General features: G+C 73.3%; 88 protein-coding genes, 1 tRNA gene and 1 pseudogene (1 of these 90 running past the window's edge). 40 read left to right on the top strand and 50 right to left on the bottom strand.

All coding sequences use genetic code 11. From position 1 onward, the window contains the following. From ABD236_RS16605 to ABD236_RS16585, 5 genes are all read right to left on the bottom strand, one after another. Positions 1-1,577, bottom strand: partial view of a class I adenylate-forming enzyme family protein gene (locus tag ABD236_RS16605; protein WP_344074479.1) — the 5' portion only. It extends 100 nt beyond the left edge of the window; only the first 1,577 of its 1,677 coding nucleotides appear in the window; it begins with the start codon at positions 1,575-1,577; the stop codon falls past the left edge of the window. Between the two features lie 60 nt (positions 1,578-1,637). Next, positions 1,638-2,822, bottom strand: a complete 1,185-nt coding sequence (gene aroC, locus ABD236_RS16600; protein WP_344074478.1) for a chorismate synthase — start codon at positions 2,820-2,822, stop codon at positions 1,638-1,640. Continuing rightward, positions 2,819-4,765 (bottom strand): anthranilate synthase family protein, encoded by a 1,947-nt coding sequence (locus ABD236_RS16595; protein WP_344074477.1) that lies wholly within the window; start codon positions 4,763-4,765, stop codon positions 2,819-2,821. Before ABD236_RS16595 ends, aroC begins: the two co-directional genes overlap by 4 nt. Next, positions 4,762-5,421: an isochorismatase family protein gene (locus ABD236_RS16590; RefSeq protein WP_344074475.1), complete on the bottom strand. Its 660-nt coding sequence runs from the start codon at positions 5,419-5,421 to the stop codon at positions 4,762-4,764. The genes ABD236_RS16595 and ABD236_RS16590 overlap by 4 nt, the downstream gene beginning before the upstream one ends. Before the next feature lie 133 nt (positions 5,422-5,554). Continuing rightward, positions 5,555-6,727, bottom strand: a complete 1,173-nt coding sequence (locus tag ABD236_RS16585) for a 3-deoxy-7-phosphoheptulonate synthase (RefSeq protein ID WP_344074474.1) — start codon at positions 6,725-6,727, stop codon at positions 5,555-5,557. A 547-nt stretch (positions 6,728-7,274) separates the two neighbouring features. On the opposite strand from ABD236_RS16585, the gene ABD236_RS16580 reads away from it, so the two are divergent. Beyond that, positions 7,275-8,411, top strand: a complete 1,137-nt coding sequence (locus ABD236_RS16580; protein WP_344074473.1) for an IS701 family transposase — start codon at positions 7,275-7,277, stop codon at positions 8,409-8,411. On the opposite strand, the gene ABD236_RS16575 is transcribed toward ABD236_RS16580, so the two are convergent. Then, on the bottom strand, positions 8,390-10,267 hold the full coding sequence (locus ABD236_RS16575; RefSeq protein ID WP_344074472.1) for a helix-turn-helix domain-containing protein: 1,878 nt from the start codon (positions 10,265-10,267) through the stop codon (positions 8,390-8,392). The genes ABD236_RS16580 and ABD236_RS16575 overlap by 22 nt on opposite strands. 227 nt (positions 10,268-10,494) lie before the next feature. Here ABD236_RS16575 and ABD236_RS16570 point away from each other — a divergent pair, with 227 nt between their 5' ends. Continuing rightward, positions 10,495-11,202 carry a methyltransferase domain-containing protein gene (locus ABD236_RS16570; RefSeq protein WP_344074470.1) on the top strand — a complete coding sequence of 236 codons (708 nt, stop codon included), beginning with the start codon at positions 10,495-10,497 and terminating at the stop codon, positions 11,200-11,202. Beyond that, positions 11,199-13,304, top strand: a complete 2,106-nt coding sequence (gene pabB, locus ABD236_RS16565; RefSeq protein ID WP_344074469.1) for an aminodeoxychorismate synthase component I — start codon at positions 11,199-11,201, stop codon at positions 13,302-13,304. Before ABD236_RS16570 ends, pabB begins: the two co-directional genes overlap by 4 nt. Before the next feature lie 44 nt (positions 13,305-13,348). Here the strand turns inward: pabB and ABD236_RS16560 are convergent, their stop codons facing one another. The 5 genes from ABD236_RS16560 to ABD236_RS16540 all read right to left on the bottom strand — a co-directional run bounded on the left by ABD236_RS16560 (position 13,349) and on the right by ABD236_RS16540 (position 18,797). Then, on the bottom strand, positions 13,349-14,848 hold the full coding sequence (locus tag ABD236_RS16560) for an FAD/NAD(P)-binding protein (protein WP_344074468.1): 1,500 nt from the start codon (positions 14,846-14,848) through the stop codon (positions 13,349-13,351). Positions 14,849-14,874: 26 nt separating this feature from the next. Next, a complete protein-coding gene (locus ABD236_RS16555; protein WP_344074467.1) occupies positions 14,875-16,245 on the bottom strand; it encodes an FAD-binding oxidoreductase in 1,371 nt (456 codons plus the stop codon). A gap of 12 nt (positions 16,246-16,257) precedes the next feature. Beyond that, on the bottom strand, positions 16,258-17,091 hold the full coding sequence (locus ABD236_RS16550; protein ID WP_344074466.1) for a PhzF family phenazine biosynthesis protein: 834 nt from the start codon (positions 17,089-17,091) through the stop codon (positions 16,258-16,260). Between the two features lie 47 nt (positions 17,092-17,138). Further along, on the bottom strand, positions 17,139-17,627 hold the full coding sequence (locus ABD236_RS16545) for a PhzA/PhzB family protein (RefSeq protein ID WP_344074465.1): 489 nt from the start codon (positions 17,625-17,627) through the stop codon (positions 17,139-17,141). Between the two features lie 276 nt (positions 17,628-17,903). Beyond that, positions 17,904-18,797, bottom strand: coding sequence for a LysR family transcriptional regulator (locus tag ABD236_RS16540; RefSeq protein WP_344074464.1), 894 nt, complete (start codon positions 18,795-18,797; stop codon positions 17,904-17,906). A gap of 138 nt (positions 18,798-18,935) precedes the next feature. Between ABD236_RS16540 and ABD236_RS16535 the strand changes: the two genes are divergently transcribed. From ABD236_RS16535 to ABD236_RS16525, 3 genes are all read left to right on the top strand, one after another. Next, complete coding sequence (locus tag ABD236_RS16535; protein ID WP_344074463.1) at positions 18,936-19,319, top strand: nuclear transport factor 2 family protein; 384 nt, start codon at positions 18,936-18,938, stop codon at positions 19,317-19,319. A 252-nt stretch (positions 19,320-19,571) separates the two neighbouring features. Then, entirely contained in the window at positions 19,572-21,101 is a 1,530-nt protein-coding gene (locus ABD236_RS16530; protein WP_425543887.1) for an MFS transporter, read from the top strand. Positions 21,102-21,252: 151 nt separating this feature from the next. Next, positions 21,253-21,325 (top strand) — tRNA-Arg (locus ABD236_RS16525). A gap of 112 nt (positions 21,326-21,437) precedes the next feature. Here the strand turns inward: ABD236_RS16525 and ABD236_RS16520 are convergent. Both ABD236_RS16520 and ABD236_RS16515 read right to left on the bottom strand, forming a co-directional pair. Next, positions 21,438-22,637 (bottom strand): GAF domain-containing protein, encoded by a 1,200-nt coding sequence (locus ABD236_RS16520; RefSeq protein WP_344074461.1) that lies wholly within the window; start codon positions 22,635-22,637, stop codon positions 21,438-21,440. Positions 22,638-23,016: 379 nt separating this feature from the next. Further along, positions 23,017-24,144, bottom strand: a complete 1,128-nt coding sequence (locus ABD236_RS16515; protein WP_344074460.1) for a LuxR C-terminal-related transcriptional regulator — start codon at positions 24,142-24,144, stop codon at positions 23,017-23,019. A gap of 230 nt (positions 24,145-24,374) precedes the next feature. Here ABD236_RS16515 and ABD236_RS16510 point away from each other — a divergent pair, with 230 nt between their 5' ends. From ABD236_RS16510 to ABD236_RS16460, 11 genes are all read left to right on the top strand, one after another. Continuing rightward, entirely contained in the window at positions 24,375-25,790 is a 1,416-nt protein-coding gene (locus ABD236_RS16510) for an FAD-binding oxidoreductase (RefSeq protein ID WP_344074459.1), read from the top strand. Beyond that, positions 25,787-26,428, top strand: a complete 642-nt coding sequence (locus ABD236_RS16505; RefSeq protein ID WP_344074458.1) for an NADPH-dependent F420 reductase — start codon at positions 25,787-25,789, stop codon at positions 26,426-26,428. Before ABD236_RS16510 ends, ABD236_RS16505 begins: the two co-directional genes overlap by 4 nt. A gap of 73 nt (positions 26,429-26,501) precedes the next feature. After that, positions 26,502-27,689, top strand: a complete 1,188-nt coding sequence (locus ABD236_RS16500) for an MFS transporter (RefSeq protein ID WP_344074457.1) — start codon at positions 26,502-26,504, stop codon at positions 27,687-27,689. A gap of 221 nt (positions 27,690-27,910) precedes the next feature. Beyond that, a complete protein-coding gene (locus tag ABD236_RS16495) occupies positions 27,911-28,807 on the top strand; it encodes a BTAD domain-containing putative transcriptional regulator (protein ID WP_344074456.1) in 897 nt (298 codons plus the stop codon). A gap of 256 nt (positions 28,808-29,063) precedes the next feature. Further along, positions 29,064-30,410, top strand: a complete 1,347-nt coding sequence (locus ABD236_RS16490) for an aspartate kinase (protein ID WP_344074455.1) — start codon at positions 29,064-29,066, stop codon at positions 30,408-30,410. Positions 30,411-30,429: 19 nt separating this feature from the next. Further along, positions 30,430-31,269: a 2-amino-3,7-dideoxy-D-threo-hept-6-ulosonate synthase gene (locus ABD236_RS16485; RefSeq protein ID WP_344074454.1), complete on the top strand. Its 840-nt coding sequence runs from the start codon at positions 30,430-30,432 to the stop codon at positions 31,267-31,269. A 14-nt stretch (positions 31,270-31,283) separates the two neighbouring features. Then, positions 31,284-32,390 (top strand): 3-amino-4-hydroxybenzoic acid synthase, encoded by a 1,107-nt coding sequence (griH, locus tag ABD236_RS16480; RefSeq protein ID WP_344074453.1) that lies wholly within the window; start codon positions 31,284-31,286, stop codon positions 32,388-32,390. 129 nt (positions 32,391-32,519) lie between these two features. Continuing rightward, the gene (locus ABD236_RS16475) at positions 32,520-32,897 is read left to right on the top strand and encodes a tyrosinase family oxidase copper chaperone (protein ID WP_344074452.1); all 378 of its coding nucleotides are present in this window, start codon (positions 32,520-32,522) and stop codon (positions 32,895-32,897) included. Positions 32,898-32,922: 25 nt separating this feature from the next. Then, a complete protein-coding gene (locus ABD236_RS16470; protein ID WP_344074451.1) occupies positions 32,923-33,840 on the top strand; it encodes a tyrosinase family protein in 918 nt (305 codons plus the stop codon). 18 nt (positions 33,841-33,858) lie between these two features. After that, positions 33,859-35,721, top strand: coding sequence for an asparagine synthase (glutamine-hydrolyzing) (gene asnB / locus ABD236_RS16465; RefSeq protein WP_344074450.1), 1,863 nt, complete (start codon positions 33,859-33,861; stop codon positions 35,719-35,721). 1 nt (position 35,722) lies between these two features. Next, positions 35,723-37,387 (top strand): carboxylesterase/lipase family protein, encoded by a 1,665-nt coding sequence (locus ABD236_RS16460; RefSeq protein WP_344074449.1) that lies wholly within the window; start codon positions 35,723-35,725, stop codon positions 37,385-37,387. Here the strand turns inward: ABD236_RS16460 and ABD236_RS16455 are convergent. Continuing rightward, on the bottom strand, positions 37,384-38,382 hold the full coding sequence (locus ABD236_RS16455; protein ID WP_344074448.1) for a substrate-binding domain-containing protein: 999 nt from the start codon (positions 38,380-38,382) through the stop codon (positions 37,384-37,386). The genes ABD236_RS16460 and ABD236_RS16455 overlap by 4 nt on opposite strands. Before the next feature lie 220 nt (positions 38,383-38,602). Here ABD236_RS16455 and ABD236_RS16450 point away from each other — a divergent pair, with 220 nt between their 5' ends. Next, positions 38,603-40,465 carry an amidohydrolase gene (locus ABD236_RS16450; RefSeq protein ID WP_344074447.1) on the top strand — a complete coding sequence of 621 codons (1,863 nt, stop codon included), beginning with the start codon at positions 38,603-38,605 and terminating at the stop codon, positions 40,463-40,465. Between the two features lie 356 nt (positions 40,466-40,821). Here the strand turns inward: ABD236_RS16450 and ABD236_RS16445 are convergent, their stop codons facing one another. Beyond that, positions 40,822-42,855 carry a glycosyltransferase family 87 protein gene (locus tag ABD236_RS16445; protein ID WP_344074446.1) on the bottom strand — a complete coding sequence of 678 codons (2,034 nt, stop codon included), beginning with the start codon at positions 42,853-42,855 and terminating at the stop codon, positions 40,822-40,824. A gap of 144 nt (positions 42,856-42,999) precedes the next feature. After that, complete coding sequence (locus ABD236_RS16440) at positions 43,000-45,666, bottom strand: D-alanyl-D-alanine carboxypeptidase (RefSeq protein WP_425543882.1); 2,667 nt, start codon at positions 45,664-45,666, stop codon at positions 43,000-43,002. 144 nt (positions 45,667-45,810) lie between these two features. On the opposite strand from ABD236_RS16440, the gene ABD236_RS16435 reads away from it, so the two are divergent. From ABD236_RS16435 to ABD236_RS16425, 3 genes are all read left to right on the top strand, one after another. After that, on the top strand, positions 45,811-46,557 hold the full coding sequence (locus tag ABD236_RS16435; RefSeq protein WP_344074444.1) for a GOLPH3/VPS74 family protein: 747 nt from the start codon (positions 45,811-45,813) through the stop codon (positions 46,555-46,557). A 315-nt stretch (positions 46,558-46,872) separates the two neighbouring features. Continuing rightward, entirely contained in the window at positions 46,873-47,730 is an 858-nt protein-coding gene (locus tag ABD236_RS16430) for a helix-turn-helix domain-containing protein (protein ID WP_344074443.1), read from the top strand. Between the two features lie 203 nt (positions 47,731-47,933). Then, positions 47,934-48,143, top strand: a complete 210-nt coding sequence (locus ABD236_RS16425; RefSeq protein WP_344074442.1) for a DUF397 domain-containing protein — start codon at positions 47,934-47,936, stop codon at positions 48,141-48,143. 236 nt (positions 48,144-48,379) lie between these two features. Here ABD236_RS16425 and ABD236_RS16420 read toward each other — a convergent pair whose 3' ends face one another. After that, on the bottom strand, positions 48,380-49,222 hold the full coding sequence (locus ABD236_RS16420) for a hypothetical protein (protein WP_344074441.1): 843 nt from the start codon (positions 49,220-49,222) through the stop codon (positions 48,380-48,382). 81 nt (positions 49,223-49,303) lie between these two features. Between ABD236_RS16420 and ABD236_RS16415 the strand changes: the two genes are divergently transcribed. Together ABD236_RS16415 and ABD236_RS16410 are read left to right on the top strand one after the other, a co-directional pair. Beyond that, entirely contained in the window at positions 49,304-50,086 is a 783-nt protein-coding gene (locus ABD236_RS16415) for an SDR family oxidoreductase (protein WP_344074440.1), read from the top strand. A 355-nt stretch (positions 50,087-50,441) separates the two neighbouring features. Then, positions 50,442-52,040 (top strand): sodium:solute symporter family protein, encoded by a 1,599-nt coding sequence (locus ABD236_RS16410; RefSeq protein WP_344074439.1) that lies wholly within the window; start codon positions 50,442-50,444, stop codon positions 52,038-52,040. Between the two features lie 10 nt (positions 52,041-52,050). On the opposite strand, the gene ABD236_RS16405 is transcribed toward ABD236_RS16410, so the two are convergent. From ABD236_RS16405 to ABD236_RS16390, 4 genes are all read right to left on the bottom strand, one after another. Further along, complete coding sequence (locus tag ABD236_RS16405; protein WP_344074438.1) at positions 52,051-53,160, bottom strand: ADP-ribosylglycohydrolase family protein; 1,110 nt, start codon at positions 53,158-53,160, stop codon at positions 52,051-52,053. Between the two features lie 250 nt (positions 53,161-53,410). Continuing rightward, positions 53,411-56,800 carry a tetratricopeptide repeat protein gene (locus tag ABD236_RS16400; RefSeq protein ID WP_344074437.1) on the bottom strand — a complete coding sequence of 1,130 codons (3,390 nt, stop codon included), beginning with the start codon at positions 56,798-56,800 and terminating at the stop codon, positions 53,411-53,413. A 55-nt stretch (positions 56,801-56,855) separates the two neighbouring features. After that, complete coding sequence (locus ABD236_RS16395) at positions 56,856-59,450, bottom strand: bifunctional FO biosynthesis protein CofGH (protein WP_344074436.1); 2,595 nt, start codon at positions 59,448-59,450, stop codon at positions 56,856-56,858. Between the two features lie 299 nt (positions 59,451-59,749). Next, complete coding sequence (locus ABD236_RS16390) at positions 59,750-61,303, bottom strand: CehA/McbA family metallohydrolase (protein WP_344074435.1); 1,554 nt, start codon at positions 61,301-61,303, stop codon at positions 59,750-59,752. Positions 61,304-61,516: 213 nt separating this feature from the next. Between ABD236_RS16390 and ABD236_RS16385 the strand changes: the two genes are divergently transcribed. Continuing rightward, on the top strand, positions 61,517-62,356 hold the full coding sequence (locus ABD236_RS16385) for an LLM class F420-dependent oxidoreductase (protein WP_344074434.1): 840 nt from the start codon (positions 61,517-61,519) through the stop codon (positions 62,354-62,356). 406 nt (positions 62,357-62,762) lie between these two features. Here ABD236_RS16385 and ABD236_RS16380 read toward each other — a convergent pair whose 3' ends face one another. The 8 genes from ABD236_RS16380 to afsR all read right to left on the bottom strand — a co-directional run bounded on the left by ABD236_RS16380 (position 62,763) and on the right by afsR (position 74,022). Next, positions 62,763-64,223, bottom strand: a complete 1,461-nt coding sequence (locus tag ABD236_RS16380; protein WP_344074433.1) for an aldehyde dehydrogenase family protein — start codon at positions 64,221-64,223, stop codon at positions 62,763-62,765. After that, complete coding sequence (locus tag ABD236_RS16375) at positions 64,220-65,962, bottom strand: N-acyl-D-amino-acid deacylase family protein (protein ID WP_344074432.1); 1,743 nt, start codon at positions 65,960-65,962, stop codon at positions 64,220-64,222. Before ABD236_RS16375 ends, ABD236_RS16380 begins: the two co-directional genes overlap by 4 nt. 518 nt (positions 65,963-66,480) lie before the next feature. After that, positions 66,481-67,602, bottom strand: a complete 1,122-nt coding sequence (locus ABD236_RS16370; RefSeq protein ID WP_344074431.1) for an LLM class flavin-dependent oxidoreductase — start codon at positions 67,600-67,602, stop codon at positions 66,481-66,483. Positions 67,603-67,720: 118 nt separating this feature from the next. Continuing rightward, entirely contained in the window at positions 67,721-68,506 is a 786-nt protein-coding gene (locus tag ABD236_RS16365; RefSeq protein ID WP_344074430.1) for an SDR family NAD(P)-dependent oxidoreductase, read from the bottom strand. Positions 68,507-68,517: 11 nt separating this feature from the next. Further along, complete coding sequence (locus tag ABD236_RS16360; RefSeq protein WP_344074545.1) at positions 68,518-69,423, bottom strand: LLM class F420-dependent oxidoreductase; 906 nt, start codon at positions 69,421-69,423, stop codon at positions 68,518-68,520. 179 nt (positions 69,424-69,602) lie between these two features. Next, positions 69,603-70,010: a PaaI family thioesterase gene (locus ABD236_RS16355; RefSeq protein WP_344074429.1), complete on the bottom strand. Its 408-nt coding sequence runs from the start codon at positions 70,008-70,010 to the stop codon at positions 69,603-69,605. 422 nt (positions 70,011-70,432) lie between these two features. Beyond that, on the bottom strand, positions 70,433-70,753 hold the full coding sequence (locus tag ABD236_RS16350; RefSeq protein WP_344074428.1) for a hypothetical protein: 321 nt from the start codon (positions 70,751-70,753) through the stop codon (positions 70,433-70,435). Between the two features lie 302 nt (positions 70,754-71,055). After that, positions 71,056-74,022: an SARP-family global regulator AfsR gene (gene afsR, locus ABD236_RS16345; protein WP_344074427.1), complete on the bottom strand. Its 2,967-nt coding sequence runs from the start codon at positions 74,020-74,022 to the stop codon at positions 71,056-71,058. A 349-nt stretch (positions 74,023-74,371) separates the two neighbouring features. Here afsR and ABD236_RS16340 point away from each other — a divergent pair, with 349 nt between their 5' ends. Beyond that, positions 74,372-75,589, top strand: a complete 1,218-nt coding sequence (locus tag ABD236_RS16340) for an amidohydrolase family protein (protein WP_344074544.1) — start codon at positions 74,372-74,374, stop codon at positions 75,587-75,589. Between the two features lie 165 nt (positions 75,590-75,754). Here ABD236_RS16340 and ABD236_RS16335 read toward each other — a convergent pair whose 3' ends face one another. After that, on the bottom strand, positions 75,755-77,356 hold the full coding sequence (locus ABD236_RS16335; RefSeq protein ID WP_344074543.1) for a FadD3 family acyl-CoA ligase: 1,602 nt from the start codon (positions 77,354-77,356) through the stop codon (positions 75,755-75,757). 154 nt (positions 77,357-77,510) lie between these two features. Here ABD236_RS16335 and ABD236_RS16330 point away from each other — a divergent pair, with 154 nt between their 5' ends. The 3 genes from ABD236_RS16330 to ABD236_RS16320 are packed head-to-tail and all read left to right on the top strand — an operon-like array spanning position 77,511 to position 79,865. Continuing rightward, positions 77,511-78,653, top strand: coding sequence for a lipid-transfer protein (locus ABD236_RS16330; RefSeq protein WP_344074542.1), 1,143 nt, complete (start codon positions 77,511-77,513; stop codon positions 78,651-78,653). Between the two features lies 1 nt (position 78,654). Further along, on the top strand, positions 78,655-79,092 hold the full coding sequence (locus tag ABD236_RS16325) for a Zn-ribbon domain-containing OB-fold protein (RefSeq protein WP_344074426.1): 438 nt from the start codon (positions 78,655-78,657) through the stop codon (positions 79,090-79,092). Next, positions 79,089-79,865 carry an enoyl-CoA hydratase/isomerase family protein gene (locus ABD236_RS16320; RefSeq protein WP_344074425.1) on the top strand — a complete coding sequence of 259 codons (777 nt, stop codon included), beginning with the start codon at positions 79,089-79,091 and terminating at the stop codon, positions 79,863-79,865. The genes ABD236_RS16325 and ABD236_RS16320 overlap by 4 nt, the downstream gene beginning before the upstream one ends. A 26-nt stretch (positions 79,866-79,891) precedes the next feature. On the opposite strand, the gene ABD236_RS16315 is transcribed toward ABD236_RS16320, so the two are convergent. The 3 genes from ABD236_RS16315 to kbpA all read right to left on the bottom strand — a co-directional run bounded on the left by ABD236_RS16315 (position 79,892) and on the right by kbpA (position 83,965). Further along, positions 79,892-80,416: a hypothetical protein gene (locus ABD236_RS16315; RefSeq protein WP_344074424.1), complete on the bottom strand. Its 525-nt coding sequence runs from the start codon at positions 80,414-80,416 to the stop codon at positions 79,892-79,894. Between the two features lie 222 nt (positions 80,417-80,638). Next, a complete protein-coding gene (locus tag ABD236_RS16310; RefSeq protein WP_344074423.1) occupies positions 80,639-82,966 on the bottom strand; it encodes an outer membrane protein assembly factor BamB family protein in 2,328 nt (775 codons plus the stop codon). A 222-nt stretch (positions 82,967-83,188) separates the two neighbouring features. Further along, positions 83,189-83,965, bottom strand: a complete 777-nt coding sequence (gene kbpA, locus ABD236_RS16305; protein WP_344074422.1) for an AfsK-binding protein KbpA — start codon at positions 83,963-83,965, stop codon at positions 83,189-83,191. Between the two features lie 350 nt (positions 83,966-84,315). On the opposite strand from kbpA, the gene ABD236_RS16300 reads away from it, so the two are divergent. Beyond that, entirely contained in the window at positions 84,316-84,963 is a 648-nt protein-coding gene (locus ABD236_RS16300) for a TetR family transcriptional regulator (RefSeq protein ID WP_344074421.1), read from the top strand. A 216-nt stretch (positions 84,964-85,179) separates the two neighbouring features. Here ABD236_RS16300 and ABD236_RS16295 read toward each other — a convergent pair. From ABD236_RS16295 to ABD236_RS16280, 4 genes and pseudogenes are all read right to left on the bottom strand, one after another. Then, a pseudogene (locus tag ABD236_RS16295) lies at positions 85,180-85,656 on the bottom strand (nitroreductase/quinone reductase family protein); the annotation flags it as partial. Beyond that, a complete protein-coding gene (locus tag ABD236_RS16290; protein ID WP_344074420.1) occupies positions 85,653-86,831 on the bottom strand; it encodes an acyl-CoA dehydrogenase family protein in 1,179 nt (392 codons plus the stop codon). The gene ABD236_RS16290 and the pseudogene ABD236_RS16295, both read right to left, overlap by 4 nt. Before the next feature lie 157 nt (positions 86,832-86,988). After that, positions 86,989-87,195, bottom strand: a complete 207-nt coding sequence (locus tag ABD236_RS16285; RefSeq protein WP_344074419.1) for a hypothetical protein — start codon at positions 87,193-87,195, stop codon at positions 86,989-86,991. 90 nt (positions 87,196-87,285) lie between these two features. After that, positions 87,286-88,500 carry a helix-turn-helix domain-containing protein gene (locus ABD236_RS16280; protein ID WP_344074418.1) on the bottom strand — a complete coding sequence of 405 codons (1,215 nt, stop codon included), beginning with the start codon at positions 88,498-88,500 and terminating at the stop codon, positions 87,286-87,288. A 132-nt stretch (positions 88,501-88,632) separates the two neighbouring features. Between ABD236_RS16280 and ABD236_RS16275 the strand changes: the two genes are divergently transcribed. Together ABD236_RS16275 and ABD236_RS16270 are read left to right on the top strand one after the other, a co-directional pair. Continuing rightward, on the top strand, positions 88,633-89,814 hold the full coding sequence (locus tag ABD236_RS16275) for a thiolase C-terminal domain-containing protein (protein ID WP_344074417.1): 1,182 nt from the start codon (positions 88,633-88,635) through the stop codon (positions 89,812-89,814). A 141-nt stretch (positions 89,815-89,955) separates the two neighbouring features. Then, entirely contained in the window at positions 89,956-90,612 is a 657-nt protein-coding gene (locus ABD236_RS16270; RefSeq protein ID WP_344074416.1) for a pyridoxine/pyridoxamine 5'-phosphate oxidase, read from the top strand. Positions 90,613-91,070: 458 nt separating this feature from the next. Here ABD236_RS16270 and ABD236_RS16265 read toward each other — a convergent pair whose 3' ends face one another. Then, on the bottom strand, positions 91,071-91,484 hold the full coding sequence (locus ABD236_RS16265) for a Zn-ribbon domain-containing OB-fold protein (protein WP_344074415.1): 414 nt from the start codon (positions 91,482-91,484) through the stop codon (positions 91,071-91,073). Further along, on the bottom strand, positions 91,484-91,933 hold the full coding sequence (locus ABD236_RS16260) for a DoxX family protein (RefSeq protein WP_344074414.1): 450 nt from the start codon (positions 91,931-91,933) through the stop codon (positions 91,484-91,486). The genes ABD236_RS16265 and ABD236_RS16260 overlap by 1 nt, the downstream gene beginning before the upstream one ends. 215 nt (positions 91,934-92,148) lie before the next feature. Between ABD236_RS16260 and ABD236_RS16255 the strand changes: the two genes are divergently transcribed. From ABD236_RS16255 to ABD236_RS16240, 4 genes are all read left to right on the top strand, one after another. After that, complete coding sequence (locus tag ABD236_RS16255; RefSeq protein WP_344074413.1) at positions 92,149-93,291, top strand: flavin-containing monooxygenase; 1,143 nt, start codon at positions 92,149-92,151, stop codon at positions 93,289-93,291. Between the two features lie 350 nt (positions 93,292-93,641). Next, positions 93,642-95,867, top strand: a complete 2,226-nt coding sequence (locus tag ABD236_RS16250; protein ID WP_344074412.1) for an acetate--CoA ligase family protein — start codon at positions 93,642-93,644, stop codon at positions 95,865-95,867. Then, on the top strand, positions 95,864-96,673 hold the full coding sequence (locus ABD236_RS16245) for an enoyl-CoA hydratase/isomerase family protein (protein ID WP_344074411.1): 810 nt from the start codon (positions 95,864-95,866) through the stop codon (positions 96,671-96,673). The genes ABD236_RS16250 and ABD236_RS16245 overlap by 4 nt, the downstream gene beginning before the upstream one ends. Positions 96,674-96,730: 57 nt before the next feature. Then, complete coding sequence (locus ABD236_RS16240; protein WP_344074541.1) at positions 96,731-97,327, top strand: flavin reductase family protein; 597 nt, start codon at positions 96,731-96,733, stop codon at positions 97,325-97,327. A 34-nt stretch (positions 97,328-97,361) separates the two neighbouring features. Here the strand turns inward: ABD236_RS16240 and ABD236_RS16235 are convergent, their stop codons facing one another. Together ABD236_RS16235 and ABD236_RS16230 are read right to left on the bottom strand one after the other, a co-directional pair. Then, positions 97,362-98,060: a hypothetical protein gene (locus tag ABD236_RS16235; protein ID WP_344074410.1), complete on the bottom strand. Its 699-nt coding sequence runs from the start codon at positions 98,058-98,060 to the stop codon at positions 97,362-97,364. 27 nt (positions 98,061-98,087) lie between these two features. Beyond that, entirely contained in the window at positions 98,088-99,425 is a 1,338-nt protein-coding gene (locus tag ABD236_RS16230; RefSeq protein ID WP_344074409.1) for an MFS transporter, read from the bottom strand. Positions 99,426-99,511: 86 nt separating this feature from the next. Here ABD236_RS16230 and ABD236_RS16225 point away from each other — a divergent pair, with 86 nt between their 5' ends. Further along, positions 99,512-100,498 carry a GlxA family transcriptional regulator gene (locus ABD236_RS16225; RefSeq protein ID WP_344074408.1) on the top strand — a complete coding sequence of 329 codons (987 nt, stop codon included), beginning with the start codon at positions 99,512-99,514 and terminating at the stop codon, positions 100,496-100,498. On the opposite strand, the gene ABD236_RS16220 is transcribed toward ABD236_RS16225, so the two are convergent. The 4 genes from ABD236_RS16220 to ABD236_RS16205 all read right to left on the bottom strand — a co-directional run bounded on the left by ABD236_RS16220 (position 100,453) and on the right by ABD236_RS16205 (position 105,148). Then, positions 100,453-101,661 carry an MFS transporter gene (locus ABD236_RS16220; protein WP_344074407.1) on the bottom strand — a complete coding sequence of 403 codons (1,209 nt, stop codon included), beginning with the start codon at positions 101,659-101,661 and terminating at the stop codon, positions 100,453-100,455. The two genes, ABD236_RS16225 and ABD236_RS16220, sit on opposite strands and share 46 nt — an antisense overlap. Before the next feature lie 75 nt (positions 101,662-101,736). Further along, on the bottom strand, positions 101,737-102,786 hold the full coding sequence (locus ABD236_RS16215; protein WP_344074406.1) for a Zn-dependent alcohol dehydrogenase: 1,050 nt from the start codon (positions 102,784-102,786) through the stop codon (positions 101,737-101,739). After that, a complete protein-coding gene (locus ABD236_RS16210) occupies positions 102,783-103,958 on the bottom strand; it encodes an acyl-CoA dehydrogenase family protein (RefSeq protein ID WP_344074405.1) in 1,176 nt (391 codons plus the stop codon). The genes ABD236_RS16215 and ABD236_RS16210 overlap by 4 nt, the downstream gene beginning before the upstream one ends. 257 nt (positions 103,959-104,215) lie before the next feature. After that, positions 104,216-105,148 (bottom strand): SDR family NAD(P)-dependent oxidoreductase, encoded by a 933-nt coding sequence (locus ABD236_RS16205; RefSeq protein WP_344074404.1) that lies wholly within the window; start codon positions 105,146-105,148, stop codon positions 104,216-104,218. Between the two features lie 86 nt (positions 105,149-105,234). Here ABD236_RS16205 and ABD236_RS16200 point away from each other — a divergent pair, with 86 nt between their 5' ends. Continuing rightward, positions 105,235-106,176 carry a cyclase family protein gene (locus tag ABD236_RS16200; protein ID WP_344074403.1) on the top strand — a complete coding sequence of 314 codons (942 nt, stop codon included), beginning with the start codon at positions 105,235-105,237 and terminating at the stop codon, positions 106,174-106,176. 310 nt (positions 106,177-106,486) lie between these two features. Here the strand turns inward: ABD236_RS16200 and ABD236_RS16195 are convergent, their stop codons facing one another. The 4 genes from ABD236_RS16195 to ABD236_RS16180 all read right to left on the bottom strand — a co-directional run bounded on the left by ABD236_RS16195 (position 106,487) and on the right by ABD236_RS16180 (position 110,544). Continuing rightward, complete coding sequence (locus tag ABD236_RS16195) at positions 106,487-106,978, bottom strand: ATP-binding protein (protein WP_344074402.1); 492 nt, start codon at positions 106,976-106,978, stop codon at positions 106,487-106,489. A 358-nt stretch (positions 106,979-107,336) separates the two neighbouring features. After that, positions 107,337-108,209, bottom strand: coding sequence for an acyl-CoA dehydrogenase family protein (locus ABD236_RS16190; RefSeq protein WP_344074401.1), 873 nt, complete (start codon positions 108,207-108,209; stop codon positions 107,337-107,339). Continuing rightward, positions 108,209-109,342: an acyl-CoA dehydrogenase family protein gene (locus ABD236_RS16185; RefSeq protein WP_344074400.1), complete on the bottom strand. Its 1,134-nt coding sequence runs from the start codon at positions 109,340-109,342 to the stop codon at positions 108,209-108,211. The genes ABD236_RS16190 and ABD236_RS16185 overlap by 1 nt, the downstream gene beginning before the upstream one ends. Further along, complete coding sequence (locus ABD236_RS16180; RefSeq protein WP_344074399.1) at positions 109,342-110,544, bottom strand: amidohydrolase family protein; 1,203 nt, start codon at positions 110,542-110,544, stop codon at positions 109,342-109,344. Before ABD236_RS16180 ends, ABD236_RS16185 begins: the two co-directional genes overlap by 1 nt. 141 nt (positions 110,545-110,685) lie before the next feature. Between ABD236_RS16180 and ABD236_RS16175 the strand changes: the two genes are divergently transcribed. Further along, positions 110,686-112,188, top strand: coding sequence for a class I adenylate-forming enzyme family protein (locus tag ABD236_RS16175; protein ID WP_344074397.1), 1,503 nt, complete (start codon positions 110,686-110,688; stop codon positions 112,186-112,188). Between the two features lie 584 nt (positions 112,189-112,772). Here the strand turns inward: ABD236_RS16175 and ABD236_RS16170 are convergent. After that, on the bottom strand, positions 112,773-113,147 hold the full coding sequence (locus ABD236_RS16170; RefSeq protein ID WP_344074396.1) for an STAS domain-containing protein: 375 nt from the start codon (positions 113,145-113,147) through the stop codon (positions 112,773-112,775). A 239-nt stretch (positions 113,148-113,386) separates the two neighbouring features. Between ABD236_RS16170 and ABD236_RS16165 the strand changes: the two genes are divergently transcribed. Beyond that, complete coding sequence (locus ABD236_RS16165) at positions 113,387-113,965, top strand: sigma-70 family RNA polymerase sigma factor (protein ID WP_344074395.1); 579 nt, start codon at positions 113,387-113,389, stop codon at positions 113,963-113,965. After that, positions 113,962-115,209, top strand: a complete 1,248-nt coding sequence (locus tag ABD236_RS16160) for a zf-HC2 domain-containing protein (RefSeq protein WP_344074394.1) — start codon at positions 113,962-113,964, stop codon at positions 115,207-115,209. The genes ABD236_RS16165 and ABD236_RS16160 overlap by 4 nt, the downstream gene beginning before the upstream one ends. Positions 115,210-115,343: the final 134 nt, after the last annotated feature.

Raw genomic sequence — 115,343 nt, 5'->3', positions numbered from 1 at the left:
ACGGGCACCTTGTACGCGGCGAGGGTGCGGGACGCGTAGTCCCGCAGCTCGGCAGGGGTGACCGGGGAGGACAGGTGCACCACCGCCGCCACCTCCTCCCCCAGCTCCCCGTGGGGAACCCCCACCACCGCCGCGTCCCGCACCGCCGGATGCCCTTGCAGGACCGACTCGACCTCCACGCAGTACACGTTCTCGCCGCCCCGGATCACCACGTCCTTGATCCGGTCGACGACGGCGATCCGGCCGTCCCGGGCGAGCGCCAGGTCGCCGGTACGGAACCAGCCGTCCACGAACGCCGCCTCCGTGGCGGCGGCGTCGTTCCAGTAGCCGCGTACGTTCGCCTGGGCGCGCAGCCAGAGCTCGCCCACCTCCCCGTCGGGCAGGTCGCTCCCGTCCTCCCCGACGACCCGTACCTCGGTGGTGGGCGTCGGGCGCCCCACGCTGCCCGGCCACTCCCGGTACTCCGCACCGAAGTTGGCCAGCACTCCCCCGCTGGTCTCGGTCAGCCCGTACCCGTTGCGCGGCTCCACCCGCTCCCCGTACCGCTCGGTGAGCCGTCCCACCAGGGTGGGCGGCGCGGCCGAGCCGCCGGTGTTGAACATCCGCAGCGACTCCATCGGGTCGCCGGCCCGCTCGGCCTCGTCGAGCAGGCGCAGCGCGGTGGTGGGGACGCCCGCGTAGTGGGTCACGCCGTGCTCGCGGATCAGACCGAGCGCCCGCGCCGCGTCCCACTTGGGCATCATGACCAGGGTGCCGCCCGAGCCCATCACCGAGTAGAAGCCGCTGAACCCGGCGACGTGGAAGAACGGGTAGGTCACCAGCGACACCGGGGCGGGGCCCTGGCCCGGCACCAGGCCCCGGCCGAGCGCGGAGGCCGCCGCGTGGAAGCGCGGGTTCATCGCCGCCCCGGCCTGGGCCAGGTGCGTGGCGACGGCGCCCTTGGGGCGGCCGGTGGTGCCGGAGGTGTAGATGATCGTGGCGTCGTCCTCCGGCGAGACCGGCACGTCCGGCGGCCCGGCGGCGGGGTCGGCCGGGCCCAGCTCCTCGTACGCCTCGAAGCCCTCGGGCAGCGCGCCCGCGCCCGCGCCCGCGAAGACGACACCGCGCACCTTCGCCGCGCGCGCCCAGGCCTCGACCCTCGCCAGCCGCTCCCCGTCCACCAGTAGCACGCCCGGCGCGCAGTCGTCCAGCGCGTACGTGAGCTCCGCCTCGGTCCACCAGGCGTTCAGCGGCACGGCCACCAGCCCGGCGAGCTGGGTGGCCCAGAACGCGATCTGCCACTCGGGCAGGTTGCGCATCGCCACCGCCGCCCGGTCGCCCTTGCGCAGCCCGTACTCCCCCACCAGGCGCCGGGCGAGCGCGGAGGCCGCCGCGAAGAACTCGGCGTAGGTGTGGGTGCCGCTCTCCGCCACGAGGAAGGGCCGGTCCCCGTACGCCCAGGTGACCTCCACGAACTCGCGCAGGGTCCGCGGCCCCCCGCTGTACACCAGCGCCCCGTCCGGCCCCCGCTCGACGGCGAACGGCGCTCCGGGCGCGGTGAGGAGCGCTTCTGCGGCGGCGGGGGTGTACGACGGCACGAGGTGCCCTCCTTGGCGGCGGGTGCGGGGCGCGGGGCTCCTCGTAACATAAACGCCGTCTCAGCGGATGCGGAGACCGCCGAGGTAGGACTGGACGTTGCGACGGGTCTCGGGGACCGAGTCACCGCCGAACTTCTCCGCCACCGCGTCCGCCAGGACCAGCGCGACCATGGCCTCGGCCACGATCCCGGCCGCCGGAACGGCACAGACGTCCGAGCGCTGGTGGTGCGCCTTCGCCGCCTCGCCCGTCACCACGTCGATCGTCGCCAGCGCACGCGGCACCGTCGCGATCGGCTTCATCGCCGCCCGTACACGCAACAGCTCACCGGTGGTCAGACCGCCCTCGGTGCCGCCGGAGCGGCCGGAGGTGCGCTTGACGCCCTCGGCGGTCTTCACGATCTCGTCGTGCGCCTTCGAACCCGGCACCCGGGCCAGGTCGAAGCCGTCACCGACCTCGACACCCTTGATCGCCTGGATGCCCATCAGGGCGGCGGCGAGACGCGCGTCCAGACGCCGGTCCCAGTGGACGTGTGAGCCCAGGCCGACGGGTACGCCGTACGCCAGCACCTCCACCACACCACCCAGGGTGTCGCCGTCCTTGTGAGCCTGGTCGATCTCCGCCACCATCGCCTTCGACGCGTCCGCGTCCAGGCAGCGCACCGGGTCCGCGTCCAGCCTCTCGACATCGGCCGGGGTCGGGTACACGCCGTACGGCGCCTTCGCGGCGGCCAACTCCACCACGTGCGAGACCACCTCGATCCCCGCCGTCTCCTTCAGGAACGAGCGCGCCACCGCGCCCAGCGCCACCCTCGCCGCCGTCTCCCGGGCGCTGGCGCGCTCCAGGATCGGGCGGGCCTCGTCGAAGCCGTACTTCTGCATCCCCGCCAGATCCGCGTGCCCAGGCCGGGGACGCGTCAGCGGCGCGTTGCGGGCCAGGCCCGCCAGTACCTCCGGGTCCACCGGATCGGCCGACATCACCTGCTCCCACTTGGGCCACTCCGTGTTGCCCACCATGACCGCGATCGGCGAACCCATCGACAGACCGTGGCGGACACCGCCCAGGAACGTGACCTCGTCGCGCTCGAACTTCATCCGCGCGCCGCGCCCGTACCCCAGGCGCCGCCGGGCCAGCTGGTCGGCGACCAGGTCGGTGGTGACCGGGACCCCGGCCGGAAGGCCCTCCAGCGTCGCCACCAGTGCGGGGCCGTGCGACTCCCCCGCCGTCAGCCAGCGCAACCTGCTCAACGTGCCTCACCCGCGAGCGGGCCCACACAGGAGCGGACGACACCGGTGAGCGCCTCGGCGAGGATCCGTACGCCGTCCTCGGTGAGCACCGACTCGGCGTGGAACTGCATCGAGGCGAAGCCGGGGCCGCGCAGCGCGTGCACCTCGCCGGTGTCCGGGTCGCGGCTGATCTCGATGACGCCGTGGTCGGGGTGGGTGAGCTTGTCGTCGGCACTGCGGGCCGCGAACGCGTTGTAGAAGCCGACCCGCTCGTACGCGCCGAACAGGTCGATCTCCTTCTGCACGCCCTGGTTGGGGGTGCCGCGGCGGGCGAGGCCGAGGCCGAGCAGGGTGGAGAGGACCTGGTGGCTGAGGCAGACCGCGACGAACGGGCGCCGCTCGTCGAGGAGCCGGGTCACCGCCTTGCGCAGATGCGCGATCTTGGGGTGGCCGGTCTCGCGGGGGTCGCCCGGGCCGGGGCCCATGACGACCAGGTCGTGGCCGTCGACGTCGTACGGCTCGTCGAACCGGCGGACCGTCACATCCAGTCCCAGGGCCGCCAGTTCATGGCCGATCATCGAGGTGAAGGTGTCCTCGGCGTCGACGATCAGCACCCTGCGGCCGGCCAGCTCCTCGGCGGGTGCCGCGCGCTCCTCGGGGTCACGCAGCCAGAAGCGGGCGATCCGGTCGTTGCGCCGCTCCAGCGCCTCGCGCACCAGGGCGTGCCCGGCGAAGCGCTCGGCCTGGCCCGCGCCGGGCGCGCCGGTGGCGCCCGCGTCGAGCGCGGCGAGCAGGCCCGCGGCCTTGGCCCGGGTCTCGGCGACCTCGCTCACCGGGTCGGAGTGGCGCACCAGGGTGGCGCCGACGCCGATGCTGAGCCGTCCCTCGTCGCTGATGTCGGTGGTGCGGATGAGGATGGCGGAGTCCATGGTGCGCCCGCCCCGTCCGTCGCGGCCGATCAGGGCCATGACGCCGCTGTAGTAGCCGCGCCCCTCCGGCTCGTACCGGGTGATCACCTTGCAGGCGCTCTCCAGCGGGCTGCCGGTGACGGTGGGGGCGAACATCGTCTCGCGCAGGATGTCCCGCACGTCGTGGTCGGTGCGGCCCTCGATGAAGTACTCGGTGTGCGCGAGACGGCCCATCTCCTTGAGGTAGGGGCCGACGACGCGGCCCCCGCCCGCGCAGATCCGCGCCATCATCTTGAGTTCCTCGTCGACGACCATATAGAGCTCGTCGGCCTCCTTGCGGTCGGCCAGGAAGGCCATCACGCCGGGCAGATCGGGGCCCGCCGCCGGGTAGCGGTAGGTGCCGCTGATGGGGTTCATCACGGCGGTGCCGCCGTGCAGGCTGACGTGCCGCTCGGGGCTGGCGCCGACGAAGGTGCGCCCGCCGGTGTGCACCAGGAACGTCCAGTACGCGCCGGACTCCCGCTCGACCAGGCGGCGGAAGAAGGACAGCGCGCTGTGCGGGGTGTACGGGGTGATGTCCGCGACGAACGCCCGCTTGATGACGAAGTTGGCGCCCTCCCCGTTGCCGATCTCGCGCTCGATGACCTCGCGCACGATCTCGGCGTAGCTGTCGTCGTCCACGTCGAAGCGGCCGTCGGTGAGGGTGACCGGCTCGTTCGGCAGCCGTCGCAGGGCGTCCGTGAGCGGCAGCTCGCCCTGCTCGGCCACGGACATGACGAGCAGCGGCTCACCGTCGTCGGTGCTGGTGAAGCCGCGCTCGGAGATCTGCCGGTACGGGACGACCGCCAGCACCTCGTGGCGGGAGCCCGGGCCGGCGGGGGCGGCGGGCAGCGGGATGTCCGCCAGCGCGTCGACCGCCGAGACCTCGCCGAGGAGCACTTCGAGGACCTCGCGGCCCAGGGTCTCGGGCCGGTGCAGCAGGGCGTACGCGGCGGGCTCACGGGCCAAAACGCGGCCCAACAGGTCCTGGTCCGCCGGGATTCGGGGCTCGCTCATCGGCCCGCCCCGTCCTCGGGGGCGAGCTCGGCGAGGACCGCCTTGGTGGTGGTGACCACGGCACAGCGCTCGGCCGCGTAGTCCAGGGCGAGGCGGTGGTACTGCTCGGAGAAGTCCGCGACCGCGTCGGCGACCAGGAAGGGCTGGATGTCGTTGGTGAACGCCTCCACCGCCGACATCAGCACGCCCACATGCGCGTACACCCCGCAGATCACCAGCTGGTCGCGGCCCGCCGCGCGCATCCGCTCCAGCAGGTCCGACTTGAAGAACGCGCTGTAGCGCCACTTGGTGAACACCCAGTCGTCCGCGCCCGGTTCGAGCTCGTCGACGACCTGGCGGTCCTCCGGGGCGACCCGCATGCCCGGGCCCCAGAAGTCCTTCAGCAGCCCGCGCTCCTGCTCGCTCATCCCGCCGGGCTGGGCGGTGTAGGCGACCGGGATCCCGGCGGCGGCGCAGCTCTCGCGCAGCAGCGCGGCGTTGCGCACCAGGGCGCCGCCGGGCGACTGGTCCGCCGGGAACGGCCGCAGGAAGTAGCGCTGCATGTCGTGGACGAGCAGTACCGCGCGGCTCCTGTCGACCTTCCAGGTCGCGGTGTTAGCGGGGATGTCGCCCTCGGAGGGCATCGGGTACGGGTCGATGGTGGGCAGGCCCGCCATGGGGTTCCTTTCGCTGTGCCGAGCGCTCCGCCGGACGGGAGGTTCGCCGGCTGCGGGTTGTCTGTGGCTGGTCGCGCCCACGCGGCGGAGCCGTAAGGGTCACGGCCCCGCGCCCCTCGGGGCGCGGGTGGCGTCAGCCGAGCCAGGCCGAGGCCACCGAGACGGCCTGGCGCGGGTTGAGGCGCGGGTCGCAGAAGCTCGTGTACTTGTCGCCGACCTCGTGCAGCCGGTCCTGGTCCATGACGCACTCGGTGACGTCGTCGGGGGTGGTCTCCAGATGGATGCCGCCGGCCGTGCCGCCCGCCGCGGTGACCGCGCGGTGGAACTCCACGACCTCCCGTACGACCGTCTTCACCAGCCGGGTCTTGAGTCCGTCGGGGCCGTTGACGGTGTTGCCGTGCATCGGGTCGGTCAGCCAGATCACCGGGTGGCCCGCCGCGCGCACCGCCGCCACCAGCGCCGGCAGCCGCTCCCCCACGGTGTCCGCGCCCATCCGGGCGATCAGCGTGAGGCGGCCGGGCACCCGGTCGGGGTCGAGCCGCTCGCACAGCGCCAGCAGGTCGGCCGAGGTCATCCCCGGGCCCACCTTGCAGGCCACCGGGTTGGCCACGGCCGCGAGCAGCGCCACATGGGCGCCGTCGAGCTGGCGGGTGCGCTCCCCGATCCACGGCCAGTGCGTGGAGGTGAGCAGCAGCCGGCCGTCGTCCTGGGTGCGGACCATAGGCAGTTCGTAGTCGAGGAGCAGGGCCTCGTGGCTGGTCCACACCGGCGCCTCGTGGCGGGCGCCGCGGGCCGGGCCGCTCCAGCCGAGCAGCTCCAGGATGCCGCGCGCGGACCGGTAGCCGGTGAGCATCCGGGTCGGGTCGGGCCTGCGCAGCTCGGGGTCGGGCTCGGGGGCGTTGACCATGTGGCCGCGGTAGACGGGCAGTTCGACCCCGCCGACCGTCTCGGTGGGGCGGGAGCGGGGCTTGCCGTACTGGCCCGCCAGCCGGCCGACCCGCAGGACGGGCTTGTGCGAGGTCATCCGCATGACCCCGGCGAGCATGTCGAGCAGCCCCACCTTGCGGGCCACGTCGCCGTGGCTGTTCTCCGCCCAGTCCTCGGCGCAGTCGCCGGACTGGACGATCTGGACCCGCCCGGCGGCGACCTCGGCCAGCCGCGCGCGCAGCTGGTCGACGTCGTCGGCCTCGACGAGCGGCGGCAGCGCGGCGAGCTCCTGCCCGACCCGTACGAGCTCGGCGTGGCCGTCCCAGTCCGGTTGCTGCGCTGCGGGCAACGAGCGGAGGAACGTGTGGACGCTGTTCACCTGATACCTCCCAGGGTGGCGTGGCACCGCTCACCCGAAAGGCGGATCAGGAGGCGGCCGGACGCCGACTCTCGCCGACGGCGGGAGGAAAACCGAAGCCCGTTTGCCGGACTCCGTGAAATGCGGGCGGGTTCTGGGCCGGACTTGACGGAGTGTCCGTCCGGGGCCGCCGTCGGGTTCCGGCCGTGCCGTGCCCCGGCGACTTGCGCGCGCACCGCGCGACCGGACACACCCCGGCGCCGGTGGCGCAGTCACCATCGGGGCGCACGGTACCGCCTGGCCGCCCGCCGTGAACGGGTGGGCGGGCGGGGCCGCAGTGACGAGCCACCCACCGACCGCCGCGATGGGGTGCCCCCTGCACCTCGCCCCGCACAGCGACTCCCGGCCATTCTCGAAGAGGTGGCTTCGACGAGCCGCCCAGAGCTTTTAGGGGGTTTCTGTGAGCGTTCCCGCTGGCAGTATCAGGTCTGTTCGGAGCCGTGGCACCATTCCGCCGCAACGCACCTCACCGGCGGTCGCGTACGAGCGCGAGTTCATGCTCAGGGACATGAGCAGCACGCTGTTCGCGTCCCTGCCCAGGCGGGACCAGCGCCACAAGGGGGAGCAGTATCTGCGCGGGCTGCTCACGGCGAAGGGGCGCCGGTCCATCCGCAACGTGGCGGCCTGCCTGGGCGATCCGACCCTGGAGCAGACCCTCCACCACTTCATCTGCAACTCCACCTGGGAGTGGCAGCCGGTGCGCGAGGCGCTGGCCTGCTGGCTCGGCCAGGTGATCTCCCCGCAGGCCTGGGTGGTGCGGCAGATGTCCATCCCCAAGTCCGGGCACCACTCGGTGGGCGTGGGGCGCAGCTTCGACCTGTACCGCAACCAGATGTTCCACGGCCAGCAGGCCTTCGGGGTGTGGTGTGCCTCCGAGGAGGCGGCGGCGCCGGTGAACTGGCGGCTGGTGCTGCCCGGGCGGCCGGGCGAGGGTACGCCGTCGGGCGCCTCCGGCGGAAGGTACTCCGGCCACACCGTCGAGACGCCCGAGGAGTGCGCCACCACCGCGGCCCTGGAGTTCGCGACCCTGCACGGCGCCCCGCTGCTGCCGGTGGTGCTCGATCTGCCGGTCCGCGACCCGGACGCGCTGGTGCGGCGGTTCGGGGCGGCCGGGGTGCCGGTGCTCGTCCGGGTGGGGACCGGGGCCCGGTTCACCGTGGAGGAGCCCGCGCTCGCCCGGTTCGGCACCGGCCCGCTGCCGGTGCAGCGCATCCTCGACTCGGTCAAGGGGCGCCGTCAGCGGGTCGGCAGGTTCGACCCGGGCGCGCCCTCGGGCGTACGGCACGCCGCCGCGGTGAAGGTGCGGGTGGGTCCGGCGACGGGGGCGCCGGTGTCGCGGGATGTGCGCCAGGGCGGTCTGGCGCTGCTCGGGGAGTGGGAGGAGCAGCACCGGGCGCCCTCGCAGCTGTGGCTCACCAACATGGGCAGTGTGCCCGCGTCCACGCTGCTGAGCCTGACCCGGCTGGCCGACCGGGTCGGCCGGGACCTCGCGGACCACGGGGACCGGGCCGGGCTGCGGGACTTCGAGGGGCGCTCCCTGCGGGGCTGGCACTGCCATATGACACTGGCCTCGGCGGCCCACGCCGTGCAGGTGCTGACCGCGGACCGGGCGCGGGAGGAGGGCTACTTCCCCAAGGTGTCCTGAGTCCCCTCGGCGGGCTCCCGCTGGCCGAGGACCGCCTCGCGCCGGCGGCGCAGCACGTCCCGGGCGCGCAGCAGCCGCAGCGCCAGCTGGGCCTCGGTGGCCCGCTCGGGCTGCTGCCAGCCCGGGCCGAGCAGTTCGGTGATGCGCTCCAGGCGGCGGGTCACCGTGTTGGGGTGGACGTGCAGTCCGCCCGCCGCGCGGGTGGGGCTGCTGCCCGCGGCGAAGTACGCCTCCATCGTCGGCACCAGGTGCGTCATGCGCTCGGCGTCGTGGTCCAGGACCGGCCCGACGACCGAGGCGACGAACCCGTCGACGTCGTGGTCGTCGGAGAGCAGCAGTCCGAGGAAGCCCAGGTCGTCGATGGAGGCGGCGCTGCCCGCGCCGTCCAGCGCGAGCAGCGCGTCGAAGCAGCGCAGCGCCTCCTGGTAGACCTGGGCCACCGAGGCGAGCGAGGCGGCGGGGCCAGCCGACGCCACGGTGACGGGCTCGGCGAGCAGCGGGGAGAGCTCGCCGGACACCGCGCGGGCGAGCGCCGAGGCGTCGGTGCCGGGCAGCAGCAGCACGATGTCGCCCTCGTGCACCTTCATCAGCCCGGCCCCCCGGTAGGCGTACGAGGACGCCCACACCACCGCCTTGCCGTGCTCCGCGCCCTCGGGCCGGGCCACCACCACGACGTGCGGGGCGTCCGCGTCCAGGCCCAGCTGGGTGGCCTGGCGGGCGAGTTGGCCGGGTGACTGCGGCACCGCGGTGAGCAGCCCGTCGAAGAACTCGTCGCGCAGCGGCCCGTCGGCGACGGCCGTGCTGCGCCGCACCGCGAACATCAGCGAGACGGCCTGCCCCACCGAGCCCAGAAAGGCCCGCTCGTCCTCGGTGAGCGGCCGCTCGGAGCGCAGCAGCACCAGGTCGGGGCCTTCGCCGGCGCTGACCGGGGCCGCCCAGACGTTCTGCGCGACCTCCACCGGGCCGCCCGCCGCGTGCGTCTCCAGGGCGGCCTCGCGGGTTCGCGTCTCGTCGAGGCCGGGCGACTGCCCGGCGCAGGCGAGGGTGCGCCCGCAGGCGTCGCTCACCACGAGCCCGCCGTCCAGCGTCTGGGCGGCGGCCTTGGCGAGCTCGTGCAGATCGCCGCCGCCCAGCACCAGAGCGACGAGCGAGGCCAGCGCCCCGGACAGCTGCCGCATCCGGGCGATGGTGGCGTCCGCGCGCACCCCCGCCTCCTCCAGGGCGGCGATCTCCTTGCGGGAGCGGTCGAGCAGACGCGCCTTCTCCAGGGCGACGGCGGCGAAGTCCGCCAGATAGCGCATGACGCTGATCTCGTCGGGCGTGAAGTGCCGCACGACCCGGTCCGCCCCGTACAACGCGCCGATGGGCACACCGCTCTGACGGATCGGCACCACCATGATGGCGTGCAGGCCCTCGGCCCGGACGACCGCGTCGAGCTGTTCGTCGTGCGGGATCCGGTCGTCGTTGAGGTAGTCGGAGGTCCAGTAGGGCGCGCCGCTCTCGTGCGCCATCTCGCCCAGGCCCCGGCTCTCCTCGACGACCAGGCCCACGTTGAGCGAGGTGGTGTCCCCGTCCGAACTGTGCACATACGACCCGCCGCCGGGCTTGCGCAGACTGATGTAGGCCATGTCGAACCCGAGCAGTCTTCGAGCGCGGCTCGTGATGACCTTGAGCAAGGAGTCGGGGTCGTAGGGAATCGTCATGTCGTGCACGGTGTTGACCAGGTCGGCCATGACCGATTCGCGCTGGCGCCGCTGGTGACTGGAGGCCTGGATTTTCAGGGCGAGCCGGGTCGCTCTTTCCAGTTCCTCCAGCGGGATGCGCGGCATCTTTTCGCGGCGGGCGCGGTCGAGCAACTCCTGAAAGTGCCCCGGGGGTGAATCAAGTGCGAGCAGTTCCAGAACGGCCAGTGCCGGGGCATCCGAGAATGCCTTGTCATCCACCATGTCGCCGCCCCCCATAGGCTCGAAACAGGGCGCAAGCCCTCATCGAACTTACGTTCCTCCGTAGGGTGGGTCAAGTTGCTGACCAGCGGACGGCACCGCCCCGAGCGGCTGCCGAGGCGAAACAATTAGGGGGCGGGATGACCGAAATCAAGAACTATCTCCGGTCGTTGGAGCGAAGCCGCGCGGCGCTGCGGAGCAAGGACCGGCCGCGCACCTTCACGCTGGCCGGACACGAGTGGGATCTGCTGGACGGGGTGTTCGCCCCGCCGTTCTCCGCGTCGACCGGCGCGGCCATGGAGTTACTCGGCCTGACGGGCCCTCAGCCCCGACCCTGGCGGGGCTCGTTACTGGAGGTCGGCAGCGGGACCGGAGTGATCGCGGTCACCGCCGCGCTCGCGGGCGGCGAGCCGGTGACGGCCCTGGACATCAACGAGCAGGCGGTGCGCAACACCGCCCTGAACGCCCGGCGGCACGGCGTCGCGGACCGGCTCACCGCCGTGCACAGCGACCTGTTCGACGCGCTCGGCCCCGACGAGCGCTACGACACCGTCTACTGGCACTCCAACTTCGTGCTCGCCCCGCCCACGTACCGCCACGAGACCGTCCACGAACAGGCCTACGTCGACCCGGGCTACCGCACCCACCGTCGCTATCTGGCCGAGGCCCCGGCCTTCGCCGCCCCCGGTGGACGGGTGCTGCTCCACTTCAGCGACCGGGGCGACATCGACGCGCTGCACGCCATCGCCGCCGACTGCGGCCGTGCGCTGAACGTCCTGGGAAGCCGCCGCATCGACGAGGGCGCCGAGACCGTCGAGCACATTCTCTACGCGATAACAGCGCCATGAGGAAAGCCGTCCGGACGCTGCTGGTCGACAACTACGACTCGTTTACGTTCAATCTCTTCCACTCCCTCGCCCGGGTGGGCGGGGCGGAACCGGTCGTCGTGCGCAATGACGATCCGGGATGGGATTCGGCGCGGCTCGCTGAATTCGACAATGTCGTGATTTCCCCGGGGCCCGGACATCCCGGCCGCGCGGCCGACTTCGGAATGTGCCGGGACATCGTCGACCGTACGGGTATTCCCCTTCTCGGGATCTGTCTGGGCCACCAGGGTGCCGCGCTGGCGCTCGGCGGAGCGGTCGGCCCCGCCCCCGAGCCGCGCCACGGCCGCACCTCGCCCGTCCTGCACACCGGCGAGGACCTGTTCAGGGGCGTGCCCTCGCCGTTCGAGGCCGTGCGCTACCACTCGCTGGCCGTCACCTCGCTGCCCGCGGAGATGGAGGCGGTGGCCTGGACGGCGGACGGCGTCCTGATGGGCCACCGCCACCGGCACCGGCCGCTGTGGGGCCTCCAGTTCCACCCGGAGTCCGTCCTCACCGAGTACGGCGAGGAACTCCTGGCGAATTTCACGGAGTTGACGCGCGAGTGGCACCGCGCACGGGGCACGGACGTGGTCCGCCGCCCCCTCGTGCGTACCGCGAGAACCACCGGCGCGGCGGCGGGCGAGGACGAGGCGGCGCCGCGCAAACTGCGCGTCCTGGAAGAGCGGCTGCCCACCCGCTGGAGCGACGAGAGCGCCTTCCACCGGCTGTTCGGGCAGAGCCCGTACGCCTTCTGGCTGGACAGCAGCCGGCCCGACGCGGACACCGGCCGCTTCTCCGTCCTCGGCGACGCGGCGGGCCCGCTCGCCCGGGTGGCGCGCGCCGACGCGTACGGCAGCACCGTCACGGTGGAGTGCGCGGCGGGACGGCGCACGGTGAGCGCCGACTTCCTCGACTGGCTGGATCGCGACCTGCGCTCCCTGCACGCCGAACTCCCCGATCTGCCCTTCGACTTCGCCCTGGGCTGGGTCGGCTATCTCGGCTACGAGCTGAAGGCGCAGTGCGAGGGCGAGGCCGCCCACCGCGCCGAGGACCCGGACGCCGCCCTGGTCTTCGCCGACCGCGCGGTGGTCCTCGACCACCTCACCGGGCTCACCCATCTGCTGGCGCTCACCGAGGAGGGCGAGGAGGACGCGGCGCGCGCCTGGCTGGACGCGACCGCGCGGGCCCTGGAGTCGGTGGCGGGCCAGGAGCTCGCCGAGCCCGCCGCACCGGCCACGCCGTCCGCCATCCGGCTGCGGCACGACCGGGACGCGTATCTGCGCCTCATCGACGTCTGCCGGCGACAGATCGCGGCGGGCGAGACCTACGAGGTCTGTCTGACCAACCAGGCCGAGGCCGCGTTCGACGGCGACCCCTGGGAGGCCTACCGGCTGCTGCGCCGCGTCAGCCCGGCCCCGTACGGCGCGCTGCTGCGGTTCGGGCGGCTCGGGGTGCTCAGCACCTCGCCCGAGCGGTTCCTGCGGGTGGCGGCGGACGGCACGGTCACCTCCGAGCCCATCAAGGGCACCCGGCCGCGCGGGGCGACGCCGGAGCAGGACGCGGCGCTGGTGGCACAGCTGCGGGCGGACGAGAAGGACCGGGCGGAGAACCTGATGATCGTGGACCTGGTCCGCAACGACCTGGGCCGCAACGCCGAGACCGGCTCGGTCGAGGTCCCGCGCCTGTTCGACGTGGAGACGTACGCGACCGTCCACCAGCTGGTCAGCACGGTACGGGCCCGGCTGCGCCCGGACCGCGGCGCGGTGGACTGTGTGCGCGCCGCGTTCCCGGCGGGCTCGATGACCGGCGCCCCCAAGATCCGCACCATGCGCCTCATCGACGCCCTGGAGGCGGGGCCCCGGGGCGTCTTCTCGGGGGCCATCGGCTACTTCTCGCTCTCCGGCGCCGCCGATCTGAGCGTGGCGATCCGTACGGCGGTGATCACCCCGGGCCGGGTCCGGTACGGGGTCGGCGGGGCGATCACCGCCCTGTCGGACCCGGAGGCCGAGTTCGAGGAGACGGCGGTGAAGTCGGCCCCACTGCTGGCCCTGACCGGCGCCTCCTTCCCCGGCCGCAGACCCTAGGGCCCGCGACCGGGGAAGGAGGGCCCAGAGCCTGTTTCCGGCTCTCAGCCGGCGGCGGGCACGGCGTCCCGTGCCGCCGGGGCCGGGAGCGCCGCGAGGGTGGCGGCGATCTCGTCGGCGCGCCGGGTGAAGGCGGCCACCGCGCTGACGAAGTAGTAGGCACCACGGGTCAGTTCGCCGAGCACGAAGAGGCGGTCGTCGCTCTGCCCGGCGGTGTCGAGCGCCCGGCCGCTCCTCTCGTCGACCCGGATGCCGCCGTGCGGGTGGTCGGCGAGCACCCCGCTGGTGCGGGCGAGCCCCAACAGACCTCCGGCGGACGGCGGTTCGGGCCGGTAGACCGAGGTGACCGCGTTGACCACCAGGTCGGCGCGGTCGTGCTCACCGTCCTCGTACCGCACCAGGAAGCCGTCGCCGTCGCGCTCGACCGTCTCGATCCCGGCGCGCACCCGCAGCCGCTTCTCGTCGCACAGCTCGACCAGTTTGGCGGCGGTGGACCGCGGGATGGGCGAGGCGAAGCTCCACAGCCGGGAGTGCAGGGAGCGCAACACCTGCTCCTTGTCGCCCTCCTCCAGGGCGAGCCACAGGTCCTGGCCGATCTCGATCACCGCGCGCTGGAGGAGCTGGGTGCCGATGTCGTCGGAGAGGCCCTCGTCGAGCTGGCGGCGCAGCCGCTCCTCGGCCGGGGCCGGGTCCATGATGTCGGCGGCGATCGCGGCGAAGTCGCCGCCCGCCGTCTCGACCTCCTCACGGGCCAGCGCCGCGATGTCCGCGAGCCGTACGGGCCGGGGCAGTGCCGCGAGCCGTTCGGCGGTCAGCACCGAGGGCAGCACCCGGGCCGCCTTGCGGCGCACCGAGGGCAGCAGCCCCGACCGCGAGGCCAGGGTGACCCGCCCCTGGTGCCCGAAGGCGCGCAGCGCCATCAGCACATCGGTGGCGATCATGCCGGAGCCGATGACCGCGATCTCGGCGTCCTCGGGGACGTCGGCGAGCGCCTCCCGCAGGGGGTACGGGTCGTCGATGTAGCCGGGGGTGCCGCGCAGCCCGTAGGCGTCGTCGTCGGCGCGGCCGCCCACGCACAGCACCGCGTGGTCCACCCGGACGCTCCCGCCCGCGTACCGGATGACGACGCCGTCCCCGTCGCGCTCGACGGCGGTGGCCGTCTCCTCGACCGAGCGGATCCGCCACCCGGCCGCGCGCAGCGTGTCCAGGGCCTCCTCGACCCCGTCCTCCAGATAGTCGCCGTAGACCGGCCGGGACAGGAAGCGGTGCACGCCCTGCTCGTCCGGGTGCACGGCGAGCCCCTTGGCCTCGGCCCAGCGCACGCCGTGCTCGGGGTCGCCGAGGTACAGGGACATGCCGATCATCGGCCCGTTGGCGAGGACGGCCTCGGTGTCGCGCTGGTAGGCGCGGCCGCGCCAGCGGCCCTCGGGGCGGTCGACGAGGACGAGCTCGCCCGGCTCCGCGAACTGCTCGTGCCGGGCGGCGAGCGCGGCCACCAGCGTGGCCCCCACGGTTCCGCATCCGATGACGCCGATGCCGGTCATGTGGTGCTCCTTTCCTGAAGCGGGGGTCAGTGGGCCGGGGGGATGTTGTGGTAGCCGCGGAACAGGTTCCCGGGGTCGTACACGGCCTTCAGCGCGGTGAGCCGCTCGTAGTCCGCCGCCTCGTAGCAGGCCTTCAGCTGCTCGGCCGTGACCGGGCCGCCCAGCAGGAAGTTCGGGGCGACTCCGAGGATGCGGTCGCCGAACAGGGCGTAGACCTGCTCGTGCGCGGCCCGCTCGGCGACGGCCGCGGCCTCGCCCGCGCCGGGGGCGATCCGGCTGAGCACCCGCACCAGGAACCGGGCGCCGCGGTGGCCGACCGCCGAGGGCACGGCGGGCCGGCGGGCCATCGCCCCGCCCATGTGGTTGATCTGCACCACGCAGTTGAGGCCCGAGCCCGGCCCGGTCAGCTCCAGGATCCGCCCGGCCGTCGCCACGTCGAGGTCGTCGACCAGGACGTTGGTGCCGTAGTACGCCATGGGGGTGGGCGGGTCGCGGTAGATGGAGTCCGAGTCGGTGTAGGGCATGTCGGTGAGCGTGTCCAGGACGTACGGGCCGATGGCGCGCAGCGGGGCCACCGCCGCCTCGCCGTCGGCGGCGGCGCCGGTGTGGGCGACGCGGATGTGCGCGGTGTAGCGACCGCGTACCTCCTCGGGCACCGCGGGCTTGTCCGGGAAGGGCACCAGGCCGATCGAGGAGGTCATCTCCTCGCCCACGCCCGCCGTCCACTCCAGCCAGGAGCGCAGGGCGTGCGGCACCTGCGGCTCGGCGAAGTAGAGCCCGCCGCCGTAGATCCGCGGCTGGCGCACCAGCTCCACGTCCAGCGAGGTGACCACGCCGAAGTTGCCGCCCGCCCCGCGCAGCGCCCAGAACAGGTCCGGGTCGCTGTCGGCCGTGACGTGCCGCAGCTCGCCGTCGGCGCTGACGACCTCGGCCGCGGTGATCCGGTCGGCGGCGAAGCCGTGGGTGCGGGCCAGCAGGCCGATGCCGCCCTCGAGGCTGTAGCCGACCGCGCCGACGCCGAGCGTGCTGCCGGACAGCGGCGCCAGACCGTGCACGGCCGCCTCCCGGATCACCTCGCCCCACGGGGTGCCGGCCTGGATGCGGGCGGTGGCGGTGGCGGGGTCGACCTCGACGCCGCGCATCCGCGCGGTGCTCACCAGGACGCCGCCGGCCCGGTCGCCGGGCAGGCCGTGGCCGGTGGACTGCACCGCGAGGGGCAGCCCGCGCCCGGCGGCCAGCTCGACGGCGGCGCGGACGTCGTCCGGCCCCTGCGCGGCGACCACGACGTCCGGCCGCTGGCCGAACCCGAGCTGGTAGGCGGCGACCTCCTCGTCGTAGCCCGCCGACTCCCGGTCGAGGACCGGGCCTTCACCGGTGGTCTCCACGGGCACGCTCACTGGACAGCCTCTCTATACGTAGATCGTGCCGCGGGCGAGGACCGCGCCGTGGCCGCCGACATGCACCGCGCCGACCCGGTCGCCCTCGCCCTCGACGTTGGCGTACATGGGGGACGGGCGGCCCATCTCGACGCCCTGGAGGATCTCCAGGTCCTGGCCGTAGGAGGCCAGCCCGTGGCGCGCCAGGTGGATCGCGACGGGCCCCGCCGCCGAGCCGGTCGCCGCGTCCTCGACGACGCCGTACGCCGGGGAGAACATCCGCGAGCGCCAGTGCGTGCCGGAGCCCGCGAAGCAGTAGGCCGACATGTCGGGGAAGGCGCGCAGCGCGTTGTGGTCCGGGGTCAGCGCGGAGAGCGCCTCGACGCTCTCCAGGCCCACGAGCACGTGCCGGGGCCCGTTGCGATAGGCCTCGACCGGGGTGATCGAGGACGTGAGGCCCAGCGCCGCGAGCAGCGCCTCGGTGTGCTCGTACGGCTCCCAGACGGGCACCGGCTGGGCCATCCGTACGGAGGTGGCGTCGTCGTCGTGGACCAGCTCGAAGGGGATGGCGCCCATGGCGGTCTCCAGGACCAGCCGGTCCGCCTTGCGCGGGCGGCCGATGGCGACGGCCGTGCCGAGGATCGGGTGCCCGGCGAACGGCAGTTCGTTGACCGGGGTGAAGATCCGGATCCGTGCGTCGCCGCCCTGTTCGGCGGGGAGCACGAAGGTGCACTCGGAGAGGTTCATCTCCTTGGCGATCCGCTGCATCACCTCGGCCGGCAGGTCCGCGGCGTCGAAGAACACGGCCACCGGATTGCCTTCGAGCGGGGTACGCGCGAAGGCGTCCACCACCGTGTACTCATGCATGGAACGGGGTCTCCTGGAGGTACGGGAAAGGCGGGGCGGGACCGGGATCAGGTGGGGATTCCCTCGCGCTTGACCGAGGGGACCGGGATTCCCAGCGCGCGCAGCTGCTGGTTCGGGTTCATGAACTCCCGCTCCAGCTTGATCTTCCCGTTCTCGAACTCGAAGGAATGGATGAAGTGGTTGCGGTAGTACCCCTCCGGGTAACCCGGGAAAAGGATCTTGCCTTCGCCGTCGCACTCCACCCAGAACCGGTTGGGGTCCTGCGTCTCGAAGATCTCGACATTGGTCCACACCCAGTCCGGGAAGCACTGGAGGGACCACACCGCGTGCTCGCCGAGGGTGTCGCGGCCGCGGATGGCGATGGGCTCACCGGTGTCGGTGGTCCACAGCCCGCCGACGCCGTCCTCGGTGAACAGCAGATGGCGCTTGAGCCGGTCCTCGCCACGGCAGTTCATGTACTGCTCGACGATGGCGCGGTTGCTCGCGCGGAGCTCCGCGTCGTCCTGGAACGCCTGCGGCTGGGTGGTCTCGGACATCGCTCGTCCTCCAAGTGCTGTGTCTGCGTGCCGCGTACGCGCACCGCGAAAGCGCGCCGCGTACGCGTGCCGCCTCGGCCGGTGTACGGCCGGTGGCCCCGGGGTCCTGTACCGCGACCCTGTTCCGGGGCCCGGGGCACTGGCAACCGTCTTCCGGGGACTTTGGCAAGTACCACCGAGACCGGGTGCGGACCTGACGGAGTCCTCGGGCGTACGCGCGCCGGGCACCGGGGCCCGGGAGGGGCGGGGCGTCGGGGCGGGGCTCGGGGCGGGCTCTCAGCGGCTCTCGGGCAGCCGGGCGCGGGCGTGTGCGATGAGCGCGGCCCCGGCCGGGCTGGTGGGGCCGTCGGTGCGCCAGCCCAGGGCGAGGCTGCCGTGGATGCTCGGCCGGTCGATCTCCACGAGGTGGACCTCCGCCTCGTTGGCGCGGGCCAGCGAGATCGGGATGAGGGCCACTCCCAGCCCCCGCCCGGCGAGTTGGGCCAGGACGTGCGGGTCGGCGGCCTCGAAGGCGATGTGCGGGCGGAAGCCGGCCCGGGCGCAGGCCGCCTCGATGACACTGCGCAGCCCGGTCCCCCGGGTCAGACAGATCAGCGCCCGGTCGGCGAGCTCGGCGAGCCCGACGCGCTCCCGTCCGGCCAGCGGGTCCCGGTGGCCCACGGCGGCCACCAGCGGCTCGTCGACGATGTCGTAGAGCGTGATGCCGGGCGGGGCGCCGCCGGTGCGGCCGATCACCGCGAGGTCGATACGGCCCGAGTGCAGGGCGTCCAGGAGGTGCTCGGAGGTGTCCTCGATCAGCCCTATCTCCACTCCCGAGTGCGCCTCGTGGAAGGAGGCGAGCAGCCCCGGCAGATCGAGGGACTTGCCCATGGAGATGACGGTCCCGATGGTGACCCGGCCCCGTACCAGACCGCTGAGCTCGTCGACCGTCTGCCGCACGGCCGCGACCGCCGCGAGCGCGGCCTGGGCGTGCGGCAGCACGGAGACGCCGACGGGGGTGAGCCGGACCGTACGGCTGGAGCGGTCCAGCAGGTCCTGGCCCAGCTCCCGCTCCAGTTTGCGCACTTGGGCGCTGACCCCCGGCTGGGCGACGTGCAGCGCCTCGGCGGCCTTGGTGAAGCTGGCCAGCTCGGCGACGGTGACGAAGTACTCCAGCTGACGCAGCTCCATAACCGCTGATTATAGTTCGCAGAAAATGTAGATGTTGGACTTCTACATACGGACGGGCGCAGAGTGGACGTACCCGAGAACGGGAACCACCAGAGCCGGAACGCCGACCGAGCGGCTACGCGTCGAGAGGACCGTCCGATGGCCCAACACCCCACCCAGCCGCGCGCGTTCACGTCACCGACCACCCGGGCGGTGGTCGAGGCGTTCTTCGCCCGGCAGCGAGCAGGGGACCACACGGGCCTGCTGGACCTCTTCGCGGACCGCGTCGACTTCTTCGCACCGGGCGCGGCCAACGCCGCGTCGCTGGGCCCCGGTTCCACCCGTTCGGACATCTCCCTCTTCTTCTCCACCCTCGGCAAGGTCCTGGTGCCCGACCGGGACTTCCTGGTCCTGGGCCAGGACGCGGTGGTGACCGGCTTCGCCCGCTGCGACACGAGCCTCAACCCGATCGCGATGCACTTCACGGTGGTGGGGGCGAAGATCGGCCGCTGCCATCTGACGGAGGTCAGCACACGGCTCTGAGGGCCGGGCGGGCACGGGACCGGGCGGCTGCGGCCGCCGACTCGACGCCCGGCCGCGCAGCCCTCCCCTCCCCTCCCACCGCCCGCGGAGGACGGCCGTCCATCCGCCGTGCCACGCCCCGGCCCGCCCGGCCGAGGGGCGCCCCCCATGCCCTTCCCCGGGGACACCTCCCCCAGGGACGTAAAGGAGTACTCAGTGAATGCCACGACCACGGCGAGGGGCGGGCGCGACAGCCGCGCCGCCACCATCGTCATGGCCTGCGTCGGTGTGTTCGTCGCCTATCTCCCGGTCACCACGGTCTCGGTGAGCCTGCCGACGATCCAGCGCAGCCTGGACGCCTCCACGGCCGACCTGTCCTGGGTGACCGACGCCTTCGTCCTGCCGATGGCGGCGCTGATCCTGACGGCCGGGGTCGTCGGTGACGTGTACGGCCGCCGCAAGGTCTTCCAGGCCGGTCTCGCCTTCTGTGCGATCGGCGCGGCGATAGCCCTGAGCGCGGACGCGGCCGGCAGCGTCGAAGTCCTGTGGACGGGGCAGGCGTTCGCGGGCGTCGGCGCCGCCGCCCTGCTGCCCGCCACGCTCGGACTGATCAGCCACGCGGTGCCGGATCCGCGCGAGCGCTCCAAGTACGTGAGCATGTGGACCGCGTCCCTGATGGGCGCGCTGGCCGTGGGCCCGATGATCTCCGGCCTGATCCTGGAGAACGCGTCCTGGCGCTGGATCTTCCTGGCCCCCATCCCGGCCTCGCTGCTGACCATGGCGGCGGCCGCCCGTTATGTCGCGGACTCGCGCGCCGCGGGCTCGCGCAAGCTGGACTGGCCGGGCCAGATCACGGCGGCGGTGGCCATCACGGCCCTGGTGTACGCGGTGATCGAGGGCGGCGGCGAGTCCTTCTCCGAGGGCCGGGTGCTGGTGGCGCTGGCGCTGTCGGCGGTGTCGCTGGTGGCGTTCGTGGTCACGGAGCTGCGCAGCGAGAGCCCGATGCTGGACCTGAAGCTGTTCCGCTCACCGGCGTTCAGCGCGACGGCGCTGGTGGCGATGATCAGCTTCCTCGGCCTGATCGGCTTCATCTTCGTACTGAGCCTCTATCTGGGCCAGGTGCAGCAGCTCGGGACGCTGGACGCGGGCTACCGGATGCTGATGTTCACGCTCCCGGCGATGGCGGCGGGCCCGGTCTTCGGCCAGATCATGCACAAGGTGTCGGCGCGGGTCCTGATCACCTCGGGCCTGCTCCTGGCGACCGGCAGCCTGCTCTCCCTCACCTCCATCGACGCCCACACCTCCTTCGCCGACATGTCCTGGCGCCTGATCATCCTGGGGATCGGCTTCGGCGCGGTCTTCGCGCCCATGACGGCGACGGCGATCAACTCCGTACCGCATCAGCTGGCGGGCATGGCGGCGGCGGGCAGCAACGCGTTCCGCCAGGTCGGGGCGGCGCTGGGCCCGGCCCTGATGAGCGCCCTGCTCACGACGAAGGTGACGGACGCCCTGCCGGGCCGCCTCTCGGACGCGGGCCTGGGCGCGGAGGCCCGCGACCGGGTGACGGGAGCGGTCGACAGCGGCGGCTTCGGCGCGGTCCACGGCGTGGACCTGGGCGCGGACACCCCCCGTATGCTGCACGGCTTCACCGAGGCGTTCCTGGACGGCATCCACCTGTGCCTGACGATCTCGGCGGCGGTGATGGTGCTGGCGGCGGTGGTGAGCGCGGTACTGCTCCGCAAGCCGCGCGCTGCGGCGCCGACGCCGACGCCCCGGGTGGAGGAGCCGGTACTGAGCCGCTGACCCAGGGCACGACGGCGCCCCGCAGCCGGGGCGCCCCCGCCCCACAGACGGCGGGCGGACCGGTACACCCCCGCACCGGCCCGCCCGCCCCGCCGTCCCAGCACCATCCGCTACCCTGTCCTGGGCTGCCCACCACGGGCGACCCGGGTACGCCTCCGTAGCTCAGGGGATAGAGCACCGCTCTCCTAAAGCGGGTGTCGCAGGTTCGAATCCTGCCGGGGGCACAGAACGAAAGGGCTGGTCGGGAGGTTGATCCCGACCGGCCCTTTCTCGTGCTCACGGCCGCGACCCGACTCGACGGCGGGCGCAGGGGCATCGGGCAGGATCAGAACGCCCCTACGCACAATGACTGTCGAACCCCCCCATCCCCGCCGCCGGCCCACGGCTCCCCACCGCCAGCGCCACCGCCTGGCCCGCGTAGGCCAGCATGCGTTCGCCCTCGGGGGTGAGGGTGGTGCGGGGGCGGGCCAGGATGTGGCCGAGCCAGGTCGTGCCGGCCCAGATCGCCGCCTGCCAGGTGTCGGCGTCCAGGAGTTGGGGGGTGCGGGGGGACGGGGCCGGTGGGGGGAGGGGGGGCCAGGAGTCCTCGCGGCCCGCGAGGAGGCGGCCCCGGTGGTCGCGGACCAGGATCTCCGCGTCGAGGAGTACGCCCACCTCCGCCGCCAGGCCCGCGACCCCCTGGCCGGAGAGGGCGAAGCCGATGATGTGGTCGCGCACCGCCTCCAGCCAGCGCTCCGTCTCGATCGTCTCCATCGCCAGCGCGCTGTGCTCCTCCAGCTTGGCCACCTCGGCGTTGTAGAGCTCCAGCCACTGCGCCTTGTCGACCGCGGCCGCCGCCAGGTCCGCCAGGGAGCCGAGCAGGGCGGCCTCGTCGGGCTCGAAGTGGCGTACGTCGCGGTGCGCCGCGTACAGCACGCCCACCGTGCCGCTGGCGTGGTGCAGCGGCAGCGCGAGCACCGAGCGGATCCCCTCGCGCCCGATCGCCGCGTCCAGCGCCGGGTCGTGGTCGATCCGGGTCTCCGCGTGGTAGTCCGACGTCCAGAACGGCGCGCCCGTCGCCCGCACCACCGCGCCCACGCCGTGGTCGGCCGACAGGTGCAGCCCGATGTGCAGCGAGGTCGTGGTGCCCGCCGACGCCCGTATCACCGAGTCGCCCGAGCCCGTGGTCAGCAGCGCCACGAACGCCATGTCCACCTGGAGCAGCGTCCGGGTGCGGTGCGCGACCGTCTTCACGAGGCCGTCCACGTCGCACGAGGAGGCCAGTTCCCGGGCCGTGTCCAGCAGGGCCGCCAGGTCCGCCTCGCGTCTTCGGCGGCGGTCGAGCAGCCCGTGCACCGTACGGCCCAGCCGGCCCGCCCGGTGGATCACCGCCAGTTCGTCCGCCGTCGCACCCCGGTCGTGGGCGCGCAGCAGCACCTCGTCGAGGTCGTCCAACGGCGCCTGGGCCGCCAGCAGTTCGAGGATCCGCAGCGCCCCGGAGTCGCCGCCCTCGTCGTCCGACCCCCAGTGCGCCGCCGCAGCCGTCGTCTTCGCCACAACAAGCCTCCCCCGGACGCGTCGCCCTCAGCGGTCCGCGTGGGCAGCCCGCATCGGCGATCCGCCTCAGTGACCCGCATCAGTGACCCGCATCAGCGTTCCGGGCCCAACATATGTGCGCGTTGTGTGGAGACGGAAGGGGGGAGTCCTGAAGATCCGGCAATTGGTGCCCTGTGTCCGGTGTTGGTGCCGTGGTTGGTGCCGTGCTTGGTGCCGTGTGCGCGCCCTGCTGGTGCCGTGTCGGTGCCGTGCCGGTGCTCAGCGGGCCGCCCGCCGCGTCCTCACCGTGCCGTGACCGGGCATTTTCCGGTGGAGCGACCGGTTTCCGTACGAGGTGCCCCGCCGGCCCCCGGGCCTTTTGGTACGGAGCGCCGCCCCCTCACCCCCACACCCGCTGCTCCGACTCCTCCCCCAGCGGCGCGTAGTGCTCGGTGAACAGCTTCGCCACCAGTTCGCCGCGGCTGGACACCCGGACCTTCTCGAAGATCGCCTTCACATGGTCCCGGACCGTGTGCGGCGAGAGGAACAGTTTCCCGGCCATCTCCGCGGTGCCCAGCCCGCGCGCGATGTGCTGGGTGATCTCCAGTTCGCGGTCGGTCAGTTCGTACGCCTTCACCATCAGCGGGGCCACCTCGGAGATCGACGCGCGCTCGATCACCACCGCCGAGGCGCCCAGCTCGCCGTCCGCGCCGCGCAGGCAGGAGGCGTGGCAGGCCAGCCAGCGGCCGCCCTTGCTGCGCACCCGTACCCGCGCGACCCCCTTGTCCCAACCGGCCGCGATCGCCCGGGCCTTGCTCGCCGTGCTGTGCATCCAGGCCGGTACGGACACCCCCAGCGGGGTCGGGGTGGCCGGGCCGGGCACCAGGTCGTCGAGGAGTTCGCGGGCCTCGTCGTTGACCGAAAGGAGACGTCCCGAGGCGTCGAAGAGCAGCAGTCCGGGGCCCGGGCCGTGGCTGGGGGTGGGCTCGGCGGACGGCTCGGTGAAGGAGCGCAGGCGCCGGGCCATCGCCGCCGACAGCTCCTTCACCACCAGCGTGTCGTCCGCGCCGAAGGCCGGCGCCCCCTGCGCGCGGAACAGGCTGACCTGGCCCCACGGGTGGCCGCCCACCCGCAGCACCGCCCGCAGTTCGTCGTCGAGGCCGCGCGGCGCCAGGAAGTCGCGGTAGAGCGTGCTGCGGCCGGGCAGCCCGCCGGTGGCCTCGCGCAGCCCCGCCACCGGCAGCGGGGCGCGGGCGAGGTCGCGGAACAGGTTGATGTTCTCGGTGAGCAGCTCGGACTCCCAGTAGACCGAGCAGCCCTCCTCGGTGAGGTTCTCCACCCGGATCGGCGAGGTCATCATGCCCGTCACCGGGTCGGTGGCCCGCCACACCGAGGCGTCGTACGGGATGAGGCGGCGCAGCTGCTCGGAGGCCGTGGCAAACAGGGCGAGGGCGTCGGGGGCCGCGCCGATCGCCGTCAGGAGCGTGTCGATGGCGTGGGTGGTGCTCGCGTTCCTGGGCACGGTCACGGGCCGGTACTCCTCGTTCGCCGCCCCCAGGGCGGGCGGGGGGCGTCGTCGGGTGGGTGCCCCTCCATGCTCCCGCACCCGAAGCCCCCGCACACCCCCCTCAGTTGAGGGGTGCGGTGCCCCGCCAACACCTTGATCTCGGGATGTCCCGTACGCCCGCGCGCGGCGGACGATGGCTCACGGCACGCCAACCCGCCCCCCACCCCGCGCCCACCGAGGAGGCACCCACCGTGCGATCCGCCGTGCAGGACCCCCCGCACTTCCCCGCCGACCAGGTCGCCGCTCTCGCCGCGGCCGTGCGCGGGCCCGTCCTGCTGCCCGGCCAGGACGGTTACGCCGAGGAGGGCGCCGGCTTCAACACCCTGCTCGCACACCGCCCCGCGCTGGTGGTGGGCGCGACCGGGGCGGCGGACGTGGCTGCCGCGGTCCGGTTCGCCGCCGGGCACGGGCTGCCGGTCGCGGTGCAGGCGACCGGCCACGGCGCCGCCCGGGCCGCCGACGGGGCGGTGCTCGTCTCCACCCGCCGGATGACCGGGCTGCGGATCGCGCCGGACCGGGGCACCGCGCGGATGTCCGCCGGGGTGCTCTGGGAGCAGGTGATCCACGAGGGCGCGGCCCATGGCCTGGCGCCGCTCAACGGCTCCTCACCGCTGGTCGGAGCCGTCTCCTTCACCCTCGGCGGCGGCCTGGCGGTGCTGGCCCGCACCTTCGGGTACGCGGCCGACCACATCCGCTCCCTCGACGTGGTCACCGCCGACGGCGTGCTGCGCCAGGTCGACCAGGAGCGCGAGCCGGAGCTGTTCTGGGGCCTGTGCGGCGGCAAGGGCAACTTCGGGATCGTCACCTCGATGGAGATCGGTCTGATGCCGGTCTCCCGGCTGTACGGGGGCGCGCTCACCTTCGACGGGGCGGCGGCCCCGGCCGTGCTGCCCGCCTGGCTGGAGTGGACGGCGTCGGCGCCGCGCGAGATGAGCTCCTCGCTGGCCCTGGTGCGCTTCCCGGACGAGGCGGCGCTGCCCGCCGAGCTCCGCGGCCGCTTCGTCGTCCAGGTGCGGATCGCGTTCACGGGCACGGCGGCCGAGGGCGCCCGACTCGTCGCTCCGCTGCGGGAGTTGGGGGCGCGCGTGCTCGACACCGTACGGGAGATGCCGTACGCGGAGGTCGCCTCGATCCACGGCGATCCGACCGAGCCGTACACGTACCACGAGCGCACCGCGATGCTCGGCGAGCTGGACCGGGCGGCGGCCGGGCGGATCCTGGAGGCGGCCGGGCCGGGCTCCGGCTGCCCGCTCGGGCTGGTGGAGCTGCGCCACCTCGGCGGGGCGCTGGAGGGGCCGGTCCGGCACGACAATGCGGTGGGCAACCGGGACGCGCGCTACTGCCTGCTCACCGTCGCGCCCGGCGCGCGCCCGGCCGGCCAGGCGGCGGACGACCTGCTCCTGGAGCGGCTCGCGCCCTGGGCGACCGGCGGCAAGTACCTCAACTTCCTGGACTCCTCGGCCGACGAGAGCCACGTCCGGGCGGCCTTCACGTCCGAGGCGTACACGCGGCTGGCCGCGCTCAAGGCGCGGTACGACCCCGCCAACCTGTTCCGCGTCAACCACAACATCGCCCCGGCGGCGCTCCCGAGCGGGGTGCCGGCGTGAGGGTCGGGGTGGTCGGCGCGGGGCCCATGGGCCGGGCCGCCGCACGGCAGTTCGCGCTGGCGGGCGCGGCCGTACGGCTCACCGACCGCTCCCCGGAGCTCGCGGTACGGGCGGCGGCCGCCGCCGGAGCGGGCGCCCTGGGCAGCGTCGAGGCGCATGACGTGGACGGGGTCCTGGAGGCCGAGCTGATCACGCTCGCCATGGGCACCGACGACACCCTCGCCTTCGTCACCCGCCACAGCGACGCGCTGGCCGGGAAGATCCTCATCGACACCACCAACCCGGTGGAGGAGGCCGGGGCGGCGGCGCCCGGCCGGGCGGGCCCCAGCATGACCGAGCGGATCGCGCGGGCCGCCCCGAGGTCCTCCGTGGTCAAGGCGTTCAACACCGCCTGCGCGGCCACCCTGTTCGCCGGGCGGGTCGACGGCGCCCATCTCGACGTGTTCGTGGCGGGCGACGACTACAGCGCCAAGATCCCGGTCATCGAGCTCATCGACCGGGCGGGGCTGCGCGGCCTCGACGCGGGCGACCTGCGCAACGCGCACGTCCTGGAGCAGATGGCGCTGCTGTGCATGGAACTCATCGAGCGCCTGGGCCTCGGCCGTGACGCCGGGATCAAGCTCCTGCCCGACGGATGACCGCACCCGCGCTCCCGCCCGGAAAGCCCCGTACAGCCCAGAAAAGCTCCCCCGCACACTCCAAGGAGTCACCGTGCGTCTGCGACTGCTCGTCCTCGCGTTGGGCAACTTCGCGATGGGCGTCGACACGTTCATCATCGCGCCGATCCTCGACCCCATGGCCGACGACTTCGGCGTCTCCCGTACCACCGCGGGCTGGCTGATCACCGCGTTCGCGCTGGCGTACGCGATCGGCGGACCGCTGCTCGCGGCGGCCACCGGGCACCGGCCGCCGCGCCAGCTGCTGCTCGGCGCCCTGGGCGTCTTCGCGGTCGGCAACGCGCTCACCGCCGTGGCCGGGGACTACTCCTGGGCCATGGCGGGCCGGGTGGTGGCCGGTGCCGGCGCCTCCATGTACACCGCCAACTCCCTCGCCGTGGCGCGGGCGATGGTGCCGCCCGAGCGGGCCGGGCGGGCGGCGGCGCTGGTGGTCGGCGGGCTCACCGCGGCCATCGTGCTCGGGCTGCCGCTGGGCGCCTGGCTGGGCGACGAGGCGGGCTGGCGCGCCGCCCTGTGGCTGGTCGTGGGGCTCACCGCGGTGGCCACCGCCGGTATCGCGGCGACCGTGCCGCAGCTCAAGGGGCAGGCCGCGACCACCCTGCGGGCCCGGCTCGCACCGCTCGGGCAGCCGCGCGTGCTGGTCACCCTGATCGCCACCTGGCTCTGCCTGAGCACCAGCTGGACGGTCTACAACTACATCGACGAGGTGATGGACGAGGCGACCGGCGGCGACGCGGGCCGCACCTCGCTGATCCTGCTCTGCTTCGGCATCGGGGCGGTCTCGGGCAACCTGCTCACCGGACGGCTCACCGACCGGATCGGGCCGGTGCGCACCATCAGCGTCGCCGCGCCGCTGCTGGTCGCCGCCACCACGCTGACCCCGTTGCTGTCCAAGTCGCTGGGCGCCGGCATCGCGATGGCCGTCGCCTGGGGTGTGTGCCACTGGATGATCAACGTGCCGCAGCAGATGCGGCTGGTGGCGACGGCGCCGCAGTCCGCCCCGCTCCTGCTCGGCCTGCACCAGAGCACGATCTACATCGGGATCAGCACCGGAGGCGTGGCCGGGGCCGCCGGCTACTCCGCCGACGGCGCCTCCGGAGTCGGCTACGCCGCGCTGGCCGTGGGGGTGGTGGCGCTGGCCATGCTCGCCCTCTCCCTGCGGATCAACCGGCCCGCCACCGCCCCCGCCACGGCCGCTCCGGCCGCCGCCCCGGCCCGGTAGCGGGCCGCCTCCACGGGTACTCCAGAGGGGCGATCTGAAATCCTTGGTGCACACGTTCCGCCCGGCCGCCGCATCGGCTGGGCCGGAACGGTCGCGTCTGGCGGCCGAAACGACCTCCAGAGGCCGAAATGAATTGCTAGAACGCCGACTTGGGGAGGGCTCAGCCAATGCAGTCAGCGGGAAACCAAGCATTCACTTTCCGGATACTCGGCCCACTTGAGGTGGAATGCGCGGGCCGGAAGGTCCGCCTCGGAGGATTCAGGCAGCAGGCCCTGCTCGCCACGCTGTTACTGGAAGCCGAGCACGTCGTACCGATCGAACGGCTCCTGGAGGCGATCTGGGAGGACACCCCGCCCGCCTCCGCCAAGGGGCAGGTGCGCATCTGTGTGTCCGCGATCCGCCGCCAGTTCGTCGGGGCGGGCGTGGGCGACCTCATCGAGACGCACCCCGCCGGATACCGCATCCGGCTGCCGAACACCGCGCTCGACCTGGCCCGCTTCGAGCACCTGGCGGCGCTCGGCCGCTCGGCCGCCCGGGACAGGCAGCCCGAGCAGGCGGTGGACCTGTTCCGCTCGGCGCTGGCGCAGTGGAAGGGCCCGGTGGCGGCGGGCCTGGAGAGCAGGGTGCTGCGCCAGGCCGCCACCGTGCTGCGCGAGGAGCAGCTGTCCGTACTGGAGGAGTGCGTCGACCTGGAGCTCCAGATGGGGCGGCACCGCAAGGTCGTCGGGGAGCTGTACCGGCAGGTCGCCGAGAACCCCTACCGCGAGCAGATGTGCGCCCAGCTGATGCTCGCCCTGTACCGCTCGGGGCGGCAGGCGGACGCGCTGCGGCAGTTCCGCGAGACCCGTACGCTCCTGTCGGCGGAGCTCGGCATCGACCCCGGTGAGTCGCTGCGCACCCTGGAGCAGGCCATCCTGGCCGAGGACCCGTCCCTGGAGACGCCCAGCCGTCCGGCCCCGGTGGAGGCGGGCCGCGCCGCGCCGGTCGCCTCGCTGATACGCCAGCCCGCGCACCGGGCCGTGAAGGCGTCCTGGACCGACCACACACTGGCGATGCGCACCCGGCTGACCAGTTTGCAGCAGGCCAATCTCCGTCTCCAGGCAACGTTGAAACTCTGACGAAATCGGGTGGGCGCCGCTCCCACCAGCGTTTTCCCCGATGCCCCGTGCCCTTGGCGCGGGGCATCTCGCGTGCGGTATCGCCGCGCGACCGGCCGCGATATCCGCGCGAAACCTGGCCGATACGCGCCTCGGGGAGCGTCACCGCCGGTGGGGCCGGACCGGAGAAGGAACGGGGAACCGGGGGCAGGCCTCGCCGAAGCCGCAGGAAAGGACTGCTTCATGGCTCTCTCGAACGGCGGAGGTGAACCCTCGCATGGCGCCCTCGCCGCACGACCCGGCCGGACCCGGCCCTGACCGCACCGGCCCCGACCGGGCCGGCCCCGAGCGCCCCGACCGGCGCGGGCCCGTGGTGCACAAGTACGGCGGCAGCTCGCTCGCCACCATCGAGCAGGTCCGCGCCGTGGCCCAGCGGGTCGCGGCCGCCCACCGCACCGGCCGCGACGTGGTCGTCGTGGTCTCGGCCCGGGGGAAGACCACCGACCGGCTGCTCCGGCTGACCGAGTCCGTCGGGGCGCCGCCGGCGGGCCGCGAGACCGACCAGCTGCTCGCGACCGGCGAGAGCGCGTCCGCCGCGCTGCTCGCCATGGCGCTGCACCGCACCGGGGTGCGGGCGGTGTCCCTGGTCGGCGCCCAGACCGGCATCCTGGCCGCCGGCGCGCACGGCCGGGGCGTGATCGTCGCCGTGGACACCGAGGCCATCGCCGAGGTGCTCGCCCGGGGCGCGGTGGCGGTGGTCGCCGGGTTCCAGGGGCTGACCGCGCGCCGCGACGTGATCACCCTGGGGCGCGGCGGCTCGGACACCACGGCGGTGGCCCTCGCCGCCGAACTGGGCGCCGCCCACTGCGAGATCTACACCGACGTCGACGGCGTGTTCACGGCCGACCCCCGGATGCTGCCCGCCGCCTCGGTGCTCCCCGCCGTCGACGTCGACGTGATGGCCGAGATGTCGTTCGCCGGCGCCAAGGTCATGCACGCGCGGGCCGTGGAGCTCGCGGCGCTGCGCAAGGTCGACATCCACGTCAAGCACTCCGCACGGCCCGGTCCCGGGACCGTGATCGCCGCCAGGGAGGAGACGAAAGCCGACATGCTCGAATCAGCGACGACCGTCACCGGAGTGGTCCTCGACGCGGACGTGGCCCGGGTCACCCTGCGCTTCGACGCGGGCGACGCGGACGCGGCGACCGACGTCTTCGCCTTCCTCGCCCGTGAGTCCCTCACCGTCGACATGGCGGCGCTCTCGGAGGAGAGCACCGGCGTGAGCATCGGCATCACCCTGCACAGCGACGACGTGGAGCCGCTGCGGGACTACCTCGCCCGGCGCCCCGGGCCGCCGGGCCGGCCCATGGAGTCCGACCGGGGCATCACCAAGCTCTCCCTGGTCGGTACGGGGCTGCTCAGCCGCCCCGACAGCACCGCCCGGATGCTGCGCTGCCTCAAGTCCGCGGCCATCGCGCCCAGTTCGGTCTCCACCTCGCAGATGCGGATCTCGGTGACCGTCCCGGACGACGACGCGGTACGGGCCGCCCGGGTCCTGCACGACGAGTTCGGACTGGCCGCACTCAACGCCGGTACGGGCGTCACCGCGCCCGTACCCGCCTGACCCGACAGAGGAGGTTGTGATGATGTTGCACCATTCGTTCGCCCGCCAGTTACGGCTGCGGCGGATCCACCGCCACGGCGGCGACCGGCTGCTGATCGTCCCGCTGGACCACTCGGTCACCGACGGCCCGCTGACCGGCGGGAACCGTCTCGACCACCTGGTCGGGCAACTCGCCGACAACGGCGTGGACGCGGTGGTCCTGCACAAGGGCAGTCTGCGCTACGTCGACTCCGCCCGGTTCGCCCGCACCTCGCTGATCGTGCACCTGAGCGCCAGTACGGTGCACGCCCCCGACCCCAACGACAAGTACCTGGTCGCCAGCGTGGAGGAGTCCCTGCGGCTCGGCGCCGACGCGGTCAGCGTGCACGTCAACCTCGGCTCCGTCCAGGAGCGGCAGCAGATCGCCGACATGGCCGCCGTCGCGGACGCCTGCGACCGGTGGAACGTGCCGCTGCTCGCCATGATGTACCCGCGCGGCCCGAAGATCACCAACCCGCGCGACCCCGCGCTGATCGCCCACGCGGCCTCGCTCGCCGCCGATCTGGGCGCCGACGTCGTCAAGACCGTCTGCGCCGAGACCATCGCCGAGATGCGCGACATCACCTCCGCCTCGCCGGTCCCCCTGGTCGTCGTCGGCGGCCCCCGGGAGCCCGACGAGACGCGGGTGCTCGCCTATGTCGACGAGGCGCTGCGCGGCGGCGCCAGCGGGGTGGCCATGGGCCGCAACGTCTTCCTCGCACCGGACCCCGGGGCCATGGCCGCCAAGGTCGCCCGGCTGATCCACCCCGTACCGCACGAGGTGTCCGCGCCCGGCGCGGTCGCCGACTCCCTTGCCGTACCGCTGTCCACCGTCTCTTAAGAGGAGTTCGCCCCATGAAGCTCAGCTGGCTCGACGCCCGTTCGCTCGGCGAGGCCAAGGAGGCCATCCTCCAGGAGGCCCTGCACTACCGGCTCGAAGGGATCGTCGCCGACGACCCGGCCGACCTCGCCGACCTGCCGCCGACCGTCACCAAGGTCCTCTTCCCGCAGGGCAAGCCGCTCCCGGAGTCCTTCGGCGACGCCTCCGTGGTCATCGTGGACCCGGCCCGGCACGGCATCACGCCGGCCGAACTGGCCATCAAGCACCCGGAGGTGGAGTTCGGGCGCTTCGTGGAGATCATCGACGCGCCCACCCTGGAGGACGCCTGCGAGTCGGCGCGCACCGAGAAGTGGAGCGTGCTGCTCTTCCGCGACCCCACCAAGATCCCGCTGGAGATCGTGATCGCGGCGGCCGCGCGGTCCACCGGCAGCATGATCACGGTGGCCCAGGACGTGGAGGAGGCCGAGATCATCTTCGGCGTCCTGGAGCACGGCTCGGACGGCGTGATGATGGCGCCCAAGGCGGTCGGCGACGCGGCCCAGCTGAAGAAGGCCGCCACCGCCGACGTGCCCGACCTCAACCTGGTCGAGCTGGAGATACGCAGCACCGAGCACATCGGCATGGGCGAGCGGGCCTGCGTCGACACCTGCACGTACTTCCGCGAGGACGAGGGCATCCTGGTCGGCTCGCACTCCAAGGGCATGATCCTGTGCGTCAGCGAGACGCACCCGCTGCCCTACATGCCGACCCGCCCGTTCCGCGTCAACGCCGGGGCGATCCACTCGTACACCCTCTCCAAGGACGAGCGGACCAACTACCTCAGCGAGCTCAAGGCGGGCAGCAAGGTGCTGGCCGTCGACATCAAGGGGCAGACGCGCCTGGTCACGGTGGGCCGCGTGAAGATCGAGTCGCGGCCGCTGATCTCCATCGACGCGGTGGCCCCGAACGGGCAGCAGGTGAACCTGATCCTCCAGGACGACTGGCATGTACGGGTCCTGGGGCCCGGGGGTGTCGTGCTCAACAGCACGGAGCTGAAGCCGGGGGACAAGGTTCTGGGGTTCCTGCCCAGCGAGGACCGGCATGTGGGTTACCCGATCGACGAGTTCTGCCTCGAGAAGTGACCGGGTGAGGCGTCGTCGTCCGGCTGCGGGCCGGTGGCCGCTTCTCGCGCAGTTCCCCGCGCCCCTTGGGTAACACGGGCGCGGCGGTGCCGAATCGCTCCGCCGCGCCCCCTACAGAAAGGTCCCCCCATGCTCAACCGTCGCGATGTCATCAAGCGGGGCGCCGTCGCCGCCACCGTCGCCACCGGGCTCGCCGGGGCCGGCGGGGTCGCCGTGTACGGCACCCGCGGTGACGACTCCCCCGCCGTCGCCGCCGCCGCGAGCGACGGCCACACCGAGACCTACAAGGGCCGCACCATCCAGGTCACCCGCGCCGGCGACGGCCACGCCGTCACCATCGACGGCAGACCGCTGCACCTGATGAAGCTCGGCGAGGGCGCCTACCTCAGCGCCCTGTGCCACTACGAGGTCGCCAAGACGCCGCTGCACGCCGCCCGGGCCGCCGTGGACGAGCTGCACGGCGCCAACCTCGTCCCCCTCGGCGACTCCTCCCACCACTCCTTGTGATCCCGCGAGATTGAGGAACAGGACCATGACGCACGTCCGCAGGAACCACCTGGACATGTCGCGCGGCGAACGGCGGCGGTTCATCAAGGCCGTTCTGGAGATCAAGCGGCGCGGGATATACGACCGGTTCGTCAAGCTCCACGTCGACGTCAACTCCCAGGACTACCTGGACAAGGACACCGGCAAGCGGGTCGGCCACATCAACCCGGGGTTCTTCCCCTGGCACCGGCAGTACCTGATGGAGTTCGAGAAGGAGCTGCGCCGGGTCGACCCGACGGTGACCCTGCCGTACTGGGACTGGACCAAGGACCAGTCGCCGCAGTCCCCGCTGTGGGCCGACGACTTCATGGGCGGTGACGGGCGGCCCTCCGACGGCATGGTGATGACCGGTCCGTTCGCCTACCCCAACGGCTGGGAGCTGCGCGTCAACGTCCAGCCGGCCGGTGACGAGAACCCGGCCCTGAACGGCCACTACACCGTGGACGACCGCAAGTTCCTGATCCGGCGCATCGCCCAGAAGATGCCCTCGCTGCCCTCGCCCGAGCAGCTGAAGCAGACCATGGACCTGCCGGTCTACGACTGCCCGCCGTGGAACTACACCTCCGGCAGCCAGCCGCCGTACAACAGCTTCCGCAACCACCTGGAGGGCTACACCAACTTCGCCTGGGAGCCCCCGGCGGGGAAGCTGCACGGCGCCGGCCACCAGTGGGTGGGCGGCCACATGATGTACATCTCCTCCCCCAACGACCCGGTCTTCTTCCTGCACCACTGCTTCATCGACAAGATCTGGGCCGACTGGCAGACGCTCCACCCGGACGTGCCGCACTACCTGCCGCAGGAGCCGACGCCCGAGGTCGCCGACCCCAGCACACCGCTGTTTCCGTGGCACACCAAGACCGTCGCCGAGGTCGTCGACCACCGCCGGTACTACACGTACGCCTGACGAGAGGGGGGTCACCACATGTGCGGAATAGCGGGCTGGGTCGGTTACGGCCACGACGTCACCCGGCACGAGGACAGCGCCCGGGCCATGACCGCCACCATGGTCTGCCGAGGGCCCGACGCGGGCGGCGTGTGGACCGGACGGCACGTCGCCCTCGGCCACCGGCGCCTGGCCGTCATCGACATCGAGGGCGGCAAGCAGCCGATGGCCGCCGGGTTCGGCGTCGCCCCCGAGGCGGTCGTCACCTACAGCGGCGAGGTCTACAACTACCGCGAGCTGCGCGCCGAGCTGAGCGCGCGCGGCCACCGGTTCCGCACCAACAGCGACACCGAGGTGGTGCTCCAGGCGTATCTGGAGTGGGGGGACGCCTTCGTCGAGCGGCTCAACGGGATGTTCGCCTTCGCCCTGTGGGACACCCGTACCGAGGAACTGGTCCTGGTGCGCGACCGGATGGGCGTCAAGCCGCTGCTGTACTACCCCACCGACGACGGAGTGCTCTTCGGCTCCGAGCCCAAGGCGATCCTCGCCCACCCGCTCGCCGAGCCGGTGGTCGACGCCGAGGGGCTGCGCGAGGTGTTCGGGCTGACCATGACGCCCGAGAACGCGGTGTTCCGGGGCATGTACGAGGTGCGGCCCGGCAGCATGGTCCGGCTGTCGCGACGCGGGCTGCGCAAGACGCGCTACTGGCAGCTGGAGTCGCGGCCGCACACCGACGACCTGGACACCACGATCGGCACGGTCCGCGAGATCCTCGACGACACCGTCCGGCGCCAGCTCGTCTCCGACGTGCCGCTGTGCTCGCTGCTCTCCGGCGGCCTGGACTCCAGCGCGGTCACCGCGCTGGCCGCCCGGGCGCTCGCCGAGGAGGGCCGCGGCGAACGCATCCGCACCTTCTCCGTCGACTTCACCGGCCACGCCGAGCGGTTCGAGGCCAACGCGGTGTGGGAGGCCCCGGACGCGCCGTTCGTGAAGGAGGCGGTCGCGCACATCGGCACGGACCACGAGGACATCGTCCTGGACAACGCGCAGCTGCTCACCCCCGAGGTGCGCGGCGCGGTGCTGCGGGCGCTCGACCTGCCCACCGTCACCGGCGACATGGAGTACTCGCTCTATCTGCTCTTCCAGGCGGTACGGGCGCGCTCCACGGTCGCCCTGTCCGGCGAGTCGGCCGACGAGCTCTTCGGCGGCTACAGCCACTTCCACGACCCGGAGGCGGTCTCCTCGGCCACCTTCCCCTGGCATCTGCCCTACCGGCGGGCCGGCGGCCAGGACGCCCTGCGCACCACGGGCCTGTGGGACCGCCTCGACCTCGGCGCCTATATCGACCAGCGCTACAAGGAGTCGATCGCGGACGTGCCCGCCCTGCCCGGGGAGAGCCCGCAGGAAGCCCGGATGCGCGAGATCAGCCACCTCCACCTCACGCGCTTCGTGAACTTCCTGCTCGACCGCAAGGACCGGATCAGCATGGCGGTGGGCCTGGAGGTCCGCGTCCCGTTCTGCGACCACCGCCTCGTCGAGTACGTCTTCAACACCCCCTGGGCGATGAAGACGTTCGACGGCCGCGAGAAGAGCCTGCTGCGCGCGGCCACCCAGGACGTGCTGCCGCGCTCGATCGTGGAGCGCAAGAAGAGCCCGTACCCGTCCACCCAGGACGTCCAGTACGAGCTGTCGCTGCGCGACCGGATCACCGCCCTGGCCTCGGGGGACTCCCCGGTCCTGGAGCTGGTCGACCCGAAGGGGCTGCGGCGGCTGCTGGACCGGCCCGTGGGCTCGTACTCCATCGGCGGGCCCTACAGCGGGCGCGCGGTCATGGAGCGGCTGATCGACCTGGACGCGTGGATCCGCGACCTGGGAGTCCGCTTCGTGCCCGAGGCGGGCTGAGGTGCCCGACCACGCGATAGGACGCCGGGCGGTGCTGGCGGCCTCGGCCGCCGCCGCCGTGGCGGGCGCGGCGCCGGCCGCCGCCGCCCGCCCGGCACCCGGGGTGGGACCCATCGGTCCGGTGGTGGCCCGCACCACCGCCGGGCCGGTGGCCGGGGCGCGCGACGGGGGCGCCCTGGTCTTCCGGGGCGTGCCGTACGCCCGGCCCCCGCTGGACGAGCTGCGGTTCGCCTCGCCGAGACCGCCCCGGCCCTGGCGCGGGGTGCGCGACGCGACCCGGTTCGCCCCCGCGTTCCTCCAGACCATCGACCCCGCCAGCAGCGAGGACGGCCTGTACGCCAACGTCTGGACGCCCGGCCTGCGCGGGCGGCGCCCGGTCCTGGTCTACATCCACGGCGGCGGCTGGCAGGTCGGCGCGGGCAGCTGGCCCACGTACGACGGAAGCCGCCTCGCGGTCCGCGGCGACCTCGTGGTGATCACCTTCAACTACCGTATGGGCGCCTTCGGTTTCGGCTACCACGAGGAGCTGACCGACGACACGAGTGGCGACTGCGCCAACTGGGGCCTCCAGGACCAGGCCGCGCTGCTGGGCTGGGTGCGGGACAACGCCGAGGCGTTCGGCGGCGACCCGCACAACATCACCCTCAGCGGCACCTCGGCGGGCGGCGCGTCCGCCTGGCAGCTCGCCCTGCGGCCCGAACTGCGCGGTCTGGTACGCCGGATCGTCCCGATCAGCGCCTGCCACGTCTGGGCGCCCGCCACCTCGCTCACCGTCCCGGACGCCCGCCGGGTGTACGAGGAGCTGGCCGCCCGGCTCGGCACGACGGTACGGGGGCTGCGCGCCGTACCCGCCACGGCGCTGCGGGACGCCTGGTTCTCGGTCTTCTCCGGCGCCCTGGGCGGGCGGCTGGTGGGCAGCGGACGCGAGTACCGGGGGCCGGTCGTCGACGGGCGGTGGATGCGCGGCTTCGACCACGAACTCGCCACGCCCGCGCTGCCGGTGCTGTCCGTCCACACCCGTACCGAAGGCTCCTTCTACACCGGCCCCGGCTCCCCCATCCCCACCCCGTCGCCCACCGACGACGCCTCGCTGCGGGAGTCGGTGCGCGGGGTGCTGCTCAAGGGCGCGGCCCGGGTGGCGGACCCGCTGGTGGACGGGTGCGTGGACGCGTACCGGGCGGCGGCCGTCGCCGAAGGGCTGCCGCTCGACCCGGTCTCCCTGTGGACCGACGTCTGGGGCGACGGCCTCTTCCGCTATCTGAACGTCCGCCTCGCCGAGCGGCACGCCCGTACGGGCACGGCGCCCGGGTATCTGATGGAGTTCGCGCACCCGGCCCGCGCGCCCTGGTTCGGCACCCCGCACGAGCACACCTCGCCGTTCCTCTTCGGCACGTACGGGCTGCCCGACAACGTGGGCGCGTGCGGCGACGGGGCGGGCGAGGCGGCGGTGGGCGGCGCGTTCATGGACCTGGTGGCGTCGTTCGCCCACACCGGCGTCCCGGCCGCCCCCGGTGTCCCGCCCTGGCCGGTCTTCGCCCCGGGCCGCCCGAGCACCCTGATCCTGGGCGAGCCCGCCGGACCCCGTATCGCCGAGCCGACCAAGGCCCGGCAGCTGGCGTTCTGGGAGGAAGGGGACTGGATGCCGCGACTGGGCCGGGCCGCCTAGCCGCCCTGGACGGCCCAGGGAGTCGCCGTCCCCCGCAGCGACGACTGCCTCGGGGTCAGCCCTGCCTCGATCGTCTGCCCGGTGCCGCCCGGCGCGCCCTCGACCAGGTCCGCCAGGGCGCTCACCGCCGCTCGCGCCGTGCGGTGCGGGGCGAGGGTCACCGTGGAGACGGGCGGGGTCGTCGTCTCGTACGCCGGGTCCTCGCTCGCGCACACCACCAGCAGGTCCTCCGGCACCCGCAGCCCGCACCTCGCCGCCGCGTCAAGGAGCCGGCGGCCGCACGGGTCGTAGACGCCGTACACCGCGTCCGGGCGGCCGGGGCCGGTGAGCAGGGCGTCCAGGGTGTGGCCCCCCGTGTCGGCGAACTCCAGCGGCACCACCCGGACCGCGTTGCCGCGCACCGCGCTCCACTCCTCGTACGCCGCCCGGCAACTGCGCGTGTAGTGCTCCTCGCCCGGCCCCGCGACCAGCGCGATCCGCCGTGCGCCGCGCGCGGCGAGGTGGTCCAGGACCTCGTGGGTGGTGGCCCGGTGGTCGTTGTCCACCCACGCCTCGCGCGCCCCGAGCCGGGCCGGGCGGCCGTCGAAGACCAGCGGCAGGCCCCGGGCGCGCAGGACGCGTACGACGGGGTCGTGCGGCGGGCTGTCCAGGAGCACCGCCCCGGCCAGGGGCAGGGTCCGCCACAGCGTCTCGGCGGGCGCGGCCGGCAGCGCGATGAGGGCGTAGCCGCGCCGGTGGGCGGCGGCCGTGGCGGCGCTGATCGCCCGGGCGTAGAACGGGATGCCCGCGAAGTCCCAGGAGAGCGTGCCGTACGTGGTGACGGCGAGGGCGAGGGTACGCGGCGGGGGTTCGCCGTAGCCGAGCGCGGCGGCGGTCGCCCGCACCCGGGCGCGGGTCGGCTCGGCCATCCGGCCGGTGCCGTTGAGGGCGTTGGAGACGGTCGCCACGGACACCTCGGCCGCGCGGGCCACATCGGTGAGGGTCACTCGGGGCACGGGCTCAGCGTACGGAATCCGTCGCCGGGGCGGGAGTTCGCGGAGCAGATCGCCTGCGGCGGGGCGCTGGTGGTTAAGGGATTAATCGCGAAGGGTGCGGTGGCGGAAGAGAGCCTGTTTCCCGACCCCCGTCGTCCGCCCGGAGGGCGGGCCCACCGGCCGCCGCCGCGCCGGCGGGGGTCGGAACGAGGCTCCGCACCCGACACCCCCAGGAGCCACCGTGACCCCTCGCCCCGCACCCTCCCGCCGCCGCGTCCTCGCGACCGGCCTCGGCGCGGCCGCCGCGCTCTCCGTCGCCGCCCCCGCCACGGCGTCCGCCGCCGCCCCCTCCTCCAGGCGGCGCTCGGCCGCCCTGGTGATCCACCGCGCCCGGGTCCTCACCGGCGAGGCGCACGCACCGGTCGAGGAGGCCGTCGCCGTCGGGCGGGACGGGAAGGTGCTCGCGACGGGGAGCGGCGCCTCGTTGCGGCGGTACGTCGGACGGGACACCGAGGTGGTGGACGCGCGCGGGGCCACCGTCATGAGCGGCATCCACGACGGCCACGCCCACCCGCTGGGCGCGGGCGAACGCTCCCTCCACCCGACGCTGGAGGGGGCGAGCCTGACGGTGGCTCAGCTCCAGGACCGGCTCGGGGAGTTCCTGGCCGCCGACGCCGCTCACGAGCCGGACGGCTGGCTGGTGGTCGAGGACTGGAACCCGGTCGGGCTGCTGCCCACCGGGACCGTCCCGCACCACCGGATGCTGGACGCGCTGGCGACCCGCCGCCCGATCGCGCTCATCGGCAACGACGGGCACAACGCCTGGGCCAACCAGCGCGCGCTCGACCTCGCCGGGATCACCGCCGCGACACCCGACCCGGCGGGCGGCCAGATCGTCCGCGACCCGGACGGGACACCGGGCGGCCTCCTCAAGGACACCGCGCAGGACCTCCTGACCCGGGTGATCCCGCCGCCCACCCGGGCCCAGCTCGTCGCCGCCTGCGCCAAGGCGCTCGCGCAGGCCGCCGCGTCGGGCATCACCACGTTCATGGACGCGTCGGTGGGCACGCACGAGCTCGACACCTACGCCGCGCTCGCCGCCGCCGGACGCCTCCCCCAGCGGATCGTGCCCGCGCTGCTGATCGGCCCCGAGCTCGCCAAGGACCCGGCGGCGGCCCTGCGCCACGTACGGGAGCTGCGGGCGCGGTACGGGCAGGTGCCCGGGCTGCGGTTCGGCACGGCCAAGGTGTTCCTGGACGGGGTGATCGAGTACCCCTCGCAGACGGCGGCGCTGCTCGCCCCGTACCTCGACGCGGAGGGGAGACCGACGGACCACCGGGGCGACCTCTACGTCTCCGCCGCCGACTACGGCCGCCTCGCCACGGTCTTCGACCGGGCCGACTGGCAGCTGCACGCGCACGCGATCGGGGACCGGGCGGTGCGGACGGCGCTCGACGGGTACGAGGTGGCGGTGCGGGCGAACGGGCGCCGGGGCAACCGGCACACCGTCGCCCACCTCCAGCTCGTCCACCCCACCGACTACCGCCGCTTCGCGCCGCTCGGGGTGGTCGCGTGCATGCAGCTCCAGTGGGCGATGCGGGACATCTGGACGGTGGAGGCGCTGCTGCCGTACATCGGCGCCGCGCGGCACCGCCTCCTGTACCCCGCACGCAGCCTGGAGCGCCACGGCGCCGCGCTCTCGGGCGGCTCCGACTGGCCGGTCGACCCGCTCCAGACCTGGAACCAGGTCCGTACGGCGGTGGACCGGGAGGGGGAGGAGGGTGCGCTGTACCCGGAGCTGGAGGGTCTGTCGCGGGCGTCCTCGCTGCGTATGCATACGGCGGGGACGGCGTGGCAGCTGCGGATGGAGGGGGTGAGCGGACGCGTCCGGGCCGGCCTGGCGGCGGACCTGGTCCTCCTGGACCGCGATGTGACCCGGGTCCCGATCGGGGAGGTGTCGGGGACGGGGGTGCGGCTGACGCTGGTGGACGGGAAGGTGGTCCACGAGGGCGCGTCGCCGCCCTCGCCCGCCCGATCCGGGCCGCGCCCGGCGTCCCTGGCGGGGGTGCACGGGGCTCGCCACGGAGTATGCGGCTGCGGCTGAGCGGGCACCCGGCCTTCGTCTGCGGCCCGGTGGCCCCTTCTCGCGCAGTTCCCCGCGCCCCTTAGGTAGTCCCCCAGCCGCCGGACAGCCAGCTCAGCCATGGGCTTTTGGGTGGTCGCCGCAGCCGGAGAGGTCAGCTCAGCCGGGACCCGTTGGGACTCAGCCGCAGCCTCGAACGCAGCTCAGCCACGGGCTTTTAGGGGCGCGGGGAACTGCGCGAGAAGCGGCCACGGCCCGCAGACGAAAGCGGGCCTCGGGGCCACGGGGACCCCCGGAAGAGCCGTACTACCCAGGGGCGCGGGGAACTGCGCGAGCAACCCACCACACACCCGCAGACAAAGGCCGGGCAGCCACAACTAGCGTTGCGGACGGAGCTCCGCCGGGCACGCCGTGCCACGGCGGAGACTGTACGGGGACGCCAAGCGGTACGTGCCGGCCCGAGGCGCGAGCAGCTCCGTCCACTCGTCCCCCGCCGCATCCTCCGCCGCCTTCCACAGACACCCGTTCGGATTCGTGTACGACTTCGGCACCCCATGCCCCCGCCGCTTCGACTCCGGAGTCTCCTGCGGCGGCTCCACACCCTTGCCCTTCTCGTCCACCAGCTTCAGCCAGGGCGAGTACGGGATACGGACCAGGACCCGGCCGGGCGCGCTCACCTTCAGCGTCCACTCGCCCTCGCCCGCGTGCTCCACCGTCGCCGGCGGGTCGGCGAGCGGCGTGGGGTTCTCGACCGCGAACAGCCGCCAGTCGGGGTTGCGCCACAGCTCCTTCAGATAGGGCTGGCCCTTCTGGATGAGCTTGGCCTCCTGCTCGGCGCCGTTGGAGTCCGGCGGGCCCATCGGCAGCACCACGTAGTGGACGGCCCAGCGGTCCAGCCAGCCCCGGTAGCTCGCCGAGTCCAGCGTGTCGTCGTAGAAGATCGGGTTGCGCTCCATGTCGGCCTGCCGGTTCCAGCCCCGGGCGAGGTTGACGTACGGCGCGACCGCCGAGGCCTCGCGGTGGCTGGAGGCGGGCACGACCTCGACCCGCCCGCGCTCGGCGCCGACCTGCTGGAGCTGGTCCACCAGCGGCGCGAGCGCCCGTGCCCAGGACGCGGCGGGCGCGGTGCTGACGATGTCGTCGACGGCCTTGACGCCGATCCAGACGTTCATGCCGACGAAGGCGACGACCAGCACGTACCAGTTGCGCGTGCGCGGCGCCACGTACGGCAGCGCGGCCAGCATCACCACACCCGCGAAGAGCATCGCGAGCCGGGTCACGTTGGACCCGATCTGCGAGTCGATGATCCAGGTGAGCAGCACACCCACCCCGTACACCGCCGCGCCCGTACGGACCGTCTTCCACTCCTGGGGCACCAGGAGCAGGATGATCACCGCGAAGAGGAACGGCAGCGAGACCGAGGCGATCGACATCGGCTGGGTGCCCGAGAACGGGAACAGCAGCGCGGACGCCGCCACCACCGCCACCGGCGGCAGGCCCAGCGCGTACGCGCCCGGGCGGCGCCGGTTCAGGAACAGCGCAGCGGCGACCACCCCGAGGAAGAGGCCCGCGACCGGGCTGCTCGCCGTGGCGAGGCCGGCCAGCGGCGCGGCGACCGCGCCCTTGGCCCACCGCTCGGTGCGCCAGCGGTGCGGCCAGCAGAAGACCGCCGCGACCGCGCCGAGCGCGAACATCGTGCCGAGCCCGAAGGTCACCCGGCCCGACGTGGCGTTGCACAGGAAGGCGAAGAGGGCCGCGAAGGCGCACGGCAGCGGATTGCGGACGGCCCGCACCCGCACCAGGATCAGCGTGGTCAGCCCCGCCGACACGGTCCCGGCGATCATCATCGTCGTACGGACGCCGAGCATCGACATCAGATACGGCGAGACGACGCTGTACGAGACGGGGTGCATCCCGCCGTACCACGCCAGGTTGTACGCGGAGGCGGGGTGGCGGCCGACGAACTCGGCCCAGGCGTCCTGCGCGGCGAGGTCGCCGCCGCTGTTGGCGAAGAAGATGAACCACAGGACGTGCCCGACGGCGGCGACCGCCGTGACGGCGACCACGGGGTGCCGGACGGTGAGGTCCCGCACCCGGGCCAGCACGTTCCGCACCGGAGCCGGGACCGAGGAGGGGGCCGAAGCCGGAGACGAATCGTCCAGCGCCTCGTCGCTCACCGTGTCCGCGGCCGGGTCCGGGGCCATGACCGCGTCCGCGTCCGCGTCCGCGACCGGCGTGCCGTCCCGGCCCGTGTCAGGAACCGTCTCGTCGTCCGGGACCGGGGCCACGTCAAGGGGCCCGGTCAGGTTCTGCTCCCGCACCGGGTCCCTGCTCTCGTCCTGTATTCGTCCGCCCTGCCGAGAAGGGCTGCTGCCGTCGGCGCGGGTGGGCGTCGGCTCAGCGGTGGTCACTGCGGCTCTCCCGCCTCACACATCCTCAGGACGTCCTTCGTCCCCTCGCTCATAGGGGACGCCGCCCCGCGTCCTCCAGTTGACCGAAGCTAGCACGAGGGCGCCACCGGAGACCGGGGCGCCCTCGTGCGCTTCGGCCCTCGATCAGCCCAGTCGGGTCAGCTTGGACCCGAGTCCGGGCTCCGCCAGATCCGTCTTCAGGGCCACCGGGGCCGAGACCTGACCGGGCCCGGAGCCCACGGTCAGCTTGCCGACCACGGTGCCCGCCTTCGCGGAGTGCGGCAGCTTGCCGTCACCGGGTGTGAGCGAGATCGCCGTCTTCAGACTGGGCCATCCGGCGACGGTCAGGTCCTTGGTCGCGACGACCGGGCTCTTGCCGCCGAGGCTGTCGTCCACGTACCCGACGACGTCGCCCTTCTTGATCACGGTCGCCGAGGTCAGCGACTTGCGGGTGGCGAGCAGGACGTCCTTGCTCACCTTGTTGACCAGGTCGAGGATCGAGACCGCCTTGTGCTGGCCGAAGACCGCGCCGACGATCGTCTGCTTGGTCCCGCCGACCTCCTTGACGGCGGCGAAGAGCAGGTTGCCGCCCGCCTTGGAGGTGGAGCCGGTCTTGATGCCGATCGCGCCGTTGAACGGCACCAGCTTGTTGTAGTTGGGCCACTTGTAGCCGGTCGAGTCGATCCAGTACGGCTGCCGGGTGATGTCGACCAGCGCCGGGTCCTTCACCAGCTCGGTCGCCAGCTTCACCTGGTCGGCGGCGGTCGAGACGGTGGTGGCGGTCAGTCCGGACGGGTCGGTGTACGTGGTGTTCGTCATCCCGAGCTGCCGAGCGGTGTCGTTCATCTTCTTGACGAACGCCGCTTCCGAGCCCGCGTCCCAGCGCGCGAGCAGACGCGCCACGTTGTTCGCGGACGGGATCATGACCGCGCTCAGCGCGTCCTTCTGGCTGAGGTGCTGGCCCGCCTTGATGGTGTCGACGGTCGACTCGTCCTTGCCGGACTTGTTGTAGCCGCCCTCCTTCTCCGCGAGCGCGTCGACGGGGATGGAGGCGCCCTTGGTGCCCAGCTTCATCGGGTGGTCGCGCATGATGATGTACGCGGTCATCGACTTGGTGACGCTGGCGATCGGGACCGGCTTCTCCTCGCCGAACCGCCCGACCGTGCCCAGACCCGACACCGTGATCATGCCCTGGCCCTCGCTGGGCCACGGCAGCTGCGGCGCGGCGCCGTCGAAGGTGAACTCCGGCGCCGAGGTCATCGTCAGCTCGGGGTCCGGAAGCGGGCGTACGAGCTGTACGACCGCAAACACGATCAGCAGCAGAAGGACCAGCGGGGTCCAGATCTTGAACCGCCGCACCACACTGCGCACCGGGGTCTGCGCCGGGGGCGGGGTGTTGGTGAGCTCCGCGAGCAGGTCGAGCGGCGGCTTCGGCGGCAGCGGCTGCTGCCGGGTCCGCTCGACGGCGTCGGCGTCCGGCACGGAGATACGCGGCGAGACGGGGGGCTTGGGCGCGGCGGGCGCGGCGGCCTTCGACGCCCCGGCCGCCGGCTTGGCGGCGTCGGGGGCGGCCTTGGGCTCGGCCGGGCGTACGTCGTCGGAGCGCAGCGGTACGAAGGTGCTGCTCTTCTCGGCCGTCGGCCCGGCCGCCGGGCGCCGGATGGCAGTGGTCGGCTGGTCGACGACGGGGGGCTTCACAGCCTTGAAGACGGCGGTGGGCTGGTCGACACCACCGGCCGCGCTCTCAGCACTCGGCTTGGCACCCCAGGAGGCGGCACGGCCTTCGGGGGCCGCCTTGCCGTCGGCCTTGCCACCGCCCTCACCCTTGCCCTCGCCCTTGGCAGGGGCCTCGGACTTCGCGGCGGGGCCCACGGCCTTCTCGGCGGCGGCGACCTTCGGCTCGGCCTCGGACTTCGTGCCGGCGGCCGGCTTCGGCTCAGCCTCAGCCTCAGGCTTCGCCTCCGGCTTCGCAGGGGCCGACTTCGGCTCGGTGACAGCCTGGGCGGGCTCATCGGCCGCCTCGGTGTCCGTGGTGGACGCGGAGGCGGGCTTGCCACCGGCCTCCGGGGTCTCGGGCGCGTCGTCAGCCACATCGGGGGCCTCGGAGGCCGCAGTGGTCCCAGAGGCGGCCTTGGAGGGGCTCTCGGGGGTCTCGTCCGACTCACGCGCCTCAGACGCCACAGGCGCGTCGGGTGTCGTCTTCGGCGCGGGCGCACTCTCCCGTACGGGAGTGGCCTCGGCGGCGGGCTCCTCACCCGCCTCCGCACCCTCGACGTCCGTGTCCGGCTCGGCCGGCTCGTCGGCGGCGGAGCTGTCGGCCTTCCCGGCAGTGGAACCGGAGGACCCGGATCCGGGCCCGGCACCCTCGGCCGTGTCCGCCTCGGCGTCGCCGTCCGTGGCCACCCAGGCCGCGACGGCCGCCCGCAGCCGGGTGTCGCGGGACGCGTGGTCCTCCTGGCGGGGCGCGCGGAACACGGCGGTCGCCTGGTCCACGGGGGCGGAGCCGGCGTCGTCGGCCCGGTCGGCACCGGAGCCGTTCACGGACCCGTTCGCGGAGCCCTTCGCCGAGCCGTTCTTGGCACCTGCCGCAGAACCGTTCGCGGACCCGTTTGCGGAACCATTGCCCTCGGGGGTGGAACCGGACGCGGCTCCGGGGCCGTCATCCGGTCCGAACACCGCCACACGGGGATCGCGTTCGCTCGGAGTCGTCTCCCCCGACGACTGCTGCTGCTTCGACCTGTCGGGGGACTCGCCCGCCACCGATGCCTCCTCCCGGCGCCCCGGGGCGCCGTCCGAACCTGTCCGAACCATCTACCAGTGTCCTGTGTGCGGGGTTGACCCCCGTGCTAGACGAGAACGACATACCTGTCGGTTCCCGTACTTACCGCCCAGGCGCTCTCGACAGATGAATGTGAGAGGGGTCACCCTGTCATTCATCCACGCGGGGAGGCATGGATGGGCAGGAGCCGCAGAACAATTCCGGAGGAGCTTCTGCTGCTCGCTCTGGACCCGGCCACGGGTACCACAGCGCAGCCGCAGTCGCTCGACCTCGGCCTCGCCGGAGCCCAGCTAGTGGAGCTGGCTCTGGCAGGACGGATAGCCCCAGACGGGGATCGTATCGCCGTGGTGATGGCACGGCCGACAGGAGATCCGACACTGGACTCCGCACTGGAACTGCTGCGCAGGCGCGGCAGCCCGGTCCGGGCCGTCCACTGGATCGGCGGGCCCCGGCTGGGGCTGCGCCAGATTTACCTCGCTCACCTGGAGCGGTGCGGCATGGTGCATGCCGTCTCGGGCCAGATGTGCGGGGTGCTGCCGACGACTCGCTACCAAGCGACGGACACGGCGATCAGCCGGGACATCAGGGCCCGGCTGGACAGTGCGATCCGCACCGGCGTACCGCCGGACCCGCGGACCGCGGCGCTCGCCGCGCTGGCCCACGCGGTCGGACTCGGCAAGCACCTGTACCCGGGCAACGAGGGGCGTTCATCCCGCTCCCGCCTCCGGGACCTGATCAGGCACGACCCGATGGGCGGACTGGTGGCGCACGCCGTCATGGACGTCCAGAACGGAGTGGGCGCACAGCCGCGCCGCAGCGCGGGCGGTACCGCCGCCGCGGCGGGCACCCGCGCGACCGCGACCGCGCCCGGCGTTCCGATGCAGCCGCACCGCGGCAGCATGGCCCGCGCCGTGGCCCACTAGCGGCCCGCTCGGCACCACGCGAAGCACCACCGGCACCACCGGCACGACCCGCACCACCGAGCACCACCCCGCACCACCCGCCGCACCGACGTCCCCCTCACGACCCGGTTCGGGAGTCGCGTCACGGGCGCGCGGGGCCGGCCTTCGCCGGTCCCGCGCGCTTCGCGTCTGCCGAGGCCCGGCGCTCGTACCCCCGGTAGCCGGTACCCCACCGTGTGTGGCCATTTCCCAGCGCGGCCAGGAACATTGGTGGCAGTCTGCTGAGCGGAAGAGCAGAAGAACAGCAGAAGTGCCGCAGCCGGAGGTGCAGTTCCCGTGGCGTCCAACGTCAATCCCACCGTCAGGCGACGCCGACTGGGCCAGGAGCTCCGTCGGCTCCGCGAGCTCAAGGGCATGACGGCCGAGGAGGTCGCCGAGCGCCTGCTGGTCTCCCAGTCGAAGATCAGCCGTCTGGAGAACGGCCGCCGCTCCATCAGCCAGCGCGATGTGCGCGACCTGTGCGGAGTGTACGAGGTCGAGGACCACCGGATCGTCGACTCGCTGATGCAGATGGCCAAGGACTCCCGGCAGCAGGGCTGGTGGCACGCCTTCGGCGACATCCCGTACAGCGTCTACATCGGTCTGGAGACCGACGCGGCGAGCCTGCGGGTGTACGAGTCGCTGATCGTGCCCGGACTGCTCCAGACCCGGGAGTACGCGCAGGCGGTCATCGAGGGCATGTGGCCCGAGGCCGCCTCCAGCGACATCGACAAACGCATCCAGATCCGGCTCAAACGCCAGGACCGCCTCACCGACCCGACCAACCCGCTGCGCTTCTGGGCGGTCATCGACGAGGCGCTGCTGCGCCGGGTGGTCGGCAACGAGCAGATCATGCGCGACCAGTTGCTGCACCTGGCACACCTCAGCGAGCAGCCGCACGTGACGCTCCAGGTGCTCCCGTACGACGCGGGGGCGCACCCGGGGATGTACGGCAAGTTCGCCATCCTGGAGTTCCACGACGCCATGGACGCGAGCGTGGTCTATCTGGAGGGTGTCACCAGCGACCTGTATCTGGAGAAGGCCAACGACGTGCAGAGCTACACGGTGATGTACGAGCACCTGAGGGCCAAGGCGCTGAGCGCGGAGCAGTCGCGGGACTTCATCCACCGTGTGGTGGACGGCTACTCGTCATGAGCGAGTGACACGAGGGAAGTCATGGGGCGCGCACCTTACACCTGCGCGGCCTCAACTGAGAAGAATCCGATGGAATATGCCACCCGGATGGGTGAAGGGCCGCTGTCATCGGTGATGTTGCGGCGTAGCGTCGCACGCAGAGCCGCTGGCCCTCAGCGGCCGGGCACATCACCCGGGCAACCGGGCCAACCATCGGAGTCATTATGCGCGTTCAGCAGCATGCACTGACGGAGTGGACCAAGTCGTCGTACTCCGCCGTGAACGGCGACTGTGTGGAAGTCAAGGCGGCCGATCTCTCGACCGTGTCGGTCCGCGACTCCAAGGAGCCGCTCCAGGGGATGCTCGACTTCACCCCCGCGACGTGGTCGGCCTTCGTCGAGGGCGTCAACCGCGCCTCGTCCCGCGGGGTCTGACCTCCACGGGTTCCGCTCCACTGCACCACGAGCAAGGCCCTCTCGACTGGTCCGCCGTCCTAGCCGAGAGGGTTGCCCGGCCTTTGTCTGCGGCTGAGTGGTGGGTTGCTCGCGCAGTTCCCCGCGCCCCTAAAGGTCTGTGGCTGAGCTGACGTCGCAGGCTGGCCCGAACCCCCTAGGGGCGCGGGGAACTGCGCGACCAGCCACCCACTCAGCCGCAGACAAAGGCCGGGCCCTCACCCCCGCAGGCGGTCCACATACCGGTCCGTCCCCGGGACCGTGGGGATGAACGGGGCCACCAACTCGACGCGGCCCAGGCTCGCTTCCGAGACCTCCGTCTCCAGACCCGTGAAGTGCTCCTCCCACACCTCCGCCGGGTCCCGCTCGAGGAACCACAGCAGCGTGAGGCGGGTGTCGACCCCCTCGACCTGCTTCACGTACGTCATACGGTCGCCCGGCAGCGGAGTCGGGCGGAAGACCGTCACCAGCGCCGTCGGGCCGCCCGCGAGGCGGCGCGGCAGCTGGCGGGAGCGCAGCCATTCCAGCAGCTCCCCCCGCCGCTCCGGGCCCTCGGCGTCGATCACCTGAAGCACCAGGCCCGCGTACGGGTGGTCCAGCGCGTGATAGTCGCGCGGCCCCGCCGCCCCGTCCCGGTAGACCGTCGCCTCGTGGTCCTGGAAGGCGGTGAAGACATGGGTGCGGTCCTGGTAGACCCGGCCGTCCCGGTTGAGCCGCCGGTTGATGCCCACCGTCCACTTCATGTGGTCGTCGTAGCGGCCCTCGGTGATCCAGTACGTGGAGAGGTAGCACCCGGCGGTCACCGGCGCCGCGATCGCGGACTTCTCCGGGTAGCGCAGCTCCTGGAGCTCGCGGGTGGCCACCCAGCGCCGCCCGGCGAACATCCAGGGCATCGCCATCGCCCCGGCGTAGTAGTGGTCGTCCTCGTACCAGCGGTTGTACGCGTACTCGTGGCCCGGGTGCGGCTCCACCATGGTGATCAGGGCGTGGCCGGGGTGCACCCCGTAGGGCCCTACCGCCGCCAGCTCCGCGTACGTCCCGCTCCTGGTCTCCTCGCTCACCGCGTTCCCCTTCCCTCCTGCCGTCGACCGCCCTACTCTGACGCCCCGTCAGAAGAACTGCCAGAGCCGGGAGGCGCCCAGATGTCGCTGAGCGGGAAGACGGTCGTCGTGTCCGGTGTCGGGGCCGGGCTCGGGCACCAGGTGGCCGCGACCGTCGTACGGGACGGGGGCAACGCGGTGCTGGGCGCGCGCACCGAGGAGAACCTGGTCAAGGCGGCCCACGAGATCGACCCCGAGGGCGCGCACACCGCCCACCGGCCCACCGACATCACCGTCGAGGCCGACTGCGAGGCGCTGGCCGCGCTCGCGCTCCAGCGGTTCGGCCGGATCGACGCGGTGGTCCATGTCGCCGCCTGGGACAGCTACTTCGGCGGGGTGGAGGACGCCGACCTCGCCACCTGGCAGGGCGTGTTCGACGTCAATCTGCTCGGCACCCTGCGGATGACCCGGGCGTGCCTGCCGGCCCTCAAGGAGCGCGGCGGCTCGGTGGTGGTCATCGGCACCCAGTCGGCCATCGCCGCGCCCTCCCAGGTCAGCCAGGCCGCCTACGCGGCCTCCAAGGGGGCGCTGACCTCCGCGATGTACTCCATGGCCCGGGAGTTCGGGCCGCACCGGATCCGGGTGAACACGGTGCTGCCGGGGTGGATGTGGGGTCCGCCGGTGCAGGCGTACGTCCGGTTCACCGCGCACACCGAGAAGGTGTCCGCGGCCGAGGTGCTCGGGCGGCTCACCGAGCGGATGGCGCTGCCGGAGCTGGCGACGGACGCGGACGTGGCGGAAGCCGTGGCCTTCCTGGCCTCGGACCGGGCGAGGGCGATCACCGGGCAGTCGCTGCTGGTGAACGCGGGGGAGATCATGCGCTAGCCACGCTCAGCCGGACCCGCTCTCCCGGCCGCACGGGACCCGCATCCCGTGCGGCCGTTCACGTATGTACGCGACGACGGGCATCGTCCGTACGCATCGACGAAGGGCGAGTTCATCGTGCGGGCGGCGGAAGAGGCGCCACAACACCCCACCAGGTAAAGCAAGGGCAAAATCGTTCTGCTTTCTGATCTGCGTTCATATCCATGACCAGCGAAAGCCTTGACCGACCCTCCGAACAGACGGTTCAATCCCCGGAAGTCCCCGCTCCCGCACGGGGCCCGCTGAGCCGGACGCACAGACGAAGAGCACCGGCAGACACCTCGATGTTCACAAGGCGGACCCCTCGGAGGGGGCAATGAACAGTCTCGACTGGGCCGTGCTCATCGGCTACTTCGGCGTGATGGTCGCGATCGGCGTGTGGTCCCACAAGCGGGTCGACGACGTCTCCGACTTCTTCACGGCCGGCGGCAAGATGCCGTGGTGGCTCTCGGGCATCTCCCACCACATGTCCGGCTACAGCGCGGTGATGTTCACCGGATACGCGGGGATCGCCTATCGCTACGGCGTGACGTCCTTCGTCACCTGGTCCTTCCCCATCGCGGTGGGCATCGGCATCGGCGCCAAGCTCTTCGCGCCCCGGCTCAACCGGCTGCGCTCCACCCTGCACGTGGCCTCGCCGCTGGAATACCTCAAGAACCGCTACAACGTCTCCACCCAGCTGGCGCTCGCCCTCTCGGGAATGCTGCTGAAGATCGTGGACGTGGGCGCCAAGTGGGCGGCCATCGCCACCCTGTTGTCGGTCTTCACCGGGGTCAGCATCACCCAGGGCATCCTCGTCACGGGCTGCATCACCGCCGTGTACTGCACGGTGGGCGGGCTGTGGGCGGACGCGCTGACCGAGCTCGGGCAGTTCGTCATCCAGCTGTGCGCCGGGGTCGCCATGCTGGTCGCCACCCTGGGCAAGCTCGGCGGCTTCAGCGCGCTGTGGACGGTGTGGGACAAGCTGCCCAGCGGCCACGCCGAGCCCACCGCCGGGCCCTACACGCTCACGTTCCTGCTCGCGTTCCTGTTCATCAAGACCTTCGAGTACAACGGCGGTATGTGGAACCAGGCCCAGCGGTACATGGCCACCGACTCGGCCCGCTCCGCGACCCGTTCGGCCCGGCTCTCCGCGATCCTGTGGCTCGTCTGGCCGGCCGTCCTGTTCTTCCCCATGTGGTGCGCGCCGCTGCTGGTGCACGCCAAGAAGCCGGACGCGTCCGACTCGTACGCCCTGATGACCGAGACCCTGCTGCCGCACGGGCTGCTCGGCCTCGTCATCGTCGGGTTCTTCTCCCACACCATGGCGATGTGCTCCTCGGACGCCAACGCCATCTCGGCGGTCTTCACCCGGGACATCGCCCCCGCGCTCTCCCGACGGGCGCGCGGCTGGGACTCGCGGGCGGGGCTGCTGGCGGCACGCCTGTCCACGCTGGTCTTCCTCGGCCTGTCGATGTCGATCGCCACCCAGGTCAACTCGCCCACCTTCAAGGACATCATCACCGTGGTGATCAAGTGGGTGGCGGGGCTGATGGGCCCGATCGCGATCCCGTTCATGCTGGGCATGCTGCGGACGTTCCGCAGGTCCGGCCCGACGGCGGCGCTCACCAGCTGGGCGGCGGGCCTGCTGGCGTTCTTCCTCGTCAACTACAACCTGGACGGCTCGGACCGTACGGGGGTGGCGCTCCAGTACCAGGTGTCGGTGCCGCTGGCGATCTCGCTGGTGCTGTACGCGGTGATCGGCCTGGTGAAGCCGGAGGACACGCCGGAGCGGGACGCGCTGCTGGCGCGGATCGACTCCGACGGTGACGGGGACGGGGACGGGGACGGGGAGGGCGGTTCGGGTGCCGGATCGGCGGCGGCGGTGGTCCCGGCCCAGCCCCCGGCGGCCGAGCCGAAGGCCCTGGAGCTCTGAACCCCGGCGGCTACGCCCGGGGGTAGCGGGCCAGCCACGCCGGGGCACTGGCCCCGGGGCCGTGCAGGGCGGGCCCCTGGGTCATCTCCATCGCGAAGTCGTCGGCGAGTTCGAGGACCGTGGAGCGCCCTTCCAACTCGGCGAGCCAGCCCGGCGGGAGGGCGGTCTCGCCGTGCAGGGCGCCCAGCAGCGTGCCGCACAGGGTGCCGGTGGCGCCGGAGGGGCCGTCGTGGTGGACCGCGAGCAGCAGGCCGTGGCGGATGTCCTCGCCGACCAGGGCGCAGTACACGGCGATGGCCAGCGCCTCCTGGGCGAGGTGCCCCTCGCCGAGCGAGGCCACCAGGCCCGGGCTGGGCATGCCCTGGCGTACGGCGCCGAGGGCGTGCTGGAGGGCGTCGGTGACGGGCTGGTGGCCCGGGCGCTGGGCCAGCAGCCCGAGGGCCCGCTGGACGGCCGCGTCCAGCGACTCGCCCCGGGCGAGGCCGTGCACGACCACCGCGAAGGCACCGGCCGAGAGGTACGCGGCCGGGTCGCCGTGGGTCTGGGCCGCGCACTCGACGGCGAGCTGGAACACCAGCTGCGGCTCCCAGCCGACGAGCAGGCCGAAGGGGCCGGAGCGGGTGAGTGCGGCGGGGTCGCGGGCGTCCGGGTTCTTGGGCCGGTCGAGGGTGCCCATGACGTCGTCGGCGAGCCCGAGCAGACAGGGCCGGGCCGGGTCGCGTCTGCTGTACAGCCACTCCTGCCGGGCCAGCCACCCGTTGTCCTCGCGCCGCTCGTCCGGCCCCCAGTCCCGCTGGGTGGCGCCCCACCGCAGATACGCCCGGTGTACGTCGGTGGGCGGGTGCCAGGCGCCGGTGTCGCGGCGGACCTGGGCGCGGATGAGGCCGTCGACGGTGAAGAGGGTGAGCTGGGTGGCGGCGGTGATCCGGGCGCCGGGGGCGGTGATGCCCTCCGCGCCGTACCGGGCGCGGAGGGCGTCGAGGGTGAGGGGGCCGGCGGGGGCGCCGAGCGCGTCGCCGATCGCGCCGCCGAGCAGGCTGCCGCGGACTCGGCTGCGGAAGTCCTGCTGCTCTGTGCGGCCCCATATGGAGGTGGTGGGTCCGGTGGCTGCTGCGGTCATGGCGCTGCACTGTAATTGATTGGGTGGGGGTGGAATAAGACCGCGCGGATCCAGTGCGGACCGATGGTGCCCGGACTTTGTCTGCGGCTGAGTGGTGGGTTGCTCGCGCAGTTCCCCGCGCCCCTAGGGGGCCGGCCGCAGCCGGAGAACCCAGCTCAGCCACAGGCTTTTAGGGGCGCGGGGAACTGCGCGAGAAGCGGCCACCGGGTCGCAGACGAGCGCGCAGCGGGGTGCAGGGGCGGAGCCCCGCTCAGGGGGCCGGGGGCGTAGCCTGCGCCTCCACGCGGTGCCAAGCCTGGCGTACGCGGCGCGACAGCGCACCCCCGTCCACCCCGCCCCACAACCCCAGCTCCTCCACACCCTCCGCCTCCCCCGCCGCCTCCTCCCACGACAGCCCCCGCCCCGACGAGAGCAGCTCGTCCGCGCGGGACCAGTCGCCCCGGGCGCAGGAGGCGACCAGGCCGGAGCCCGGCCAGCGCGGGGTCTCGCCGAGGCGGGCCAGCGCCAGCGCCCGGTCGAGCGAGAAGGGGGCCGCCACGGACGCCGCCGCCCCGAAGTTCCCCCGCGCCCGGTGCGACGCGGCCCGCGCCTCCCCCGAGACCCGCCCGGACAGCAGGGCCAGGCAGTGGGACAGGAGCGGACCCGCCGGGCCGCCGGCCGCTAGGCACACCCGGGCCCGGCGCCCGTACGCCCAGCCGATCTCGGGGTCGAGCGCGAGCGCCCGGTCGAGCGCGGCGAGGGCCTCGGCCGGGCGCGCGAGGGACAGCAGCGCCGAGGCCACCGCCGCGTGCAGCGCGCCCTGCCCGGGGTCGAGCAGCACCGCCCGCGCCAGGCACGCGTACGCCTCCTCGTGGCGCCCCAGGGCGAGCAGTACCTGCCCCCGCCCCGCCACCGGCACCGCGTCGGCCGGATCCTCCTCGGCCGCCGCCGCGTAGTCGAGGAGGGCGTCCTCGTACCGCCCGGCCCGCCAGTACGCCTCCCCCCGCACCGCCAGGATCCCCCGGTCGCGCGGGCCGGCCAGGGCCACCGCCCGGTCGAGGTCCAGGAGTTCGGCCTCGGTCTCGCCCAGGTCCGCCAGCAGGAAGGAGCGCTCCACCAGCGGCGGCGCGCTAGAGGCGTGGAGCCGTACCGCCCGGTCCAGGTCCGCCCGCGCCTGCGCCACCCGCCACAGCCGCCGCCGCACCCGCCCCCGCCACGTCAGCGCGTACTCGTCGTCCGGCGCCTGCTCGAGCGCCAGGTCCAGGTCGGCCAACGCGCCCTCGGGGTCGCCCAGTTCCGTCCGCAGCCGCGCCCGCATGATCAGCGCCCAGGTGTAGCCGGGCTCCACCTCCAGCGCCCGGCCGAAGTCCGCCAGCGCCTCCTCGTGGCGGCCGAGCGCCTCCAGGGACAGCGCGCGGCTGCCGAGCGCCCACGCGTACTGCCCGTCCAGGGCGAAGGCGCGGGCGTACTCCGCCACCGCCTCCTCGTGGCGGCCCGCCGAGCGCAGCAGGTCGGCCCGCTCGCCGACCACCCAGGCCGGGTCGGTCGACAGCCGCTCGGCGCGCTCCAGGTCGGCGAGCGCGCCCGCCTGGTCCGCGAGGCCGCGCCGGACCTGGGCGCGGCGCATCAGCGCCCACACATAGTCCCCGTTCAGTTCGAGGGCCCGGTCCAGGTCCGCCAGCGCGCTCTGCAAATCCCCCATCTGGTGGCGGGTCTGGCCGCGGCTGGCCGGGGCCCACGCGTCGCCCGGGTCGAGCAGCACCGCCCGGTCCAGATCCGCCAGCGCCTCCTCGAAGCGCCCCAGCCGGCGGTAGATGTCGCCCCGGTAGCCGATGTAGTACGCGTCGTCCGGCGCCAGCTCGCACGCCCGGTCCAGATCGGGCAGCGCCGCCGCCGCGCCGTGCAGCGCGTTGTGCGCCACCGCGCGCCCGTAGTACGCCCGGGCCCGCCCCGGGTCGAGCGCGATCGCCTGGTCCAGCTCGGCCAGCGCCTGCTGGTGGGAGCCCTCGTGGCGCAGCCCCGCGGCCCGTACGACATGGGCGGCGGCGCGGCCCTCGGCGCTCAGCCCGCCCCGGGACAGCAGCAGGCCCATCACCTCGCCCACGCCCCCGCGTTCGTCGGCGAGGGCCGCCAGGCAGTCCGCGCCCCAGCGCCGCAGCGGCTCGTCGTCGGCGTCCTCGCCCGCCTCGGCGAGCGTGGTGGCCCAGCGGCGGGCGACGGCGGGCCCGGCGTCGCAGGCGTCCACGCCGTCGCGCAGCATCCGGGCGAGCGCGGCTCCGGGCCGGGCGCACAGCAGGTGGTACGACTCCTCCAGGCGCAGCTCGCGCCACTGCTCGCCGCGCCACAGACGCCGTGCCGGGAGCGACTCGCCGGCCGCCTCGCGGCGCGCCCCGACCGCCTCGGCGAGCCGCTGGTGGCAGGCGGTCCAGCGCTGCGGCGAGCCGGTGCGCTGGACGCCGAGCATGGCCGCGCGCACCACCCCGTGGTACTGGGCGCGCCCGCCGTGGTCGCTGACGAACGGCAGTGACCGCAGCCAGCCGTACAGGCCCGCCGCGTCCTCGTCGACCGCCGCCCGGAAGACGTCCTCGTCGATGCGCCGAGGCAGCGCGCAGGCGAGCGCGGCCGCCCGCCGCACCGGGTCGCCCTCCCACTTCAGGAAGCGGTCCACGGCGGTGGCGCCGGGGGCGCGCGCGTCGCCCGGGTTCTGGGCGAGCGTGGAGACCAGCACCGGCAGCCGGCCGGAGAGCCGCAGCACATCGCGGACGACCTCCTCGTCCACCACGCCCTTGGCGGCGAGCAGCTGGCGCGCCTCGGTCTCGGTGAACAGGTCCAGCGGCAGCTCCGCCACCAGGTCCGCGCAGTCCGCCCAGCAGCCCGGGTCCAGGCGCCGCTGGCCCGCCAGGACCAGCACGACCTGCGAGGGCAGCGCGCCGTAGCGCTCGGTGGTGACCAGGTCGCGCAGCCAGGTGTCGAGGAAGGGCGAGGTGCGCTCGTACGTGTCGAAGAACAGCACGGTCCACGGCGCCTCGTCGGCCAGCCGCACCAGCTCCGCCACCAGGACCGGGGTGAGGACCCGCACCGGGTCCAGGACCAGCTGGACGTCCTCCTGCTTGCCGAACCGGGCGCTCAGGGCCGCCCGCAGCCGGTCCGCGCCCAGCGCGAGCTGCTGGGCGTCCACGCCGTTGGCGAGGATCCCCACGCCGGGCACCATCCCCAGGCCCGCCAGGGACGCCTGGGCCAGGGCCGTCGACCCGGGCGAGGGCGCGGGCCCCGCCGGGTCGGCGGGCGCGGTGGCGGACTCCGCCTCGTAGCGCCGCTGGCGGTAGGTCGCCAGCAGGCGCTCCAGGGACTTGAGCGGGTGGCCCTGGCGGGCGAGGTGCGTACAGATCGCGGCGAGCGTCTCGGGGACGCTGTTGACGGCCTCGTCGGCGTAGGCCGTCAGCGCGCCGCGCTCGCGCGCGGTGTGCTCCAGCTCGCGCACCAGCGACGTCTTGCCGACCCCGGCGGCGCCGTGGATGTGGAAGACGAACCGGTGCCGCTCGTCGTCGACCGGGATCTCGAAGTTCTCCCGGAACAGGGCGAGTTCGCCCCGGCGACCGACGAAACCCGCACGTCTGCGCCGCCGGATGAGCTCCTGCATCGAGGGTTTGCCCGCTGCCATGGGATCAGTATGCGACCCCAGGGCAGCGGAACACCTCGGTCCCCCTCGGCCCCCCTCAGTCCCCCAGCACCGGCAGCAGCTGCGGCAGATGCCCGTCGGAGGCGGCCGCCGCGTTCTGGCGCTCGCGCGGCACCTCGCCGTACAGCGTGGTGCGCGGCTTCGCGGGGCGGCCCGCCGCCTCCGCGATGGCGACCAGGTCCTTGACGGAGCGGTACGAGCCGTAACTCGACCCGGCCATCCGGGAGATGGTCTCCTCCATCAGCGTGCCGCCGAGGTCGTTGGCGCCCGAGCGCAGCATCTCGGCGGCGCCCTCGGTGCCCAGCTTCACCCAGCTGGTCTGGATGTTGGGGATGTGCGGGTGCAGCAGGAGGCGGGCCACCGCCATCACCGCGCGGTTGTCGCGGGTGGTCGGGCCCGGCCGGGCGATCCCGGCGAGGTAGACCGGCGCGTTGGTGTGGATGAAGGGCAGGGTCACGAACTCGGTGAAGCCGCCGGTCTCCTGCTGGATGCGGGAGAGCGTACGGAAGTGGCCGAGCCAGTGGCGGGGCTGGTCCACATGCCCGTACATCATCGTGGACGAGGAGCGGATGCCCAGCTCGTGGGCGGTCCTCACCACCTCGATCCAGGTGGCGGTGGGCAGCTTGCCCTTGGTGAGGACCCAGCGGACCTCGTCGTCGAGGATCTCGGCTGCGGTGCCGGGGATCGAGTCCAGGCCCGCCTCCTTGGCGGCGGTGAGCCACTCGCGGATCGACAGTCCGGTGCGGGTGGCGCCGTTGACGACCTCCATCGGCGAGAAGGCGTGCACATGCATGCCGGGCACGCGCTCCTTCACCGCCCGCGCGATGTCGAAGTACGCGGTGCCCGGCAGGTCGGGGTGGATGCCGCCCTGCATGCACACCTCCACCGCGCCCACGTCCCAGGCCTGCTGCGCCCGGTCGGCCACCTGGTCCAGGGAGAGGGTGTACGCGTCGGCGTCGGTGCGGCGCTGGGCGAAGGCGCAGAAGCGGCAGCCGGTGTAGCAGACATTGGTGAAGTTGATGTTCCGCGTGACGATGTACGTGACGTCGTCGCCCACCACGTCCCGGCGCAGCTCGTCCGCGATCCGGCAGAGCGCGTCCAGGGCCGGGCCGTCCGCGTGCAGCAGCGCCAGCGCCTCGCCGTCGGTCAGCCTCGTCGGGTCGTCGGCGGCGGTGGCGAGCGCCGCCCGTACGTCGGTGTCGATACGGGAGGGCGCCATCCCGGGCGCGGCCGCCTCGCGCAGCGCCTCCCAGTCGCCGTACACCTCGTCGAAGTCGTCGCGGCGGTCGGAGGTGCGGCCCTCGGTGTCGATGGTGGAGTGCAGGTCCGTGCGGCCGGTGGCGGTGAAGGCCTCCTCGGGCTCCTGCCACGGGTGGCCCTCGACCACCGCGTCGGGCCGGGCGAGACCCGTCTCGGGATCGGCGAGCGCCCTCACGTGCGGCAGCAGCCGGGGGTCCAGCCAGGGCTCGCCGCGCCGGACGAACTCGGGGTAGACGCAGAGCCGTTCGCGCAGCTCGAACCCGGCGGCGGCGGACTCGGCGGCCAGCTGCTCGATCTGCGGCCAGGGCCGCTCCGGGTTCACATGGTCGATGGTGAGCGGCGAGACCCCGCCCCAGTCGTCGATGCCCGCGCCGATCAGACGCCGGTACTCGCTGTCCACCAGGTTCGGCGGGGCCTGGAGACAGCCGGAGGGGCCCATGATGTGCCGCGCCACCGCGACCGTGGCGACCAGCTCGTCCAGCTCCGCGTCCGGCATCCCGCGCATCGCGGTGTCCGGCTTGGCGCGGAAGTTCTGGATGATCAGCTCCTGGATGCCGTGGTACGAGCGGGCCACCCGGCGCAGCGCGAACAGCGATTCGGCGCGCTCCTCGTACGTCTCCCCGATCCCGATGAGCAGGCCGGAGGTGAAGGGCACGGAGGAGCGGCCGGCGTCCTCCAGCACCCGCAGCCGTACGGCGGGCTCCTTGTCCGGGGACCCGTGGTGCGGCCCGCCCGGCTCGGACCACAGCCGGGTCGCCGTGGTCTCCAGCATCATGCCCATGCTGGGCGCCACGGGCTTGAGCCGCTGGAAGTCGGTCCACGACATGACGCCCGGGTTGAGGTGCGGCAGCAGGCCGGTCTCCTCCAGGATGCGGATGGAGATGGCCCGTACGTACGCGATGGTGTCGTCGTAGCCGTGCGCGTCCAGCCACTCGCGGGCCTCGGGCCAGCGGTCCTCCGGCTTGTCGCCGAGGGTGATCAGGGCTTCCTTGCAGCCGAGCGCGGCGCCGCGGCGGGCGATGTCCAGCACCTCGTCCGGGGACATGAACATCCCGTGCCCGGCGCGGCGCAGCTTGCCGGGGACGGTGACGAAGGTGCAGTAGTGGCACTTGTCCCGGCAGAGCCGGGTGAGGGGGATGAAGACGCTCTTCGAGTACGTGATGACACCCGGGCGTCCGGCGGCCTCCAGGCCCGCGTCACGCACCCGGGCGGCGGAGCCCGCGAGGTCGACGAGGTCGTCCCCCCGCGCCTGGAGCAGCACGGCGGCCTCACCGACATCCAGCGCGACCCCGTCCCGGGCCCGTTTGAGCGCGCGGCGCATCGCGTTGACGGTGGGGGCGTCTGCCTGCGGTCGCTGCGCGCTGGAAGTCATTACCCGAGCATACGAGTGGTTGTGGCCCGGCTTTCGTCTGCGGCGGGGTGGGTGGCTGGTCGCGCAGTTCCCCGCGCCCCTGGGTAGTTCGCCGGCTGCGGCCCGGTGGCCGCTTCTCGCGCAGTTCCCCGCGCCCCTTAAGGGGTCGGGCGTAGCCGGGGACGCCAGCTCAGCCATGGGGTACTCGGCGGGCGCCGCAGCCTTCGAACCCTGCTCAGCGACAGGCTTTTAGGGGCGCGGGGAACTGCGCGAGCAACCGGCCACTCAGCTGCAGACAAAGTCCGGGTACACGTGCGCGGCTACTCGCCCAAGAACACCGGGTTCGTGAACGCCGCCAAGGGGCCGGGGAGGCCCGGGGTCATTGGGGCGTGGCGGAGTTCGGCGCGGACGTACGTCGCGTACGACGGCGTCGTCCGCCACGAGACACCCCCCGCCCCCGACCCCGGCAGCGCAGACGTGAACAGCGTCCCCTGATCCGTCACGAACGACACCGTGCAGCCGGCCGCACCCGTCACGTCCAGCCGAACCGTCACCGGCTCGTCCGGCGCCGCCCGCAGCCGCCCACCGATCCCCGCGTGCCCGCCCCGCCCGCCCGAGACGCCGAAGGAGAGGGACACCGCCGAGGACTCCGCCACGTACGACCGGCCCGCCTTCAGACCCGCCTGGATCGCCTCGCGGGAGAGGTCGTCGGCCAGGACGACGGTCTGCGGGCCACCGATCCGGTCGGGATCCCGGTGCGCGTCGCTGTTGCCCATCGCCGGCGTCCAGCGCCCGCCCGACCGCGCCGCCACGGCCAGCGTGTTGTCCCACTCCTGGAGGGTGACCTCGTCGTCGGGGGTGTACGGCCCGTTCCACACCTCCACCGCGTCCGCCTCGCCGAACCCGAACTTCCAGTTGCAGCCGACGCAGGTGGCGTGCGGATGCGCGGGCACCACCAGACCCCCGGCCCGCCGGATCTCCCGCGCGAAGTGGCCGAAGCGGTTGTCGCGGGCCCGGTAGCGCCAGTCGACGAAGGTGCCGGGGTCGGTGCCGAGCGCCAGTACGTGCCCGTTGCGCGTGGTGATCTCCTCGCCGGTGAGGATCAGCAGGTCGTCGCCCCACAGCCCCTCCCACGCGGAGTGCGAGGAGTGGGTGTTGTGCTCGGAGGTGTTGATGAAGTCGAGACCGGCCGCCCGCGCCAGCCCCGCGATCTCGGCGGGGGTGCGCTTGCCGTCCGAGTACCAGGAGTGCAGATGGCAGTCGCCCCGGTACCAGGCCCGGCCGCGCCCCTTGGCCCGGGTCGGCGGGTACATCGGCGACGGCGTGCTGCCCCGCTCGCCGTACTTCAGGGTGATCGTCACCGTGTACGGCAGACCCTGCGGCGCGACCGTGTACGGCCCGAGCGCGATGTGCCAGGTCCCCGCGCGGACGGGGCCGGGGATGTACCCGGGCGTCGCCGCGTCCGCCCGGATGAAGAACTCCGTCCGGGCGCCGCCCGACCAGCCCCGGAAGCCCCGCCCGCCCAGCTCCGTGCCGCGCTCGTCGAAGACGCCGATGTCGAGGGCGTTGTTCTGGGTGCCCGCCGGAACGGTGACCTTCTCGTACGTGTACGACACGGCCAGCTCGCGCACCCCGCGCGGGACCTCGACCGGCAGATAGACGAAGTCGGGCGCGCCGGGCGGGAGGGTGCCGGTGACGACCCGGGTGGTGTCGCCCCCACCGCCGCCGCCCGGGGCCGCGTTCGCGAAGCTCACGGTTCCCAACGTAAGCTCGGTGGCCGCTCCCGTTACGAGCAGGCCGCGCCGGCCGATTCTCCGGTCGTGCGGCGTGCCGTCCTGCGTCGCGTCCTGGGCTCTGTCCTCGGATCCGGTCATGGCGGGTGCTCCCAGCGGGATGGAAGGGGTGCCTGTCGGTACGTGTCCGTCGCTGCCCACAGTCGTACGCGCGCGTGAACTACTGGGCAAGGGGCGGCGGTTGGGCGATGGCGGATTAGTGGCTGGCCCATGGTCGGTCCATGGCCGGTCCGTGGTGGTGGTGGCCGGGCGGGATCCCTTGCACCTGTGAGGGAGGGGGGATAGGAAGTGGGAATGCGTATCGCCACCACGATCTTCCTCACCGACGAGACGATCACCCCCGTCCGGCTCGCCCGCGAGCTGGAGCAGCGCGGATTCAGCGGCGTCTATCTGCCGGAGCACACGCACATCCCCGTCGAACGCCTCTCGCCGTACCCGCCGGGCGGCGAGCTGCCCCGCCAGTACGGCCGGACCCTGGACCCCTTCGTCGCGCTCGGGCAGGTGGCGGCGGTCGCCCCTTCGCTGGACCTGGGCACGGGCATCACGCTGGTCGCCCAGCACGACCCGATCGACCTCGCCAAACAGGTTGCCACCCTGGACCACCTCTCGGGCGGCCGCTTCACCCTCGGCGTCGGCTACGGCTGGAACCGCGAGGAGGCCGCCGACCACGGCGTGGAGTGGTCCACGCGCCGCGAGCTGGTACGGGACCGGATGGCGCTGATGCGGGCGCTGTGGGCCGAGAAGCCCACGGCGTACGAGGGCGCCTTCGGCTCGGTGCGGGCCAGCGAGGCGCACCCCAAGCCGGTACGGGGCGGGGCGCCGCGGGTGCTGGTGGGCGGGGCCGCGGGGCCGAAGCTGTTCGGGCACATCGCGGAGTACGCGGACGGGTGGATGCCGATCGGGGGCGGGGGGCTCACGGAGTCGCTGCCGCTGCTGCGGCGGGCCTGGGCGGAGGCGGGACGCGACCCTTCCGCGCTGCGGGTCGTCCCGTACGCGGTGCTGCCCTCGCCGGGCAAGCTGGCCCACTACGCGGACCTGGGCATCGAGGAGCTGGTCCTCCAACTCCCGTCGGCGGACGAACCGACGGTCCTGAAGTCACTGGACGACTTGACCCCGTTCTTGAACGCGTCCTGAGCTGCCCGGTTTTTGTCTGCGGGTGAGTGGTGGGCTGGCCGCGCAGTTCCCCGCGCCCCTCTTGTGCCCGGTCTCTGTCTGCGGGTGCGTGGGTGGCTGGTCGCGCAGTTCCCCGCGCCCCTGGGTAGTTCGTCGGGCGCGGGCCGGTGGCCTCTTCTCGCGCAGTTCCCCGCGCCCCTTAAGGGGTCGGGCGTAGCCGGAGACGTGAGCTCAGCCATGGGTGCTCCGCGGGGGGCTTCAGCCTTCGAACCCTGCTCAGCCACAGGCTTTTAGGGGCGCGGGGAACTGCGCGAGCAACCGGCCACCGGCCCGCAGACAAAAGCCGGGCCCGGGAAGGGGCGCGGGGAACTGCGCGACCAGCCACCCACCGGGTCGCAGACAAAAGCCGGGCCCCGGGGGGGGGCAATCAGCCCGGCCACACAATCGCCTGCACCTCCCCGTACGCCCCCAACGCATAAGACCCCACATCCCGCCCCACCCCACTCCGCTTGAACCCCCCGAACGGCGCCTCCATGTTCCGCCCCACCGTGTTCACGCAGACACCCCCCGCCCGCAGCCGCCCCGCGACCCGGAACGCCCGGGCCACGTCCCCCGACCAGACGTAGTCGATCAGGCCGTAGTCGCTGTCGTTGGCGAGGGCCACCGCCGACTCCTCGTCGTCGAAGGGGACCACGGCCACCACCGGGCCGAAGATCTCCTCGCGGACCACCCGCATGTCGTTGGTGCAGTCGGCGAGGAGGGTGGGGGCGACGTAGAAGCCCCGGGGCAGCGCGGGGCGGTCGCCGCCCGCCACCACCCGCGCCCCCTCCTTCCGGCCCAGCTCCACATACGACTCCACCCGGTCCCGGTGCGCCGCCGAGATCACCGGGCCCACCACCGTCCCGGGGGCGGCGGGGTCACCCACCGGCAAACGGCCGGCGTAGGCAGCCAGTTGGCGCACCAACTCGTCGTGGACCGACCGGTGCGCCAGCACCCGCGTCGGCGCCGTACAGATCTGCCCGCTGTAGAACGAGAACGTCGTGCCGATCCCCCGCACCGCCTCCCCCACGTCCGCGTCCTCGAAGACGATCGCCGCGCCCTTCCCCCCGAGCTCCATGAGCTGGCGCTTCATCCCCCGGCCGCACACCTCCGCGATGCGCTGCCCCACGGCCGTGGAGCCGGTGAAGCTGACCATGTCGACGTCGGGGGAGTCCACGGCCGCCTCCCCGACGGCCGGGGCCGAGCCGGTGACCACGTTCACCACGCCCCCAGGGACGCCCGCCTCCGCCAGCGCCTCGGCCATGCGGTAGACCGACAGGGGGTCCTGCGGGGCGGGCTTCACGAGCACCGTGTTGCCCATGGCGAGCGCCGGCGCCACCTTGCCCGCCGGGTTGGCCCAGGGGTTGTTGTACGAGGTGATACAGGTGACCACGCCCACCGGACGGCGGACCGCGACCGCCCCGAAGACGCCCGCCTTCCCCATCGGCCCGGCCTCGTTGATCTGCGGTGGGATCGCGGTCTCGACCGGTTCCAGGGCGCCCTTGGCGTACCGACGGAAGCGGGCCGCGCCCACCGCGACCTGCATACCGCGCGCGGTGGCGGTGGTGGCGCCGGTCTCGGCGCGGGCGAGTTCGGCGTACGGGGTGAACTCGCGCTGGATGACGTCCGCCGCCCGGTCCAGGATCGCGGCGCGCTCCTCGGGGGCGGTACGGGACCAGCCGTCGAAGGCCTCCCGGGCGGCGGCGGCCGCCTCGTACACCTGCGCGCGGCTCGCCTCGGGGGCCAGGCCCACGACCTCCTCGGTGGCGGGGTCGACGATCTCGTACGACCCGCCGTCGGGCTCGACCCACTCGCCGCCGATGTACAACTTCGGCTCGTACAGGCTCATTTGACGGACACCGTCCTCGTGTCGCGGCCCGAGCGCAGGACCGTGCCGGGCACCGCGCCCGTCACCACGTCGTCGCGGATCGTCTCGACGCCGTTGACGCGGACCGAGACGACGCCGATCGCCTTGGAGTCCAGGCGCGGGCTGTCGCCGGGCAGGTCGTGGACGAGGGTGGCGGGGCCCGCGTCGATGCGCTCCGGGTCGAAGAGGACGAGGTCGGCGTGGTAGCCCTCCTCGATCCGGCCGCGCTCGCGCAGCCCGAAGAGCCGCGCCGGGTCGTCGCTGAGCATCTTCACCGCCTGCTCCAGGGGCAGCAGCCTGCGCCCGCGCAGACAGTCCCCGAGGAAGCGCGTGGTGTACGGGGCGCCGCACATCCGGTCCAGATGGGCGCCCGCGTCCGAGCCGCCGAGCAGCACGTCCTCGTGCTGCCAGGTCTCCCGGCGCAGCGCCCAGCTGGCCGGGTCGTTGTCGGTGGGCATCGGCCACAGCACGGTCCGCAGCCGGTCGTTGGCGCAGATCTCGACCAGGCAGTGGAAGGGGTCCTGGCCGCGCTCGGCGGCGATGTCGCGCACCACGCGGCCGGTGAGCCCGGCGTTGGCCTCGGAGTAGGTGTCGCCGATGACGTACCGGCCGAAGTCGGCGAGCCGCCGGAAGACCCCGGCCTCCTTGCTGTCGGCGCGGCGCAGCAGCTCGGCGCGTACGCCGTCCTGGCGCAGCTTGGCGATCCGCTCGGGGACGGGGAGGTTCAGCACCTCGCCCCAGCCCGGGATGAGGTTGAGGGCGCAGAAGGTGCCGAGCGACATGTTCATCGGGGTGAGGATCGGCATGGTCAGCGCGACGACACGGCCGCCCGCGCGGCGGGCGCGCTCACTGGCGGCGAGTTGGCGGGGGACGCGTTCGGGGACGGCCGCGTCGATGGTGAGGACGTTCCAGTTCAGGGGACGCCCGGCGGCGGCCGACATCTCCACGAGGAGGTCGATCTCCTCGTCCGAGAACTGGTCGAGGCACCCGGCCACGATCGCCTCGATCTGGGTGCCCTCGTGCTGCCCGACCGCCTTGGAGAGGGCGAGGAGCTCGGCGGGGCGGGCGTGCCGGGAGGCGACGGGGTGGCCGTCGCCGTCGGAGTGGGTGGAGGACTGGGTGGTGGACAGGCCCCAGGCGCCCGCGTCCATGGCCTCGTGGAGGAGCCGGAGCATGGCGTCGAGCTGGTCGGGGGTGGGCCGGCCGCCGACCGCGTCCGGCCCCATCACATATCTGCGCAGGGCGCAGTGGCCCACCATGAATCCCGCGTTGACGGCGATACGTCCGTCCAGCGCGTCCAGGTACTCCCCGAACGTCGACCAGCTCCAGTCGACCCCGTCCTCCAGGGCCTTGAGCGCCATGCCCTCCACCCGGGCCATCATCCGCCGGGTGTAGTCGGCGTCCTGCGGGCGGTCGGGGTGGAGCGGGGCGAGGGTGAAGCCGCAGTTGCCGCCGGCGACGGTGGTGACGCCGTGGTTCATGGACGGGGTGGCGTACGGGTCCCAGAACAGCTGGGCGTCGTAGTGGGTGTGCGGGTCGACGAAGCCGGGGGCGAGGATGAGGCCCTCGGCGTCCTCGCTGGTGCGGGCGGTGTGGGGGGCGAGGGTGCCGGGCTCGGCCAACGCCTGGACGCGGCCTGCCCGGATGCCGATGTCGGCTCGGTAGGCGGGGGCGCCGGTGCCGTCCACGACGGTCGCGCGGCGGATGAGGTGGTCGAGCATGCTGTCCCTCTCTGGGTCGCGGGGTGCCCCGGCCGGAGGGGCGGTCGGCGGGCCGCCGCCGGGCCGGCCTCCGGCCGGGGTGGGACGGGGCGGTGGCCCGGGAAGCCGGCCGCACCCGCGTTCTTTGAGGCCCCTCCCCACCCCTTCCCTAGACCCTCCGGGGGTGGGTGGGGGGTGGAGGCGACATTTCCCGGGGGCTACGCCCCCGGACCCCGGGCGGGGCTGCGCCCCTGCACCCGCTGCGCGTGCGTCTGCGGCCCGGTGGGGGGCTGGTCGCGCAGTTCCCCGCGCCCCCTGAAAACCCTCGTTCGTCCGCAGACCGTGGCCGGTTGCTCGCGCAGTTCCCCGCGCCCCTAACCCCTCTTTCGTCTGCGGGTCGTGGCCGCTTCTCGCGCAGTTCCCCGCGCCCCTAAAAGCCGGTGGCTGAGCTGAGTGCTCCGGCTGCGGGCGTACTACCTAGGGGCGCGGGGAACTGCGCGACCAGCCACCCACTCAGCCGCAGACAAAGTCCGGGCAACCTACGCCGCCGCGCGGAATCGCGACGTCCGGTGGATCGGATCCGTGTCGATCTTCGGGATCACATGCTCCCCGATCAGCCGGATCGTGTTCATCGTGTCCTCGTAGGGCACACCGATCGGCAGCCCGAACGACAGCTGGTCCGCCCCCGCCTGCTCCCACCGCTTGCACTGCCGTGTCACCTCCTCCGGGTCGCCGCAGATCATCAGCTCCTCCGCGATGAGGAGTTCGATGATCTCCGTGGTGTACTCGGGCAGCAGCTCGGGCCACTGAGGCACACCCTCCGGGCGGGGGAACGTGTCGTGGTAGCGGAAGACCAGCGACTGGAGGCGGTTGAGGCCGCCCGCCGCCGCGATGGCCACCGCCTTCTCGTGCGTCTCGGCGCAGATCGCCGTCGACGTCACCATCACGTTGTCGTTGACGAAGTCCCCGATCGGCTCCGCCTCCCGTATCGCCGTCTTGTACTGCTCCAGGACCCACTCCATGTCCGCGACCTTCTGGACGGAGAAGCCGAGGACGCCCAGGCCCTTCCTGGCGGCCATGGCGTACGACGAGGGGGACCCGGCCGCGTACCACATCGCGGGGTGCGACTTCCCGTACGGCTTGGGGAGGACCTTGCGCGGCGGCAGCGACCAGTGTTTGCCCTGGAAGCCCACGTACTCGTCCTGGAGCCACATCTTGGGGAACTCCGCGATGGTCTCCTCCCAGATCTCCTTGGTGTGGTTCATGTCGGTGACACCCGGCATGAACCCCAGGATCTCGTGGGAGCCCGCGCCCCGCCCGGAGCCGAACTCGAAGCGGCCCTCGCTGAGGTGGTCCAGCATCGCGACCTTCTCCGCGACCTTGACCGGGTGGTTCACCGCCGCCAGCGGGTTGAAGATGCCGGAGCCGAGGTGGATCCGCTCGGTGGCGTGGGCGAGGTAGCCGAGGAAGACCTCGTTGGCCGACAGGTGCGAGTACTCCTCCAGGAAGTGGTGCTCGGAGGCCCAGGCGTACTTGAAGCCGGACCTGTCCGCCTGGATGACGTATTCGGTCTCCTCCATCAGCGCCTTGTGCTCCGCCTGGGGGTCGACCGACGAGCGTGCCACGGGCACGTATCCCTGTACAAACAGTCCGAATTCCAAGGAGGTTCACCGTCCCTGTCGTCGTCATCACGTCGTCGTCAGTTTCTGACGGCTCGTCAGATTTCTGATGGTGCGACTGTTCCACCGCCGCCCCGGGGCGTCAAGAGCTGACGTCGCGTCAGAAAAGGCTCACGCCCGCCAGCCAGCCCCCGTCGATCACGAACGGCTGACCCGTGATGTACGCGGAGTCCTCGCTGGTCAGGAAGAGCGCGAGCGCCGCGACCTCCTCCGGCCTGCCGATCCGGCCCAGCGGCACCAGCCGCTTGTAGAGCTCGGCCACCGCCTCCGCCGCCTCCTCCGGGTCGGCCGTCGGATCCAGTGCCGCCGGGTTGGTCATGGGGGTGTCCACGGCCCCGGGGCACACCGCGTTCACCCGGATCCCCTTGGGCGCCAGCTCCACCGCCGCCACCCGGGTGAGGCCCAGGATGGCGTGCTTGGTGGCGGCGTACGCGCCGACGTACGCCATGCCCGTGAGCGCGGTGTACGAGGCCGTGTTGACGATGGTCCCGCCCCCGGCCGCCTCGATCTGGGGCGCCGCGTGCTTGATGCCGAGGAACGCGCCCACCTGGTTCACCTGGATGATCTGCTGGAACTCTTCGAGGGGCGTCGCCACGAGTTCGTTGAAGCGCAGGATGCCCGCGTTGTTGACCAGGCCGTCGAGATGGCCGAAGGTCCCGGTGGCCAGGGCGATCGCGGCGCCCCACTCCTCCTCCCGGCTCACGTCGAGATGTACGAAGCGCGCCGCGTCCGGCCCCAGCTCCTTGGCCACCGCCTCGCCCTGCTCGTCCAGGACGTCCGCGAGCACCACCTTGGCCCCCTCGGCCGCGAAGAGCCGCGCCTCCTGCTCGCCCTGCCCGCGCGCCGCGCCCGTGACGAGGACGACCCGGCCTGCCAGCTTGCCCATGTCCGTACTCCCTAACTGAGGTGGGGTGCGACGTCGGCGGCGAAGGCCGCTATCTGGTCGGTGAGTTCGGCGCGGCCGCGCGAGCGGAAGCGCAGCTGGACCTGGTGGACGCCGAGTGCCGCGTACTCGCGCAGCGAGTCGGCGAGCGCGTCCGGCTTGCCGCTGAGGGTGCGGCGCCCCAGGTCCCACCGCGCCTCGCCCACATACAGGGGTTCCGCGATGGCGCCCACGCAGAACGGACCCGTGAGCCCCTCCCGCTCGCGCAACTCCCTGATCCGGGCGATCTGGTGGGGCAGCTTGTCGCGCGGGTCGCCCTGCGGCAGCCAGCCGTCGCCGCGCAGGGCGGCACGCCGGACGGCGGCGGGCGAGGACCCGCCGACCCAGAGGGGCACCCGCTCCTGCGCCGGGCGGGGCCGCTGTCCGAGCCCGGAGAAGCTGAACCTCTCGCCGTGGAACTCTGGGAACTCCTCCGGCCCGAGCGCGGCCCGCAGCGCGTCGACCGTCTCGTCCAGGACGGCCCCCCGGTGGGTGAAGTCCGCCCCGAGGACGTCGAACTCCTCCTGTACGTGTCCGGCGCCCACCCCCAGGATCAGCCGGCCGCCACTGAGGTGGTCCACGGTCGCGTACTGCTTCGCGGTGAGCAGCGGGTGGCGCAGCCCGACCACGGCGACATGGCTGAGGAGGAGCGTGCGGGTGGTGAGGGCGGCGAGGTAGCCGAGGGTGGCCACCGGGTCGTACCAGGTGGTGCCCATCGCACCCGCGAGCCGGCGGGGAACGGCGACGTGGTCGCAGGTGGCGAGGTAGTGGAAGCCGGCGCGGTCGGCGGCCCTCGCGATCTCGGCGAGGTCCTCCGGGGTGGCGCCGGCCTCCCAGGGTTCGGCGTAGAGGGTGCTCTGGGACTGGATGGGGAGCTGCATCCCGTACGAGAGCCGCCCCTCGGTGGGTATGCGCACGGACGGGTCCACGGTGCCGCCTCCTCAGCCCGGACGGACGCCCTGAACTGACGCCTCGTCACTTCAACTGGTCCGAGCCCATCGTGATATCTGATGAGCCGTCAGACAAGGGTCCGGGCGGCCTCGGGAGGAGTGGGCGGAGATCAGTCCAGCAGCGCGTAGACCGTGGCGGCCCGGGCCGCGGGCTCGTCCGCCCCCTCGGCGGTCAGGGTGATCTCGGCGAAGGCCATGCGCCGCCCCAGCTTGGTCACCCGCGCCTCCACCAGCACGTCCGTGCCGACGACCGGCCGCTGGAAGCTGGTCGACTGCTGCACGGTGGTCATGGGGCCGTACGCGTCCCTGGCGGCGGAGATGGCGATCACCGTGGCGGTGTCGGCGGCGGCCATCATGGCCTGCCCCGACATCCCTCCCCCGTCCCGCGCCAGCCGCGCGTCCCACGGCAGCCGCAGCACGGCGTGCCGGGCGCCGACGTCCTCGACGGTCAGCTTCAGATCGAGCACCCAGGGCGCGAAGTTGTCGGCCAGGATCTTCTGTGCGGTCTGCGGGTCCATGGAGGGATCGTGGCGGGGCCCACGGGCGGGGGCAAGCCCGCCTCCGCGCCGGGACCGTCAGCGCCGCGACCGTCAGCGCCGCGACCGCCGGCCCCGGCCCCCGCGCCCCGCACGGCAAAGCGCCCCGCGGCACGTCCGGCCGCGGGGCGCTTGGTTCCCCCGTACTTCCCCCGTACTCCCCCCCCTGTTCCCCCGTACCTCCCCCGTTCCCCCGTGCTCCCCCGTACTTCCCCCGTTGCTCCCCCCGTCGGGGACGCGCACCCCCAAGTACGCGTCCCCGGCGATCCCCCGTGCCCCCGTTTCCCCCGTGGCCCGGTGGTTCCCCCGTGTTCCCCCGTACGTCCCCCGTACGTTCCCCCGTGAGTCCCCGGCCGCGACGCCCCCTCCAGCTCGCCGCGGCCGGCCCCCGCCAGCAGTGGTACTCAGGCGCCTTCGGAACCCGCGTGGTTCTCCTGGGGCTTGAGCACGTCCGTCCCGATCAGGCCCGCGTGGTTCTCCATGGGCTTGACCGGGCCGCCCGTGCCGATGACCCCGGCGTGGTTCTCCAGCGGCTTCACATCGCCGCCCAGCAGGCCCGCGTGGTTCTCAAGGGGCTTGATGGTGGCGTCGCCACCGAGCAGGCCCGCGTGGTTCTCCATCGGGCGGATCGTTCCCGTGCCCGTACCCGCGCCGGAGCCCGGGTTCCCCGCGTGGTTCTCCTGCGTGGTGGTGTCGCCGATCTCGGGCTTGTTACCGTCACTCATCGTGTTCAGCTCCCCTGAGTTTGCTGCATGTCGTGCTGTGAACGGTGCCCGCCCGGCGGCTCCCCCGAGGGTCGCCGGACGGGCACTTCAAGGGCCGTCCACACTAGCGGGGAGGCCCACCGTCGACCCGCCTGCCCCCCGACGCGGCGGATCGTTGAGTAAGAGAGTGCCGAGGGGCGATAAACGATGGCTAAACGGCGTCGGCAACTCCTTGGACAGCAGCGGGAAGGCCGCCCCGACGCCGGGCGCGGCACAGCCTACGGCCCCGCGAAAGCCCTGATGGCGGCGGGGGCCGCGGTCCGCTACGCCGCCGCCATCGGGCTCAGCAGCTGCCGTACGTCCTTGGCCTCGGCCGCGCCCGTCGACTCGTAGATGGCCAGCGCCTCGCGCCAGCAGGCGCGCGCCCGGTCGGCCTGGCCGAGCTGGTCCAGGGCCCGGCCCAGCGTCGTCAGGACGTTGCCGCGCATCCACTCGCCGCCGATGCAGCGCAGCGCCAGCGCCTGCTCGGCGTGCTGGGCCGTACGGGCCGGGCGGCGCGCCGCGAAGTGGGCCTCGGCGATCCGGAAGTGGGTGGTGCCCTCCCACAGCCGCTGGCGGTTGTCCTGGAAGACCTGGAGGGCCTGGCCCAGTTGGGACAGGGCCTCGTCGAGGCGGCCCGCGCGGGTCAGCGCGATGCCCAGCGCGAAGCGGGCGTTGGCGCACCGCAGGGACAGGCCCATCTCGCTGAAGATGTCGAGCCCGCGCTGGGCGAGCTCCACCGCGCTCGCGGTGCGGCCCATGTTCACGTGGATGCGCGCCAGGTTGCACAGCGCGCTCGCCTCGCCCGGCAGATTGCCGTCGGCGCGGTAGTTGTCGATCGCCTCCTGGAGGAAGCGCTCACCGTCGGCGTGCCGGTTCTGGTAGAACGCGATGATCCCGCGGTCGGTGGGCGCGGCCCCGGCCGGCATCGGGTCGCCGGCCTCCTTGGCGAGCAGCGAGGAGACCCGCGCCTCCTCGTCGGCCTGCTCGAAGCGGCCGGAGACGAGCAGCACGGTGGACAGGGCGAGCCGGGCCCGCGCCTCGGCGCTCGCGTCGCCCCCCTCGTGCGCGGCGTCGCGCACCGCCGCCGCCGTGGTCTCGTACTGCCGCGAGTTGGCCCCCGACTCGGCGAGGTCCTTCGCCGCCCACAGCAGGTCCACCGCGCGCCGCAGCATCGCGGGGTCGCCCGCGCACTGGTGCAGACACGCCAGCAGGCAGTTCGCCTCCGCGTACAGCCAGTCCACGGCCGCGTGCCCGTCGGCGAAGACCAGGCCGGGGTACTGGGTCGGCGCCAGGTGCTCCACCAGCCGGTCGCCGGGCCGCTCGATCGCGTACACCCGGGCGGCCGTGGCCAGATAGAAGTCGAGCAGCCGCGACATGGCCTCGGCCCGCTCGGAGGGCGGGTCCTCGTCGCGCTCGGCGCAGGCACGCGCGTAGAGCCGTACGAGGTCGTGGTAGCGGTAGCGGCCGGGGGCCGCCGACTCGACGAGGCTGGTGTCGACCAGCGATTCCAGCAGGTCCTCGGTCTCCTGGAGCGGCAGGTCCAGTACGGCGGCGGCCGCGGCCAGCGAGATGTCGGAGCCGTCGGGCAGGCCCAGCAGCCGGAAGGCGCGCGCCTGGGCGGGCTCCAGCTGGCCGTAGCCGAGTTCGAAGGTGGCCTTGACCGCGAGGTCGCCCGCCTGGAGCTCGTCCAGGCGGCGCCGCTCGTCGGCGAGCTTGGCGGCGAGCACCGAGACGGTCCAGGTGCGGCGCGAGGCGAGCCGGGAGGCGGCGATGCGGATCGCCAGCGGCAGGAAGCCGCAGGCGGCCACCACGTCGAGCGCCGACTGGCGCTCGGCGCTCACCCGCTCCTCGCCCACGATCCGGGTGAAGAGCTGGAGGGCCTCCTCGGGGGACATCACATCCAGGTCGACCAGATACGCCCCGGCCAGGTCCAGCATCCGGATCCGGCTGGTGACCAGCGCGGCGCAGCCCGCCGTGCCGGGCAGCAGGGGGCGCACCTGGGCGGCGTCGCGCGCGTTGTCGAGCAGGACCAGGACCCGGCGGCCGTCGAGCGTGGAGCGGAACAGGGCCGCGCGCTCCTCCAGCGAGTCGGGGATGGACGCGTCGGGGGTGCCGAGCGCCCGCAGGAACGCGCCGAGCACCGCCTCCGGCTCGCAGGCGCGCGGGCCGGTGCCCTGGAGGTCGACGTACAGCTGGCCGTCGGGGAAGTGCGGGCGGGCCGCGTGGGCCACGTGCACGGCGAGCGTCGTCTTGCCCACCCCGCCGATCCCGGCCAGCGCGGAGACGGCCATCACGGTGGTGTCGGCGGTGGCGAGCCGCGCGGACAGCTCCTGGACGAAGGAGACACGCCCGGTGAAGTCGGGCACGGACGCGGGGAGCTGGGCCGCCTTGACGGGCGCCGGGGCGGCGGGCGCCTCGGCGGGCCTGGCCAGGTCCTCGTCGGCCTGGAGGATGCGCTGCTGGAGCCGGGAGAGCTCGGCGCACGGGTCGACGCCGAGCTCGTCGGCGAGCAGTCTGCGGGTGTCCGCGTACACCGCGAGGGCCTCGGCCTGGCGGCCGCTGCGGTAGAGCGCGAGCATCAGCAGCTCCCGCAGCCGCTCGCGCAGCGGGTACGCGGCGGTGAGCGCGGTCAGCTCGGAGACGGCCTCCGCGTGGCACCCGGCCTCCAGCTCCATGTCGAGCCGGGCCTCGGTGAGCTGGAGGCGCCACTCGACGAGCCGGGTGCGCTCGGTGTCGGCGTGCGGGCCGGGGATCTGGGCGAGCGGCTCGCCGGTCCACAGCGCGAGCGCGGTCTTCAGCAGCTCGCGCGCCCGCGTCTGCTCCCCGCCGGCCCGTGCCTTCTCGGCCTGGGCGGCCAGCTCCTGGGCGCGGGCGAGGTCGAGCACCCCGGCGGGCAGCCGGATGGCGTAGCCGCCGGACTCGCTGATCAGCACGCCGGGGCCCAGGGCCTTGCGCAGCCGCGAGGCGTACGTCCGTACCGCCGCCAGCGCCTGCGAGGGCGGTTCGTCACCCCAGATGGCGTCGATCAGTTCGGCGGAGGTGGCGGTGCGGCCGTCGCGCAGCAGCAGCACGGCCAGCAGGGCGCGCTGCTGCGGCGAGCCGGACGGCAGGGCTTCGGGGCCCCGCCACACACGTACGGGTCCGAGCACGCCGAAGCGCAGGTCCGCGGTGTCCGCGGCCTGGCCGGCGTCCGCTGCCGGGACCGGAGCCCGCTGCTCCGGAATGCGCGGCTCGCCGTTTCGGTCCATAGCGACCCCCTGTGCCCCCGTAGCGCTGGTAATGCCCGTGCCAGTCTGCCCTGTCCATGGCATGCGCGTCAGCTACGGGTGACGCTCCGCACAAGGCCTCCGCACACTTTCGTTACAGGTGACCGGCGCTTGTCCAAGGCGCCTTCCGGGGGCCGGGCGGCCGTCACGGGGCGGGGGCACAGGGGGTGAATGGCCGAGGAGTGACGGGTGAGTGGCCGAGGTGCGACCGATACACGGGGCGGGCCGGATCCGGGGCCTCCGCCCGAAGCGCGGCCGGCCAACTAGCTGACGGATCGTCAGATCAGGTCTACCGTGAAGGGCCATGGACACCATGGAGACCGTGGAGACCGTGGAGAGCTTCCCGAGGATCATCTCGGTGGACGACCACACGGTGGAGCCGCCGCACGTCTGGCAGGACCGGCTCCCGTCGAAGTACCGGGACTCGGGCCCGCGTATCGTCCGCGCCCCCCTCAAGGAGATGACCTTCCTCGGCGGGAAGTTCGCGCCGGTCATGGGCGAGCGGGGCGACGAGGGCCCGGTCGGCGACTGGTGGGTGTACGAGGACCTGCACCGCCCCCTCACCCGCCTGGACACGGCGGTGGGCTACTCGCGCGACGAGATACGCCTCGAAGTGATCACCTACGAGCAGATGCGGCCGGGCTCGTACAGCGTCCCGGAGCGGCTGGCGGACATGGACGTCAACCACGTCCAGTCGGCGCTCTGCTTCCCCACCTTCCCGCGCTTCTGCGGCCAGACGTTCACGGAGGCGGCCGACCGGGAGCTGGGGCTGCTGTCGGTGCGGGCGTACAACGACTGGATGGTGGAGGAGTGGTGCGGCCCGGCGGCGCGCGGCCGGCTGATCCCGCTCACCCTGGTCCCGCTGTGGGACGCGGAGCTCGCGGCGGCGGAGGTACGGCGCAACGCGGCGCGGGGCGTGCGGGCGGTGGCCTTCTCCGAGATCCCGCCCCACCTGGGCCTGCCCTCCATCCACACCGACTACTGGGATCCGTTCCTGGCGGCGTGCGACGAGACGGGCACGGTCGTCGCGATGCACATCGGCTCGTCGTCCCGTATGCCGTCCACATCGGCGGACGCGCCGCCCGCGGTCGGCTCCACGATCACCTTCGCCAACTGCTGCTTCTCGATGGTCGACTGGCTGATGAGCGGCAAGTTCGAGCGCTTCCCACGGCTGCGGGTGATGTACGCGGAGGGCCAGATCGGCTGGATCCCCTACATCCTGGAGCGCGCGGACGTGGTCTGGGAGGAGAACCGAGGCTGGGGCGGAGTGGCGGACAAGGTCCACCGCCCCCCGTCGGAACTCTTCGCGGAACACGTCTACGGCTGCTTCTTCGACGACGCGTTCGGGCTCCGCAACCTGGGGGCGATAGGCGTGGGCAACGTCCTGTACGAGACGGACTACCCGCACTCGGACTCCACCTGGCCGAAGTCGAAGGAGGTCGGCGAGTCCCAGATGGCGCACCTTCGGGGGGACGTGGTGGAGCGGATTGTGCGGGGGAACGCGATCGGGTTGCTGGGCTTGACGGAATCCGGCCTCTGGGCGGGGTAGGCGGGGCCCGGCCTTCGTCTGCGGCTGAGTGGGCGGCTGGCCGCGCAGTTCCCCGCGCCCCCAGGTATTTAGGGGCGCGGGGAACTGCGCGACCAGCCCGCCACGCACCCGCGGACGAAGGCCCGGCCAGTCGGTTCGCGGACGGCACGCCCACCCCCGGAGGGTTCAGGGAAGGGGCGGGGTGGGGGAGAACTCCCGGAGGGCAACCTTCAGCACCTTCCCCGCCGCGTTCCGCGGCAACGCCCCCAAGAACACCACCCCCCGCGGCACCTTGAAGTTCGCCATCTCCCGCCGCGCCCAGGCGATCAGCTCGTCCCCGGTCAGTGAGGACCCCGGCCGGCGCACCACGAACGCGCGGCCCACCTCGCCCAGACGCGCGTCCGGGACCCCCACCACCGCCACGTCCGCCACCTCCGGATGCAGGCCCAGCACCTGCTCGATCTCGGCGGGGTACGCGTTGAAGCCCCCGACGATGAACATGTCCTTGATCCGGTCGGTGATCCGCAGGTTGCCCGCCGCGTCCAGGACCCCCACGTCCCCCGTCCGCAACCACCCGTCCGCCGTGAACGCGAGCGCCGTCTGCGCCTCGTCCTCGAAGTACCCCCGCATCACGTTGAACCCCCGCACCTGCACCTCCCCCGGCGCCCCGGCGGGCGCCAGCACCCGTACCTCCGTACCGGGTATCGCCCGCCCCGACGTGGCCGCGATCACCTCCGCCGGGTCCCCGCGCCGGCACATCGTGACGATCCCGCTCGCCTCCGACAGCCCGTACGCCGTGAGCACCGTCCCGATCCCCAGCTCCGTGCGCAGCCGCTCGACCAGCCGCAGCGGGACGACCGCCGCGCCGGTCACCACCAGCCGCAGCGCGGACAGGTCGTGGGCGGCGCGCGCCGGGTGGTCGAGGAGGGACTGGTGGAGGGTGGGCGGGCCCGGCAGTACGGAGATGCGCTCGGCGGCGATGTTCGCCAGGACCGTCTCGACGTCGAACACCGGCTGCGGCACCATCACCGCGCCCCGCATCAGACAGGCGACGATCCCCGCCTTGTAGCCGAAGGTGTGGAAGAAGGGGTTCACGATCAGATAGCGGTCGCCCTCCCGCAGGCCCGCCAGCTCGCTCCAGACGGCATAGCCCCGCAGGGTCTGCGCATGCGTGATCACCGCGCCCTTGGGCCGCCCGGTCGTACCGGAGGTGAAGACGATGTCCGAGGGGGCGCAGGAGTCGATCGAGTCCGCGCGCCGGCGTACGTCCGCCGCCGGCACCCCCTCGCCGCCCGCCAGGAAGTCCTTCCAGGTCCAGAAGGACTCCGGCGCGTCCTCCGCCAGCACCACCACCCGCTCCAGATGAGCGAGCCCGGGCAGCGGCCCCTCCCCCTCGCCCTCACCGGCCGCGCTGCGCAGGGTGGCCACGTACGAGGTGCCCAGGAACGTCCCCGTCACGAACAGCAGCTTCGCGCGGCTGCGCCGGAGCACATACGCCGCCTCGGACCCCTTGAAGCGCGTGTTCAGCGGCACCAGCACCGCCCCGGCCGTGACCGCGCCGAGCGCGCAGACGATCCAGTCCAGGGTGTTGGGCGCCCACACCGCGACCCGGTCGCCGCTCTCCACCCCGGCCGCCATACAGGCCGCCGCCGCCCGCTCGACCCGCTCGCCCAGCTCCGCGTACGAGACACGGGTGCGGCCCTCGACGACGGCCTCCCGCTGTCCGTACCGCTCGGCGGCACTCCGTACGAGCGCGGGCACCGTGCCCCACTCCAGGTCTCCCCGGATGTCCTGAGGCGGTACGTCCTGAGGCGTGTTGGCCCGCATGGCAAACCCTCCCACCCACGGCAGCTGACTACCCGTCAGATTAGCTGTACCCTTCCTCGCTGTCAGCAGCAACAGCGGCAATGGCACACGGCGATCGCGGAGGTGGCGGGTGTCGATGCTCAAGGACGCGACGGCAATCGCGGGCATAGGGCAGACGGAGTTCGCCCGCCGACTGGGCGACTCCGAGAAGAAGTTGGCCTGCCGGGCCATCCTCGCCGCGCTCGACGACGCCGGGATACCGCCCTGCGAGGTGGACGGCTTCGCCTCGTACACGATGGAGGAGACCGACGAGGTGGAGGTCGCCAAGTCGATCGGCGCGGGCGATGTCACCTACTTCGGCAAGGTCGGCTTCGGCGGCGGCGGTTCGTGCGCCACCGTCGCCCATCTCGCGGCGGCCGTCGCCACCGGCCAGGCGAACGTCGGCGTCGCCTGGCGCTCGCGCAAACGGGGCAGCGGCCCGCGCCCCTGGACCAACACGGCGGTCCAACTGCCCACCCCCGCCCAGTGGACGCGCCCCTTCGGGCTGCTGCGCCCCGCGGACGAGATAGGGATGCTGGCCCGCCGCTATATGCACGAGTACGGCGCCACCCGCGACCACCTCTTCAACGTCGCCCTGGCCTGCCGCAACCGCGCCAACCAGAACCCGGCCGCGATCATGTACGAGCGCCCGCTGACCCGCGACATGTATATGACCTCGCGCTGGATCAGCGAGCCGCTCTGCCTCTTCGACAACTGCCTGGAGACGGACGGCGCGCTGGCCTGCGTGATCGTCTCCGCCGAGCGCGCCCGCGACTGCCGCCACCGGCCGGTGTACGTGCACTCCGCCGCCCAGGGCCTGCCCGCCCAGCACCACGGCATGGTCAACTACTGGAACGACGACCCGCTGACCGGCCCGGCCTGGACCGCCGCCCGCCACCTGTGGAAAAACGCCGACTTCGGCCCCCAGGACGTCGACGTCGCCCAGATCTACGACGCGTTCACCCCGCTGGTGCCGCTCTCCCTGGAGGGGTACGGCTTCTGCGGGCGCGGCGAGGGCGCGGCCTTCACCGAGGGCGGCGCCCTGGAGATCGGCGGCCGCCTGCCCCTCAACACGGGCGGCGGCGGGCTCAGCGAGGCGTACGTCCACGGCTTCAACCTCATCAACGAGGGGGTGAAGCAACTGCGCGGCACGTCCACCGCCCAGGTCCCGGACGCGGCGACGTGCCTGGTCACGGCGGGCGAAGGAGTCCCCACATCGGCGATCCTGCTGAGGAGTTGAGATGCTGACCCCGGTGACCGACGACGACGGCGCCCCGTTCTGGGAGTACGCCGAGCGGGGCGAACTGCGCGTCCAGGCCTGCGCGGCCCCCGGCTGCGGCCGGCTGCGCTTCCCGCCCCGGCCCTGCTGCCCGCACTGCCACTCCTTCGACAGCGAGTGGCGCCGGATGTCCGGCCGCGGCCGCATCTGGTCCTACGTCCTCCCCCACCCCCCGCTGCTGCCGGAGTACGCGGCCCAGGCCCCCTACAACGCGGTGGTGGTGGAGCTCGCCGAGGACCCACTGATCCGCCTGGTGGGCAATGTGGTGGCCGAGCCGGACGCGCGCCTCGACTCGGTGGCACCGGAGCGCCTGCGGATCGGGGCGCGCGTGCAGGTGGCGTTCACGAAGGCGCCCGAGGGCGGTATGACCGTCCCCCGCTGGCTGCTGGAGCGCCCATGACCCTCTCGGTCGTACGGGACGAGAGGACGGGCGTCGCGGTGGTGACGCTGAACCGCCCCGAGAAGCACAACGCGATCGACCTGGAGACGGCGGCGGACCTGTCGGCGGCCTGGCGCGCCCTGCGCCACGACGAGACGGTACGGGCGGTCGTCCTGACCGGCGCGGGCGAGCAGGCCTTCTGCACGGGCATCGACCGCACGGCCCAGGTCCCGCAGCCGCCGTCCCCGTACGCGATCGACGACCCCCTCCTCACGATCGGCCCCAAGGCGAACGACCTGTGGAAGCCGGTGGTCGCGGCGGTGCGGGGGATGGCGTGCGGCGGGGCGTTCTATCTGCTGGGGGAGGTGGAGTTCGTGATCGCCGCCGAGGACGCGACGTTCTTCGACCCCCACACGACGTACGGGATGGTCAACGCGTACGAGTCGGCGTACCTGGCCACGCGCATGCCGTACGGGGAGGTGGCGCGGCTGGCCCTGATGGGATCGGCGGAACGGGTCTCGGCACGCAGGGCGTACGAGACGGGGCTGGTCAGCGAGGTGACGCCGCCGGGGGAAGAGGTCGAGGCGGCCCTGGCGTGCGCGACGACGCTGGCCTCGTACCCGCCGACGGCGGTGGAGGGCACGGTCCGCGCCCTGTGGACCACCCGCGCCCGCACCCTGACGGACGCCTTCGCGCACGCGCCGCAGCTGATCGCGCTGGGGAACCTGCCCCCGCGCGCGCAGGGGGAGCTGTTCGCGGGGCGGGAGAGGGGGGAGGGGTTCAGGGTGCGGTGAGGGGGAGAAAGACGGCCGGTCGGGGCTCAGCTCCACTCCATGACCTGCACCAGTCGGCATCCCCTGACCTCGGCGACCCGCGTCGGCACCTCCATCGGCACCTCGACCTCCCGCGACTGCCCGGCGTCGAGGGTCACGAAGACGGACCCGCTGTCGACCCTCTCGTCGGCCGCGCCCAGGAAGTCGACCTGGAGGCGGTAGCGCCGGTTGTCGCTGGCCTGCGGATCGGCGGTGACGCGCACGGTCGCCGAGGTGACGGCAGCGCGGCTGCCGCTGGTGGGCGAGACACAGGTGACGACCGTCCCGGCGGGCGCCCCCGAGGCGGTCGGCGTCGGAGTCGGGGTGGAGGTGCGGCCCGAGCCGCCGGTGCTTCCGTAGTCGTCGTCATCGGTGTGGCGGTAGCTCGAACCGCCGTTGCTCTTGTGCGAGTTGGAGCAGCCGCCGCCTCCGTCGCCGCCGCTCTTGTGGCCGTGGCCGTGGCCGGAGAACCCGGTGAGCGCCAGCACCACTCCCGCCAGTACGGCCGTGAACCTCGTCCGTCGACCCAGCATCGTGTCCTACCCCCGTAGCGAAGACCGGCGCCACGGTAGCAGGGGCCCGGCCTTTGTCTGCGGCTGAGTGGGTGGCTGATCGCGCAGTTCCCCGCGCCCCTAGGTGGTCCGTCGGCCGCGGGCCGGTGGCCGCTTCTCGCGCAGTTCCCCGCGCCCCCAGGTATTTAGGGGCGCGGGGAACTGCGCGAGTAACCCACCACTCAGCCGCAGACAAGGGCCGGGCTATCTGCTCCCCGTCGCCGTGCCCTTCACCGCGTCCAGGGCGTACACACAGCGGTCCTTGCTGCACGCGTACACCACCCCGTTACGGGCCACGGGCGAGCCCGTGATCTCCCCGCCCGTGGCGAGCTTCCAGCGCAGCTGGCCCCCCGCCGCGTCCAGCGTGTACAGGCAGTGGTCGGCCGAGCCGAAGTGGATGCGGCCGTCGGCCACCACCGGCGCGCCCACCACCTCCGCCCCCGCCGCGAAGCGCCACTTCGGGGTGGAGGTGACCGCGTCCAGGGTGTACAGCGCGCTCCCGCTGCCCACGTGGATGTTGCCGTCCGCGACCAGCACCGGCTCGATGGACTGGCGGGACTCCGTCGCGATGCGCCAGCGGTCCTTGCCGGTGGCCGCGTCCAGCGCGTACACCGTGCCGAGGTAGTCCGCCAGGTACACCCCGCCCCCGGCCACCGCCGGGCCCGGCGCGAAGGTCGGCGGGCAGAGGAAGACCGCGGGTGCCTCGAAGTGCCAGCGGACATGGCCGCTGCCGATGTCGATCGACAGGACCCGGGTGCCCGCCGAGACGTACACATAGCCGTCCTGCGCGGGCGCCAGCCGGACCGGGACGCCGCCGCAGGAGGCCGCGTCGCCCACCGGGTACGACCAGCGCTCGGCGCCCGTACGCGCGTCCAGGGCGCGCAGCCGCGCGTCCTGCCACACGTACACCGTGCCCTCGTGGATCACCGGACCGGCCTCGGGCGTTTCGAAGTCGGTCTGGGCGCCGGTGATCTCCCACAGCTTCTCGCCGTTCGCCGCCTCCCAGGCCTGCACTCCGCCGCCCCGGGTCGCGGTGACGACCGTGCCCCGGTCGGCCTTGAGGGCGTAGACCCAGGCGTCGGCCGGCAGCCGCCACAGCTCGCCGCCGTCCGTCGCGTCCAGCGCGTACAGCGTGGGCCCGTCGGAGGCGTGGATGCGGCCCGCCTCCACGGCCATCGCCCAGGCCACGTCGCGCGTCTTGAACTGGCGCCGGCCGCTGCCCACGTCCAGCGCGTGCACCTCGAAGGAGGTGACGTAGAGCAGATCGCCCGCCACGGCGGGGGTGCCCCACACGTCGTTCGACATACGGAAGCGCCAGGGCCGCCAGCGGCCGGGCGGCTCGGGCGAGCGGGTGGGGGCGGGGACCGGCGGCGGGGCGGCCGGGGCGCCGTTCGCCGCGGGGCGGTCCGGTCTGGCCTGCGGCCCGCCGGCCGGGAATCTGACCCACCCCGTGGCGGGGCTGGCCTCGGCCACCGCGCGCGCCCCGTCCAGCACCCGGGGCCCGGGGCCGATCGGCACCTTCGCCCCGGCGAGCCGCACCGGCCCGTCCGGCACGGCCTCGGGCAGCGAGGGCTGCGGCGGCTGGTACGGCGGGCGCGGCGGCGGCGAGGGGTCCACCGGCTGGGCGACCGGCTTGGCCCGGCCGCCGCCCCGGCGCTGCTCGATCATCGCCACCGAGCGGTCGGGCAGCCACGCGGACGCCGTGCCGCTGTCGTCCGAGCCGCCGAAGAGGTGCGGGGCGAGCTGCGCCTGGAGGTCCTCGGGCGAGGGCCGCAGCGCGGCCTCCATCTGCATACAGGACTCGATCAGCGGCCGCAGCTCGTCGGGCAGCCCCGTCAGGTCCGGGCCCTCGCGCAGCAGCATGAAGACGGTCTCGACCGGGTTGGCGCCGTGGAAGGGAGCGTGGCCGGTCGCCGCGAAGACCAGGGTCGAGCCGAGCGAGAACACGTCGCTGGCGCCGGTGACGCTGCGCGAGTCCTTCGCCTGCTCGGGCGACATGTACGCGGGCGTGCCCACGGCCACATTGGTCATGGTCAGCCGGGTGTTGGAGACCCCGGAGGCGATACCGAAGTCGATCACCCGGGGGCCGTCCTCGACCACCAGGACGTTGGACGGCTTCAGGTCGCGGTGGACCAGGCCCGCCCCGTGGATGGACTGGAGCGCCTCGGCGATACCGGCCGCGAGCCAGCGCACGGCCTGGGCCGGGAGCGGCCCGCACTCGTTCACTATTTCTTCCAGCGAGGGCGCCGGTACGTACGCGGTGGCCAGCCAGGGCACGGCCGCGCGCGGGTCGGCGTCGACGACGGCCGCCGTGTAGAAGCCGCTGACGGCCCGGGCCGCCTCCACCTCGCGGGTGAAGCGGACCCGGAACAACTGGTCCTCGGCGAGTTCCGTGCGCACCGTCTTGATCGCCACGCGGCGGCCGGACGCCGAGCGCGCCAGATAGACCAGCCCCATGCCGCCGGCACCGAGCCGTCCCAGCACCTCGAAGGGGCCGATCCGCCTCGGGTCGTGCTGCGTCAGCTGCTCCACTTGCCTGCCACCTCCCCGTACGGGCCTTAAGTATCAACGCGTCGCAACAAGGCCCCGTGCAGCGTCTCACGCGGCACCCCGATTCTTCCTGGCGGAGGCGCCCGGTGGCCAACCCGAGTACGGATCGGGATGTCTCATACCGATCCGGACACACCTCGGAGGCCGCACCACCCCCGCCACCTGCGACGACGCCCTTCGCCGCGCCTGCTTGCCCCCCTCCGCTCAGTCCTTCTGGAGGATGGCGAAGCTCGCCCCTTGGTCATCGGCGAGGACCGCCATGCGCCCGTACGGGAGGTCGACCGGGTCGGCCGTCACCCGGCCGCCCAGCTCCACACAGGCCGCGGCGGTGGCGTCGCAGTCGCCGACCGCGAAGTAGACCAGGAAGTGGTCGGGCATCTCGGCAGGGAAGGCGTCCCCCAGGAGAGCGCGGCCGCCGAAGGCCGTGTCGGGGCCGGGCTCGGCGCCGGCGGGCGACCAGGTGCGGAAGTCGCCGTCGGTCTCCTCCACGTCCCGGCCCTCGAAGCCGAAGACCGCCTCGTAGAAGCGGTCGGCCTGGGCGGCGTCCCTCGTGTACACCTCGGTCCAGCAGAAGGCGCCGGGCTCGCCCGTCTTCTCGAAGCCCGTGTGCGCGGCGGCCTGCCAGAGGCCGAAGACCGCGCCTCCGGGGTCGGTGGCCACCGCCGTCGTCCCGTACGGAGGAACCTCCATCGGGTCCCCGAGGAGGTTCCCGCCCGCCGCCCTGATCCGTACGGCGAGGGCCGCCGCGTCCGGGGTGGCGAAGTAGACCCCCCAGGCGGTGGGCATCCGGCCGTCCCGCTTGGGGACGAGGCCCGCGACGCGCTTTCCCGCGCTGAAGGCGTTCGTATAGTGCCCGTACCTCTCCTCGGCGTCCTCGTCGAAGGTCCAGCCCATCAGCGCGCCGTAGAACCGCTTGCCCGCCGCGAGGTCGGGCAGCGTCACATCGGCCCAGCACGGCGCGCCTTCCGGAAATCCGCCCATGAGCCTGGTTCCTTCCCTGGTGGCCCCGCCCGGGGTGCGGTGTGGGGCGCGGGTGCCGCTACGCGGCGAAGGTAGCGGCCCGGTCCGCGCCTCGCAGCGGAACAAATCGAACAAATGATCCTCTTTGCCCCTACTGTAGGCGCCCGCGCCCTTTTCCCGCACGGGTTGTCCACAGAGCGTGTCCACAGGCTGTTGATAACACCATTCGAGTGGCGGACGGACGATCGAGGCGGGGCGGCCAGGCGGCCAGGACGGGGGCGGCCGGGCGCTTCCCGCGCGCCCGTCAACCCCCGGCCCCCATTTGCAGTCGGCCGAATCGCGCTCCGATCACCCCTCGGTAAGCTGACGGCATGACAGGACAAGTACGCACCGTCGACGGCCGCGTGGCCGGCCGACGCGGCCAGGCGACGCGGCAGAAGCTGCTCGACTGCCTCAGCGAGATGCTCAGCTCCTCGCCGTACCGGGACGTGAAAGTCATCGATGTGGCGCGGAAGGCGGGCACTTCACCCGCGACCTTCTACCAGTACTTCCCCGACGTCGAGGGCGCCGTCCTGGAGATCGCGGAGGAAATGGCCAAGGAGGGCGCGGCGTTGACCTCCCTGGTGGAGGGCCGCTCCTGGGTCGGCAAGGCCGGCTGGCAGACGGCGGAGGAACTGGTCGAGGGCTTCCTCGACTTCTGGCGCAAGAACGACGCGATCCTGCGCGTGGTGGACCTGGGTGCCGCCGAGGGCGACAAGCGGTTCTACAAGATCCGCATGAAGATCCTCAACTCCGTCAACAACTCCCTTACGGACGCGGTGAAGGAACTCCAGTCCAAGGGCAAGGTCGACAAGGACATCAGCCCGGCGGCGATGGCGGGCTCGATCGTCGCGATGCTCGCGGCCGTGGCCTCGCACCAGAAGGGCTTCCAGACCTGGGGCGTCAAGCAGGCCGAGCTGAAGCCGAACCTGGCGCTCCTCGTCCACCTGGGCATCACGGGCAAGAAGCCGACGAAGTAGCCGCGGCGGCGGCACACGGGTCAGACCGCGTCCGCGCCGGGGCGAGCGCCCCCGCGCCCGCGCGGTGAGCGCCGGGGCACGCGCCCTCAAGTCCTGTCACGCCGACGGTGGTTCACCAAGGTGAGCCCCGTCGGCGTTCCCGTCCCCCGGCCCGTTTCCCGGCCCGCTCCCCGGCCCGTTCGCCGGCCCGCTCCCCGGCCCGTCCGCCCGCCCCGGCCTCGGCTCCAGCCGGAAGAGCCGGATCTCGCGCTCGACACGGGCCTGGTACGCGGCGTACGGCGGCCAGAAGTCCAGCGCAGCCCGCCAGGCCGCCGCCCGCTCCTGCCCCGTAAGCAGCCGGGCCCGGACCGGCATGTCCCGCCCCTTCCAGCTGATCTCGGCGTCCGGGTGGGCCAGCAGGTTGCCCGTCCAGGCGGGGTGGCCCGGGCGCCCGAAGTTCGACCCGATGAGCAGCCAGGTCCCGCCGTCCTCCGGCATACAGGCGAGCGGGGTCCGCCGCGCGAGCCCCGACCTGGCCCCGCGCGCGGTGAGCACGACCCCCGGCAGCATCCGGGCGCTGGGCAGCACCCTGCCCCGGGTGAGCCGGTGCACGGCCCGGTCGAGGGCCGGGACGACGTGCGGGGCGACCTTCGCGAACGCGCGCGTGGCGGACACCTTCTGCACGAAGCGCACACCGCGCGGGGTGGCGCTCACCGCGGGGCCGCCGCACCGGGCGTACGCAGCAGCCCGGCCCGCTGCGCCGCGCGGGCCCGCAACGCCGCCACCGGCCCGAAGAGCAGCTCGTCGGAGGCGGCCCGCTTGAAGTACAGATGCGCCTCGTGCTCCCAGGTGAACCCGATGCCCCCGTGCAGCTGGACGGCCTCGGCCGCGGTGCACCGCAGCGCCTCCAGCCCCTGTGCGAGGGCGAGCCCTCCGGCGTCCGGGTCCCAGACCGCGTAGTAGGCGGCGGAACGGGCGGCCTGCACCTGTACGTAACGGTCGGCGAGCCGGTGCTTGACGGCCTGGAAGGACCCGACGGGCCGCCCGAACTGCTCGCGCTCCTTGACGTACGCGACGGTCCGCTCCAGCGCGTGCGCGGCGGCGCCGACGGCTTCGGTGGCGAGGGTGGTGGCGGCGGTGAGACCGACGCCGACGAGGGCATCGAACAGACCGCTACCACCATCGACCAACTCCCCTTCCACCTCGCGCAGTTGCAGCCGCCCCTGGGTGCGGGTCGCGTCGAGGGTGGTGTGCCGGGTCCGGCGAACCCCCTCGGCGTCTCCCCGTACGAGGAAGAGGCGGATCCGGCTGTCGGTGAAGCCGCCGGTGTGGGCGGCGACGAGGAGGAGGTCGGCGCGGTGCCCGTCGAGGACCTGGGCGACCTCGCCGTACAGCCGCCAGCGCCCCTCGGCGAACCGCGCCTGCACACCCCCGGCGCGCCCACCTCCCGCCCACCCCCCGTCGGCGTTGTCGCCGGTCAGCCCGAGGGCGAGGCTCAGCGCGGGCCCCGGCACGGCGAGGGCGGCAGTGAGCTCGCCACGGCTCAGCGGAGGAAGGTACGCACCCTTCTGCGACTCGGTGCCGAGGGCGAGCAGGAGGGGGATGGCGAGGGCGGCGGTGGCGAGGAGCGGCGACGGCAGGAGGGCGCGCCCGGTCTCCTCGGCGGCGAGGGCGAGCTCGGCACTCCCACAGCCGACCCCGCCGTACACCTCCGGCACCGCGAGCCCCGGCAGCCCCAGCTCGACGGCGACCTGCCGCCACAGGGCGCGGTCGTACCCCGCCCCGGTCAGCACGGCGGCCTTGACGTCGTCCGGCCCGCAGCGCTTGGCGAGGAGGGTACGGAGGGTACGGCGGATCTCGTGCTGCTCTGGGGTGAGATCGGGGTCCATGAGCGGCTTCTCCTCCCGGTGGGCGGGGCGACTCGGCGGATCTGACGGTACATCAGATCCACTGGCCCCGCCCCCTGCCCTGCATCTCGGGGACGGCAGGCCCGGGGGCGCCCTTCCTGAGCCATACCCCCGGCCGGGTCCTGGAGTTCCTCGACTTCTAGGCCCACGGGAAGGTGACGACCGGCGCCGAGAGCGACTCCGCCTTGCGCAGTTCCGCCTCGGTGCAGGGCCGCACCTGATGGGGCGGGGCACTCCATTCGAGGCCGCCACCGGGCGGCCGGAGGTATACCGATCCCTCGTACTCGGCCACGACCTCGCCGATGGCGTCCGTGCCCGCGTCCACCGCGAATCGCCTGCTGCTCATGTCGCCTCGCCGTTCTTCCGTACGTCGGGTGACGATCATTTCGCCGGACGACGACGCTCCACAGGGACGCAACGTCCCAGTCTCGGCACGCTAACCGGCCACGCCCAAGAACTCGGCGAGCCTGCGCAGACCCGGGGGGCGCGCCGATGACTCCCACAGATCACCGACGATGGCCACCGCGAGCGTGTGGTGCCGCATCCATGCCGGGGCCACCCGGCGTAGGGACTCCAGTGCGCGAACAGCCCCCGCCGCGTCCCCCACGTCCGTGTGCGCACGCGCCACGTCCAGCAGGAGCCAGGTGCGCCAGGAAGGCGGGACCTCCTTGCCGAGCCGCATCCCCTTGGCCAGGGCCAGCGCCTCCTCCGGGCGGCCGTGCTGAACAGCGAGCCGTACGCGCTCGATCCGGACCGAGGACCGGCTGAAGACCGAGACCAGCTTGCCGTCCGGAGTGGGGGCAAGCGTCGCCAGGCGGTCGGCCGCCCTCTCCGCCGTCTTCATCATCGTGTCGGCTGTGGCGTAATCGTCGTTCCGCGCGTGACTGGTCGCCGCCGACATCAGCAGGCCGCCCCACACCCGGATCCCTCCAGCGGTGTGAACGTGCTCCCTCTCGACCGCGTCCGCCGCGTGCACGGCGAGGTGCTGCGCGTCATCCAGCCGGTTCTGGCGCTGGTAGGCCCAGGCGACGGAGTTGGACACCATGGCGGGCAACAGGGGGTCGGCGGAACGCCCGGCGGCCTCCATGGCGCGCTCCAGAGCCGACAGCGCGAGGTCCGACTTGCCCAGGCGGATCGCGAGATGCCCACCGAGCTGCAAGGCCTTGCCCAGCGCGGCCTGCCCGGCGGCCCGCTGCTCGGGGGTGCCCACAGCGGCGGCGAGCCGGGCATCGGCGATGATGCCGGGCAGGACCTCCATGAGGCGCCCGAACCCGGCATCGTGGTAGAGCGTCCACCCTTCGGCCAGCTCCGCCCGCAGGAGCGGCAGGGAAAGCCGCTCGGCCGCACTCGGCTCCGTCGGCGGGGCAAAGAGCGGCGGCATGATCGCGCGGCGTACGGCGACCAGGGCCGGAGGGTCCGCCTCGCCGGTGGAGGGCACTCCGGGTGGATCGCCCAGCAGGCTGGTGAGCTCCACCCCGAGCCCCCTGGACAGCGCGTGGAGCGTGGGCAGACGGGCGCTGTGCTTGCGCTTCTGCTCCAGTTTGCGCACGACGTCCACGGACACCCCGGAACGCTCCGCCAGCCCTTCCTGAGTCAGCTCGGCGAGGCGACGCAGACGACTCAGCCGGTCGCCCAAGTGCTCAGAGGCCATGGCCCTACGCTACGCCCGTGCCCCGCGCACGCGGGGCGATCCACACGCCGGGGCCTCCCAACCACCCTGCACGGGACGGACTTTCACCCGGGGTCGGGACGGCGGCAGCTTATCTGATGTACCGTCAGATCCATGGCAGCCCCCGCCCCCGCGCGTCCCCGCCGCGTAGCCATCCTCGGCACCGCCCTCTCCGACACCGGCCGGGTCGGGGACGCCACGCCGTACGCGCTGCACGCCCAGGCCGCCCGTAGGGCGCTCGCCGACTCCGGGCTCGATCGGAGCGTGGTCGACGGGTTCGGGTCCGCCGGGCTCGGGACGCTCGCGCCCGTCGAGGTCGCCGAGTATCTGGGGCTCAAGCCGACCTGGGCCGACTCCACCGGCGTCGGCGGCGCCACCTGGGAGGTGATGGCCGCGCACGCCGTGGACGCCATCGCCGCCGGGCACGCCGACGCCGTACTCCTCGTCTACGGGTCCACCGCCCGCGCCGACATCAAGGCCGGGCGCAGGACGTCGAACCTGTCGTTCGGCGGGCGCGGCCCCCTCCAGTTCGAGGTCCCGTACGGGCACACGCTCGTCGCGAAGTACGCCATGGCCGCCCGCCGCCACATGCACGAGTACGGCACCACCGTCGAGCAGCTCGCGGAGATCGCCGTACAGGCGCGCGCCAACGCCGCCACGAACCCCGCCGCGATGTTCCGCGACCCCATCACCGTCGACGACGTCCTGTCGGGGCCGATGATCGCCGACCCCTTCACCAAGCTGCACTGCTGCATCCGCTCCGACGGGGGCTGCGCGGTGCTGCTCGCTGCGGAGGAGTACGTGGCGGACGCCGCCAAGCCGCCCGTCTGGGTGCTCGGTTCGGGCACGGCCGTGTCCCACACCACGATGTCGGAGTGGGACGACTTCACCGTCTCGCCCGCCGCCGTGTCCGGCCGCCTCGCCTTCGAGCGCGCCGGGGTGCGCCCCGCCGACATCGACCTCGCGGAGATCTACGACGCCTTCACGTACATGACCCTGGTCACCCTCGAAGACCTCGGGTTCTGCGGGAAGGGGGAAGGGGGCGCGTTCGTCGGGAAGGGGCGGCTGCTGACCGGCGGCGAGCTGCCCGTGAACACCGACGGCGGGGGGCTCTCCGCCTGCCATCCGGGGATGCGGGGGCTGTTCCTCCTCGTCGAGGCGGTACGGCAGTTGCGCGGCGAGGCGGGGCCCGGCCAGGTCCGCAAGGCCGACGGCCGCCTCCCCGAGCTCGCCGTCGCGTCCGGCACCGGTGGCTGGTTCTGCTCGTCCGGGACGGTGGTGCTGGGGCGGGGGTAAAACCGTTGGCCGCTCGGCCCCGGGCAGCCCGACCATCGCGACCATCGCCCCATGGGGACGAGCACGGGGACGTCGAGTACGCCCTGACACGCGAGGAGTGGCTCGCGTGGCGCCGTCACAGCGGCGGGTGAGAATCGGCGCATGGAATTCGAGGAGTACCTGCACGGCCTGCGCGTCTGGGACGTCGAGCTGCCGCACTTCGACCCGGCGGACGCGCCCGCCGAGCCCGTCGCGCTCTTCCAGGACTGGCTGATGCACGCGGGCCGCGCCGGGCAGCCCGAGCCGCACACCATGTCGCTGGCTACGGTCGACGTGGCGGGGCGGCCGGACGTACGGACGGTGATGCTGCACGGCGCCGACGCGGCGGGGTGGCGGTTCGGCTCCCACTCCGGCAGCGCGAAGGGGCGGCAGCTGGCGGAGTGTCCGTCGGCGGCGCTCGGCTTCTACTGGCCCGCGGTGGGCCGCCAGGTGCGGGTCCGCGGCCCGGTGACCACGGCCGGGGCGTCGGCCGCCCAGGCGGACCTGCACGCGCGGTCCACGGGGGCGTTGGCGGCGGCGCTGGTGGGGCGCCAGAGCGAGGTGCTGGGATCTCTGGACGAGCTGGCGGAGGCGTCGGCGGCCGCCTGGGCCCGGGCGTCGGCCGCCCCGGACACACCGGTGCCGAGCTGGACGCTGTACGTGCTGGACCCCGTGGAGGTCGAGTTCTTCCAGGGGGACGCGCGGCGGCGGCATGTGCGGTTGCGGTACCGGCGCGGGGGCGGTGGCACGGGCTGGGAGCGGGAGCATCTTTGGCCGTAGGCCGCGTTTTGGCCGGCCCGGTCGTTGTCTGCGGCCCGGTGGCGGGCTGAGGGCGCGCCCCTTTTGGCCCGGAGTTCGTCTGCAGGCCCGTCGTGGCTGGTCGCGCAGTTCCCCGCGCCCCTTTTGGCCCGGAGTTCGTCCGCAGGTCCATCGTGGCTGGTCGCGCAGTTCCCCGCGCCCCTGGGGAGTTACGCCGCAGCCGGAGAACCCAGCTAAGCCACACACCCCCTAGGGGCGCGGGGAACTGCGCGAGCAACCCGCCACCGGGCCGCAGACAAACGCCGGGCCCAAAAGGGGCGCGGGGAACTGCGCGAGCAACCGGCCACTCACCCGCAGACAAGGACCGGGCCAGAAAGGGGCGCGGGGAACTGCGCGACCAGCCCGCCACCGGCCCTCAGACAAACACCGGGCCCAAAAAGGGGCGCGGGGAACCCGCCACCGGGCCGCGTCCGAAAGCGCTACCCCTCCGCCCGGAACACCGGTACGGAGCCGCCTCCCCCCTCCCGGAACCCCACCCGCACCCCCATCCCCACCCTCAGCGCGGCGAACTCCACCCCCACCACCTCCGTCATCATCCGAGGCCCCTCCGCCAGAGCGACCACCGCCGCCACATACGGCACCCGCCCCCCGAACGGCGGCAGGTCGTTGCGGTGGACCACCGACCAGGTGTACAGCGTGGCCCGGCCGCTCGCCCGCTCCCACTCGACGTCCTCGCTCCAGCAGAACGGGCAGAACTCGCGCGGGTAGTGGTGGGCCCGGCCGCACGCCCCGCAGCGGCGGATCAGCAGGACCCCGGACGCCGCCGCCTCCCAGTACGGGCGCGTGAACGCGTCGGTCTCCGGTGCGGACGCGTCCGGCGGCGGGGGCGTCATCAGAACCACCCGATCGCGTGGTCCAGGGACCACGTCTGCCAGGACATCGCGAACAGGGCGACCAGGGATATGAGGGCCATCATCGCGTTCTGGCCCTGCTCGGCCCAGTCGTGGATCATCAGGACCAGGTAGAGCAGGTTGAGGAGCAGGCCGCCCACCAGGGCCACCGGCGTCAGCAGGCCCGCCACCAGGCCCAGGCCGAGGGCCAGTTCCGCGTACACCACCACGTACGCCATCGTCCGGGGCCGGGGCTTCACCACGGTCTCGAAGCCGCTGCGGACCGCCTCCCAGCGGTGTTTCGCCGCCACGTCCGCCGCCCAGGCGATGCCCGTGCCGCGCTCGAACCACCCCTTCTTGTCCTTGTGGCGCCAGCTCTCCAGCCACCACAGGCCGAGGCCGATCCGCAGGACGGCGACCCACTCGGCCCCGCTGAACCCGATCGAATCCATCCAACCGACCCTTTCTGACGCACCGTCAGACTTCTCCCCGGCGCCAGTTCAGCGGACCTGCCGCCCCCGCGCAAGGGTTCGCACCACCCTCACCCGCCCCCGCACGGCCCCCGCCCGACCCCCGCCAAGGCAAACTCCGGAGCGTAATCGATTCGTAACCGATTCAGGTCTTGACCGAGACCCATCAAGTGGGAGCGTCGTTACGCTCGGTTCCCATGGCCACCAACGACCCCACTCGCCCTGTCTACGTCATCGGCGCCGGCCCCGGCGGGCTCGCCGTCGCCGCCGCGCTGCGCGGTCGGGGCGTACGGGCCGTGGTCCTGGAGAAGGCCGACGCCGTCGGGGACTCCTGGCGCCACCACTACGACCGGCTGCGGCTGCACACCACCCGGCGGCTGTCCGCGCTGCCGGGGCTCAAGATGCCGCGCTCGTTCGGGCGGTGGGTGGCCCGCGCCGACGTCGTGCGCTACCTGGAGAAGTACGCGGAGGTACACGAGCTGGAGATCGTCACCGGCGTGGAGGTCTCCCGCGTCGAGCGGGTCGAGGCCGACGGCGGCTGGCTGCTGCACGCCACCGGCGGGCGGCGGCTGACCGGGCGCGCGGTCGTGGTGGCGACCGGCTACAACCACACCCCGCACCTGCCCGAGTGGCCCGGCGCCGACGCGTACACCGGCACCCTGCTGCACGCCGGGCAGTACACGAGCCCCGCCCCGTACGCGGGCAAGGACGTACTCGTGGTCGGCGCCGGGAACACCGGCGCCGAGATCGCCGTGGACCTGGCCGAGGGCGGGGCCGGGCGGGTGCGGCTCGCCGTGCGCACCGCGCCGCACATCCTGCGCCGCTCCACCGCCGGCTGGCCCGCCCAGGCCTCCGGCATCCTGGTGCGGCGGCTGCCCGTCCCGCTGGTGGACCGGGCGGCCGGGGCGCTGGCCCGCGTCAGCGTGCCCGATCTCGCCGACAAGGGGCTGCCCCGGCCGGAGAAGGGCCTCTACGCGCGCGTACGCGGAGGGGCCATCCCCGTACAGGACGTGGGCCTGATCGCGGCCGTGCAGTCGGGGCGCGTCGAGCCCGTCGCGGCGGTCGGCTCCTTCGAGGGCGCCAAGGTGGTGCTGGCCGACGGCACCCGTATCTCACCGGAGGTCGTGGTGGCGGCCACCGGGTACCGGCGGGCGCTGGAGGGCCTGGTCGGCCACCTCGGCGTACTCGACGGGCGGGGCCGGCCCACCGCCCACGGCGGCCGGTCCGCGCCCGGGACTCCCGGCCTCTACTTCACCGGGTTCACCAACCCCATCAGCGGCATGCTCCGGGAGCTCGCCATCGACGCCCGGAAGATCGCCAAGGCGGTCGCGGCCTCCTGAGGCCGCCCCAGACCACACCGTCGCCCTCTGGGAGCCGCACCCCGGTCAGCGCGCCCTCCGGGCCGCCCCCCCCAGCCACGCCGACATCCCGCTCACCCCCCTCCAACCCCACCCGCGTACGCCGTAGTTGGCGCAATGGTGACGGGTAGGCGCCCCCCGGGCGGGTACGGGATCCGTACTCGGCCGGACCTCCGCACCTCCCGGAGCCTTCGGTGAGCCTTTTGCCCGCACGACGGTTCCTGACTGGTCGTCAGGTCTGTAATCTGACTGTGCGTCAGTTACCAGCCAGTCGCGTCACCAGCCAGTTGCGCAAGAGCCATGTTGGCCATCGACCAGGAGCGGGCGGAACGATGCTTGGATCGACTCACGGCACCCTCACGACCGACCTCCGCGCACGGGTGGTCGCCTGCGGCGAGCAGCCCCGGCCCGGCGCCGTCCACGGCACGGCCGCCGCCGAGGGCGATCTGGACGTCAGCGGCCGGCCCCTGTACGCGCCCGTGCCCGACCTCGACCGGTTCTTCAAGCCCGAGTCGCTGGCCGTCGTCGGCGCCTCCGATGCCGAGGGCCGCCCCAACACCGGGATCACCCGCCAGCTGATCGCCTGGGCCGAGCGGGTCGGCGCGCGCGTCCACCCCGTGCACCCCACCCGCGACACCGTCTTCGGCCTGCCCTGCGCCACCTCCGTCACCCAGCTGCCCGAGCAGGTGGACCTGGCGGTGCTCCTGGTCGCCGATCCGCTGCCGCTGATCGAGGAACTCGCCGAGGCCAAGGTGAAGTTCGCGGTCGCCTTCGCGTCCGGCTTCGCCGAGACCGGCGAGGACGGCGCGGCCGCACAGCAGCGGCTGGCCGCCGCCGTGGAGCGCTCCGGGATGCGGCTGCTCGGCCCCAACACCAACCTCAACGCCTTCGAGCGCTTCCGGGACGACCTGGAGGGGCCCGCGATCGCCCTGATCACCCAGTCCGGCCACCAGGGCCGCCCGCTGTTCGCCCTCCAGGAGCTGGGCGTGCGCCTGTCGCACTGGGCGCCCACCGGCAACGAGGCCGATCTGGAGAGCGCCGACTTCATCGCGTACTTCGCCGAGCGCCCCGAGGTCGGCGCCATCGCCTGCTATCTGGAGGGGCTCAAGGACGGGCGCTCCTTCCTGCTCGCCGCCGACCGGGCGGCGCGGGCGCGGGTGCCGGTGGTGGCCGTCAAGGTCGGCCGCACCGAGACCGGGGCGCGCACCGCCGCCTCCCACACCGGCAAGCTGACCGGCGCGGACCAGGTGGTCGACGCGGCGATGCGGCAGTACGGGGTGATCCGCGTCGACGGGCTCGACGAGCTCCAGGACACCTCGGCCCTGCTGGCGCGGGCCCGCCCGCCGGTGGCCGACGGGGTGGTCGTCTACTCGATCTCCGGCGGCACCGGCGCCCACTTCGCGGACCTCGCCACGGCGGCCGGGCTGACCCTGCCCACCCTCTCCGACGCCAAGCAGACCGAGCTGCACCAGTGGATCCCGCCGTATCTGAACGTGGCCAACCCGGTGGACAACGGTGGCCACCCGGTGGGCGACTGGCGCGGCCGGAAGATCATCGACGCGATCCTCGACGACCCCTCGGTGGGCGTGCTGATCTGCCCCATCACCGGGCCCTTCCCGCCCATGAGCGACAGGCTGGCGCGGGACCTGGTGGAGGCGGCCGAGCGGAGCGACAAGCTGGTGTGCGTGGTGTGGGGGTCGCCGGTCGGCACCGAGGCCGCCTACCGCGAGACGCTGCTCGGCTCCTCGCGCGTCGCCACCTTCCGTACGTTCGCCAACTGCATAGGCGCCGTCCGCGCCTACCTCTCCCACCACCGCTTCACCTCCTCCTACCGCTCCCCCTTCGACGAGGCGCCCCGCGTGCCCTCGCCCTCCTTCCGCAAGGCCCTGGCGCTGATGCGGCCGGGCCGGCAGCTGAGCGAGCACGCCGCCAAGCAGCTGCTGCGGGCGTACGGGATCCGGGTGCCGCGCGAGCAGCTGGTGACCAGCGCGGCCGCCGCCGTGCGGGCGGCGGGCCAGGTGGGCTACCCGGTGGTGATGAAGGCCTCGGGCACCCGGCTCGCCCACAAGACCGAACTGGGCCTGGTGAAGGTCGGGTTGACCTCCGCCAGCCAGGTGCGCGACGCCTACCGCGAGCTCACCGACATCGCCCGGTACGAGGGCGTCGAGCTGGACGGCGTGCTGGTGTGCCAGATGGTGGCGCGCGGGGTGGAGATGGTCGTCGGCGTCACCCATGACGCGCTCTTCGGCCCGACCGTGACCGTGGGCCTCGGCGGGGTCCTGGTGGAGGTCCTGGGCGACGCGGCCGTACGCGTACCGCCGTTCGGCGAGGACCAGGCCCGCGCCATGCTCGACGAGCTGCGCGGCCGGGCGCTCCTGGAAGGTGTACGGGGCGGGCCGCCGGTCGACGTGGACGCGCTGGTGGAAGTGGTGCTGCGGGTCCAGCGGATGGCCCTGGAGCTGGGCGGGGAGATCTCGGAGCTGGACATCAACCCGCTGATGGTGCTGCCGCGCGGGCAGGGCGCGGTGGCGCTGGACGCCCTGGTGGTGTGCTCATGAGCGAGGACCCCCGCCCGCTCACCGAGACCGTCCGGCACACCACCGACGCCGGAGTCTCGTGGATCACGCTCGACCGGCCGGCGGCGATGAACGCCGTGACCTGGGAGCAGCGGGAGCGGATCATCGCGCTGCTGGACGGGGCGAGCGCCGACCCGGCCGTACGGGCCGTCGTGCTCACCGCGACCGGCAAGGGCTTCTGCGCGGGCGCGGACCTGCGGGGTGCGGTGGTGTCCGGGGAGCGGGTCGCCGGGGACGTGGCGCGCACCATCCGCCTCGGCGCCCAGCGGCTGATCGCCGCCGTGCTCGACTGCGAGAAGCCGGTGATCGCCGCCGTCAACGGCACGGCGGCGGGCATCGGCGCGCATCTCGCGTTCGCCTGCGACCTGGTGCTGGCCGCCGAGTCGGCCCGGTTCATCGAGGTCTTCGTACGGCGCGGGCTCGTCCCGGACGGCGGGGGCGCGTATCTGCTGCCCCGGCTGGTGGGGCCGCAGCGCGCCAAGGAGCTGATGTTCTTCGGGGACGCGCTGGCGGCGGCGGACGCCGAGCGGCTCGGCCTGGTCAACCGGGTGGTGCCGGACGACGAACTGCCCGCCGTGGCGCGGCAGTGGGCGCAGCGGCTGGCGGCCGGCCCGACCCGTTCGCTCGCCCTGGCCAAACAGCTGGTCAACGCCTCTCTGGACGGCGACCGCACGGCCGCCTTCGCCGCCGAGGCGGCCGCCCAGGAGATCAACATGACCACCCAGGACGCCCAGGAGGGCGTGGCGAGCTTCGTGGAGCGCAGGACGCCGAAGTACCGGGGGCTGTGAGGGTTCCTATCTGACGAACCGTCAGGTTCAATGGGCGATGTGATGGGACACGAAGGGATGGCGGCGACCGTCGTCCGATACCTGCGGTCCGTCGGCGCGGCGGCCACCGCCCCCGCCGAGCCCGTCGAGGCGCTGCCCCGGCCGGACTTACGGGCGGTACGGGACGACGAGCGGCTGCCCGTCGACCCGGCCGAGTTCCGGGGCGTCCTCGGCCACTTCGCCACCGGCGTCACCGTCATCACGGCCCGGGACGAGACCGGCCCGACCGGCTTCGCCTGCCAGTCCTTCGCCTCCCTCTCCCTCGACCCGCCGCTGGTCGTCTTCATGGTCGGCCGTACGTCCACGACCTGGCCGCGCATCGCCCGCGCCGGCACGTTCTGCGTGAACGTCCTGGGCGCCGAACAGGGGCCGCTGTGCCGGGCGTTCGCGGTGAGCGGCGCCGACAAGTTCGCCGGGGTGGGCTTCGACGCGGCCCCCGTGACCGGCTCGCCGCGCCTGGACGGCGTACCGGCCTGGGTGGACTGCCGCATCCGGACCGTCCACACCGGCGGGGACCACCTGATCGTGGTGGGCCGCGTGGAGGCGCTCGGCGGGACGGCGGAGGGCGAGCCGCTGCTGTTCCACCGGGGCCGGTTCGGGCGCTTCACCGCCTGACGGGACCGCCCCCCGCCCGCGCCCCCGTCGCCGCTCACCAGGTCTGCTCGACGACCCGGCCGCCGCTGCGGGTCTCGATCCGCAGCCTGCCCTTGTCCCCGTACGTCTCGTGGCGCCAGGCCGCGAACACCTCGGCGATCCGGCGGCCCTCGTAGTCGTCGGCGCCGGACGGGATGAAGTTCACGGTCACGAGCGCCTTGACCGAGTCGCCTTCCTGCCGGAGCCGGGCGGCCACCAGGAAGGGCCACATGCCGTCGTCGGCCTTGGTGAGGTGCTTGGCGTAGTAGTCGGTGAACTCCTGGGTCATGTCGAACCACCCGGCGGGCAGACAGGGCGGGGCGGTGCCCTCGGTGGGCGGCCCGGCGTCACCGGCGTCGTCGTCGGTGGTCTCGCCGGTGGGCGGTTCGGCGCTGCCGGAGCCCTTGTCGGTGGTCTCGTCGGTGGGCGGCTCGGCGGAACCGGCACCGTCGTCGGTCGTCTCGTCGGTCGTCTCGTCCACCCCCGTGCCGGGCGACGCCTCCTCCGACGTCTCGTCCACACCCCCGCCCGACGCCGTGTCCTCCGTCGTCTCGTCCGGCGGGCACGGCTGCTTCGCGGCGGCGAGCGACGGCGACGACGAGGGCCGCCCCTCGCCCGCCGCGCCCGGCGCCTTCTCGGTCCCGCAGCCGGCCAGTGCGACGCACAGCAGCCCCGCCACCAGCACGGCGCCCGGTACGTTCCTCGGCTTCATCATTCGGCCCCCCTCCACAGGAAGAGGGCATCACGCGGCCGCGGGTTCCGCCACGGCCGCGGTCCTGACACCGGTGCCGGGGCGGCGGATCACCAGCGCCATCAGCGCCGCCACGGCGCACAGCGCTCCCGAGCCGTACCAGACCATGTCGTACGAGCCGAAGGCGTCGCGCGCCAGGCCGCCGAGGAAGGCGACGACGGCCGCGCCCACCTGGTGGGAGGCGAGCACCCAGCCGAAGACGATGGCGCTGTCCTCGCCGTAGTGCTCGCGGCACAGCGCGAGCGTCGGCGGGACGGTGGCGACCCAGTCGAGGCCGTAGAAGACGATGAAGAACAGCATCGGCGGGTGGATGGAGGGCGCGAGCAGCATCGGCAGGAAGAGGAGCGAGATGCCGCGCAGCGCGTAGTACGTGGCGAGCAGCCGCCGGGACTCGAAGCGGTCGGTGAGCCAGCCCGAGAAGATCGTGCCGGCCACGTCGAAGACACCGATGACGGCGAGCAGTCCGGCGGCGGCCGTCACCGGCATGCCGTGGTCGTGCGCGGCGGGCACGAAGTGGGTCTGGATGAGGCCGTTGGTGGACGCGCCGCAGATCGCGAAGGTGCCCGCGAGCAGCCAGAACGGGCCGGTGCGCACGGCCGAGAGCAGCACCTTCACCGCGCGGGTGGCGGCCCCCGGCACGGGCGCGGGCTTCTCCACGTACGTGTCGGAGCCGTACGGCGCGAGGCCCAGGTCCGCCGGGTGGTCGCGCAGCAGCAGCCACACGAACGGCACCACCGCGAGGGCGGCGAGCGCGACGGTGACGGCGGCCGGGCGCCACCCGTGGTGCTCCACCAGCCACGAGAGCACCGGCAGGAAGATCAGCTGGCCGGAGGCGGAGGCGGCGGTGAGGATGCCGGTGACGAGCCCGCGCCGGGCGGTGAACCACCGGTTGGTGACGGTCGCGGCGAACGCCAGCGCCATCGACCCGCTACCCAGCCCGACCAGCAGCCCCCAGCAGAGCATCAGCTGCCAGGCGGAGTCCATGAAGACGGTGAGCCCGGCCCCGGCCGCGATCACGGTGAGCGCCACGGCCACGACCCGGCGGATGCCGAACCGGTCCATCAGCGCGGCGGCGAAGGGCGCGGTGAGCCCGTACAGCGCGAGGTTCAGCGAGACCGCCGCCCCGATGGTGCCGCGCGACCAGCCGAACTCGTCGTGCAGCGGATCGATGAGCAGCCCCGGCAGCGACCGGAAGGCGGCCGCGCCGATGATCGTCACGAACGTGACGGCGGCGACGAACCAGGCGCGGTGGAAGCGGCGGGCGGGCCGGGGCGGCAGCGCGGAGACGGCCTCCCCGCCCGGGGCGACGGCATCGGTTGTCTGGGACATGCCCACAGCCTGGCGGGGCGGCCGGGCCCGGACGAGTGGCTGGATAGCCATGGTTCGCAGGGATCGGGCCACGTACACTCGGCGCCATGAGCGTGCCCCACCGCGTCGTCGTCCTCGCCCTCGACGGGCTGCTCCCCTTCGAGCTCGGGATTCCGCAGCGGATCTTCGGGCGGGCGCGCCGTGGGGGTGAGGCGCTGTACTCCGTCACCACCTGTTCGGTGCGGCCGCCGGGGCCCGTGCAGACCGACGCCGACTTCGCCGTGCTCGTCGAGCACGGGCCCGAGGCGCTGGCCCTCGCGGACACCGTGGTGGTGCCCGCCTCGCACGAGCTGGGGCCGGTGTACGAGGAGGGTGTGCTCACGGACGAGCTCGCGCGGGCCCTCGCGTATGTACGGCCCGGTACGCGCATGGTCTCCATCTGCACCGGGAGCTATGTGCTGGCCGCCGCCGGGTACCTCGACGGGCGGCCCGCCACCACCCACTGGTGGCACGCCGAGCACTTCCAGCGGCTCTTCCCGTCGGTCGCCGTCGACCCGGACGTGCTGTTCGTGGACGACGGTGACGTGCTGACCTCGGCCGGGGTCGCCGCCGGGATCGACCTCTGTCTGCATCTGGTGCGGCGCGACCACGGGGCGGCGGTCGCCAACGACGTGGCCCGGCGGACCGTGGTGCCGCCGCACCGGGAGGGCGGCCAGGCGCAGTACATCGAACGGCCGCTGCCGCAGGCCCAGGTGGCGACGACCACCGGGGCCCGCGCCTGGGCGCTCGGGCGGCTCGACGAGCCGATCCAGCTGCGCGACCTGGCGGAGCAGGAGGCCATGTCCGTACGGACGTTCACGCGCCGGTTCCGCGAGGAGACCGGGATGAGCCCGGGGCAGTGGCTCACCCAGCAGCGCGTCGAGCGGGCCCGGCACCTGCTGGAGTCGAGCGACCTGTCGGTGGACCGGATAGCGCGGGACGCCGGGTTCGGTACGGCGACCTCGCTGCGCCAGCACCTACAGGCTGCGCTCGGGGTCCCGCCGACCGTCTACCGGCGCACCTTCCGCGCCGCCGGAAGCGACCCGGCCGGCTGAGGCGCCGGGTCGCGGGCCGGCTCGCGCAGCACCCCGAGCACCGTCAGGAGCAGGGTCAGGCCCACTCCCGCCAGGATCGCGGTGGACGGGGACACCCAGCGCAGCAGGACGCCGGAGAGGGTGCCGGTGACGGCGTAACCGGCGCCCACGGCCGCGTACATCACCGAGTACCCGGCGGCCAGCGCGCTCGGCGGGAGCACCTCGCGCAGCAGCAGGTTGCGCGTCAGCATCGCCCCGGCCTGGAGGACACCGGCCACCACCAGGAACACGGCCAGCCACACCGCGCCCGGCAGCAGCGCGACGAGCGCCACACACCCCGAGACCGCGAGCAGCAGCACCAGGCTCTGCAGGCGCAGCGCGCCGGGCCACGTGCGCAGCCCGTACACCAGGGCGCCCGCCGCCGACCCGGCGGAGAACCCGGCGAGCAGCGGGCCCGCCCAGCCGATGCCGATACCGCGCTGCTCCAGGAGGGCGGGCAGGACGAGTTCGGCGAGCGCCAGCAGGGAGATGCCGGCCGCGCCGGTCACGTACACCGGCCAGGCCCGCCACAGGACCCGGCGCATCGGCTCGCCGTCCCGGTCGGCGGTGTCGGCCCGCCAGCCCTCGGGCAGCGCCCACAGGCCGGGGACGGCGGCGGCCATCAGCGCGGCCGCCACCAGCATCGGCAGATAGGGGCGCACGCTCAGCGCCAGCCAGGTGGTGACGGCCGGGGCCGCCGACCAGATGCCGAATATCAGCATCGACTCCCCGCTGACCGCCTGTGGGACCGCCCGCTCGGGCACCATCGCGGCGAGCATCGCGCGCAGTCCGCCGGAGGTCGCCGCGGGCGCCGCCCCGGCGACGAACGCGGCCGCGCAGAGCACCAGCGGATGCGCGTCGTGGGCGAGGCCGAGCGCGGTGAACCCCACCGCGCCGCCCGCGAGCCCCAGCGCCAGGTGCGGCCGCGCCCGCTCGGCCCGCAGCCGCATGCCGAGCAGGGGCGCGCCGACGATCTCGCCGAGGACGTACACGGCGGCGAGCACGGCGCCCAGGGTGTAGCCGCCGGGCCGGTCGCGGACCATGAAGACGACGGCGAGGGGGGCCATCGCGACCGGAGCACGCGCCCCGACTGCGACAAGTGCCCAGGTCAGAACGGGGCGCGTGGCGAGGTCGCGGTAACTCATGGGGCTGAAGATAACCGGGGTCCGGTGGGCGACCCAATCAATTACCCCGGGCGCGGGGGCACCCCGGGCACCCCCTCAGAAGGTCAGCACCCCGCGGGCCACCCTCCCCTGGCGCGCGTCCTCCACCGCCTTGGCGAAGTCCTCGACGGGATACGTCTTCGTCACCAGCTCGTCGAGGAGCAGGGCGCCGGAGCGGTACAGCTGCGCATAGCGCGGGATGTCGTGCTGGGGCCGTGAACTCCCGTACCGGCAGCCCAGGATGGACTTGTCCAGGAACATCGCGGCCGGCGCGAACGAGGCCTCGGCCGTCGGCGCGGGCATCCCCAGCAGGACCGCCTGGCCGTGCCGGTCGAGCAGGTCGACGGCCCGGCGGACGAGCCCGACGTGGCCGACGCACTCGAAGACGTGGTCGGCGCCGGTCGCCAGGACCTCGCGGACGCCGTCCGTCGACGTCAGGAAGTGGGTGGCACCGAACTGCCGTGCCGCGGCCTCCTTCGCCGGGTTGCTGTCCACGGCGACCACCGTGCGCGCGCCCGCGATCCGCGCGCCTTGCAGCACATTGAGGCCGATGCCGCCGGTGCCGATGACGACGACGGTGTCGCCCCGGTCGACGCGGGCGCGGTTCAGTACGGCGCCCACGCCGGTCAGCACCGCGCAGCCGATGAGGGCGGCGGAGGTGAGCGGCACATCGGCGGGGATCCGCACCGCCTGCACGGCCTTGACCACCGTGCGTTCGGCGAAGGCGGAGTTGGCCGCGAACTGATGGACGGGCGCGCCGCCGCGCGAGAACGGCTGTCCCGGCCGCCCGATCGCCTTGCGGCACATGGTGGGCCGCCCCCGGTCGCAGTCGGCGCAGGCCCCGCAGTTGGCGAGGGTGGAGAGCGCCACATGGTCGCCGGGGGCGACATGGGTGACCCCGGTCCCGACGGCCTCGACGACGCCCGCGCCCTCGTGGCCGAGCACCACCGGCACGGGGAAGGGGATCGTCCCGTCGATGACGGACAGGTCGGAGTGGCAGAGCCCGGCCGCGGCGATCGCCACCCGGACCTCGCCGGGCCCCGGCGCGCGTATCTCCAGGTCGTCGACGACCTGCGCGTGCGTACCGTCGAACAGAACACCTCTCACTGGCCCCGGGCCTCCCTAGGCAGGCCGAGCACGCGCTCGGCGATGATGGTGCGCTGGATCTCGTCCGAGCCGCCGTAGATGGTGTCGGCACGGGAGAAGAGGAACAGGCGCTGGAGCGGGTCGAGTCGGTACGGGACCTGCTCGCTCCACTCCTGCGGCCCGACCGTGGCGGCCGCCCCCCGCACGGCCATGGCGAGCTCGCCGAGGCGCTGGTGCCAGCCGCCCCAGAGGAGCTTGGCGACGCTGGGGGCGCCGGGGTCGGAGCCGCCCAGGGTGCGCAGGGCGTTCCAGCGCATGGTGCGCAGCTCGGCCCACTGCCGTACGAGGCGGTCGAGGAGGTCCGGGTCGCCGACTACCCCGGCCGCCGACTCCGCCCGTGCCTGCGCCTCCGCCTCCGCCATGACAGCGCCCAACTCCTCCTCGAACCCGATCTGTTGGGCGAGCGTGGAGACCCCTCGCTCGGCGGCGAGCAGGTCCATGGCGACGCGCCAGCCGTTGCCCTCGCCGCCGACGAGGTGGTCCGGGTGGGCGAGGGCGCCGTCGAAGAAGACCTCGTTGAACTCGCTGGTCCCGGTCAGCTGCCGGATCGGCCGGACCTCGACCCTGCCGTCCGGCTGGTCCATGGGCACGAGGAGGAAGGAGAGGCCGTGGTGGCGCCGCGAGCCGGGTTCGGTACGGGCCAGCACGAAGCACCAGTCGGCCTCATGGGCGTGCGAGGTCCAGATCTTCTGGCCGGTGACGCGGTACGCGCCCGCCGGGTCGCCCCGGTCGCGGGTGGCGGTGGTACGGACGGCGGCGAGGTCGGAGCCGGCGCCGGGTTCGCTGTAGCCCTGGCACCAGATCGCCTCGCCGCGGGCGATCGGCGGCAGGAAGCGGTCGCGCTGGGCGGGGGTGCCGTGGGCGAGGAGGGTGGGGGCGAGGAGGTTCTCGCCGATGTGGCCGAGGCGGGGCGGGGCCTTGTGGCGGGCGTACTCCTCGGCCCAGACGACCTGTTGGGTGAGGGTGGCCGCGCGGTTCCCGTACGGGGTCCGGCCCCAGCCGAGGCCTATCCAGCCGGCGGTGCCGAGCGTCCGCTCCCAGGGGCGGGGTTCTTCGCCGGCCGGGTGCGCGGCGAGCCAGGCGCGGGCGTCGTGGCGGAAGGCGTCGTCCTGGGGGGAGTAGCCGAAATCCATGGGTTGCCTTTCGTTGTGCCCGGACTTTGTCTGCGGGTGTGTGATGGGTTGCTCGCGCAGTTCCCCGCGCCCCTGGCGGGGTTGGCCTCAGCCGGAGTACTCAGCTCAGCCACCGGCTTTCAGGGGCGCGGGGAACTGCGCGAGAAGCGGCCACGGTCCGCAGACGAACGAGGGGTGCAGGGGCGCAGCCCCGCCCAGGGGTCCGGGGGCGTAGCCCCCGGGAAACCGGCCTCACACCCCACCCACCCCCGGAGGGTTCAGGGAAGGGGCGGGGTGGGGGCATTCGGCCGCGCCCCAGAACCCGCCGCCCGCTCCATCTCCCCCACCCGCTCCAACAGCGGCATCGGATCCACCCCCACCGCCCCCGGCAGGAACTCCGCGATCCGCTCCGGCGTCCACGCACCCCCCGCCACATACCCCGCCCGCAACTCCCGTGGCTGCGCCCACACCGCGATCTTCGGCCCGGCGACCGTGTAGACCTGCCCCGTCACCCCCGCCTCGCGGGCCCGCTCGCTCAGCAGATAGACCACGAACGCCGCCACGTCCTCCGGCGAACCGATCTCCGCGAGCTCCATCGGGACGTTGGCGGACATCCGGGTACGGGCGACGGGCGCGACCGCGTTGGCCGTCACGCCGTACTTGTGCAGGCCCAGCGCCGCGCTGCGGACCAGCGAGATCACCCCGCCCTTCGCCGCGCTGTAGTTGGCCTGCGCCACACTGCCCTGGTGGTTGCCGCTGGTGAAGCCGATCAGCGTGCCGGTGCCCTGCTTGCGCATCACCGCCGACGCCGCCCGGAACACGGTGAAGGTGCCCTTGAGGTGCGTGGCCACCACCGGGTCCCACTCCTCCTCGGTCATGTTGAAGAGCATCCGCTCGCGCAGGATCCCCGCCACGCACACCACCCCGTCCACCCGGCCCCACCGGGTGAGCGCGGTGTCGACGATCCGCTGGCCGCCCGCCATCGTGGAGATGTCGTCGGCGACCGCCACCGCCTCACCGCCCGCCGCCTCGATCTCCTTGACCACGGCGTCCGCGATCTCGCTGCTGGGCGAGGCGCCCTCGATCGAGACGCCGTAGTCGTTGACGACGACCCTGGCGCCCTCGGCCGCCGCCGCCAGCGCCACCGCACGGCCGATGCCGCGCCCCGCACCGGTCACGGCGACCACCTTGCCTGCCAAGAAGTTCCCCACGCCCGGCCCCTTCCCGCGGTTTCTGACGGACCGTTAGATTTTATGGCCCGGCAGGCACCACAAGACAAGACCCAGGGAGGGCCCACATGCCGCCAGCAGCCTCCGCACTGCCGCCCGAGTTCCATGACATCGCCAAACGCGTGAACAACTGGGGGCGTTGGGGCGCGGACGACGAGATCGGCACGCTCAACCTGGTCACCGACGAGGTCGTGCGCGAGGCCGCCGCCACCGTCCGCACCGGCCGCCGCGTTCCCCTGGCACTCCCCCTGGAGCAGAACGGCGTCCAGACCGGACTCATCCCCGGCCGGGTCAACCCGCTGCACACCATGGTGCAAATCAACCAGGAGATCTTCGGCCCCGGCACCGTCGCCACCAGCGATGACGCCGTGACGTTCGGGCTCCAGGCCGCCACCCACTGGGACGCCCTGACCCATGTCTCGCACTCCGGCCGCCTCTACAACGGCCGCCCCGCCACCACCATCACCGCGCACGGCGGCGCCGAGTTCAGCGGCATCGACAAGGCGCGCCACCTCGTCTCGCGCGGCGTCCTGCTGGACGTGGCCCGCGCCCACGGCGTGGACCGGCTGCCCGGCGACCACGCGGTCACCCCCGAGGACCTGGCCGCGGCGGAGGAGCTGGGCCGGGTGACCGTACGGGCCGGCGACATCGTGCTCGTACGCACCGGGCAGATCCAGCTGTGCCTCGGCGGCGACAAGCACGGATACGGGTTCCCCTCGCCGGGGCTGTCCGTCCGTACGCCCGAGTGGTTCCACGCGCGCGATGTCGCGGCCGTCGCCAATGACACCCTCACCTTCGAGATCTTCCCGCCGGAGATCGAGAACCTGTGGCTGCCGGTGCACGCGCTCGACCTGGTCGAGATGGGGATGCTCCAGGGGCAGAACTGGAATCTGGAGGAGTTGTCCACAGCCTGTGCGCAAGAGCGGCGGTACGCGTTCTGGCTCTCGGCGATGCCCGAGCCGTTCGTGGGAGCCACGGGGACCCCGGTGGCGCCGGTGGCGGTGTTCTAGGCGGCGACACCCTGCGAGGCCGCACGCCAACGGGCCCACGACGACGGGTGGCGGCGCGTCATGCGCACCCCGAGCACGGCACGGCGGCCGCCACCCGGCTACGGCGTACTCGCCCTGCTCCCCATGCCCTGAAGGAGCCTTGCCCTGAGCTCACGCCGAGCCACGACCCGCACTCGCCGAGGAGAACCAGGACCGGCCCAGGACGGACCAGGGGCCAGTCCGCGCCCTCGGCGTCCCCTCGCGACGAATCGCTCATCCAAGGGTGATCAGACCGACACGGCGCGTCAACACCTAGTGAAAGCTATGCCGCTTACGCCCCATTTGTGACAGCGCACGACGGCTCGTACGCGCCCGGCTCGAACGCACCGCCGGTGCGCTCCGGCGCGCCCCCGTCGCAGCACCGGTCCACCTCGCACCAGATCGACTTGCCCGCGCCCTCCGCCTGCCAGCCCCAGCGGTCGGCGAGGCCGTCGACCAGCTCCAGACCCCGGCCGTTGGTGTCGTCCCCGTCCGCGTGGCGCGGCTTGGGGGCGCAGGCGCTGCTGTCGGCGACCTCCACCCGGACCGTACCGCCGTCGGCCGGCCCGCCGATGGGGCCGAACAGCATCCGCAGCACGGCGGGACAGCCGGTGTGCACCACCGCGTTGGTGACGAGCTCCGAGATCAACAGGATCAGGGTCTCGGCGAGGGGCTCGTCGAGCCGTATCCCGCACCCGGCCAGCCGTGAGCGAGCCCATCTGCGAGCGCGCCCCACCTCGGCGGGGTCGGCTCCGACCTCCAACTGAACCTGAAGCACCTGCACCGCTCACACCATCCGAACCGGCGGACACATCGCCTCGCGCCTCGACAAGCTCACGGAACGTGATTTCCTTACGAGACAGCATGGTTGACGTACAGTCACCGCAACAAGCGCTTCAGGCATATTCCAGCGCGAAGGAGTACGCGTGGTGCATACTGTGCGACGCACATTGCGGGGGGTCGAACAGGGGCGCGCAGGATGCCTGGGGGATCGCACCCCACGGAGGGTACCCGAGGGCGGCCCCGACTCCGGCGCGTGACGAGTCCGGCGAAGGACACAACAAGGACACGACCCGGTATCGACGTTCGGTGACGCTTCATCATGCTTCGGCCAACGCCTGGCCCGGCCGTCGCCCAACGCCTCACATCGCCTCCTCCAGGGCCACCGCCTGGAGCTCCCGTGCCTGAACCGGCGTCGGCCACCGCTCGCGCCGCAGCCATGCCCGCTTCAGATGGAGGTGGACCTCGGCCTCCCAGGTGAAGCCCATCCCGCCGTACACCTGGAGGCAGTCCCGGGCGCAGCTCACCGCCGCCTCGTCGGCCAGCAGCTTGGCGCCCGCGATCTCCCCCGCGTCCCCGGTCACGGCGGCCGCGTAGACGGCGACACGGGCCACCTCGGTGCGCACCAGCATGCCCGCGCACAGGTGCTTCACCGCCTGGAAGGCCCCGATGGGCCGCCCGAACTGCACGCGGTCACGCGCGTGTTGAGCCGCGAGGTCGGTGGTGCGGCCCGCGCTGCCCAGCTGCTCGGCGGCGCTCAGCAGGGCCCGCTCCGGCGATCCCCCGTCCCCGGCGTCCGGGACGCGGTGCAGCGGGGTGAGCGGGTCGGCCGAGCGGAGGGGTTCGGCGCCGGTGGCGTCCCCCCGTACGGCGTCGGCCTCGGCCAGCCACTCCACCAGTCCCCCGTCGGGGGCGGTCACCACCGTCGTACCCTCGGCCGCGCCCTCGACGAGGCCCGCCGCCAGGTGCGTGGCGATCAGCGGGCCGGGCAGCAGCGCCCGCCCGGCCTCCTCGAAGAGCAGCGCCGCCTCGGGCAGCCCCAGCCCGACCCCGCCCGCCTCCTCCGGCAGCCGCAGGGAGAAGAACCCGGCCTCGCCGAGCGCCCGCCACAGACCCCGGTCGAGCCCTCCCCCGTCGACGGCGGCCCGCAGGGCGTCGGCGTCGAAGCGCCGGGCGAGCAGCTCCCGTACGCCCGATCGCAACGCCCTCTGCTCGTCCGTGAGTTGGAAGTCCATCAGCGGCCCTTCGGCAGGCCGAGGATCCGCTCGGCGACGATGTTCCGCTGGATCTGGGAGGTCCCGGCGGCGATGGTGTACGAGAGCGAGGAGAGCCGGTCGCGGGTCCACTCGCGGCCGAGGTCGAGGGCGTCGGGGCCGAGGACGGCGGCGGCCGCGTCGTACAGCTCCTGGCGGGCGTGAGAGTAGCGCAGCTTGAAGACCGAGCCGCCGACGCCGGGGACGCCTCCCGTGCGCTCCGACTCGCTCACGTTCCACTGGATCAGCCGCCACAGCGCGGTGAACTCGGCGTGCAGTGCGCCCAGTTGCCGCCGAAGGGCCGGATCGTCCCAGGTGCCGTTCTTGTGGGCCGCGCGGGCGACCTCCACCAGGACGCGGCGGCAGGCGACCACCTCGCCGACGAAGGCCGTGCCCCGCTCGTACGACAGCGTCACCATGGTCACGCGCCAGCCGTCGTTCTCCGCGCCGACCCGGTTGCCCACCGGGATCCGCACCTCGTCGAGGAAGAGCTGGGCGAACTCCTCGGACCCGGCGAGGGTCCGCAGCGGCCGTACGGTGAGGCCCGGCGCGTCCATGGGCATCGCCAGCCAGCTGATGCCCCGGTGCTTGGGGGCGTCCGGGTCGGTGCGCACCAGCAGTTCGCACCAGTCGGCGACCTCGGCGTGCGAGGTCCAGATCTTGGCGCCGCTCACCACGTACGCGTCCCCGTCCCGTACCGCCCGGGTCCGCAGCGCCGCCAGGTCGGAGCCCGCGTCGGGCTCGCTGAACCCCTGGCACCACACCTCGTCCCCGCGCAGCACCGGCTCCAGCCACCGCGCGCGCTGCTCCTCGGTGCCCTCGGCCGCGATGGTGGGGCCCGCGTGCAGCAGCCCGACGAAGTTCGCGCCGACATAGGGCGCCCCGGCGCGTTCGGTCTCCTCCAGGAGGATCAGCCGGCGGGTCGCGGACGCGTCCCAGTGCACGCGCGCGTAGCCCGCCTCGTACAGCCGGCGCTGCCAGCCGGTGTCGTACGCGCGCCGCCCCGGCCAGTCCAGCGGGTCCGGCCTCGGCGGCAGCCCCGGCAGCACGGCCGCCAGCCACTCCCGCAGCCGGGCGCGGAACTCCTGCTCCTCCTCGGTGTACGTGAGGTCCACTACGCGCGGCCCTTGTCCAGGTCGAGGCCCAGCATGCGGATGGCGTTGCCGCGCATCAGCTTGTACACCGTCTCGTCGTCGAGGCCCTTGACGTGGTCGAGGGCGACCTCCTTGGTGTGCGGGAAGGTCGAGTCGACGTGCGGGTAGTCGGTCTCGAAGGTGGCGTTGTCCCGGCCGACCACGTCCAGCGAGGCCACGCCGTGCTTGTCGCGGAAGAAGCAGCAGAAGATCTGGCGGTAGTAGTAGGTGGAGGGCGGCTCGGGGATGAGGTCCTTGACCCCGCCCCAGGCGCGGTGCTCCTCCCACACGTCGTCGGCGCGCTCCAGGGCGTACGGGATCCAGCCCATCTGGCCTTCGGAGTAGGCGAGCTTGAGCTGAGGGAACTTGACGAGGACCCCGCTGAACAGGAAGTCCATCATCGACGCCATCGCATTGTTGAAGGAGAGGGAGGCTTGCACGGCGGGCGGCGCGTCCGGGGAGGCGGCCGGCATCTGGCTGCTGCTCCCGATGTGCATGTTCACGACGGTCCCGGTCTCCTGGCAAGCCGCGAAGAAGGGGTCCCAGTAGCCGGAGTGGATGGAGGGGAGCCCGAGGTGGGTGGGGATCTCGGAGAAGGTGACGGCGCGTACCCCGCGTGCGGCGTTGCGGCGGATCTCGGCGACGGCGAGATCGATGTCCCACAGCGGGATGAGGCAGAGCGGGATCAGCCGCCCACCGCTGTCCCCGCACCACTCCTCCACCATCCAGTCGTTGTAGGCGCGTACGCAGGCGAGCGCGACCTCCTTGTCCTGCGCCTCGGCGAACGTCTGCCCGCAGAAGCGCGGGAAGGTGGGGAAGCACAGACTGGCCTCGACATGGTTGAGATCCATGTCGTCGAGCCGCGCCTTCGGGTCCCAGCAGCCCCGCCGCATCTCCTCCCTGGTGATCCCCTCCAGCGTCATGTCGTCGCGGTCGAAGCCGACGGCGGCGATGTTGCGCTTGTACGGGAACTTCAGGTCCTCGTAGATCCACCAGTCGGTCGGCGGGCCCTCGGGGTCCATCGTGATCTGGTACTTGCCGCCCACGTACGCCAGCTCACCGATTCCGGCGGTCAGCGGGCGCGGGCCGCGCTCGCGGTACCGGGCCGGGAGCCAGGTCTCGAAGAGGTGGGCGGGCTCGATCACATGGTCGTCGACGCTGACGACACGAGGCAGTTCGGTCATGCGTGGCCTCCACCCGGCTGGCATATCTGATGACCCGTCAGAAATCAGGCTAGCCGCGCACCCCTGGACCGACAAGGCGCTACGACCTACGCTCTGCGCACGATCTGACTAGCCGTCAGCAACTGTGTCCTGGGGGTCGAAGTGAACGACACCGCACACGCACTGGGCGCCTCGCCCACCCTGTGGGAACTGGTCGTCCGGCGCGCGGCCCTCACCCCCGACCGTCCCGTCCTGCTCCAGGACGACCGCGCCCTGTCCTTCGGCGAGCTGCGCGACCGCGCCGAGCGAGTGGCGGCGGGCCTGTACGCCATGGGGGTGCGACCCGGAACCGTGGTCGCCTGGCAGCTGCCGACGCGGATCGAGACCGCGCTCCTGTCCTTCGCCCTCGCCCGGCTCGGGGCCGTCCAGACGCCCGTCATCCCCTTCTACCGCGACCGTGAAGTGGGCTTCGCGCTGCGGGAGTCGGGGGCGGAGTTCTTCGCGGTGCCGGGGGTCTGGCGCGGCTTCGACCACGGCGCGATGGCGGCCCGGCTGGGCGCGCGGGGCGTCTTCGAGGCGTACGGGACGCTCCCGGACGGGGACCCGGCCGTACTGCCGCCGCCGCCCGCCGACGGCACCTCCGTGCGCTGGATCTACTGGACCTCGGGCACCACCTCCGACCCCAAGGGCGTCCTGCACACCGACCGCTCACTGATCGCGGGCGGCTCCTGCCTGGCGCACGCGCTGCGCCTGCGAGCCGACGACGTGGGCTCCATGGCGTTCCCGTACGCCCATATCGCCGGGCCCGACTACACGGTGATGCTGCTCCTGTACGGCTTCCCCGCGGTGATGTTCGAGCACTTCGCGCTGCCGGACGCGCTGGAGGCGTACCGCAGGCACGGGGTGACGGTGGCCGGGGGCTCGACCGCGTTCTACTCCATGTTCCTGGCCGAGCAGCGCAAGCGGCCGGGCGAGAAGGTCATCCCCTCGCTGCGGCTGCTCGCGGGCGGCGGGGCGCCGAAGCCGCCGGAGGTCTACCGCACGGTCGTGCGCGAGATGGGGGTGCAGCTCACCCACGGCTACGGGATGACCGAGGTCCCGATGATCACGATGGGCTCGCCGGACGACACGGAGGAGAACCTGGCGACGACGGAGGGGCGGCCGCCGGAGGGCATGGAGATACGGATCGTGGACGGGGAGGTGCGGCTGCGGGGGGAGGCGGTGTGCCAGGGGTATCTGGACCCGGCGCAGTCCGCCGAGGCGTTCGACGAGGACGGGTTTCTGCGGACGGGTGACCTGGGGTTCGTGACGCCGAGTGGGCATCTGGTGCTCACCGGGCGGCTCAAGGACGTGATCATCCGCAAGGGGGAGAACATCTCGGCGAAGGAGATCGAGGATCTGCTGGCGGCGCATCCGGGTGTGGGGGATGTGGCGGTGATCGGTCTGCCGGACGCGGTGCGGGGCGAGCGCGTCTGCGTGGTGGCGGAACGTTCGTCTGCCGCCGCTGAGTTGACCCTCCCCGAGGTCACCTCCTACCTGCGCCGGCAGGGCCTGGCCGTGCACAAGCTGCCGGAGCAGCTGGAGGTGGTGGAGGAGCTGCCGCGCAATGCGGCGTTGCGGAAGGTACTGAAGTACCGGCTGCGGGAGAGGTTCGGGGGGACGTGACGTGGTGCCTGCCCGGCCTTTGTCTGCGGCAGTGTGGGTGGTTGCTCGCGCAGTTCCCCGCGCCCCTCTTTGGCCCGGTCTTTGTCTGCGGCTGAGTGGGTGGTTGCTCGCGCAGTTCCCCGCGCCCCTCTTTGGCCCGGTCTTTGTCTGCGGCTGAGTGGGTGGTTGCTCGCGCAGTTCCCCGCGCCCCTAGGTAGTTCGTCGGCCGCGGGCCGGTGGCCGCTTCTCGCGCAGTTCCCCGCGCCCCTGGGTAGTTCGTCGGCTGCGGCCCGGTGGCCGCTTCTCGCGCAGTTCCCCGCGCCCCTAGGTAGTTCGTCGGGCGCGGGCCGGTGGCCGCTTCTCGCGCAGTTCCCCGCGCCCCTGAAGGGTCGGGCGTAGCCGGGGATGCCGGCTCGGCCATGGGGCGTTGGGCGGGTGCCGCAGCCTTCGAACCCTGCTCAGCCACCGGCTTTTAGGGGCGCGGGGAACTGCGCGACCAGCCCACCACTAAGCCGCAGACAAAGGCCGGGCCCGGGAAGGGGCGCGGGGAACTGCGCGAGCGACCCACCACTCAGCCGCAGACAAAGACCGGGCAAAAGAGGTGGTCACGCCGAGAGGGGGGTTTCGTCCTCTCGGGCCGCCGTCGCCACGTCGCCGTAGACGTCGAACAGGCGCCGCACCCCCAGCGCCGCCAGCACCCGGTTCACATGAGACCCCTCCACCGCCCCCCGCGCCGGAAGGATCAGCCGCAGCCGCCCCCGGCAGGAGCGGATCAGCCGGCGGCCGGCGATCAGGACGCCGACCCCGCTGGAGTCGCAGAACAGCACCCCGGACAGATCGAGCACCAGATCGTGCCGGCCCGCCGCCACCGCGTCATGGACCACCCGCCGGACCTGCGGCGCCGTCACCAGGTCCAGTTCTCCGCAGACGCTCACCACGGTCCATCCGCCCTGCTCGGCCTCGTTCACGATCAGCGTCACGCGTCCGGTACCTCTCTGTGCCGTCGGCCCCCGCCCGTCCCGGCGCGCATTCCCGAACGGCACCGCGCGAAACCACTTCGCCTCTACCACGACCTGCCGTTTTGGGGGCGCACTTGCCGCAAAGGAGCGCTCCTTCTCGGTCGGGCGCACTACATTCGAGGAGACACGAGTACACAGGGGCGCGGACAAAAGGCACAAAGAACGCACGACGGTACACGCGTAGACGGTTGGGGAGCCGCATGGCGAAGGACGCACCACCTCGCTGGGACCGCAAGATGCAGCAGCGCCTGGCGCGCGGCGAGGCGGCCGCGCTCGGTGAGCTGTATGACCGGTTCGCCTCGCTCGTGCACAGCCTGGCCCACCGCGTGCTCGGCGAGGACTCGGCCGCCGACCAGATCACCCGCGAGGTGTTCGGCTACGTCTGGGAGAACCCGGACGCGTACGACCCCAAGCAGGGCTCCATGCGCTCCTGGGTCGCCAAGCTCACCCAGCGCCAGGCCGTGCTGCGGCTGCGCCAGGCCGAGGCGGCGCAGTACGCGGAGCACGGCGGCTCCACCGAGGAGCTGGAGGCGAAGGTGCTGCGGGCCACCGCCGCCGCCCGCGCCGACTACATCGTGACGTCGATGCCCGCGCCGCTGCGCCAGGCCCTGGAGCTGGCGTACCACCAGCGCCGCGACTACCGGCAGGCCGCCGCCGACCTCTCCATCAGCGAGGACGAGGCGCGGCGCCGGCTGCGGCTCGGGCTGCAACTGCTGTCCACGGCGAACACCCGCCCGCCGGAGGGCTCCTCGCCGCCCGGTTACGGACGTGCGCTGTGAACGGGCCGGCCGAGCAGGGTCCGGCGGTCCCCGACGACGAGAACGGCACCCCGCGCATACCGCCCCCGAGGCGGGCGGCGGACGACATCGAGCGCCTGCCGACGCTGTCGCCCGCGCCCGCGCCGCCGTCCGCGCCGGAACCGGTGGTCCGTACGCACGCCATACTGAAATCCCTGCTCGGGGCGTGGGCGCTGACCGCCTGCTCGACGGAGGAGACCGAGGCCGTGGAAGCCCACCTCACCGAGTGCGCGCCCTGCGCCGACGAGGCGCTGCGGCTGCGGGACGCGGTGGGGCTGCTGCACACCGACCGCAGCCTGGACCTGGACCCGCTGCTGCGGTCCCGGGTGCTGGAGAACTGTCTGGGCCGGCGCCCGGCGCGCATCCCGGTGCCGGACTGGGCGGGCGCGTACGACGCGGAGGCCGCCCGGCTGGACGCGCTGCTCAATGACTTCGGCGACGCGGAGTGGCACGCTCCGGTGCGGCTGAAGTGGTTCGAGGGGGAGCGGCAGACACACCGCAGGACGACCGTGGCGGGCGTGATCGGCCATCTGCTCGCGGTGGACGGCCTGGTGGCCGCGGCGCTGGGTCTGGACGACCCGGCGGGCCCGGGCCTGCCCTCGGGGCCGACGGCGCGTACGGAGGCGTTCTGGACCTCGACGCGCTTTCCGCTGACGCGGGCGGTACGGGAGCCGTGGCGCGAGCAGACGCACACCCTGATCCGTACGGTGTCGTTCGCCGGGCGCGGCGCGGCCGAACTCGCCGTCCCGTACGGGGACTTCGCGCTCCCGCTACAGGACGCGCTGCTCGACCGGGCCTTCGAGTGCTGGGTCCACGCCGGGGACATCGCGGACGCGGTGGACTATCCGTACGACCCGCCGTCGGGCGCGCATCTCCACCAGATGATCGACCTCGCGGCGCGGATCCTGCCGGACGCGCTGGCGGCGCGGCGCCGGGCGGGCCTCGCGACGCCGCCGCGCCACCTCGTCACGGCGGGTTCGCCCGGCCGGTCGCTCCGCCTGGAGATCGAGGGGGCGGGCGGCGGTGACTGGTACATCGCGCTGGACTCCCCGGCGGCGGTCGGCTCCCCCGACCACGAGGTGGCTCATATCGCCCTGGACGGCGTCGAGTTCTGCCGCCTGGCGGCGGGGCACGTGCCGCCGGAGGACGCGGCGGCGGGCCGCCTGGGCGACCGCGAGGCGATCAGGGACGTACTGCTTGCGACGGCGTCGTTGAGCAGGTTGTAGCCCCCACCCCGCCCCTTCCCTAAACCCTCCGGGGGTGAATAGGTCGTCTGCGGACCGTGGGTGGCTGCTCGCGCAGTTCCCCGCGCCCCTGACTGCCCAGGGGCGCGAGCAACCCACCACTCACCCGCAGACAA

The organism is Streptomyces crystallinus (assembly GCF_039521265.1).
Lineage (GTDB): Bacteria > Actinomycetota > Actinomycetes > Streptomycetales > Streptomycetaceae > Streptomyces > Streptomyces crystallinus.
Note: the sequence above shows the minus strand (reverse complement) of the source record. Positions and strands in the feature narration are given on the sequence as shown.

Bases quoted from the DNA above. Each gene is read 5' to 3' on its own strand.
- ABD236_RS16245 (WP_344074411.1), top strand. From the start codon at position 95,864: ATGAGCGAGGACCCCCGCCCGCTCACCGAGACCGTCCGGCACACCACC.
- ABD236_RS16275 (WP_344074417.1), top strand. From the start codon at position 88,633: ATGGCAGCCCCCGCCCCCGCGCGTCCCCGCCGCGTAGCCATCCTCGGC.
- ABD236_RS16550 (WP_344074466.1), bottom strand. From the start codon at position 17,091: ATGCATGAGTACACGGTGGTGGACGCCTTCGCGCGTACCCCGCTCGAA.
- ABD236_RS16355 (WP_344074429.1), bottom strand. From the start codon at position 70,010: ATGGACCCGCAGACCGCACAGAAGATCCTGGCCGACAACTTCGCGCCC.
- ABD236_RS16560 (WP_344074468.1), bottom strand. From the start codon at position 14,848: ATGACCGGCATCGGCGTCATCGGATGCGGAACCGTGGGGGCCACGCTG.
- ABD236_RS16210 (WP_344074405.1), bottom strand. From the start codon at position 103,958: ATGGATTTCGGCTACTCCCCCCAGGACGACGCCTTCCGCCACGACGCC.
- ABD236_RS16535 (WP_344074463.1), top strand. From the start codon at position 18,936: ATGGCCCAACACCCCACCCAGCCGCGCGCGTTCACGTCACCGACCACC.
- ABD236_RS16270 (WP_344074416.1), top strand. From the start codon at position 89,956: ATGGAATTCGAGGAGTACCTGCACGGCCTGCGCGTCTGGGACGTCGAG.
- ABD236_RS16570 (WP_344074470.1), top strand. From the start codon at position 10,495: ATGACCGAAATCAAGAACTATCTCCGGTCGTTGGAGCGAAGCCGCGCG.
- ABD236_RS16540 (WP_344074464.1), bottom strand. From the start codon at position 18,797: ATGGAGCTGCGTCAGCTGGAGTACTTCGTCACCGTCGCCGAGCTGGCC.
- ABD236_RS16285 (WP_344074419.1), bottom strand. From the start codon at position 87,195: ATGAGCAGCAGGCGATTCGCGGTGGACGCGGGCACGGACGCCATCGGC.
- ABD236_RS16435 (WP_344074444.1), top strand. From the start codon at position 45,811: ATGGGCAGGAGCCGCAGAACAATTCCGGAGGAGCTTCTGCTGCTCGCT.
- ABD236_RS16545 (WP_344074465.1), bottom strand. From the start codon at position 17,627: ATGTCCGAGACCACCCAGCCGCAGGCGTTCCAGGACGACGCGGAGCTC.
- ABD236_RS16375 (WP_344074432.1), bottom strand. From the start codon at position 65,962: ATGCTCGACCACCTCATCCGCCGCGCGACCGTCGTGGACGGCACCGGC.
- ABD236_RS16325 (WP_344074426.1), top strand. From the start codon at position 78,655: ATGCTGACCCCGGTGACCGACGACGACGGCGCCCCGTTCTGGGAGTAC.
- ABD236_RS16165 (WP_344074395.1), top strand. From the start codon at position 113,387: ATGGCGAAGGACGCACCACCTCGCTGGGACCGCAAGATGCAGCAGCGC.
- ABD236_RS16400 (WP_344074437.1), bottom strand. From the start codon at position 56,800: ATGGCAGCGGGCAAACCCTCGATGCAGGAGCTCATCCGGCGGCGCAGA.
- ABD236_RS16190 (WP_344074401.1), bottom strand. From the start codon at position 108,209: ATGGACTTCCAACTCACGGACGAGCAGAGGGCGTTGCGATCGGGCGTA.
- ABD236_RS16230 (WP_344074409.1), bottom strand. From the start codon at position 99,425: ATGTCCCAGACAACCGATGCCGTCGCCCCGGGCGGGGAGGCCGTCTCC.
- ABD236_RS16595 (WP_344074477.1), bottom strand. From the start codon at position 4,765: ATGAGCGAGCCCCGAATCCCGGCGGACCAGGACCTGTTGGGCCGCGTT.
- ABD236_RS16385 (WP_344074434.1), top strand. From the start codon at position 61,517: ATGCGTATCGCCACCACGATCTTCCTCACCGACGAGACGATCACCCCC.
- ABD236_RS16250 (WP_344074412.1), top strand. From the start codon at position 93,642: ATGCTTGGATCGACTCACGGCACCCTCACGACCGACCTCCGCGCACGG.
- ABD236_RS16485 (WP_344074454.1), top strand. From the start codon at position 30,430: ATGATGTTGCACCATTCGTTCGCCCGCCAGTTACGGCTGCGGCGGATC.
- afsR (WP_344074427.1), bottom strand. From the start codon at position 74,022: ATGGACCGAAACGGCGAGCCGCGCATTCCGGAGCAGCGGGCTCCGGTC.
- ABD236_RS16475 (WP_344074452.1), top strand. From the start codon at position 32,520: ATGCTCAACCGTCGCGATGTCATCAAGCGGGGCGCCGTCGCCGCCACC.
- ABD236_RS16330 (WP_344074542.1), top strand. From the start codon at position 77,511: ATGCTCAAGGACGCGACGGCAATCGCGGGCATAGGGCAGACGGAGTTC.
- ABD236_RS16240 (WP_344074541.1), top strand. From the start codon at position 96,731: ATGGCGGCGACCGTCGTCCGATACCTGCGGTCCGTCGGCGCGGCGGCC.
- ABD236_RS16360 (WP_344074545.1), bottom strand. From the start codon at position 69,423: ATGCAGCTCCCCATCCAGTCCCAGAGCACCCTCTACGCCGAACCCTGG.
- ABD236_RS16260 (WP_344074414.1), bottom strand. From the start codon at position 91,933: ATGGATTCGATCGGGTTCAGCGGGGCCGAGTGGGTCGCCGTCCTGCGG.
- ABD236_RS16395 (WP_344074436.1), bottom strand. From the start codon at position 59,450: ATGACTTCCAGCGCGCAGCGACCGCAGGCAGACGCCCCCACCGTCAAC.
- ABD236_RS16315 (WP_344074424.1), bottom strand. From the start codon at position 80,416: ATGCTGGGTCGACGGACGAGGTTCACGGCCGTACTGGCGGGAGTGGTG.
- ABD236_RS16220 (WP_344074407.1), bottom strand. From the start codon at position 101,661: ATGAGTTACCGCGACCTCGCCACGCGCCCCGTTCTGACCTGGGCACTT.
- ABD236_RS16490 (WP_344074455.1), top strand. From the start codon at position 29,064: ATGGCGCCCTCGCCGCACGACCCGGCCGGACCCGGCCCTGACCGCACC.
- griH (WP_344074453.1), top strand. From the start codon at position 31,284: ATGAAGCTCAGCTGGCTCGACGCCCGTTCGCTCGGCGAGGCCAAGGAG.
- ABD236_RS16180 (WP_344074399.1), bottom strand. From the start codon at position 110,544: ATGACCGAACTGCCTCGTGTCGTCAGCGTCGACGACCATGTGATCGAG.
- ABD236_RS16255 (WP_344074413.1), top strand. From the start codon at position 92,149: ATGGCCACCAACGACCCCACTCGCCCTGTCTACGTCATCGGCGCCGGC.
- ABD236_RS16300 (WP_344074421.1), top strand. From the start codon at position 84,316: ATGACAGGACAAGTACGCACCGTCGACGGCCGCGTGGCCGGCCGACGC.
- asnB (WP_344074450.1), top strand. From the start codon at position 33,859: ATGTGCGGAATAGCGGGCTGGGTCGGTTACGGCCACGACGTCACCCGG.
- ABD236_RS16390 (WP_344074435.1), bottom strand. From the start codon at position 61,303: ATGACCGGATCCGAGGACAGAGCCCAGGACGCGACGCAGGACGGCACG.
- ABD236_RS16280 (WP_344074418.1), bottom strand. From the start codon at position 88,500: ATGGCCTCTGAGCACTTGGGCGACCGGCTGAGTCGTCTGCGTCGCCTC.
- ABD236_RS16350 (WP_344074428.1), bottom strand. From the start codon at position 70,753: ATGAGTGACGGTAACAAGCCCGAGATCGGCGACACCACCACGCAGGAG.
- ABD236_RS16580 (WP_344074473.1), top strand. From the start codon at position 7,275: ATGAGCAGCACGCTGTTCGCGTCCCTGCCCAGGCGGGACCAGCGCCAC.
- ABD236_RS16225 (WP_344074408.1), top strand. From the start codon at position 99,512: ATGAGCGTGCCCCACCGCGTCGTCGTCCTCGCCCTCGACGGGCTGCTC.
- ABD236_RS16425 (WP_344074442.1), top strand. From the start codon at position 47,934: ATGCGCGTTCAGCAGCATGCACTGACGGAGTGGACCAAGTCGTCGTAC.
- ABD236_RS16235 (WP_344074410.1), bottom strand. From the start codon at position 98,060: ATGATGAAGCCGAGGAACGTACCGGGCGCCGTGCTGGTGGCGGGGCTG.
- ABD236_RS16380 (WP_344074433.1), bottom strand. From the start codon at position 64,223: ATGAGCCTGTACGAGCCGAAGTTGTACATCGGCGGCGAGTGGGTCGAG.
- pabB (WP_344074469.1), top strand. From the start codon at position 11,199: ATGAGGAAAGCCGTCCGGACGCTGCTGGTCGACAACTACGACTCGTTT.
- ABD236_RS16410 (WP_344074439.1), top strand. From the start codon at position 50,442: ATGAACAGTCTCGACTGGGCCGTGCTCATCGGCTACTTCGGCGTGATG.
- ABD236_RS16470 (WP_344074451.1), top strand. From the start codon at position 32,923: ATGACGCACGTCCGCAGGAACCACCTGGACATGTCGCGCGGCGAACGG.
- kbpA (WP_344074422.1), bottom strand. From the start codon at position 83,965: ATGGGCGGATTTCCGGAAGGCGCGCCGTGCTGGGCCGATGTGACGCTG.
- ABD236_RS16415 (WP_344074440.1), top strand. From the start codon at position 49,304: ATGTCGCTGAGCGGGAAGACGGTCGTCGTGTCCGGTGTCGGGGCCGGG.
- ABD236_RS16405 (WP_344074438.1), bottom strand. From the start codon at position 53,160: ATGACCGCAGCAGCCACCGGACCCACCACCTCCATATGGGGCCGCACA.
- ABD236_RS16590 (WP_344074475.1), bottom strand. From the start codon at position 5,421: ATGGCGGGCCTGCCCACCATCGACCCGTACCCGATGCCCTCCGAGGGC.
- ABD236_RS16290 (WP_344074420.1), bottom strand. From the start codon at position 86,831: ATGGACCCCGATCTCACCCCAGAGCAGCACGAGATCCGCCGTACCCTC.
- ABD236_RS16265 (WP_344074415.1), bottom strand. From the start codon at position 91,484: ATGACGCCCCCGCCGCCGGACGCGTCCGCACCGGAGACCGACGCGTTC.
- ABD236_RS16440 (WP_425543882.1), bottom strand. From the start codon at position 45,666: ATGGTTCGGACAGGTTCGGACGGCGCCCCGGGGCGCCGGGAGGAGGCA.
- ABD236_RS16320 (WP_344074425.1), top strand. From the start codon at position 79,089: ATGACCCTCTCGGTCGTACGGGACGAGAGGACGGGCGTCGCGGTGGTG.
- ABD236_RS16530 (WP_425543887.1), top strand. From the start codon at position 19,572: ATGGCCTGCGTCGGTGTGTTCGTCGCCTATCTCCCGGTCACCACGGTC.
- ABD236_RS16365 (WP_344074430.1), bottom strand. From the start codon at position 68,506: ATGGGCAAGCTGGCAGGCCGGGTCGTCCTCGTCACGGGCGCGGCGCGC.
- ABD236_RS16200 (WP_344074403.1), top strand. From the start codon at position 105,235: ATGCCGCCAGCAGCCTCCGCACTGCCGCCCGAGTTCCATGACATCGCC.